The sequence below is a fragment of the Sphingobacterium sp. UBA865 genome (assembly GCF_002295765.1).
Taxonomy (GTDB): domain Bacteria; phylum Bacteroidota; class Bacteroidia; order Sphingobacteriales; family Sphingobacteriaceae; genus Sphingobacterium; species Sphingobacterium multivorum.
Genome location: NZ_DBGB01000015.1, coordinates 1 through 115,343, shown reverse-complemented (window position 1 = coordinate 115,343; position 115,343 = coordinate 1). Strand labels below are relative to the sequence as shown.

Genomic DNA, 115,343 nt, shown 5'->3' with positions numbered 1-115,343 from the left:
AATTAGGGTACACTTATTTTAGATGTGACAGAAATCACAAACTGATATTAAATACAACATTTTAAAAGTGTTATTCGTTATTCATATTTGTCTAAAGCTCGTCAAATTCAATACGTAAAACAACAAAAACTATTTGACTTAAGGTCATTCAAAATTACATTTGTTTTATTACATTTGATAGTAAAATAGGGAATCCAGTACACTTTCACGCACATTCCCTAAATGCAAAATAAAAAAGATTAGATTTTGTAGATTAAATTCCTTCTAATGAAAAAAAACATTCTACTACCGGTAGATTTTTCGGCTCATTCTAATAATGCTGTAAATTACGCTGTGGACCTTGCCCTCGAAAAGGGGTATTCACTCCATCTTTACCACAATTACACCTCGGCTTCTGCTGTATTTGAGGACGAAAATGGCCGTAATGAGACTAATTCTCCAACATTCAAAGCTGATATCCTTATTAAAAATCTGGCAGAATCCATAAAATTACAACATCCTGCACTTGAAATAACTACCCAATGTGAGCGTGGTATGATTACAGAAACACTACCGGAACTTGCCACTCCTGATCGATTTGATTTTGTTATCATGGGGACTAAAGGCATCACCAACGACGATAGTCAACTTATTGGTAGCACGACCTATGTCATTAGCAAAAAAGCTAAAATACCTGTCTTAGCCATCCCAACAGAAGCGTCCTTTACACGTATTGACAAAGTTGGCTTACTGTCTAATTTTAAAGAAGAAGAGGTACAGACCGTACAGGATTTTGTCAACATCATCGGCAAAGACTTTGAACTAAAACTTATGCATGTTCACTACGATCATTCATCAGAAAACAGAATCGAAGACAAGCTTGAAGTATGGAAATATAAGATCAAAAAATATATTGGTGTGACCAATATTGCTATTGAAGTGGATTCAATACAAGGTGACATTGAGGACTTAGATACGGTTCCGGAAGTGATTAATGAGATGATCCATGAGGAAAAGATCAACATATTATTGGTGACACGATCGAGGAAATCGTTCTTTGAACGTGTTTTTACGCGTTCCGTTGCAAAAGCATTATTTAGTCACCCCTTAGTTCCAATATTTTTTACTAAAGCATAACCTTATAGCCATGTCTAAACTATTAATACCAGTAGATTATTCCGAAAACGCACGAGTTGCCGCATTTTATGCAGCTCAAATTGCGACGACAACAAATGATGAGATTACACTCTTTCATTCGTTCACTTCGCATATCAACAAATTTGCAAATGCGAAGCATTTAGTAGACCCAACCGAGGGAGAAGCTCGTCATCAGATGGAAAAACTTGTAGCCGAACTTCTACAGGAATATCCTTCGCTTAAAATTTCTACCTTATTTGCCAACGGTATTTTGGCTGAAACACTGGATAAACAAGAGATAAAAGAGGTCTATCAAACGGTGATTATGGGTACAAAAGGAGTGACCGGACTTGAATCTGTATTGATTGGAAGCAATACATATGATGTCATTATAGAGTCAAAGATCCCTGTTCTAGCCATCCCAAAAAACGCGATTAAATTCAAAAATGACAACATCGCTCTATTGACAAATTTCAAACCCGGTGAACTTGAAGTGCTTAAACAAGCGATACCATTATATGGGAAAAATTTCCATTTACAGCTTATCCATATCAATAAAAACGAACTAGAAATCAATATATTAGGAGAAAAACTTGAAAACTGGATTGAACAGATTATTGCTGAAACTGGTATCGAGGATATTTCCTATATCATCAAGTCGCCAAGTTATTTTGCAGGTTCACGAGAGAATATTGCTAACGGTATCCATACCATTATCCGGGATGAAGATATCGATGTTATTTTGATTACAAAAAGCAGGAAAACTTTTTTTCAAAACATTTTTACTGAAAATATTGTTAAGCATCTGGCTTTTGAAATTGAGGTGCCAAACTTTTTTGGGCGAGTAGAGTAACCAAATAATTTTTGGCAAATTTATTGCAAGAGTGTTCAGTGAGTTAATTTAACAACAGTATTATAGTAGATAATTTTACAAACACGCATTATGAAAATTAGCCTTAAAAAATCAGGATTACTTGTTGCGGCAGGAATTTTATCCACCGCATCCTTTGCGCAAAGCACAAAAGAAGCATCTATTGAAGGCACAACACCATTAGGCTCGGCAACACAATATAGAACGTGGTCGATCGGTGTGGGAGCAGGTGTAACGAGCTTGCAAAATATCGCCAAGTTTAACAATGGTGGTTACGATAAACTGGATTGGAATTTGGGTTATAGTGCTTACATCAAGAAGCAGATCTCCCCATCCTTTGGATTGAAAGCTACTTATTTTGGTGGAAAAACATCAGGCTATGTTAATAGCGATAAACAGACAGGATTTGAAACTAAAACACCTTGGTCTGTAGCGTTGTCGGGCGAGTTTTTAGCAGCAAATACCAACTGGAGATTTTTCAACAGCTTTATTAAACCGTACGCATCCATTGGTGTTGGTGTAATGAACGCCGAGACCGCTGGAATCGCTAACGGGAACAGAGGAGAATATGGTGACTCGTATTCTAAGATTTATGTACCGGCAGATTTTGGTTTTAAATTCGCCGTAGCAAAAGGTATCAACTTTGAACTTGGTTACCAATTGAATTGGGCGAACCAACGTTTTGACAACAGAATGGGTACCGATAACCCAGTGGGTCAACAATACAAAAATGACTTATTCACTTATGCTCACGCAGGCCTAGAATTTGCATTGGGTAATGGTAGCAAACCTGCTTTAAACAATTCTAACCCTGTCGCAACGCTTGTCAATGACTACACGGTTAAGTACGATGACTTAAAGGCTCAAAATGATGCGTTGAATGCTAAAAATCAAGCGTTACAAGGACAGTTAGATGGTCTCAACAATGATCTAAAAGATGACGACGGCGATGGTGTGGCTAACAAATACGATAAATGCCCAGGTACACCTTCTGGTGTCCAAGTGGATGGATCGGGTTGTCCAATTGTCGTTAAAAACGAAACCAAAGTCGTAGAGAAAGTTGTGGTTACAGAAGCAGATAAGAAAGTTGTTGCTGATGCGATCAAAAACTTGGAGTTTGATTTAGGTAAAGCAACTATTCGCTCCAGCTCTTATGCGACATTGAATAGAGTTGCCGCATTATTGATCGAGAAAAATTTTAGTTTAAAACTCGCAGGTCACACCGACAATACAGGTTCACGCGAATTAAATATGCGTTTGTCTAAAGAACGTGCAGAAGCGGTAAAAGCATATTTAGTATCTCAGGGTGCTAATGCGTCGCGTATCGAAGCAACCGGATATGGTCCAGACCAACCAATTGCATCCAATAAAAATGCAGCGGGCCGTCAACAGAATCGCCGTGTTGAATTTACACTTTATTAATAACTAACAAATTACACTAATAAAAAGGTGTTTTTAAACAGAAACACCTTTTTATTTACCAAATGTCATATTTCAACTACAAACCTATAGTGAATTTAATTTTTAACTTATTACTTTTGCATCGGTTTATACAAACACAAATTATATGAAACTAAAATTACAATTCGTACTCGCGCTTGCATCTGCGGGCTTATTTGCGAATACAGCAAATGCTCAAAATGCAAAAGCATCATCCATTGAAGGAACAACACCATTTGGACCAGCTACACAATATAGAACATGGTCTATCGGTATTGGTGCCGGGGTGACAAATCAAACTAACATTGCTGGCTTTAACCGTGCAAACTATGAGGATTTAGCATGGAATTTGGGATATAGTGCTTATATTAAAAAGCAAATCTCTCCTTCTTTCGGCATTAAAGCGAGTTACTTTGGCGGTAAAACAGGTGGCGCATTTAAAGATGGATCACAATCTTTTGAGGCTAAAACACCATGGTCTGCTGCATTGTCAGGAGAATTCCAAGCGGCTAATACGAACTGGAGATTCTTCAACAGTTTCATCAAACCTTATGCGTCAATTGGTGTTGGTGTTATGAACAGCAAAACAACATTGACAACAGGTTCTACTTCTCAAGAAGCCGATGGTATTTCTAAAATATATGTACCATTGGACATGGGTTTCAAATTTGCTGTTGCCAAAGGAATCAACTTTGAGTTGGGTTATCAGTTAAATTGGGTTAACCAAAACTTTGACGGTATTCGAGGTGGTCAATATAAGAATGACTTGTTTACTTACATCCATGGTGGCTTAGAATTTGCACTGGGTAATGGTAGCAAACCTGCTTTGAACAATTCAAATCCTGTCGCGACCTTAGTAAACGACTACACATTGAAATACGATGATCTTAAAGCACAAAATGATGCTTTAAATGCTAAAAACCAAGCACTACAAAATCAACTGGACGGACTAAACAGTGACCTGAAAGATGATGATGGTGATGGTGTAGCTAACAAATATGACAAATGCCCAGGCACACCTTCAGGTGTTCAGGTAGACGGTGCAGGATGTCCAATTGTTGTTAAAAACGAAACAAGAGTGGTTGAAAAGGTTGTTGTAACAGAGGCTGACCGAAAAGTTGTTGCTGACGCAATCAAAAACTTGGAGTTCGATTTAGGAAAAGCAACCATACGTCCTACATCATACGCGACATTAAATAAAGTAGCAGAACTGTTAATCGAGAAAAACTTCAGCTTAAAACTAGCTGGTCACACCGATAATACAGGTTCCCGTGAATTGAACATGCGTTTATCAAAAGAACGCGCAGAATCGGTAAAAGCCTATTTAGTATCTCGAGGTGCTAATGCATCGCGTATTGAAGCGACAGGTTATGGTCCTGACCAACCGATCGCATCAAACAAAACCGCCGATGGTCGTCAACAAAACCGTCGCGTAGAGTTTACGCTTTATTAATCGATATTCTTTGATTTATACAAGCCAAAGGCATCACTTCACGGTGATGCCTTTTTTATTACTCCTTTTCTTATCGAAATCTTATTCTTTGATAAGGTAAACGTAAAAAGATCCCCCTATTTAAAGTAATTATATGCCAATTTGATTTCGATGGAGCCTATTCGCTATTAGAAGCAATACAAAATCTTAAATCAAAACAAATAGAGGAATTGATCGTCGATTTACGTTATAATCCAGGTGATCAGGTTGCTTTTGCAGCATTTTATACCTAGTTAACAGCAGATTTAAATAGGAATATATTTTTGCACAATATCGGAGAAATAGTCAAATATATGTTTACGCCAGTGCTCCAACAATCTATCTTTGGCTTTATCGGAATTAAAGAAATCTATAATTTTATGTTGAGCATCCCTTTCAAATAAGCTAGGCTGTAAATGGTTTCACATTCAAAATAAAACTTGTTAAAGCGCGCTAAATCTAAGTAACACGACCCAATTTATTATCACTTAGTACAAAAGAATCAGATCACCTTAAAAATCAATTGTTTAAATTATTTGTTTATTCCAATATTATTCTTATCTTTGCATCGCCTTAGGCAATAGTGCCTATTGTATAAAATATTTCATGAACCCATTTTTAGAACTGGGAATCCGTGAGGAAGTTGTTAATGCCATCTCAGAATTAGGTTTCGAAAAACCTTCTGAAATTCAGGAAAAAGCCATTCCTGTTTTATTGACTGGTAACGACGATTTTGTCGGATTAGCCCAAACTGGCACAGGAAAGACCGCGGCATTTGGTCTTCCATTATTAGAGCAATTAGACTTTTCTCAAAAACACCCACAGGCATTAATTCTTTGCCCTACTCGGGAATTATGTTTACAAATCTCAAAAGATTTAGAAAAATTTGCTAAATACGTTGACAACGTACATGTTGTTGCTGTATATGGAGGTGCAAATATCTCAGACCAGCTACGTCAAATTAGACGTGGAGTGCAAATTGTAGTAGCGACCCCAGGTCGTATGTTGGATATCATCGGCAGAAATGCGATTGATTTTTCAAATGTAAAATATGTTGTATTGGATGAAGCGGATGAGATGCTCAATATGGGCTTCAAAGAAGACATCAACAACATTTTGTCAGAAACTCCTGACGAGAAAAAAACTTGGTTATTTTCGGCGACAATGCCTGCTGAGGTACGTCGTATCGCAAAGAATTATATGACCGATCCAGTTGAGCTTACTGTAGGTACAAAAAACACCGGTAATGCCAACATTGAACACCACTATTATTTGATCAAAGCAAAAGATAAATATGCTGCATTCAAACGTATTGTGGATTCAAACCCTGATATCTTTGGTATCGTATTTTGTCGTACAAAAATCGAAACACAGGATATCGCTGAAGCGTTGATTAAAGATGGTTACAACGCTGATTCACTGCATGGCGACTTGTCCCAACAACAACGTGATAAAGTTATGAAACGTTACCGTGACCGTAGTTTACAATTATTGATCGCAACAGACGTCGCCGCTCGTGGTATTGATGTAAGTGATGTAACTCACGTTATCAATTTCTCTTTACCTGATGAAACAGAAAACTATACGCACCGTTCTGGCCGTACAGCCCGTGCAGGTAAAACTGGTATTTCGCTTTCTTTGGTAAACGTAAAAGAGCTAAGCAAAATCCGTCATCTTGAAAAAATCATCGGTAAGCCTTTTGAGAAAAAACAAGTACCTCAAGGTGCTGAAGTTTGCGAAAAACAATTGTTCTCTATCGTTAAAAAGATTGAAAATGTTGAAGTAAACGATGAACAAATCAGTCCATTCTTGCCTGCAATTATGGAAAATTTGGAATCACTTTCAAAAGAAGATATCATCAAAAGATTCGCTTCTCTTGAGTTCAACCGTTTCTTGGATTATTACAAAAATGCACCTGATTTAAATATCGAAGCGCGTGATGGTGGTCGTGAAGACCGCGGTGATAGACGTGATGGTCGTTCACGTGAAGGTTCAAAAGGCTACACGCGTTTATTTATGAACTTAGGTTCAGTAGATGAATTCTCTCGTGGAGACATGTTAGGCTTTATCTGTAACAATGCGAATATTTCAGGAAAATCAATCGGTAAAATTGATTTGAAAGGTGTGTTCACATTCTTCGAAGTTCAAGATGCAGAAGTAGAAAAAGTATTCCAAGGATTCCAAGGTGTAGATTACAATGGTCGTCAAGTACGTATCGAAGTATCTGGTGAAGCTAGAGGAGAAGGTCGTAGCGACCGTGGTGGAAGAAGCCGTGGCGGAAGACGTGAAGGTGGATACCGTGGTGGAGATCGCGGTGGAAGACGTGAAGGTGGATATGGTGGCGGCGAACGCAGCGGAAGACGTGAAGGCGGATTCAGTGGTGAGCGTCGTGATCGTGGTGAGCGTAGCAGCAATGGCGGTGGCTTCCGTGATTTCTCTGGAAAACGTAAAGAATCAAAAAGCAAATACTAGTCATTAGTATTTAAAATAAGAGTTTAAAGACTCTGGTATAAAAGCACGTAGCTTGATTTACCAGAGTCTTTTCTTTTATATCCCCTTCTAAAAGTACAGGCACTAATATCTCCTGCCAATATAATAGTCTCTATAAAAAAGCTTAAATTAGCTGTATTATACAAACTGGACTTCTAACATGCCAATAGTAGCAACAAGATTATTTGATTTAGCATACCTGCAATATAATATTGCTCCGGATTTCCCGATGTTTTCTTTCAAAAAAGGTAACGAATGGGTAAAAGTAAGCAATACTTATTTTATTGAACAGGTCAACGAGACATCTAAAGGTTTGATCGCATTAGGCGTTCAGCCGGGAGAGAAAGTAGCATTAATTAGTGAGAACCGCATCGAGTGGAATATCCTTGATTTTGCTATTCAACAAATTGGAGCTGTAGTAGTCGCCATTTACCCTAATATTTCGACCTTAGATTACACATATATCTTCAATCATGCCGAAATCAGGAAGTGTATTGTCAGTTCAAAGACACTATACACAAAGATATTAACGATACAAGATGATTGTCCGCAACTAAATGCTATTTACAGTCTAGACAAAGAGGATGGTCTAAACCATTGGCATGACTTCGTCTCCAAGGGCGAGATCATTACAGATGAAACGCTAAACCAACTACGTGATGGTATAAAAACCGATACATTAGCGTCCATCATTTACACCTCTGGCACAACAGGAAATCCCAAAGGTGTTATGTTGTCTCATAAAAATTTATTGGCAGATACGTTGAGTAGTGAATATTCCTTTCCTGTCGAACGAGGTGATCGTGCCCTCTCCTTTCTTCCAGTTTGTCATGCCTATGAACGCGTATTCCAATATGTATATATGTACAAAGGTTTGACAATCTTCTTTGCTCAATCGATGGATACGATAGGTGAAGATTTTAAATCCGTTAAACCGCATATTTTTTCCGCTGTACCTCGTGTATTGGAGAAAGTTTATGAAAAGATTATGGCTACAGGAGAGCAGCTAACAGGAGTCAAGCGTAAGCTATTCTTCTGGTCCTTGAGCATCGGCGAACAATACAAACTGGAGGGACGTACATGGTGGTATGACCTTCAACTGAACATTGCCCGTAAATTAGTTTTTTCAAAATGGCGCGAAGCATTAGGTGGTGACATCAAAGGGATTGCCTCCGGGAGTGCTGCTTTACAGGAAAGATTAATCCGTCTGTATATGGCAGCAGGAATTCCAATATATGAAGGTTATGGCCTCACTGAGGCGGGACCATGTATCGCTGTAAACTGCTATAAACGAGGCATGAAAATTGGGACTGTAGGCTTACCGTTAATTCATATCGAAATAAAGCTTGCTGACGATGGAGAAATATTGACTAAAGGCGAGAATAATATGATTGGCTATTATAAAAATCCAGAGGCAACAGCAGAAGCGATCAAGGATGGCTGGCTTTATACTGGGGACATTGGTCAATGGGTAGACGGTAAATTTCTTAAAATTATAGACCGAAAGAAAGAGATGTTCAAGACTTCTGGAGGAAAATATATCGTTCCGCAGCAGATCGAATCTAAACTGGTCGAATCTTCATTTATCGAACAGGCTATGGTACTTGGAGAAGGCCGCAAATTTCCTGCGGCGTTGATTGTTCCCAACTATAATAATCTTCTAGAATGGTCAAGAAGTGCTTTTCCCGCCCTTGCCAATCTTTCTAGGCTAGATTTTCTAAATAGTCCTGAACTGAAACAGAAAATGAGATCGGAACTCAACCGTATTAATCAAAATTTTGGCAGCTGGGAACAGATCAAGAAGTTCATCATAGTCCCAGACGAAATGACCGTTGAAACCGGTGAATTGACACCGACTTTAAAAATGAAAAGAAAAGTTATCTTGCAAAAATACGAACAAGAGATTGAAGATATTTATCAAAACTAGTCTACAAAAAAGCCTTTGTCAAAAACAAAGGCTTTTTTGTAATCAACTAAATTATATTCTTTATTTTTTAACAATCCGTTGACGAATCGCTTCATAGATCACTACTGCGGCCGACACAGATACATTTAACGAACCTATTTCACCGTACATTGGTATCTTGGCCAGGTGGTCGGCAATACGGATTAGGTCATTGGAAACACCAACGTCCTCTGCACCCATAATCACACAGGTTGGAGCTGTATAATCCACATCATAAATGCTCGAGGTTGTTTTTTCTGTACTGGCAACTAATTGCACACCTGAATCAATCAAAAATTTACCAACTTTGGACAAGCTATCATGGCGACAGACAGGGATTTTATAGAGTGCTCCAGCAGATGTTTTAATGGCATCGGGGTTAACCTCAGCTGAGCCCTTTTTAGGGACAATGATGGCATGTACTCCAGAACATTCCGCTGTACGTGCAATAGCACCCAAATTGCGCACATCTGTCACTCCATCCAACATCAGAAGTAAAGGAGTTTCACCTTTTTCATAAATCTGAGGGAGAAGTTCTTCTATATCATGATAGGTAATTGGAGAAATAACCGCAATTACACCTTGATGATTTTTACGTGTTATGCGGTTTAATTTTTCAATTGGCACCTGTTGAGAAGCGATATTATGTTCCTTTAACAAGGCTTTCAATTCTAGAATCAAACTGCCGCTCAAACCGCGTTGTATAAATAATGACTCGATCTCTTTACCACTATCGATTGCTTCGATGACAGCACGAATACCAAATACCATCTGATTCACTTCACGTCTTTCCCCGTGGTCGCGATCACGTCTCTGAAAATTTCCTTGCATAATAAAACTAAATATTTCCCTCTTCATGGAAGAGTTTGCAAATGTACAAAAATAAAAAACAACTAGCGTGCTTGAATTAGCTTAGTCCCAAGTTAAACTCCTTCCGCAAAGTATCTAAAAGCGGGTTTTTGTTGACCATCGCTTGATACTTCTCCTGGGAAGTATAGGGCTTGCGTGAAATCGTATGTTCCATCATCACCCCCTGCAGATCCAACGAAAAATTCTGGAGTTTCACACGTAGGTAGTTCAACACATCAACCTTTGCACTTTGCAATACATCCATCTGAACACCATTTTCGACATCAATTTCAATCAATACCCCATTTAACCGCGGTTGCATAGCCGTCATCATGGTATACAAGTTAATCTTGTTTTCCGCTTTCAGCTGTTCAGCATAACTATTCCAAACAGCAATAAATTGACCGAATGAAACATCACGTTGTTCGCTTCCACGTATTAATTCTGGCTCATCACCTTCTTTGGCAACCGCATTGTTATCGTATATGGTATTCAAATCCGGCAAAGACGGAATAATTGCTGCAGTAGATGCTCCCCACCCGCCTTTTTTTACTTTAGGAGGCACGTTGGAAATAGGATCTTTTTTCACCTCTTCCTTAGTCTCGGAAGCCTGATAATTTACGGGGTTAGCTTGCGAACGCGGTGTCACAGGGTTTTCAACGACAGGAGCATTCGCTGGAGAAGTCGCTTGCGGAGTAGGGACTACCGAGGTTTGTTGCGCTTGTCCAACTACTGGCTCAGGAAGTTTTTTTTTTACGCCCTCGGTTGCCGAAGGAATCTGTACGGATCCAAGCTGGCTCAATTTAATCGCACTTGCGATATGACATGTCTTGAGGAGTGAAAGTTCAACTTGCAGGCGTTGATTTTTACTTGTCTTATAGTTGATCTCACATTGATTGGAAATATTCAATGCAGATAACAAAAATCCTGGAGAAGCTTTTTGGGACTGCTGCAGATACTTTTGACGAATACTATCACTGACTTCCAATAATTTTAGCGTAGCCGGCTCTTTAGCAACCAGCAAATTTCTAAAATGTGCAGACAGACCGGCTATGAAATGACTGCCATCAAACCCGTGATTTAAAATCTCATTGAAAATCAATAAAGTTTGTGCTGCATCCTCAGTTAAAATAGCATCCGTTAGCTTAAAATAATAATCGTAATCCAAGATATTCAAATTATCGATTACAGCTTGATAGGTGACATTTTTATTGGAAAAACTGACGATCTGATCGAACATCGACAAGGCATCCCGAAGGCCACCATCGGCCTTTTGGGCAATGATATGTAATCCGTCCTGATCATAAGCAATACCTTCCCTGTCAGCGATACGGGCCAAATGACTGGCCATATCTTCCACTTTGATCCGGTTAAAATCAAAAATCTGACAGCGCGAAAGAATCGTTGGTAAAATCTTATGTTTTTCAGTAGTCGCCAGGATAAAGATAGCATAGGAAGGAGGTTCCTCCAATGTCTTCAAAAAAGCATTGAAAGCCGCTTGAGAAAGCATATGCACCTCATCTATGATATAGATTTTATATTTTCCAGCCTGTGGTGGTATGCGTACTTGATCAATCAGGTTGCGGATATCATCTACGGAATTATTGGATGCGGCATCCAGTTCATGAATACTGAAAGAATTTCCATTTTGGAAAGACTTACAGCTAGCACATGCACCACAAGGTTCAGTGCCTGCTAAGATATTTTCACAATTTATTGTTTTAGCTAAAATACGCGCACAGGTAGTTTTCCCCACACCGCGGGGACCACAAAATAAAAATGCCTGCGCCAACTGATTGTTGTGTATCGCATTCTTTAAGGTACCAGTAATGTGTTGCTGACCTACAACCGAATCAAAGGTAATCGGGCGGTATTTACGTGCAGAAACAATAAAATTATCCATTGCACGAAGATACGAATTTTAATATTATTTTTCTACGTAACATTAATTTGTAGCGGTAGTGGAGTGCGACAATTTCGCGGTATTATCTCATTTTCTGGCATAAAAAAAGACATCCCTGTACAAAGTAATTATGGACAACCCTTGCCTACCTGCACATTGTATCAAAACAAGTCGTATAGAGATGGTTAGCAATAATACTACACTAAAGTGTTTTAGACTAAGTCATTTTTAAATGTTAATTTCGCCGAACTAAAGACTATTCGAAAACAACTTTATTAATTATTGATAATAAAAAGCAATATATCCCTGCATTAGAATACCTTTGACTGTAGCAGATAGTTAATAGCTTTCGTTAATCTTACAAAAACCAAATTTATGAAGCACTTAACACACCTATTTTACTTTTTGTTATTTAGTACATTTTTATTTGTAGGCTGTAAAAAAGAAGACGACTATGGAGAACTCACTAGCCTAGCAGACGATAAAATCCAACAAGCTGTTAAACTAACTGAAAATCTTTCCTGCAATGACCTAAAGGAATGTCGTATTGACACGCTTTATTACACCTATGTCCCCGTACATCCGAGCTTTGAGCAAGCTTATAATAAATTAATTGCCGAAGCTGCAGACCTTAAAGAAACGGCACAGAAAGTATATAAAGGGCCTATTGTTTACAATACCAGTCCAGCTGAAAATTATCTTCCGCCTCATTTTGGAATACGCTGCATTGCAGGCAAAGTCAAAGTCGCCAGCGCTAGGGATCTGGAGCTGCCTGAAATTAACCAGCGGCTGGATGAACTGTTACCTAAAATGACCACATTTTTCAATGACATTCCCTGTACCGACCCAAGTAAATGGCATATCGCCCCCTTTCGTAAAGACTGTGAATTTATCTCTATATTGTATACTGACAAAGAAAACTTTGCTGAGTTTGGCAATATGGCAGAACAGTATAATCATTTGGATCATGCAAAAAGAGTGCTGGACAAAAGCTTGAACTGTCCAGACAAAAATGACAAACCAGCCAAAGGGGTGGTTTGTGAAAATGGCAAGCCTAAGATTACCTATTAATAGACCCTGTACCATCAAATCTTATATTCGATAATACAGATCATTCTTTATAGGAATAACTTGATTTAGATAAAGCTCAGTCTTCAGGTGACGGAGCTTTATCTAGCTCTCTACTACTTCATCAGGTATCCAAAAGCTTTGGGTCTAACCATAGTTTCTTGATAAACCTTACCAAAACGATCAGTTACTTTAATTAACAAGGTGCTGGTGGGAGAAGAGGCCTTCACTTTAAACATATGCGCTGTCAGGGTGCTGACAAAGTCCTCGGTGGGGGTAGCATTTCGATTAAGCCGCTGTGCTGAATAGGAAACAATATGCAATGGATCTCGCATACGGACACGGGAGACTGTCAACGGTTGACCATTTTCACTCACTTCGACTTTCCAATTTTTATCGTAGTTCCAAACATTGATCAGTACCTCATTGTTGTTATTGGGATTCGCATATTCCGCCGCATAACTCTGCCATTTCAGATCACTTGTAGGCTTAAAATTTGGGGCATATTTATCTTTGGTAAGATGCACCTGATTAAGATCATAAGCCCTAAATTGATAATCAGCATGCTCACCAATACTCTTATACCCCCACTTTAAATCTCTTCCGTCTATCGCCCATATTCCATAGCCTCCTGGGGCCCCATCCTTACAAATATGATTGCCTGCATATCCCGCGTTACCGGTCCACCACCAGGTCGCACAGATGGCAGCTGTATTATGCTCCATGATATGCGGCGTAGCAGCTGTTTCTACGTTATAATTGATATGCGTATGTCCCGTGAGCACATGCACGGTGTTAAATCCATTCAAGGTATTCACAAAATCCTGCGCATTGCTTATCCGATATCCTGTGGTTTCGGCACCGCTCGTATTGAGAATTGGATTGGTATGTAAATGTGCATGCATAGCGATCACAATCGGCGTATCCTTATCCGTAATGGTTGCTAGATCTTTTTTGAGCCATTCAATCTGATCGGCGACAATTTTTGTATTATAGTTCCTTGCATCACCGGCATTAATATATTCAATATTATCTAAAACAATGTAATGTACCTTACCGATATTGAATGAATAATAAGTCGGCCCCAATACATCACGGAACTTATCTTCAGCCCCCCAATCTTCATAAAACTTTGGATCGTTATCATGATTGCCCATGGTATTAAATACCATCGCGTTGATCTTATTCATTTCAACAATATACTGCGGCAGTGCATAATTATTGGTATACCAGTACCCATCCCAAGTCATATCTCCCAATGTCAGCGCATACACTTTATTGCCCGCATTTTTATAGTTTTGTATTGATTGATTAACATCGGGCAGGAATCCTTTCTGAAACTGATTCAGGTCATCCGTACGTTTAGCCAAGTGCATATCCCCCAACACCATGACCACATGTTTTTCATTATTTACAGCCTTAAGCTCAAAATCTTTAATCTCAACAATATTAGCCGGCTGCGAAAGGCGTTGAAAGAATTGAGGCGCATTGACGTTTGAATCAACTTCGTAGTTTCCCGGTATGGAGATAAACACATATTTTCCTTTTTTGGAAGAAGGTAAATAATATATACCAGCTGCATCCGTCATTGTCACTTCAAAGCCGTCTGATACCACAACATTGGCAACACCTACACCATTAGCGTAAACAACACCCTTTACAGTCATTCCTGTTTTGTCGGGGATATTCGCATTAAAAAATAAATTGACAATGGTTGATCCCAACAAAAATGACTGGGCTCCGCGTTTTACGGATATCCGATAACTATCCGATGGCAAGTCCCTTGGGAAAACAAAAACAATATGATCTGCAGAAGCAGATTTGCTTGCGACGGTAAATTTCCCCATTACACCGGGTTTATTCAGTGATTCAAAATATAGCTGATCTCCCGTCTTGAATCCCATTCCTTGTATTGTATATTCGCCCCCCTTGGAAGATTCTATCCGGGCGGACAATAGCACACCGGTTATCCGTAATGTATTATCTTCATTCTCCGGTTCGGGTTCACCGGGCTTATTTTCGGGAATAGCTGAAGCTTTGGTGCAGCTGTATAAGTTTAATGTTAGGCCAAGTCCGGTTACCAATGTAGTTCGAATAAAGACCCGTCGGTTATATTGTTCTTTTTTTTTCATAAAAAATAGGTGATTAAAGGCTATTAACAATTACTTAGTAGGGGGCACAAAATAGCCCATGCAATTTTTCTGAAGAGAAAGTATGCATGGGCCAGGTTTATTATTTAGCGACGGTAACAACGATATCGTCGACAAAGATACGGTTAACAGTAGCTGGCCAATTACCAGCACGCTGATCAAAAGCGCCACCCAATAACCAAATTTGAGTCTCCGCAGTAGCTCCCGTAACAACAAAAGAATAGGTCGCCTCTGGAGCTTGCCATGCAGCCCTGCACGATTCTAGATTCGAATTAGGAGTTGCAACGTTCATCACATTAAATTGGCTCACGCTGACCGTTCCCGGTCCTTTGACACCAACGTTGAGTAGATAATGATCACCAGTGGCATATCGTACAGCTTTGAAGGTAACCAATAGATTTTTTGTACGCTGTACATTGGCCAGCTTCGGCGAAATTAGATCGCCGCCGTAGTTCGTACGCCCTAATTTAATAAAGCCTGGTCGCGCATAAATCGATGCATAATTACCGCCACCTTCTGTCGTATTGATCGTACTGGTCCAGCCTTTGGCCAACTCTTCCGTGCTCCATAAAGCAATCCTGGTTTCGCCTGAAGTCGCATTAAAGATCTCGCTTCCATAGGTCAGCCAGTTAAAGTCCTCCTGAAGAACGACATCGCCCTCTACTTGCAATTTTTGGCCTTTCTGATATACCGTTAGCGGAGATGCCTGTTGCACATCGTCTAAAAATAACAATAGATTTGCTGTACGCTCAATGTCGGTATTTTTATTTACAGTGATTGTTATCGGGGTATCGCCCTCACCTTCCATAGGGGAAACCTTAACCCAGTCAGACTCGTCCTCCACCGCAACTTTCCACTTACCTGTAGAACGGAGAATATATTGTCCATTACTTCCCTCTTCCAGAACTTCCAAACGGTTGGATATGCCATCTATTTTTAAATAGGGATCTTTCACCTGTCCTTGATCTGTGGTTCCTGCCTGTTCTACCTTCAGCACGTTATTTTGTAACTTTCCATCTAAAGTAAAAAACAAAGTCAGTTCACGCGCTTCGGGATCGGTATTTTTGTGGACGGTAACGGTAAATGTTCCATTTCCATTCCCCTCCATTGGATCGATTTTAAGCCAGTTTTCTTTTCGGAGGGGCTCAACCTTCCATTTGCCTGTCGCCTGAACAGTGTAGGTTTCAGATAAACCATCAGCCGCAGCGGTCAATTTTGATGGGTTATCTTTTAGTGCAAAAGCACCATCTACCGCAAGATCGTCTTTACAGGATGTTAGTATCATTATCAAACTAAGACAAAAGACAACTATTGATTTTGGAAACGTATCCAATTTATAATAATTAATCGTATTCATGAATTCCATAATTTTATTTAACCTGCATTTCAACACGTTCCTTCATAATTGTCGTCACATTGCCTATCGTATATTGATATGACAATAAAAACACGTTTGTGCGCATACCAAATGCTTCTTCCACTTTGAATTTATTCGGATACATTGGGTCATTGTCCAATTGTACGACCTGAATATCTTTGTAGGGCTTTATCTTTACGTTATTAAAATCATCTATCTCCAACGTAAGACAGTTTTTCGTAATATTAGGTACTTTAGATATAAAGGTTTCATTTCCGGCGACCATCCGCACGCTATTGCTGGTTAATGGAAATAGCTGTTTATTCGCCGCTGTAGACAAACCATTGGCAAACCCCACCATTGAATACATGGTATTTTTGGCCTGTGATGCATATTCATTCTCTATGATGACCTGATACAATATGGTGCTTTTCTTAGGATTGATTTCAACACCGGATGAACCTGTTGCTTTCAGCCCAATAAAATAGGTAGAGTCCGGAGATAATCCATCTGGTCGCAATTTAACCATGGTACGGCCTGTTAGCTCGCCTGCTTTGATCACAATCCTTTTGTCCATGATGTCATACTTCTCTTTAGGAAGTAATTTGGCATACAGATCTTCCGAATTATCGTAAACAGCAAAATTGTATTTTACTAAAGGTTCTGAATCCTCTTCCAGTGCAATAACAAGATCTTTATCAGGCGCATGGGTACCTCCTGAAGATGCCGCTACATAGCCAATTACCTCTTCTCCCGTCAAGCGAACCACTTCTTTAAACGTATTGTGATAATCAGAACTTATTAATGCTACCTCATTTTTATACATTTCCTTTTCGAATACTTCATTGTCCTTACAGGCAACTAAAGCCATCGAAGCTGTCAGTATAGCGATAAAACTTCGTTTCATAATTTAATATTTTAATGTCTTCCACAAACCAAAACGGTTATGGAAGACGGTTATATTTTCCTTTTTTAATGCTTAATCCTAATTATAGCCCGGATTCTGATCCAATGATGGTAATCTGCGCATTTCGGCACGAGGTATAGGCACCCAAATTAATTTTTTGTCTACCTGACGTGTCAAGAATGACGATGTACCTGGTGAAATTCGCTTGTAGAAAGATTCCCGGTCCGCACCATCGGGGTTCATACCACGAATTGGTTCGCGTTCAGTCTCTTCGTATTTACCCCAGCGGCGTACGTCGTAAAAGCGTCTGTTTTCCCATAGAAACTCCACCATACGCTCACGTTCTATTTGCTTCTGTACCTCTGCCTTGTTGGCAAGCTGCGCAGCAGACAATCCTGGTAAACCCGCACGGTATCGAACAGCATTAAAAGAACCTTTTATTTCACTTTCATCCCGGCTCACGGTATAGGTTTTATCACCAAGCTGTACCGTATGGCTTCCAGTAAGGTTATTTAGTGCTTCAGCGTAGGATAACAATATTTCTGCATAACGTATAATAGGATATGCTTTGGGCATCATTCTGGCCCCCGTGCCACTGATTGCATCAAATGGATTTACCCATTTCTTAATAACATAACCAGTTAATGGATAGTTAGGCGACGATGCCGAGACACCACCTCGACCATCAGGTTCCTGATAAAAATATTTAGCCGTATGTGTATTCAACGTTGTACTCGACAAAGCCTGCCACACAGCACCGTTGAAACCTATCGATGCATAAAAACGCATTTCACGGTTTGCATACATCTTAAATATCCCCGCATTCAGTGGGTAACCTGAAAATTTACGCGGTTGAGCCGTAAATAAATCGCCAAAGGTTCCACCGGCAGGAAGATCAGCCACCGCCTCAAAATACGTATCGCCACGTGCTTCTTCTTTGGTACGTCCGTCATCCATCAGATAAGCATCTACAACTTTTTGTGTCACCGAGAAACGTCCCCATCCTCCTAAAGTTGGCGGAAATGCCCCCTGATTCAAATCCGTTCTAAAATATTCTGTATTACGCCCCCAAATGTATTCGGGATTGATTGAAGCGACAGCCTCACCGGTAAAGACGTCAGAATATGATCTAAATGCATCAATATCAGCCGCCCCATTCGGAAAGCTTCCATAGAAGTTGGGATCGGACGTTACGCCAGCTGGAAGTGTAGGCGTTCTTTCGTCCGCAGGCACTGTATATAATTTATACCGGCCCATATCCATAACACGCTTAGCAGCGGCAGCGGCTACTGCCCAACGTTTTTCATCGTATTGTTGTGATACATAATGTGTGCCATCGGTCTTGCGAATCCAGCTACCAAAATAGGATGCGGCAACAGGTCCGCCATTAAACAATGGACTGGCATGGATCAAGCGCAAACGGGCGATCAATGCAAATGCGGCACCTTTTGTCGGTTTGCCGAAATCCAATAGACTAACATCAACAGGAAGTTGTACAGCAGCCTTTTCAAATTCACCACAGATGTATTCCATAGCCTCATCATACGTCGCCCGGGGCCGGTCATAATACGCAATATCCTCATTGGTATTCACAACTTCATCTCCCAACAAGATTGGTGGGCCAAAATCTATAATGAGGTTATAGTATGCGTAAGCTCTAATAAAACGTGTATATCCTTCGATACGGTTACGATCTGCGTAGCTCATGTCCTTTGGCACATCAATGTTTTTCAATACATTGTTCGCCTTGCGGATAATTTTATAATATTTTCCCCATTGGTTAAGTCCACCATAAAAATCAGGCGTAATATTTCCGGTGACAAAATCCATCCCGTAGTAAATATTGGTTGTTCCAGTACCTGTAAGGCCATTTATAGCTTCATCTGTCGCCATTGGCCCTGGTGTATAGTTGGATCTGATCGTATTGGATTCGTCAGGGAACATTGCTGCCGCCCCCCACATATACGCTTCTAAGTAACGTGTATTTGCATATGCCGAATCAATATTAAATTCATCGTCAAAGTACTGATCAATATTTAGATAGTCCTTACAAGATGTCACCATAAACAACACTAGTATCGCTAAGCTGGATTTGGCAATTCTATTCATGATTATTGACGTTTTCATGTCTTTCGATTATTTCTATGGTATTAAAAATTAATATAAGCCTGTAACGAATAAGTCGTCGGAATTGGGTATTTACGTCCACCCCAAGCCGCCTGTTCGGGGTCAAAAATCTTAACGTTATCCCAGATATATAGGTTGTTTCCAACAAACTGAAGATCCATGGATTTGACACCTAATCGCTTTAAGAAATTCGGGCTTACATTATAGCTCAACGTAAGTTCTTGCAATCGCAAATAGCGGGCATCATCCATCCAAAAGGAGGATAACTGACTGTTGTTCCTGTTATTACCATATTGCAAACGCGGGAATTTGGCATTTGGATTTTCGGCTAAGGATAAATCAATACCATGCTGTAGCGCATAATCTCTCGGGATCCAACGATTGGCAGGATCATTAGCCATGGTAATGACGTTACCATCTGTACCGCCGAAGAAGGGCATATAGCCCATACCCGTATTTTCAGTAACATCTTTATATTTCATCGGCTGCCCAACATAGAAGAAGGAAGTCTTACCTGTTCCTTTGAAAAGGACACCTAATGATAGATTTTTGTAACGGAACTCTCCCCCGAATCCATACATGATTAATGGATAGTTACTATGGGTCAATGGTACTTTATCAAGGGTATTAATGATACCATCACCATTCACATCCTTGTATTTAATATCACCGGGTAATACCGTTCCAAAGCTTTGTGTCGGACTGTATTTAATGTCATCTTCGTCTTTAAATAAGCCTAATGCTTGATAACCACGAATGGAATTATGAGGATAACCATTATACTCTAGGTAAGAATACTCTAGGTAAGCCTGTTCCCAGTTTTGCACAACATTTTTTGAATAAGTGAAGTTACCCCGCAAAGTAAGGGTCATATCACTATTCAACTTGGTGGTGTAGCTAATATTACCATCAGCACCCGAGCTCTTCATACGCCCCACATTGGCATACGGATTAGAAATTACGCCCACATAATCCGGCACTTGCACCCGCGGTTGAAAAATACCGTTCCGTTGATCTTGGAAAAAGTCTATAACAAAATCAATTTTATTATTAAAGAGCTTTCCTTCAATACCCAAATTGGATTTAATAGCTCTTTCCCACGCTAGATTGTCTGCACCGATACGGGTTTCGGTAATCGTTTCTATCCCATCAATTCCCCAGACCTTATTCCGATCTATATCCGCCTTAGTGAGGTAGGGGAAACGTACGTCATCTACAATTCTATCGTTACCTACAGTACCATAAGACGCCCTGATTTTGAAGTAATCTAACCAAGGAGCTACATTCTTCATAAATTGGTAACTTGTAGGTACCCATCCTATCGCTACCGAAGGAAAAAAACCATACTGGCGACCAGGTTGAAAATTCTCGGAACCGGTATAACCGAAATTGGCATCCAATAGGTAAGTATCCTTATAACCATAGGTAAATCTACTGGAAACACCTTGATAACGAACAGGTATCGCCGTCAAATTATTGGTTGCATCATCCGTATTTTTGGCATCGCTCAGGTAATAATAAACTAAAGCTGAAGTACGATGATCTTCTCCAAATTTTTTATCATAATTAAGTGTAGACTCAAAATGATACTTTCGATATTGGCTTACGAATTTTGAATAGGACGCGGGCCTTTCCTGTACCTTTTGAACCATGATCAATGACCCATCCAAATTACGGCCTGTTGCTTCATACAATGCAGGCTGCATCCACCTACGTTCAGAAAAATAGCTCTGGATATCATAAGCACCTTGACCACGGATTTTCAGCCCTTCAAGCACACTGCTCAAGTCCTGATCCAATGCCAGTGTTACCTTACCTTTATAGTTTTGATTATTATAGTTACCTGTACGGTTGATCATCACATAAGGTGATGAACGCTGCCCTGATCCAACCCCGGGTAATAAGCCATTAGAGTACTGAAGCGGGATGGAAATGGGCGTAAGTGTCGATTGTGTTTTCCAGATATCATCCGTATTACCATAACCAGGTTCTTTTTTAACAGATAGAAAGCCATCTGAACCCAAAAATACCTTCGTTGTTTTGGTTAAGTTAATATCAAGATTAACACGGTAATTGTAAGTATTGTAGCCAACATTAGAACTGTAAATACTATTCTTATCGACTTTGTACGCTGCTGTTTCGCTATTACCGCCCAAACTCAGGAAGTATCGTGCTACCTCAGAACCGCCGCGCCCAGAGGCATAATAGCTCTGACGCCAAAAGCTTCGGTTTAGAATCTCATCCTGCCAACTGACATCTGGATACATATCTGGATCTAGATGTTGTTGTATAATACCTAATTCTGTATCATTAAACAAGGGCTCGCTCCCCCGCACTACGGAAGCTTCATTAGCCAATAGGGCATAATCATAAGCACGTAGGTATTTCGGTAGGCGATTAAGTCGTGATAACGTAGAGTTTGCTCGCCCTGTAATCTGGATACGGTCTACGGTACCGCGTTTAGTGGTTACCAATACAACGCCATTTGCACCCCGCACACCATATACCGCTGTTGCCGAAGCATCTTTCAGAATGGAGAAACTCTCTACATCAGCGGGATCGATCGTATTTAAATCACCTTCAAGTCCATCAATAAGCACTAAGGCTTTCGCATTGGCACCAAATGTACCAATACCACGCACCCAAAAATCTGCAATATTTGCTCCAGGCTCACCCGAGGTCTGCATCGAAATAATACCAGCGGCGCGGCCCCCTAACATATTCGCGATAGAAGGTGCGGGACTTTGTAACTGTTTTACATCTACTGTTGTAATGGCACCTACAGAACTAATTTTTCGCTGTTTGGCTCCCAGACCGACAACCACAACCTCGTCGATATTGGTGCTCTTGTCCAGCATCTTTAATTCAAGATTACTGGTGGATTCTACCACCAAATGCTCGGCAACGTCATAGCCCACACTGGTAAATACCAACCAGTCTCCATACACAGCTTTAATAGTAAACTTTCCCTTATCATCTGTAGAAGTTGCTCCTTTCGGTTTATCCTTGACATAGATTGATACTTTAGATATAGGTTGCCCCTTGCTATCAACGACAGTTCCGGCAATCGTTAACTGTTCTTCTGTTTGTTGTGCAAGCGCAGGTGATAGCCAGAGGCACAGCGGCAGCATGCACAAAAAATAAAAAATCTTCATAATATAATAAGTAGGTTAATTATTCGATAACTAATTTACGGATGCGCGCATTGCTCCAATCGGCGATATAGATATCGCCCTGATCATTCACCGCAACTCCCCAAGGTTGGTTGAACTGCGACTCTACAGGCCCACCGTCTTTATAACCAGCTTTAGTCGGTTGTCCGGCAACAGTAGAAACAATTCCATCAGCCGATAGCATACGGATACAGTGATTACCATAATCGGCAATAAACATATTTCCGGTCTTGTCAAATTTGATATCCTTTGGATAATTGAAAATTGCATCTTTAACGGGGCCGTCGCGAAATCCCGACCCACCCGGTGCATTGATACGTTTGAAGCCTTCGTTGATATGTTCAGGACGTAGGTCTAATACAGAAATTCCTTGTGCAAACGTGTTCGGGCTAGCGTTTGAGTGTAACGTAATATACAACTCCCAAGGTTTTGCTGGATTAATAGCCTGTCCATATTGTGAACCATAAGGCCCTTTGTGCACGATCGTCGCAGCATATGTCACCGGATCTATTTTAGCGATATGACCATCACGGAAGCGTGTATATAAATGGCCATCGTAGGGGCAAAAAGTCACAAAGTTGGCATATCTATCCGCCTGAACAATTTTGCCGTAATCAGCTGCTGAGAACTGTGCATTCCGCTGGCGAAGTGTCCAAGCTTCTCTTGGATCAAAGGAAAAAAACACTTCCGCAACCGACTCGTGCGAAACTGTCATAATACCTGTTTCCCGATCCACTGTCACCCCGTTGGCATAAGGGTTTGGTGAGGATGCAGCTGAATATAAAGGGGTAACGATATTTTCCTTTTCGTTGATACGCGCTATCCCAAATGATCCACCATCACGCCAGGTCATAAATAGGTTGCCTTGCGCGTCCATATCTAGGTATTTGCCATAGACATGTGCCTGATCGAGTGTACCTGCTAAAAAGTCCTTATCCCCTGTACCGGTAACTGTACTGACCTGCGCCTGGATATGATAAGTAAATGATTTATCATAAATCAATGAATCTTTACCGATGACAACCGAAATTTTGGGATCATCACCAGGAAGACGTGGCACAATAGCATAAATACGTTCTCCACTTGAGGAGACTACTGCAGCCCGTGCATTATTAAAATACACTTTGATCTTATTTGGATCGGATCCAAAGTTTTGACCATCTAATAAGATTTTATCCTTAGCTCCGCCTTCTGCAGGATAGAAAGAAGAGAGCACGACCGGTTTATTGGGATCATGCTCACCTTGCCTTGTTGCAACATCTTCTTTACAATAAGAAAAAAACAGCAACGATAACAAAGAGAATGTTAATTGATTATATTTTTTCATAATAATTTTGGTTAAACAAATCTATAACTGGTTCTGACTTGAGATCGAATACAATTCAGAAAAACAAACAAAACAAATATTTCAAAACAAACAAAACAAATGTATTTCTTAAAAATTGAAAGAATAAGAAATAAACAACACAAGTTAAAACAGGTATAAGATTTAGATTAAAACGCTGCAAAACTAACAAACAAGACCACAAAAACTACCATAACAATGATTACCATATTGTTAACATTGTTTTAATTTAAAAATAAGTAGTTAGTTTCATATTTAAGAAAAAAAAACAAAAAGAAACATCACCAAAACAAAACGAAACAACATTATTGTAACATCTCAATTCACAGTTTACGCAGATACTAAGACAAACCGTGGTGTTTTCTTTCACTTCCCATATTTTGGGGATTTTTGCGGGACATTAAAAAAAACAAAAAAATTGGCAGTTAAATGATGATATCGCAACTAGTTCATCCTTTTTCATAAATCCTTCGTACCTGCCTCGCCCCTTATTCGGAGGCCGCCCGCTTCTTCTCCACTGTTTCCCTACTCCTTCCCTACTGATTATGTAGGCAATATGTAGATAATCTGTAGGAAATATGTAGGCGCATTCCGAAGATGGCACGAACCAGACACGAAAAAATGGTGAATAAAGGGGAGAGAAAAAGAGCATAATGATTAGCCAATTTTCGGCCACCATATGGCCGCTTTTCGGCCAAAAAACCTTCCATATCCTTGAACTGGTAACAGTTAAAAATTCAGGAAAATGAAAAAAAATCTAGCGCCATACAGCCATTGTTCAGTGCGAGCATGTCCTAGTCTTGTCCTAATTTCTCCAAAAGTGTCCTTATTTCGCAAGAGGTGCGAGCATTCCCACTAAAATCCAGTATTATGTATTTTGAAAACTAGTGGGCTAGTACGGAAAATGTACAACTCTTTCTCCAGATTTGGACAACTTTTAACCTTATATACTCGATATATTTGGGATCAATTCAGCAGTGACAGGAAGTAGTGTCGATCAATTGAGAAGTAATGCAGTTGATTTAGGAATTAATTCTACAATATAAAACAATCACAAATTCTATGTTTGAATTCACTCATCCATTAGCTGGGATTTAGGCGTAGTCAATAAATAACAGTCAAACCGAGCTATAAAATAGCAAAAATATATTAAATAAACATGTGCTGGACGGTAGTATTTAGTAAATAAATTATAAATACTTTTCCATACCGTAAAAGTTGAAAAATAAACCACGATCAATTATGAAGAAGACCTTCAAATTTATATTACCAAAAGTAGCTTATTTCGAGGACGAAAAACACCCATTTCTCACCCAATTACCTGGTGCCAAGCGTAATCTATATGAGGATCCTTCTATCCAGCTTGTAGAGGAATACATAGATTACCGGCAGACCATATTATATCGGCTACAGGCCCATGTGCCCACTGATTGTATCGTGCAACTTAAAACAAACAGGCCAGACTTTCACCTGATTTATACCAAGAACGCGACGGACGATATTATCGTTCAAAAACATGGTACCAAAAACGAAATAGTACTTCCCCATAGACATAGTACTTTTACCTACATTCCGCGCAGTAAATTCGATATACTGCTAAAGCCCGGGAATTACCTGGTCTACGGGCTATTGATTGATATCGGCCTGGTGCGGGACATCATCTACCATCACGGCCACTTTCTATCCGAATTAAAAAATGCCAGAAAAAGGGATAAATCCAGTCTTTACCAGACCGCCTTATGGCCGATCAAAGAGCTGACTGATTACCAGCTCAACCGCATTGAAACAATCTTTTTCAACTATAGCAAACAAAACGAAGCAAAGGTTGTCGAGCAGATTTACCAGTTATTTGATATCGCCGAATCAAAACAATTTGCATTCTATGAGAAACTGAGCGAAAGTGAAATACTGGCCAGAAAAGCTAGAACAATGATCCATGATATCGTCAACCAAGGTTTTCAGGAAGTGAATATAAGCCTGATTGCCACTATCCTAAGCGTTTCTGATGCCCACCTGACGCGCTGCCATAAACGCCATTACAGACAGACTCTTTTACAGTATAGGGACGAAATACTCCTTCCGCTGGCAAAAGAAAGATTGCTTTCGACTTATAGTATTGGCGAAGTAGCCAATTTTTGCGGATTTAAATACCCAAGTGGTTTCTCCAAATATTTTGAAAAACGGGTAGGCCTGTATCCCTCCGATTATATTGAACTCCATCGTAATCCCGACAATGACAAAAATGAATACATCATATGATCAAAAATGGATAAATGAATTCACCGAGGCTGCCTTACCTTTGAAATACGCTTAAAGAACGAAAAGCAAAAGAGATGGCAGGCGTACAAGTGCCATGCGATCCCCGTCTTTCCCGACTGGGAGTCCAGCTATCTTCGGTACGTCTGCGAAAGGTTGGGAGGAGATAGCTGGAGCAAAATAAAATAGGGACGCGGGTACAGCGATAAAGTGCAAAACAACACAGAGGGCAGGCCGCACCCAGGATGTGCCGCTGCGCTACAGGTTATGGATAGGTAAAATGAACGAAGATGAAAAGTCTACAAACAGTAAAAACGAAAATCAGCCAGCTAGGCCTGCAGATCAGGTCGGGGCTCCAGTCCTTAGGGATCCTACTGTTTGGGCAGTTTGTCCTTCGATTCAGGTATAGAGCCATTCTTTGGTTCAGCACACTGCGCTATGCTCCTATCTGTCTATCCTTGGCCCTAAAGAGAGTCGCAAGCAAGATGTTGTATCCGCGTAAGTTTGCACTGTTCCCGAGTTAGCTGGCTTCTCGGCTTCCAGGAAGCTGGCCGACCATACAATAGGAACCCTCGATTGCATAACTGTGAGGCAAAACCGATGTGCAAAATGATTACCAACAGAATTTCAAATTAAAACATTACACCATGATAACGTTAAAATCAAAAATCATAGCTGGATTTACAGCATTAATACTATTATTCGGAGCTTTCTATATTGTGAGAGCGAACCAGAACAAAACGGAGCCTACTGTAGCACCAAAGATGCTTGCAACGCAATGGTTTGAATTTATCGGGTCTTCATCGGATTCCCCGACCGATCCAACTAAGTATCGGCTCATAGAAGAAGATGAACCGATGCCGACCTGTAACCCAGGGGATCAGGTATGTGCACTACGGGCACCTGTAGATTTAAACGGGCAGCCCGATATAGACAGCACATTGCAGAATGAAATACAGACTGCGACTTCAAACGAGCAACATTCGGCAAACGTACGGGTGAGGGAATAATCTGACTACTCCTGAAAAAGAGAGGAAAGACTGATTGTTTTTCCTCTCTTTTTACTGTCAATTCTGAGTGAGCGACCCATTATCAATCACTTCATCAGGTAGTTTATACAGATACCTGACCACATCGGACGGCTTCATTGTATATGTTTTCCCTTCGGCGGTCCTGGTCATTGTTTCCACCTGTTCACCGAGTAGGATATACCTTCTGATATCTGACCACCGCTGTCCCCTAAATATCAGTTCCCTTTGACGTTCCTTTTTTATGTATTCCAGTGCCCTCCTTTGGTCTGTAAACACTACGGGTTTAAAGTCATCTGTGGAAAAACGCCCTGCCCGAACCAAATCGATGTCTTTTGCCGCATCGTTCAGCCTGTTTTGGCGGATATTCGCCTCCGCACGGATAAGGTACATTTCGGCCGTCGTTGTCCCGCAAAATAACTGGGAGGAATTTAAACCATTATAATTCCCCTTAAAGAGGATTTCCCCGAGGTTGTTCAGGGAGAAAAATGCCACTTTCCTCAGATCCCCCTTTTCATAATTGTCATATTCATGCATGTTTACCCGTCTCCTTGAAGGCGCAAGGGCTACGCCGCCGTTCATGGCTACGTCGAAAATCACTTCCTTATTCCATTTGGAAAAAGGAAGACTCGCGGTAGCGGTTATTTCCGTTCCATAGTCCATAACTTCTGACCGGATCATCAGGGCGGAATCCGCGTACCGTCCGGCAGTTTCAAATTCGGACATGACCAGGTATATTCTGGCCAGTTCTGCATAGGATGCCGCTTTTGAAGGTCTTGTCGGGATATCGGTTCTGTCCGGCAATAACCCAATGGATGTTTTCAGGTCAGTGATGATAAAATCATAGCATTGACGAACAGTACTTCTTGAGATCTGTTCATCCAGGGATGGCTCAGTCCGTAAGACCACTCCAAGCTGGGCATTGCTCCCCGAAGGATCATAAGGAAGGGAAAATACCTGCAGCAGGTTGAAGAGCTGGTGCGCCCTATAAAAAAGGGCTGCCCCCCGAAGCGTATTCACCTCCGCTTCATCACTGGTGGCCATTTTTATAGAAGGCAGGTATTTTAGTACCGTATTGGCATACAGGATCGCCTGATAGGGGCCGGTCCATTGGCTGGCCACGGGACTATACGGTTGCCAGAGATAAAGCAGCCTATCTCTTTCGTTGGTCATTCCTGCCCACGAAGTTTCATTTAGGTAGTAACTGTCACAGGCTGTTTCCCCAAGGCCTGTTGTGGCAAAGTTCATTACCACCTCGCTGTTGTCAAGCAGGCCCCGCAGGTCCTGCAGGCTGCTGGGAATGGAGAAACTGTCATCAGGTTTTAAGTCAAGATATCGGGAGCAGCCTGAGAGGACGCATGCCACCAGGCTAATGATTGCGCCACTTTTTAAAAATTTTCGTTTTTTCATCGTTGTCTACGTGTTTTAAAATCCAATCTTAAACCCTCCCGTTAGTGTCAGCGGAGGTGCTATCGCACCGTTGGATACGGGGTCTATCCCTTCTTTGTTCGCTGTCCAGATCAGCCCCATATTTGTACCCATGAGAAATAGTTCCAATGACCTTATCCGCTGTCTTGCGATGTTTGAGAAACGGTAGGAAAGCCTGATATCCTGTAGCCGGATATGGTCTCCCCGCCTGACAAGAACTTCGCTGAGGCTATAGAAAGTTTCCCGGTCTGTATTCAGGGGATAGTACATTGCTGGTACATCGGTGTGCAGTTCATCACCTGTCTTTTTCCATCGTATGGAAATATCTGAATGCCCTGACCAGTTGCTGAAAAAGGAAGAATAGTTGATGCTGTTCTTTCTGAAAAAGTAAACAAATTGCCCTGAGACGGTGAATGCAAACTCCAGGTTCCTGTAGCCTATCCTGTTCCGGTAGGATGCCGTTAGCGGGGGTACACTTGAGCCATGATATACCAGATCATCCAGATCCGTGTTTCTGATTATATTTTGATAATTGATCGAAGGTTCTCCATTTTCGAATCCCCTTGGAGCTCCCTGATCAGCTGTTAATCCGTCCCAGCGGAAGCTGGTCAGCATATTTCGGTCCTTTCCCACAAAATACCCGGCATACATCGCCTGATTGGTCACAGCCAATATCCTACCATGATATTTTTCCAGGGTGGTCCTGTTGTACCCGGTCCGTAATACCCCGTTCCATGACCAGTTGCGGCTGCTTATAGCCGTCGAGACGGTGAGGTCTAATCCCTGGCCTTTGAGTTCCGCGGAATTCATTGTCACGGAGGAGGTACCCAGTGTTGGATCGACAAGAGCGAAACCGATCAGGTCGAGCGATTTCTTTCTGTAATAATCAAAAGTAAAATCCAGTCTTTTATTCCACATTTTCCATTCTATGCCCGCATTGAAAGTTTGAACTTTCTCCCAGCGCAGCCCCGGATTCTGCAAGGACAGGATATTGGTAAACGGCTGGTTCGAATAAAAATCCAGATAATTGGCCTGTTGGAGTACAAGTTCAGCAGGGATACTTGCATCCACATTTCCGCTATAGCCGAAGGAAGAACGTATTTTAAGATAATTCACCGCATCGGAATGATAGAATGGTTCCCCCGATATTTCCCATCCACCGCCCATGGACCAGAGCGGGGACCATTTATTTCTTGTGTCCACGCCGAATATATTGGAGGCATCGCTTCTAGCACTGGCAGACAGAAAATACCGGTCGGCAAAGCTGTAATTTATAGTTGAGTAGATGGATACATATCTATTTGCCGTTCTTCCTGTCCCCAGCCCATTTGGTATATAACCTTTACCGCCGATGGCGGGGAACAGGGGATATGTGTTGGCAAAATCGACTGGCGAAAAAGTATTCCTGTCTGCCTGGACCCCATAAGTTCGGTAGGATGAATTGCTGTTATTGATTTCCCTTACCTCGGCCCCGGCTATCCCCTGAAGGCGGTGCCCCCTGCCCAGCTGCCTGTCGATGTCCAGCTGGGTCCGGAGGGAATAGCCCCATAGTTTGGCATTGCTTCTGTCCTGTATGCCACCATCAGGTATCCCATAGGTCGTCTTGCCTCCGTTTATGGCTGTAAAGCGGTTGTAGAGGTTCCGGGTATAATAACTGTTTTCTTCCAGTAATGACGAGGATTCTGTTAGGGCGCGGTTCAGCTGCGACTGAAGGGTGAACCGTAGGCCTTTAACTAAGTCGTAACCCAGATCAAGCCCCCCGACAATCTGCTGATTTTCTGACCTGCTACCGGTTCTTTCGAGCTCATCCAGGGGGACAAAATTCCAATTCCTGGATACCAGCCCCTGATTTTGGTCGATAAACGTTCTGTCATAGTCCGTGTAGAGTATGTCATTAACCCCGTCGCTGTTTTTCAATTGTGCATATGGATAGAGTTCTTTGTTGTTGACCTTGATGTGGCCGTAGCCTACCATATTGGAAGTGTTATACATGGTGCCCGTGATCCTGCTAAAAGAAAGGTCTGTCGAAAGGGTCAGTTTTGATACCGGCCTGTAGGTCTGGCTAAATCTGGCCGTGATCCTGTCCTGGCCGTTTGTTGGCATACTATAGGTATTTTTATTGTAACCGAGCGAAAAAGAATAGCTTACCTTATCCCCGCCTCCACGCAGGCCTATGGAAGAGCTGCTTTCAATAGCATTTCTGTAAACAAAGTTCAGAAAATCATTTCTTACGTCATTTCCCCGCGGTACAGCTAATCGTTCCTCGAGCTCCTTTTCGCTGATTTCCTGTTTCTGTTGCTGAATGAGAAGCTTTACGACTGGCGTGATCACCGGCTTTTTGCTGTCATTGATCTGTGTACCATAAAAACCTTTTTCAAAAAGAAACCTCTCCATGTCAATAAAATCACTGGACGAGGCGGTCTGGCGCGAGAACAGGTCCGGTTTTCTCGAAACCATCAAGCTGGAGGAAACATCTACGGAAAGAGGCTGGTTCAGTTTGCCTTTTTTTGTTGTGATGACCAGTACACCATTTCCAGCCCGTACACCCCAGATTGAGGCGGCGGCAGCGTCCTTTAGCACGGTAACTGTTTCTATATCCTGGGGATTGATATTTTCAAGCGTGCCCTCAAAAGGGAAGTTATCCACAACGATCAGGGGAAAGGTCTGGCCTATAAGGCTGGACTGTCCCCTAATGGTGAGGTTGGGCTGTTGCGCTGCTCCATTAAAATTATAGCCGGTCCTATCTGTATAGGCACCTGAAATAAGACCATCTATCCTGTCAAGTAGGTTTCCCGATGTATTATACTGTATTTCTCGCTCGCTGATCGTTGCTACGGAGCCGGTAGAAGCCCTTCTGTCAATACGCTGATATCCGGTGTTGATCTTCACTTCCTCCAGCGTGTTTGACCTTGGGAGCAATTCAACAGAAATATATTGCGCGTTTCCCAATAAAATCGGTCGGGATACCGGTACATATTGCACATCCCTGATCAGGATCGTGTCTTGGCCACGGGCAGTCGGCACAAGGGTAAAATTACCTGTAAGGTCTGATGATGTCGACACATTGTTCCCTTTAAGCATAATGGTTGCGCCCCGGATAGGTCTTCCGTTGGATTTATCCACTATCTTTCCTGAAATTGTGATATTGGTCTGCGCAGATAATGAGCTCCACAATATCAGCAGCAAGAGTGTTGTCCATATTTTCAAAGCAGCCCCCCTTTCTTTTGAGTATTGACCTGTTTTCGGCTTTGGATATTTCCGGCCGCTTTGGAGCTTATTGTTGACCAGTCATCGGCTTGTGCCTTTATTATGTTTTCAACGTCAAGATATTTGGCAGATGTGATTGCCCTGATCTTATTGCCCTTGATCCATACAATATGCGGTACGGACTGTACTCCGAAATAATAGGTCAGAACGAAATCTTCGGCTACAGAGAAGGGCTTGTAGTCCTTGAACCAATATAAAATGGTCTTTGAATGTTCGATTTCGTCGGTAGTTTGCGCAGTAACAGGTATCACGGAAACGGATGCTGGCAGTTCTATTTCTTTTAGCTTTCGCAGTGAATTCAGGCAGCTTCCGCACCAGGTTGCCCAAAAGTCCAGTACAATGAGTTCCTGCTTTCCAAAATCATTCAATGTAATCCTTTGTTTTCCGTCTGGGTGGTTTACAGTCAGTAGGTAGAGCCCCCACAATGCGTCTGGAATGGTATCTCCGATCTGTAATGGCTTGATGCTATTTAGCCTATCCGCCCCGCTGTCTTGGCGGAGCGTCTGAGCAGATAAACCAAACATATAAAACATAAGAGCTAATAAGATAAACGCTCTTATGTTCTTCAATGCCTTAAAAGAAAAATATAAATATTGAAAAACTATAGCTGTAAGCAGAAGCAATCCCCTACCAACTCCTGACCAACTTCGCCCTTTCCGCGGGTTTTCATCGAGTCGGCTGCGGAATTTCAGTGGGTCACACCGATGAAAACCCGATGCCAATTCGAAGCGAATAGCATAAAAGGCAGAAGAAAGGCCGGTATTAACTGGGAAAAAGTCCAAAGCCAGTAGGCGTACTTTTTTCAGCACTCGCCCAGTACCCTTACAATAGGATCTGCTCGAGTATCTGGCCAGTGCTTGGCAGATGTAGGTATTTATAATTATCTTGACTAGCGTCAATAATTTTAACGTATTCATAATTTGTTTGTTATTGGTTATTTCGATAATCGACTGAAAAAATCAGCGATTTTTTTGCTCAATTCCAGTTCTTTTTCTATAAGCTCGTCTGCTTCCGATTACAGCTCAGCTTTAGTAATATCTAGTTTACGATGATTGACGATACAGTATACGATCAACAGACGATACACTGCAATTGCAAACTCCTGCATTTCTTCATCTTTCAAAAGCTGACGCCTTTCTACTCCATCACCAACATAAGCACTCAACAGCACTAGGATATTAGCAGATATCGCATTTAAGGCATACCGATCTCAGAATGGTTCGATCTCCTTTATAGAGCCATAATCGACCTTGTGGACATCGTAAATCATCCAATCAAAAGCAAATTGTAGCACCAAAATCCTTTTCATTTTTCAGTTTGTAAATCCGTAACCCAAAGTACATAAGATCCCCTTTCCGATCGAAATCAGCTTTTTTTAAGGCCTGATCATACTCAGGTCAGTTTGACAATAATTTAATTAATTCGGGGAGCCAGATCGCGATTGAATGAGGAGTCACACAGGTAAATATATTGGCGTTACGCGATCCATGACTAAAAGAGACCAAATAGTATTTGGCAGAGCCAGCCGAGCTATTCGGGAGCTGTGATGATGTTTTTTTGTAATTGCTTCCGAAAAACAAAAGCACCGATAAAATCACATTTTTGTAATGTTAATTGGTGCTTTATTTTTTTGATTTTATTTCTCATAATTCGTCAAATTAAAACGAACTCAAAGAAATAGTCAAAAATGGATGACTACTTGCTTGTCGTAGCAGCAGAGGCTCTGGCGGAACCTTTACTCATTACCCTAGGAAATAACTTTCAGTACCATTATTAAAAAATAATGGGTGATGCCAAAGATCAAGCAAGCGCCATCCTACCCTAGGAATATTTTCCAAAGATAGGATAAATTGACGCATTACTCACCCTCCATATCACAATAATCGCCAGATCCTGCTACGAGAGTTCGCTATTAAGTTTAGTTTAATTCCTACTTTTTATTTTTTACCATTAAATTCAGATAATTATATTTAACCACCACAAATATATAAAATCATTTAAATAACTCCAAATAAAACGTATCGTTTTATGGAGTGGTGTTTTACCTACAGCTTCCGTTCTTTTATAGAATGGAACATAAAAACAATAATAATATACTGGTTCTTGATGTTGAACAAAAACTAATTGGCCTGCGTTTCAAGCAAATAAGAAAAACCATGGGCTATTCTAGTCATGAGAACTTTGCTTATGATTACAATCTTGACAGAGCTCAATACGGAAAAATCGAAGCGGGATCGTCCAACATGACACTAAAGGTTTTCATTAAACATCTAAATGCCATTGGTTATTCCTTTCCAGAGTTTTTTAATGAAGATTATGACTCAATAAAATTAGATTCTTAAAAGCAAGGTGAAAATTTATAAAATCATGAATCTTCAATCGTAGTAAGTGTCGCTGGATTCTTATCCAGCACACGGCGTTGATCTGCAAGACATTGATCTTTATAAAGTCCAGAAATTTACGAATAAAGTAAATGCGGCAGTTGGAAAATTTAAAGACGCTCAAGCTGATCGATTAGGAAAATCATGTTACCACCGCGGCCCTTTTTTTATTGGGGAAAGCTATATTGGCTATAATGTCCACGTAGGCCGGCTGAAAACACCATCTTTTATCATCGATGACCGAAATGTTTAATATGCTCTTTTTAATGTTATTGAAGATGCAATGCGTTTTTGAAAAACTAAATGAAATCAACATGTTACAATCCAAGATTATTCAGACCATCTGTATCAAACGAAAAGCCATCCTCTAAAGAATGGCTCTATAATATTTTATAAGCAAAAAATCCTATTTCAGCTCCTCCACCTGTTCGACAGTCAGTCCTAAAGCTTTAGCAATATCTTCTACAGCTACAACAATTTTCTTAAATTCTAACGCTGATTTAAGCTTTTCAGCTAATTTCTCAGCTTCGGCTTTGGCACGCTCTTCCAATCGGCCTTTCTCCATACCCTCCTTTTCAGCATACGCAATTGTAGCATTATAGACACGTTTTTGTTCTAAGCTTGATATGTATGACATCTTCTCTTCCAGCGTTAAATTTGCCAGTTCTCCTATAGCAAAACTAAGCTAAATTTCAATACGAAAGAAATTTAGCGATCTCTCATCCGCTTTATACATATTATTAAGTCGGATGAAAATACGCGATAACATTCTTTTATCCAAATACTTAGGTGATCCATCCAGCTCATCCAGATGCTTCATCAGGTACATCCATTGATCTATGATTGTATCCAACCTGGACAGTGGCTTAATGAAATTGGGCAAGACAAACATCTTATAGCTCAGCTTGGGATAAAGAACTTCTTGGTCAAGTTCATCAAAGATATTGGCACTGTAATAATATTTCGCCCTGTTCAATGGATCAAGCCGAAACCCCAGTACGGCAATAAAATATACCGGTGGCAGCTCATAATTATTTCCCGCAGTTGCTTTCTTGGTCAAGCGACTAATCGTTCGGGAGGTATAGCTTACCCCACGGTCAAAAATCACTTTCCGATCATACGGCAAACCGCCATCTTCTTCAACATTGCTGTAACTGAGATCCTCGACCATATGCTCTCCCTCAAGCAGACTATTTAACAAATTGATTAAATTCTCTTTATTTTCCTCCCGTCCAAAATATAGCTTCCAGCCAAAATCAGAAAGCATACTAATGTATTTTGATGTTTTAGTAAAAAACACTCACAAATGAATCATATCCACAATATTTAGTAGAAATAACAGACTTATTGCAATCCCAAAAACATTTTTCAATAATCGGTATAAAAAGCAACTACAATTTGTTAAATTTACATTACATTAATGTTATCAATTTGTTAATAATTGAATATCAAAGGATACTATATTGCGTTTTTAACCATTTTATTTTGGTTAACCTACAGTCCAAAACTCGTTAGGGCGCAGCATCATGATTTCGATTTTTATGATGGCAAAGTATCTATTGATATTCCATCGTCCTTTAATATTCCATTCAATGACAGCCTAACAATAGCTCACATACAAAAATTCTATCAAATAGCTGATCAAACTAATTACATACAGCTTATAAATAGCCTTCTCGAATACAAAGATGAACATCATCTAAATGATTGGGTATATTATCAGCTGATTCGCCGCACCGCACAACAGATTGCTCCCAAAACGGAAAATTACACCCGCTACACATTATATAAATGGTTTTTAATGTGTAAATCTGGTTATGATGCTCGTTTGGCTGTGGGTAGTAATCAGATCATATTTTTCATTCAGAACAAAGAAGATATCTCTGATATTCCCTTTTTTGAAATTGATGGCAAGAAATACACCTGTTTAAACTTCCATGACTATGGAAAGCTCTTTCAACGCGCAGACACCTATATTCCTGTCAAAATTAAAGTGCCGGAAGCCATCGAAGATTTCAGTTACAAAATCACCAAACTACCCGATTTTGTACCAGCAAATTATAAAGAAAAGCAAATTGAGTTCAGCTATGGGCATAAAGCCTATCATTTCAATGTCAAGTTGAATGAAGATATCAGTGATCTTTTTAAAAACTATCCTGGCGTAGATTTTGAAACTTATTTCAATATTCCACTCAGCAAAGAAACTTATCAATCACTGATTCCTGCGCTCAAGGAAAATTTAAAAGGAAAAAATCAGCAGGAAGGTGTCGATTATTTAATGCGGTTTACGCGATATGCATTCTTATACGAAAATGACGAAGAGAATTTCGGATCCGAAAAGCGCCTTTCTGCAGAACAAACGCTATTGAATAAATACAGTGACTGTGATGACCGTGTTGCCCTGTTTTTTTATCTGGTAAAGGAAATCTACAATCTTCCTATGATCACCCTGCTCTATCCCACTCATGTAACGATGGCCGTCCAATTTGAACATCCTATCGGTGATGCTATTTTGTACAATGGAAAATATTATTCTGTCTGTGAACCTACACCACAAGCGCAAACGCTAGATATAGGTCAATTGTCTGAGGAGCTTAAAAATCAGTCTTATCAAATTGTTTATCACTACGAGCCGAGATAATATCACATTGTACCGGGGTTTCACATTCGCTTTATATCACAGAATCTAGGTGAAAATCGTCATTTTGGAGAAGAATAATTAATCCTCCACAGCGCTTTTGTTTGATCTAAAGTTTGTTTATAAAATCAAGTACATCTGCATATTTTCCATCTGTACGTTGCCCTGCAATTGTTACCGTATTTTTTTTATCTCCGGATTTTATTGTAATCACATAGTCTGCTCCATCTACACAGCGTGCACACTCCTCAATTTTGGCGTTCATTAAATTATACTTATCGACATATGATGATAACTTTCTAAACGTGTCTTCACTTGTTTTATAACTTTTATCTTTTACAGTTTGAGGATTACCAGTAGTTTCCGCAGCATATTTTACTTCTGTCTTATTTTGATCCACACTGATATTTACAAATTCACCCCAGCCAGAAATTCCTTTTATTTCTACATGAAGACCTTTAGTTTCTGAATCAATTTTATCATCTGATTTTTTACAGGCAACAAATAGTAAGGTAACACTTAGTACCAATAGATAGATCGTTCTTTTCATATTTTAAAGTTTAGTTTATTATTTTCAATAACGAATTATTTAACATATTTGCTACAAAAAAATCCTGCACGAGGCAGGATTTTCTATTTATTTAACTAAACTATAATTATTTTACTTGTCCAGGAGTTGTATATGCCAAGTTCTGTGGATCATAATGAGCCCAACCACTTGTCCAATCTGTCGTACCAAAAGCACCTTTATAAGCCACTTTCTCGAAGAAACTTCCCGAAACCTTAGCGTTGGTAAAAATCGCACCACTAGCAGCTGCAGATCCTGATAAAACTTTAAAATCTGGAGTAGCACCTGTATTTGAAAAATCAGAACCGAAATTATATGGTGCGACAAACAGCTCAGAAGCATATTTACTATTATCGAAAACATTTTTAGCACGTATAAGTGTTGATATAGCGGCAGCGTTATCCGTTGAACTAACTTTCAAATCTGCATCTTTAGAACCGTATACCAAGTTATTTTCAAACACAGCAGAACCAGTTAGGAAATTATTTGAAGTTGAATTAGCTACAGCAACCTTCGTATCATCGATATACAGACCTGCTAACGGGAAACCTGAAATAACAGAATTTAAGATGCTGATAGAGGAATTTCTACGAATTTGTGCACCATGTTGATAATTTGCATTAAAAGATCCACCTGCTTTTTGAATAGGACCAAGAACAGTTACATTAGAAAATACTGCTGATGTTTTGGGCGTTTGAACTGTTCCAGTAGCATTATTATCAGATTCATATCCATTCGAACCTGACTGATCTGCAACTGTAGGTACACGTTGTGCTAATGCAAATTGGACATTGCCAGAATACCCAAAATCTGTATCAAAATCATCATCCCAAGTTCCTACAGCTAGAAGATGTTTCGCATTTACTGTACCACCGAACCATTCAAATGCATCATCACCTGAACGGTAGACTTGGATATATTCTAATGTTGTACCGTTTCCTACACCTCCCAATGTTAAACCGTTAATTTCATTATCAACTGAATATGCAATTCCAGCAAACTCAATACGAACATATTTTAAAGTTCCTGAGTTGTCTGCAGCATCAGTTCCTCCATAATAAATATAATTTTTTTCATCCTTACCTGTTGGTCCAGCAAGACCACCTTCGATCTTAACATCTGTACCTTGGTTAACAGGAGCCTTACCCAAAAGGATTACTCCACCCCAGTCACCCTGGGAACGAGCTCCAGCCGCCAAATTTGATGTAAATACAATTGGTTTGTCTGCTGTTCCTGTTGCATTAATTTTAGCGCCTCTTGTAATTGTTAATGTAGCTTTTGAAGCTTTATCACCTTTAATAATGGTTCCAGGTTCGATTGTTAAAGTGGCACCATTACTTACGTATACGAATCCTTTTAAAACATAGATTTTATCTGATGTCCAAGTTGTATTACTTGTAATCTCTCCAGAGATTTCTACGACATTTTGATTTTCAGGATTTGTTGGAGTTTCAGTACCGCCACCTTCATCCGTAATTGTTGTTTCCTTACATGCTCCAGCAAATAATAACGCTGCTAGTGAGAAGAATAAAAATCTTTTTTTCATTTTTTAAGCTTTAAAATCTTGATACAAAAAAATACTTTAGATATGTCCTTATATTTAAAGTAATATTAAGTTTATATTACTATTAAAATGTATAATTAAATGATACTGAATAATTTCCACCGGTCTTATAGCGATATAGAATTTCCTTAGCTTCGTTATCAAAATATACGTTTACAGGATTATTCAAAATATCACCCAAATTAACCTTTACCTCCGCTTTATTCTTCATCAATTTGTAGCCAACTTGCGCATCTAATACATTACGAGGTGCTTCGTAAGCACTCGCAAAGGTAATTCCTCCTGCTTGTGCTATCCGCTTACCAATACGGTTAAAAAGGACATTGACATTCAATTTATTATCCAATGCGCTATGCTGCAATCCTGCATTGATCGTATAGGGAGATTGTCCAACCATAGGTCGAGTTTTCTCTTTATAATCTTGATCAGTTGGATTAGTCACCTTCGAATGCACATAAGAAAGATTTAAATATGCAGTTGTGTTAGAAAACAATTTATTTTCATTGATAAAATCCAATTTCTTTCTTGCCTCTAACTCAGCTCCATATAAAGTTGCTTTTGGTGTATTGAAATAGGAAACATCAACTGTCGAATTCACATCATAGCGAGATGCTTCAATAGCATCTGTAAACTGTTTATAGAATGCAGAGATAGAAAAGATTTCGCCAGCCTTAGGATATATTTCAAATCTCAAATCCGCGTTATTGATTGCGCTTCTTTTTAGTTTTGTATTCCCTGAAATAGTTCCAAATTGCTCGTAATCATAAAAACTAAATGGTGCTAATTCTCGTAACTCTGGACGAGCAATTGTTCTATAATAGGAAGCTCTAAGATTTGTTTTACTATTTAAACTATAAGTCATATTAATTGAAGGCAAAAAGTCTAATTTTGTATCATCAACGTCCTTTTTGTCTGTGTCAATTTGAACATTATAGTTTTCAACACGCAAGCCATACACTACGCGAAACTTATCCATAAACTTTTGGTCCATCATAGCGTAGCCAAATCCTGTCATTGATTTTGCTGTATAGAAATCACCAGGCATTTGAATTTCATCGTATTTAAAATAGTTTTTATCGATCAAATCTGCAGCAAATATTTTATCTGGAGAAAGTTCACGTATTTGATCAGCTAATTTTGAATCCATCTTAATTACATCTAAGACCAGTCCAACAAAACGTGCATCAAAATCACGATGACGATAATTCGCTCCAGCACCGACTTTCAATGTAGTTGGTGCCGATAGAAAATTCATTGGTCTAGCATAGTTTAAGTCACCAGAGAAAACATTTTCATTAAGATCTGAAAACAAACGTGTATTCTCTTTACTAGGACTTGTAATGTTGGCCAAATAAGGAACTGTAGAATCATTTTCTTTGTCAATCGCTTTTGCATAATTGATTTTCATCTGATTCGGTTGATTATTTTTAATGTTGCTATACGATGCTGTCCATTTAATTCTATCATTTAGATCCGAAAGTACATGATCTCCTTCCAAGGTTGACTTGAACAATGATTTTTGCAAAATATCAAAAGCATAGAATTTATTTACTGATGTCGTTCCAAGATGTGTTCCTGTTCGCTCAGTATATAAGTTATCATAATTTCGATTGTACAAGTTCTTCCAAGAGATTTTATTCTTTCCAAAAGAATAACCGAAATTAGCCATTGCCCCCAAATTCGTTGTAAACTTATATTGATTATCTGTATAATCATATTGATACCACTTACGTTCAATATTTGATAGAATATTTTGGGAATTCCGATAATTTACAGAAAATAGCGCACCAAACTTATTGTTATTCTCATATTGCTTTACTCGACCCAAAGAAAATTGATAAGCTTGAGAGGGAAGAGCCTTCTTATTTTCAACAGAGAAATCATTCGACAACGATTTCATCGTTAAACGTTGCCACTTTTGCGATAAACCAGCCGCGAATGCTTCTCGCGAAGGATAATTCTTGGCCAACTGACTAGATCCATCATCAAAACCAAGATAGTTTTGAAAATTCTTCTTGGTTTGCAAAAAGTCTTTAAAAGTTGAGGCTGTGTTATAACCATAGCCTAAACCAAAAGAAACGAAGTTTTGATCAGGAATATCTTTTGTTGTAATCTGTACAGCTCCCCCTGCAAAATCTGCTGGTAAATCTGGAGTAGCTGTTTTTGAGATCGTTATTTTATCAATAAGATTCGAAGGAATAATATCAAATGAAAATGCGCGACGATTGGCTTCTGTACTTGGTAGTACCGAGCCGTCCATCATAGCAACGTTATAACGATCACTCAAACCGCGAACGATGACAAACTTATTATCTTGAATTGTCGTACCACTGACACGACGTAATGCTTCGGATGTATTTTTATCTGGCGATCTTCTAATCTGCTCACTTGAAATACCATCAGAAATCAATGCACTATTTTTTTGTTGCGAATATAATGCACCAATAGATTCTTTCTTAAAAGATCCTGTAACCACAACTTGATCTAACACCTGTCCTTCCGAATTATCAAGAACGATATCCAAATTGGTCAAATCATTCGCTTTAATCTCAACCTCGGTAACTTGCTTCGTCGAGTAACCAATATAAATATATTCTACAGTATATTTACCTGCCGGTAAAGCTGGAATACTGTATTTTCCAGATACATCAGAGCTTCCACCTCTTGATGTTCCTAAAATACGAACAGTTACTCCGGTGATTGTTTCACCAGTTTTACTGTTAGTAATAGTCCCCATTAACTTCCCACTACTTTGTGCATAAACTGTTGTTGATGCAGCTACTACAAGCGTCATGGCAGCAGCGATTCCTTTAAGTTGTAATTGTGGTTTCAATTTATTTGTTTTTTGTTTCTGCAAATCTATTAGCAGAATATTAGATTAACATTAACAACAAATTACCATTACATCAATCAGTTGTTAATTTAATGTTACTTACCTCCTATTTTTCTTGATTTTCAGCAAAAAACAGCTGTTTATCCAATTTATACGAATATTTCCTCCCCTTAATGGGACAACATATTAAAGAAGTGTAATAAAATTATTAAGCACTTAATTTATTAACACAATAAGGTTATTTTTCTAAATTACACTTTAATGAATGCCATTTACGGTCTTATATAGATAAGTGGTACTGCCAGTTGAGAGAGACCGATCATCTTCCATTGCCAACTGTTAACTCACTGCAGTAAATTGCTTTTTATATGCAATNNATTGCATATAAAAAGCAATTTATCTAAGTTTGAATATATTTTCAATTTCTGATCCTCATGAGCACTCCAATCGTATCGACTACACAGTTATCATTTCAGTATCCTAATTCAACGCCAATTGAATTTCCAGATATTCACATCGAGAAAGGTCAGCATACGCTGTTATTAGGGGATTCGGGTTCTGGAAAAACAACGTTACTTAATATATTAGGAGGTTTGTCACGACCAGAGACAGGTCTAGTCAAAATAAATAACCAAGACCTATCCTTATTATCAAACAGCAAATTGGATCAGTTTCGTGCGCAATATATCGGATTTATATTCCAAGAAGCTCACCTCCTAAGAAATTTAACACTTTTGGAAAACATCAAGTTGGCACAGTCTTTAGCAGGGAAAAGAATAGACCTTAATGCAATACATTTCATATTGACGCAACTGCAATTAGATCAAAAAAGTGATGCCTACCCGAACGAATTGAGTCGCGGCCAATTACAACGTGCTGCTATTGCACGCAGCATCATCAATAAACCAGCTCTACTTATTGCTGACGAGCCAACGGCCGCTCTAGATGACAACAATACCTACAGGGTATTAGAATTATTATTATCGATAGCTGACACTGCAGGATCGACTTTATTGATAACAACACACGACAAGAGAATAAAAGATCAGTTCTCCAAAATGTACCTTTTAAAATAATTGTTTTACTTTAATTTACGCGTCACCCTTAGTTTTTAGAATTTGTTATGAACACGATACAATTGGTTTGGAAAAATTTAAGTAGGCAGTTTGGCTCGGTCTTTCTAAGCATGCTGTTAACGGCGTTTGGAATTTCCATCCTTGCCGTGCTTTCAATTACCGGCGAAACTTTTGAAAAGCAGCTTGACAATAACAGTAAAAATATTGATTTGGTTGTTGGAGCCAAAGGAAGCCCCCTTCAATTGATCTTATCAAGTATTTATCATATTGACAATCCAACCGGCAATATCCCACTGGACGAACTGGAACCATTACGCCAAAATCCCCTTGTTCAGCTTGCAGTGCCCCTATCTTTAGGTGACAATTTCAAAGGCCATCGCATTGTTGGAACAGATTCATCTTTCTTAGCTATTTATGAAACAGCAATAACTGAAGGCTGTATCTGGCAAAATAACTTTGAAGTAGTCATTGGTGATCAAGTTGCAAAAAAACAACAGCTCAAAATTGGCGATCAGATCCATAGTTCACATGGCTTGAGCAAAGATGGACATCATCATGACGAACATCCGTTTACCATTGTTGGTATTCTAAAACATAACAATAACGTTACCGATAACTTAATACTAACCAACTTAGAAAGTGTTTGGGATGTACATGGCATTGCACATAAACATGAGCATCAAGAAACAGCAGTAGAGAAAGAATTACGCGAACGCCAAGAAGACCGGGAGGAAACCCTCAAAGCACATCTGCACCATCATGGTGAAGATATAGCAGAAAATTCATCTGCTCCAGCCCAAACGAACGAAAAAGGACATCAGGAGCAGGAAGACCATCATGAGCACGCAGAGGAAGGCATGTTTGTGAAGTCAATAGGTGCCGACATGGTAAAACAGAATGGACTGGAAATAACCGCCATTCTACTAAAATATCAATCGCCTGCAGCGATCGGAATTTTGCCAAAATTGATTGATCAGCAAACAGACATGCAGGCCGCATCTCCCGCCATGGAAAGCACTCGTCTATTCTCGTTATTAGGCGTAGGGATAGATTCTTTATCGATACTCGCTTATGTAATTATGTTTATTGCAGGTTTAAGCGTCTTTATTAATTTATATAACGCATTAAAGCAACGTAAATACGATCTTGCCATCATGCGTACGCTTGGAGCCTCCAAAGGAAAACTCTTTGCCATTGTGCTTCTTGAAGGACTAATCATTACGATTCTTGGTGGGTTAATTGGGCTTATAATGGCACATCTAGCGCTTTACTATATCAGTAATCAGACAAGTCAAAGCGCCGATTTTATAGAGGCTTTTACACTTCATCCTAAAGAACTGATTTTCTTGTTTGTTGCTTGTCTAATAGGTATCTTCGCAGCACTTATTCCGGCGATCAAGGCCTACAGGACAAGTATTTCTGGAACACTATCAAATAAATAAGTTTAACTAAGATTACACAACGACAAAAGATCGCAATAAGAAGAGCAGCTTATCCTCTAGGCAGGAAAACGGAAAATACATTCGAACAGCTTCTCGATACATAACACTCGATACATAACAATAGCATAACACATGAAAAAAACACTGACAGTATTCTTATTTATATTATTCTGTACCATACAGTCCCAAGCCCAAATAGGCAATAATCCGGATGTTCCCGATCATACACCTATGATGAACAAAACTTGGGAAGCAATTGATAAAATGGCTTATAAAGTAACTTATAATGGGGCAAAGAAAGTATATACTCCTTTCTACCCAAAAGAACTTAAAGCGCTTGAAAATAAAATTGTTGAATTACCAGGTTATATGGTTCCTCTTCATAGTGGTCGTAATCATAAAAACTTTATGATGTCTGTATTACCCGTGATGCAATGCCAATTCTGTGGATCCAACGGAATACCACCAATGGTTGAAGTAACATTAAAGGGCAATGCAATAAAATTCTCTGAAGATCCGATTAAATTAAAAGGGAAAATGATCTTTACCAAAGATCCGCTTAAAGGAAATGCTGAAATCCAGATTGTAGATGCAGAACCAATAAAATAAACTAGCGTCTATTATTAAACCATTAAATGGGCTTTGCAGATCTCTCACAGCCCATTTAGTGGGCCAGGGTCCGTCTTTTATCCCCTATCCTCTATTCAGCAGGGAAACTTCCATACAAGCTGCTAAAGCAGCCGTTTCGGTTCTTAAACGCGCTTCTCCCAACGAAATCGGATGAAACCCCATCTGTAGTGCCAAATCAATTTCGTCTTCAGAGAAATCTCCTTCCGGACCAATGAGGATAATATAATGCTGGTCTGGCTCCAAAACCTGGTTTAAATACTTCTTTTCAGCGTCAACACAGTGTGCAATTGCCTTTTGAACACCTTCTTTTGGGATTTCCCTCAAAAACTGTTTAAACGATACTGCTGGATTTAGCTTGGGAAGATAGGCTTTCAACGATTGTTTCATCGCTGCAACAACCACCTTATTTAGACGATCTAATTTCACCTCTTTTCGCTCAGAATGCTCACAGATAACTGGAGTTATTTCTTGAATTCCAACCTCAGTCGCCTTTTCCAAAAACCATTCGATGCGATCAATATTCTTCGTTGGACCAACAGCAATATGCAAATGATATTTTGGCCGCTGAAACTCCTCCTCAACATTTAAGATCGTGATAACAGTACGTTTGGGGTGAGGGTCAATAATTTGAGCTTCGTACAAACCACCGCGACCGTCTATGAGATGTAAACGATCACCAGTATCCATACGAAGCACACGAATAGCATGTTTACTTTCTTCTTCACTAAGGATAAAATTTTCTAATGAAGGGTTTAAATCCGGTGTAAAAAATAACTGCATGTGCTTTCGTTATTGTTTTATTCTTCTGTATCATCATCGGCCGATTCGACCAATTCCAATTTGACAAACTCTATGTTCTGCTGGGCCTTACGGATAATAGTGAATACGTAACCATATTCTTCTTTACGCTCACCGACTTCAGGAATCTTATCAAAGATTTCGCTCACCAGACCGGACATCGTATCGTAATCCTGACTTTCGGGTAATTCTATCGGGAGAAATTCATTCACATCATGAATACTAGCGCCTGCATCGACCATATATTCCGTTTCCGAGATACGTTCGACAACTGGAGTTTCCTCATCGTATTCATCCTGAATCTCACCAACAAGTTCCTCAACAATATCTTCCAGGGTAACCATACCCGCAGTTCCACCAAATTCATCCAATACAATCGCTAACTGTAGACGCTTTTGCTGGAACTCAGCCATTAGATCATTGATCTTCTTCGTCTCAGGAATGAAATAAGGTTTGCGCATGATATTTCTCATGACAACCTCTTTTCCTTTAGCTAAGAGGGGTAAAATATCTTTCGTATGGACAATACCAACGATTTGATCAATATTATCCTCATAAATTGGCAGACGAGAGTACCCTTCTTCAGTCATGGTTTCTATCAGCTCAGAGGCATCAGCCGTGACCTCCACAGCCACAATTTTGGTACGAGGTACCATAATATTCTTAACGATACGTTCGTTAAAATCAAATACATTTTTGATCAACTCGTGCTCAGAAATATCCAGAGCACCAGACTCTTTACCTTTATCCAAAAGATATTGCAACTCTTCAGAAGAGTGCGCAGATTCCCCTTTAGTAACTTCAAATCCTAAAATCTTCAACAGAAAATTAGCGAAACCATTTAAAATCCAAATAAATGGTCTAAAGATAAAGTAGAAAAATTGCAGTGGAACCGCAATTTTCATTGTTGTTGCAACAGGTTTTTGAATCGCAATTGATTTAGGAGCGAGCTCTCCAAATACAATGTGTAACACGGTAATAATCGTAAAAGCCAATATATGACCTGCATTCGTCGCGATTGTACCTGTCAATTCAACACCGAAAAAACCTAGTACCCCCTGCACAATTTGGGTCATTACAGCCTCTCCTACCCAACCTAAGGCCAGTGAAGAAAGTGTAATACCCAATTGTGTAGCGGCCAAATAACCATCCAAATGCTCCGTTATACTTTTGGCTATTGTAGCAACTTTGCTACCTGTTTTTGCCTGAACTTCAATTTGGGAGACTCGGACCTTGACAATAGCAAATTCTGCCGCGACAAAAAAGCCGTTGGCCAATACTAAAAACAATGTCCAAAATATATCGAGCGCCATGCTTGGGGTTATTTGTTAACAAATTCTTTTTTGTACAAATCGATAGCCTCGATCAAGATTCTTTGTGCTTCTTCACGTCCTTTTACACCCTCAACAATGACATGCTTCTTTTCAAGTGCTTTATAACTCTCAAAGAACTGTACAATCTCCTTCATGGTATGCGGAGGTAACTGATCAATATCTTTAATGTAATTAAAAACGGGATCATTTTTAGCTACCGCAATAATTTTATCATCTTGTTCTCCACCATCAACCATATTCATCACACCAATGACCTGTGCTTCAACCAATGTTAATGGTAAAATATCCACTGAACAAATGACCAAAATATCCAAAGGATCTTTGTCATCACAATAAGTCTGTGGGATAAAACCATAATTGGCAGGATAAACGACAGATGAACTCATTACTCTGTCCAAAAGCAACAAACCAGTTTCTTTATCTAATTCATACTTTCCTTTGGATCCGTTTGTAATCTCAATGATAGCATTTACGGCATTTGGAACATTCTCACCTGGAGAAACCATGTGCCAAGGGTTTTGTTTACTCATTTTTTATTTTACTGTATATTTTGTTTGTTTCTTTTATCTTTTATACGCTTTTTTAACAACGTTATTGCAATTGGTAAAAATGCGATCACAATCATACCAACGACAACATATTCTACATAATGTATAATCCAAGGGAACTCAATACCAAGGAAATATCCAGACAGGGTCAATACAAGTACCCAAATGGCAGCTCCGGCAACATTATACAGAACGAACTTCTTAAAATCTAATTTTACAACACCTGCAAAGATAGGTGCAAAAGTACGAACTATTGGAACAAATCTTCCTATAATTAAAGCAGTTCCACCATATTTATGGTAAAATTCTTCGGCCATGACCACATATTTTCGCTTAAAGATGAAACTATCTTTTCGCTTAAACAGCATCGGCCCCGCTCGATAACCAAACCAATACCCTGTAAAATTCCCTAACACTCCCGCTATAAACAAGCCCAAACAAAGCGTGTATATATTAACGTCAATTTTATTTAGCGCGCAAAATAATCCTGCAAGAAATAATAAATAATCCCCAGGTAGAAAAAATCCAAAAAATAGGCCCGTCTCAGCAAATACAATTAAGATAACCAGATAAAACCCTCCTGAACTCAATAGCTCCTCCGGGTTTAATAATTGTTGAAATGACAACAAGAGTTCATGCATAACCTTTAGTAAAAATCAATGTTGCGTTCCTTTTTTAGAACAAATCCTACGCTTATTCTTGTACAAATTTTAAACAGCAAAGTACAAATATAGCATTCTTCTAAAAAACGAACGTAAATCAAGTGTAATATAATCCTTTCTAATTATTGATTTTGAGCAGTTATACTGACGATAGACTCGCGAATAGTAGTCGCAATTTCATGAAGTTCGTCCTCTGCCAAGCTCAATTTAGGTCCAGCAAAGTTTAAATCACTAATTTTATTAATAGGCACCAAATGTATATGTGCGTGAGCCACTTCTAAACCAACAACTGCAACACCAACTTTTACACAGGGAATTACCTTTTTAATACCTTGAGCAACAATCTTAGCAAAGACCCAAAGCGCCATATATTCATCATCTTCTATATCAAAAATGTAATCGGTCTCTTTCTTAGGGATCACAAGAACGTGCCCCTTAGCCAATGGACTGATATCCAAAAAAGCTAGAAAATCATTACTTTCTGCAACTTTGTAAGCTGGGATCTCCCCAGCAACGATTTTTGAAAAAATTGTCGACATATTATTCTAATCTTGGAATAAATCTTTTAAACAATAATTAGCAAAAAACAGACTTTAAAATGCAAAGCCTTCGGTATGTTAGCAATTAAAAATTTAACTGCAGATTTTATCACACCCTGTTTTTCTACTGCCAACAAATATAAACAAAAAAGGTCGCGATTACTATATCACGACCTTCTTAATATAAAGTTAATTTGTGGATGTGCGGTTATGGCATACCGCACATAACCGACATATATTATCTTGAAATCTCTACGATCTCGAATTCAATTTTACCGGCAGGCACTTCAATAACAGCTGTATCACCTTTCGATTTTCCCAACAAACCCTGGGCAATAGGAGATTTAACTGAAATCTTGCCCGACTTCAAATCTGCTTCTGACTCCGCCACCAATTGATAAGTCATTTCAGCACCATTCTTTTTGTTCTTGATCTTAACAATCGATAAGGCCAAAACTTTAGATGTATCCAATTTGGACTCATCAATTAAACGTGCAGTCGCCAATGTATTCTCCAAATTGGCAATTTTAGCTTCGTGAAGCCCCTGAGCTTCTTTAGCTGCATCATACTCTGCATTTTCTGACAAATCTCCTTTGTCTCTAGCCTCTGCAATAGCATTGGCAATTTTAGACCTTCCTTCCGTCTTCAGATAAGCCAATTCTTCTTTAAGCTTACGCAATCCTTCTTCCGTAAAATAAGTTACTTCTGCCATAATTTTATCTTTTTTCTTATTTTCTACTTTTTAAAAAAGAAACAAGACCATATTTCCCTCGTCAGGAAACATGGTCTTGCTTTGAATCTATACGAAGATAATAATTGTTTTCAACAAAACAAATTCTTACCCGTTAAATAAAATTAAATCTCTTCCTCATCAACAAATTTATACCCCAGCCCCCGAACTGTTTGTAGATAATGTGGCTTATCTGGATTTGTTTCGATCTTTTTCCTTAAACGAACCACATGCATATCCAACGTACGTGTGTTGACATTTGAGCTATAACCCCAGACAACCTCCATTAACTCCTCGCGTGTAATCTCCCGGCCTAAGTTTTGTAAAAAATGAAGCAAAATTCGGTTTTCCAAAATGGTCAACTCAACTTTCCTTCCGTCACGTATTAAGGAATGAATATTCGGATGATGTTCCGTTTGGCCAAATTTATATACTTCGGGACTGTTCTTAGGCAAGAAAAATTTCACCTTATTATCGATCATAGCAATAAGCACATCCATATTGAATGGCTTACTAATGTAATCAGTCACACCAAAGCTATAGGCTTCAATTTTGTCCACATCTTGAGACTTCGCTGTCATCATGATAATGATATTCTCAAATCCGGCTTTACGGACATCTTCACAGATTTCGTTGCCTTCTTTTCCTGGAAGCATCCAATCCAACAAAACCACATCGGGTCTCTTTTCCAAGATCAAACTTTCCGCTTCATTCCCATTTCCACTCTGAATGACCTGATAGCCTTCGGATTCCAATCGATGTTTTACCAAGAACCGTAAGTTCTCATCATCTTCAATAACAGCAACAGTGATGTCTTTATTCATATTTAAATTTATTTTTTAAACCGGAAATACCAAGGTAAAGGTGGTCCCCTGTCCCAATTGACTTTTTACTGTAATATCACCGCCTATAAATTCGGTAATCTCTTTACAGAAAGCCAAGCCCAAACCGATACTTCCTTGCTGATTATATTGACTTTTTATTCTATAAAACTTTTTGAAGATGTTGTTAAACTCTGCCTTCTCAATACCTATTCCTTCATCCTTAAAAGTGATAACAAAATTCTTCTTGTTTTGTTGTATCGCAATATCTAAGATTTTATGCCCCGCTTTCGAATATTTATAGGCATTATCGATCATATTTTGAAACACACTACTTAACAGTACCGGATCTGCAAGCATTGATGTCCTTACATCAATTTTTGTGCTAATCTTGAAATCCGCATATTTTATTCTTGACGAAGCTACTAGATTTTCGGTAAATTCCTCCAAATCAACTTCTTCTTTATTTAATTTTATGGTTTTATTTTCGATCTGACTAAAAGACAACAGCTTATTCATCAAGTTATTTAATCGGTCTGCCTCCTGATCTAATATATTTCCATACATTTTCCGCTCTTCATCAGAGAGTACCTGCGCACTCTTAATATTATTTCCAGCAATTTTAATAACACTCACAGGCGTCTTAAACTCGTGGGTAAGATTATTGATGAAATCGTACTGCAATTTAAAAAGTCTTCCGTTAATTTCTAAATTTCTATAAATTAAATATAATATTGCAATCAAAATAATATAAATCAGGGATACCCCTCCCAATACCGGCCAAAAACTGCGATTTATCTCTTTTGACAGAAAACTTTTACTCGACCTAAAAAGAAGTTTGTAGTCTGCTAAGGCTCCAGGTAACGGCATCTCCGTTGAAATCTCGTCATTTTCCGGCGTGATCGGAGCACCAACCAGTGGCACTATTTCTACTTTCTCATAAAGATTTGAATAACTATTTTTTACTTCCAGATACATTGGATCAATCTGAAAATTGAACATATCCTGTTCATATCCGACAGTATGATCCAAATTACCTTCCATAATAGACTTATAGACTATTAAGTCGTTGACCCTTGGAATATTCAGATAGGTAATCTGTCCAGGTCTTATGGTATAAAAAACCTTCAGAATATCCTTATCAGAAAGCTTGGCATTCGGTTGCAATTTATCGATATAAGTTGCCAGCTTCACACCAATATTATTAATCTCTTCGGAATGCAAGCCCATCTGCCCTCGATCCCGAATCGTATTTTTATTCAGGCCAGACCTGGAAACGGTAAAAAAAGTAATGGTTTTCGGTTGAATTCTAAGGTTATTAACAATAAAACCATAGTTCAAGTTATGATCATTATTAAATTGTAAATCAAAAAAACCAATTTCTCTAACGAATGGGTAGGAACTTAATATACTATATGCATATTTTCCCGCCTGGACTGAATCCAAAAAACCTTGATAAAAAGATACTTCAGGAATTCTATTCTGAAAAAAATCATTGAAAGGGACTAAGGTTTGATCAAATATCTCCGATTTCCGATTGGTAAATTCGTTCTTAATATGCGATTCTGTATAATTACGCGAAAGAAAAAGGGCAAATATATACAGACCACTAATCACGATGAAAAACATCAACAATAATCCGTAATTTTTTCGATAGCTATATTTCTCTGCTTTCATAATCTCCCGCCCTTAGTCTACAAGATATTTCGCCAAAAATCGCTCCAACTCATTATAGTAACCAAAGACATTCTCGTCCCGTTTAAAAGTTCTATCCTCGTCCTCTTTTAGGATGTATTGTACGGGAATATTATTATTCTTTAATTTCTGTACAAATTGATTTGCATCTGTTACCGAACTAAACCGATCCTTTCCTCCCTGTACCAATAGCACCGGTATCTTTACTTTATCCGAATGAAATACAGGTGAAATATTTTTAAATAGCTCAGCCTCCCGAATCGGATTCCCAACTACTTGATACATTTTCTGCACATACGATTTAAAATATGGCGGTATATCTCTAAAGTAAGTGAACAGATTGGTATAGCCGGAATAAGACACGGCACATTTATAAAGATCAGAATTAAAACAAGCAGCGTGTAGCGCCGAATAGCCTCCGAAACCTTTCCCTACAATAGCGACACGTTCCCGATCAGCAATTCCTTCTTTAATCAACCATTTTACTCCATCAGTAATATCATCCTGAATCTTCCCGCCCCATTCCTTAAATCCCGCAGTCCAAAACTTCTTACCAAAACCGGTCGATCCCCTATAGTTCATCTGAAAAACCAAATAACCCCTGTTCGCCAAAAACTGCGCTTCGTTATCGAATCCCCAAACCTCCCGTCCGTTAGGTCCATCATGGGGCAATACAACCATAGGCAGATTTTTGCGATTGGAATGAATGGGATAAGTTAAATAACCCGAAATCTGAATGCCATCTCTCGCCGTATAAGTGATATACTCATTTGGAGAAAGTTCTTTGTCTTTTAGATCGGAATTATTATCTGTTAGCTTCGTTAATTTTTGAGTCGAAAAATCATAGAAATAAATCCCGCCCGGGTTTACGTCCGTATAGGTTTTGATAATGACCTTGTTCCCCGAAATATCAGTATTCAATACCTGAAACTCAAAGCCATCAATCTGCTTCGACAATTGATCATATTTCTTTTTGGTAGCCTCATCAAAAAAATGTCTGTTCTGTCTTGATGTGCTATAATTGACAAATAACAGCTTATTCTGTTCAGTGAAATACCCCCCAGGGCTCACGTCAACATCTTTATGACTATATAGCTCGCCCAGCTCTTTTTGGTTTACTAAATCATAACTTACCAAGGCCAGTTTATCCCGGTCTATATTGGATAAAGCATAAATGATGGCATTTGAACTATCCTTATAACCCAGTGGAGTAAAACTACTTTCAACATCACATCGTATAATCTCTTTAAATGGTTCTTTTTCTGAACTTCTATAGAGCACAGATTGCTGTACAGAATCGTTGGCCACAGCCAATCGTACCTGCCCATCATTAGATACAACCCAGGAGCTCATATTTCCCGGATTCTGTAAAACCAATTCCCGAGGCCTCCCGTCTAAATAGATACGATAAAGGTCAAAAAAAGAAGAGTCTCTATCGTTGATTCCCGCTATAAAACTATCACCTCCGGTCGCCATAGCATGAATCCATCGAAACCGACCTCGTACCGGTTTAATCAATGGCCAAATCTTTTCTGTGTTGATGTCCACAGCATATAAACGTAAACTGTCCTGCGAAGATTGTTCCGTCAAAAAGGAAATTTTTGAATCATTGTTCCAAGCGAAGGATTTTACATTAATATCATTTTGATAAGTAAGCTGTTTGGAACTATCCTTATTGATCAAATCTATTAAATAGATATTTTTGCAATGATTATCTAAGCCAATGTAAGCGATAAATCGACCATTTGGAGAAATCTTAAAATTTGATTTTTCAGGTGTAGAAAAAAATTGATTTATTGGAATAAGATCAACACTATGTCGTTGACACCCCAACATGATCATGGCAGAAAAAAACAAACCTATCCAAAATTTCATCCTCATAATCCCAAATACATCCTTATCATTTATTCCAAATATTGCAATTAAATACGGAATTGCATGAAATGCAACCTTATTTTTACAAGATATAGTAATTAAATGTAATATTCAAACTTATCTCGGTTCTGTCCTTTAGAATCTTTTTTATCGCAGAAAAATAGCGTATTTTTGCATATGTTTTTATACAATGTCTCCGTTATAGCAGAAGAAACAATCCATCAAGAGGTCGTTTCATGGATTCAGGATAATATCGTGCAATCCCAAAAATTTCAAGTGCATTTTCTGGAAATGCTACAGTCTCCACACGAAGGTATGACCTACTGCATTCAAGTTATACTCCCTACAGAAGACCATATAGCAGATTTTCAGCAAGTGCATCTAATTCCATTACAACAACTCATTTCGGAAGTATATAAAGACAAGGTGTTCCTTTTCGACAGTACCATGAAGTATCTAAAAAAATAAAAGAGCTCTGTAGAGCTCTTTTATTTTTTTATTTCATTAATATCGTTACCATCTTCTTCAAAGTTCTTATTATTCTTTTCACCTATCTCTGCCGCCAATTCATAGCGCGGATCATAACTGATTTTTGGCGTTAAAAAATGAAGTAAAATCAAACGGGCATATCTAAAATTAAAAGGTGCGAAGACCAAAATGGTTACAGCTAGACCAATCAGATAAGACCAAGGAGACTCGCTTCCTGTCAAAATTGCGATAGCAACAGATACAGTAACAATCTCAGCGACAGACAAAGCATAACTCACATACATGGCAGCATAGAAATACCCCGGCTCAACCTCGTACTTGACACCACAATAAGGGCAAGTATCATTCATATGCTGCTTATGTAAACTGTATACCTTTCCTACAAATACATTACCAATATGACACTTCGGACATTTGGAATGTATCATTGCATGGAATTTGGATGTGGGCATTAAGAATCTATTTTATTTCGTTTAAAAATTTCTTTGTTACGGGGTTCTTCTTGCGGTATTTTTTATACCATAAATAACCAAGGCCCGCCGCGGCTAGATAAGGTATTACCAATAGAAACAAAATACCGTCATTCAGACCTCTTCCTTGCATATTTCCTTCCTTCGTAGAATTCTCAGCGTTCAATGTACACATCGCACACTGTCCGTACGAAACAGACACAGCCGAGCAGCTTAAGGTAAATATTAGGAGTAAATATTTAAACCATTTCATAGCACAAAGGTACTGAAATTTTAACGATTAGCGTGCCAAAGATTCAAATTTATCCCAAAAGCCATCTTTCGGCAAAGAAGCGATCAATTCCATCTTATCCTTTTTTATTGGATGCGTAAAGGTCAATGAACGAGAATGTAAACAAATACTGCCCAAAGAACTGCCTCTTGGATATCCATACTTATTATCACCAACAATAGGACATCCCATCGCTGCAAGTTGCGCACGAATCTGATGTGTACGACCTGTTAAAGGCTCTACGCGCAGCAAATAGAATCCATTCAACTCACCCACCAAGGTATAATCCAACTCGGCATAACTTCCGCCTTTCACCTCGCGTGGAAAGGCCTTTGTTACCCTTGTTTGTCTATTCCGAACCAACCAATTGATAAGTTTCCCCTCAGTTTTTCGCGGACGCTGTCTAACGATTGCCAAATAGGTCTTTTTCACATGTCTATCCTGAAAAAATTTATTCATTCGCTCTAGCGCCTTGCTTGTTTTGGCGAACAAAATCATACCACTAACAGGTCTATCTAATCGATGAATAACACCAACAAATGCTTCATTTGGCTTATCATATTTCTTTTTCAAATATACTTTCACCATATCTTCTAAAGATAGGTCTCCTGTTTCATCCACCTGCACAATATCCCCGGCTTTCTTATTTATAGCGATGAGATGATTGTCTTCGTAAATGACGTCTTTATCGGTTATTTCGCTGTGATTCATTTCTTTCAAATATAAAAGGGTTATCCAAATACTATACAGTGCTAAGACCTGTTGAGTTGGATCCCATAATGACGCTATTATTTATTAAAAAAGGCCCTACGCAAGCGTACAGCCTTTCCTTATGTTCTTTTTTAACACAACTTACTTTGCAGTGTCCGCTTTAAGCAACTCAGCTTTTTTCGCATCCTCCTTCATCTTCTTTTTAAAGAAACCACGCAACAAGAAATTATGCTGCAATGCCTCCATATTCTCGTCCAGTTTGGATGTGCTCGAATTTAAATTATTGATTGCCGATTTAATTTGATTTGCCGATGCCGGGTCATTCAATAACACACCCACCGCATTATCTTTATCATTCAATCGACTTGAAGCATTATTCAAATTGTTTATCAATGCATTTGCTGTCTGAGAAACTCCTTGCAACTGCGCTGCAGACTGACGCAGGTTAGAGAATATAGCGGTATCAGTCGTTAAATCATGAATCAAGCCCTTATTGCTATTTAAAGAGTTTGTCAAGGTAACCAAATTAGCAGATGCTTTATTCGCATTATTCATTGCAGCACTGATTGACAATAATGTAGCACGCAATGTATTAACCATAGAAGTATCGGTCAACATCGCTCCAACCATTCCTTTTCCGTCGGCCAATCCACGTGATATTTCTACAAAGTCAGTCGTAATCTTTGCTAAGTTCTCATTATTTACCTGCAATGTTTCCATCATTGCTTCCATGTCCGCAGTCTTCGCCGAACGCAAGAAATCACCTGTCTCCACTGTTGGCGCATTTTGTGACCCTCCAGAAATCACTACGATCTTGTTACCAATCAAACCGTCCGAGCCCAATTTTGTTACAGCATCTTTACGAATATATTCAGCAGATTTCTCCTCGATTGTCAATACCACCTCAACATCCTGCACGCTTTTAAAATGTATATTCTTAATGATCCCTACCTTAACCCCAGAAAACCACACATTACTCCCCACTTTCAATCCAGCGACATCGGGAAATGAAGTCGTAATTTCGATATTTCTAGTAAATTTCTTTTGCTGGCTACCCAAAATAAAAATACCAGCTAAAAGAATCAATACGCCTAAAAAAACAAAAATACCGACAATGATTGCTCTTTTATTTTCTGCCTTACTCATGTATATTATAGAATAAAATTATAATTATAAAACGCTCTTACACGTGCGTCATCTGTATCAAAAATCTCTTCAAAAGACCCCTGTCTTTCAAACTTGCCATCCAACAACATTACAATACGGTCTCCCACCTCTTTCGCACAAGCTAAATCATGCGTAATAATAATTGATGCTGTTTTATACCTCTCCTGAACCTCATTAATCAATCCATTAATCTCCAAACAAGTGATCGGATCTAGTCCTGCTGTTGGTTCATCGTACATCATGATTTCAGGTCTAAGAATCAGTGTGCGCGCAATACCAATTCGTTTACGTTGTCCACCCGACAACTCCGATGGCATCTGATTGATAGCTTGCGAAAGCCCTACTCCATCCAAAACCTCTTCTACAGCAAAGTTGATCTCCGAACGTGTTAAGTTCCGTTTATTTCGAACCAATGGAAATTCCAAATTTTCGCGCACAGTCATACTATCATAAAGCGCACTATTCTGAAAAGAAAACCCTATTTTTAAGCGTAATTCACGCAGTTCGCGATCATTTAATTCAAGAACTGACTCTCCCAAAACATTGATCGTCCCCTCATCCGGTCTTAATAAACCAGAAATCAATTTGATCAACACGGATTTCCCTGTTCCAGAACGTCCAAGCACAACGAGATTTTCTTCTTTATATAAATCCAGGTTGACACCACGTAGGACGTGATTATCACCGAAAGACTTGCTAACATCCCTAATTTCAATGACCGGCTTCGAATGGTCGATGGTTGATTTAATCTTTTCCATAGCTCGCTATCCAAAGAACGATAAAACTTGAACAATAATTATTTCCTCAATAAATACAAGGAACATCGAAGCTACAACGGCAGCATTGGCTGCCTTACCCACACCTTCAGTCCCCTTTGAAGAAAAATAACCGCAATAACAACTTACAGCTCCAATAGTAAAACCAAATATAACCGCACGCAAAACCATAGCACCTAAATCCTTAAATGCTATCGTCTCAAATACTTGCGTAAAAAAACTCAAAAAGCTTAAGTCGTCTTTACTCATCATACTTAGGTAACCGCCTAAAAGACCTATACCCGCTACATAAAAACATAGTACAGGAATCCCAATAGTTGTAGCTAATATTCTACTTACAATAAGATACTTATATGGATTAGTTCCCGAAACTTCCATGGCATCGATTTGCTCCGTGACATTCATCGAACTTAGTTCCGCACCGATTTGCGAGCCCACTTTACCCGAAGCTATTAAAGCTGTCACCAGCGGTGCAAGAGCACGAACAATAGCAATCGAAATAAGCGAAGGCAACATCGAAGTCGCCCCGAATTCTTCCAAAGAAGGACGCGATTGTTTTGTAAAGACAAATCCAACAATAAACCCCGTTAAACTGATCAAAGGCAAAGATTTGTAGCCTATTTCATAGCACTGGCGGACAATTTCTTTAAATTCATAGGGTGGAGTTACCAATTCGCGCCAAAACCGTAGCAAAAAACGGTGAATGTTTGCGAATTCTAGAAAAAAAGTCTGAAGTTTTTTAGCCATTTAAATGATGTCTATTTCAAATTAATGTGTCATAAAACACGTCTTATGCTGAACAAACACGTAGCAATTCGAGCGGTAAAGGTAAATAAAAAATATGTATCTAAAATTGTCGTTTATGTAAAAAGATCATCAATTTGACTTTTATATAAAAAAAATCAGATTTCCAGTGTACCGATTAAACCATTTTATACGTTATGCTGTCATAATAACAAAGACAATACAATAGAGTTTTGTCACACTTTTAAATATTACAGTCATGAAAAATTTAGGCAACATAAAATATTGGGTACTTGGTTTTATAGGTATCGCTTCTTTTTCAAGTTGCGCGACTTCGATGGCCCAACGGGGTGGATATAATGGTTATAACAATTATAACAATGCTGGAGTTTCGTTCCAGATGTTCTATGATCAACTCTCCCCTTACGGACAATGGGTTAATGATCCCAATTATGGTTATGTCTGGATTCCGGACGTTGGCCCGAACTTCCAGCCTTATGCAACCAATGGTTATTGGACAATGACCGACTATGGTAATACCTGGGTATCCAACTATGACTGGGGTTGGGCTCCATTTCACTATGGTCGCTGGAACTACAATGACCGTTATGGATGGGGATGGGTTCCTGACTATGAATGGGGGCCAGCATGGGTAAATTGGCGTCAAAGTAACGACTACTACGGTTGGGCACCAATGGGCCCGGGCATGAGTATAAATGTATCTGTTAATATTCCAATGAACTTTTGGACATTTGTGGGAGTCAATCACTTTATGAATAGGGATATGGATAGATATTATGTTAATCGAAGAAATTACAATAATATCTATAACAGAACCACCATTATCAACAATACAACGATAATTAACAACAACTATTATGTTGGTGGCCCTCGAAGATCTGACATCGAACGTTCGACAGGAAGAAGCGTAACAGTTAATAGAATCGCAAATGCCGATCGACCTGGATCTGCCCGCAGTAGCAGCAATCGTAGTAATGAAATCAGTATGTACCGTCCAAATGTAGACCGTAATACAAGATCTTCTGCACGTCCTACAAATGTCGTGGATGCATCTACCCGAACACGTAATAACAATAGTGAGATTTCAGATCGTACCAATCGTGTTATCAGCAATCGAGACAACATCGATTCAAGATCAGGAAGTCGTGAGTTATATATCGATAACAGTGGAAATGCTTCTGTAAGGTCTCGTAATGATGCCAACAGCGGTGGCTCGAGTCGTAGTTCAAATAATAATACGAGAAGCAGCGACAATGGAACTGTAAATAGAAATACGAACGGTACACAACCTAATTCGAATAACTATGATTTTAGAACACGATCAGGTCGCCAATCGGATGCTTCAAACAATAACAACCCTACATCTACCAGTAGAAATAGACAAAATGGCTCCGTTGATAATAATGGTGTTGTAAACGGCAGAAGTACAGACTACAATAGAAACACAGATTATAATTCACGTTCGCGATCAAATGCAAGCAGCTCTAATCAGACTGTGCCTCCACGAGTAGTTCAACCGACAACAACGCCACAACGAAATGGAAATTATGATGGCAGCAGAACCCGTTCGAGCCAACCGGTATCGCAACCAACTCAAAATCGGAGCTACGAAAACACAAGAAGTAGATCAAATACAGACAATTCATCGTCCGTATCGCGATCAAGGTCTTCAGAAAGCTCCGGTGAACGTAGCTCTGGACGTTCTTCACAAGGATCAGAAAGATCTAGAACAAGATAATGACAGCCGAGTAAAATAATAATTCATATCTGGCGGGTAAAATGAAAAATTTTATCCGCCTTTTATATGCATGTCTTTTTATATTTATCATGAACAATCCATACATTTTCACGTTAATTAGTAAATTTACCGCTTCAAACAAAAAAACAGATCGATAAAGATGGCTTCATTTACCTCTATATTAGATAATGACTTTTACAAATTCACCATGCAGCATGCTGTGGTTAAGTTGTTTCCAAAGGCCAAGGCACGTTATCATTTTATTAACCGGGGACATCATAAATTTCCCGATGGTTTTGACGTGCTCCTGAAGGAAGCCGTCAATGAGATGGCTAATTTGAAGTTAACAAAAGCAGAAAAGGCATTTTTTGCCAGAACATGTCCTTATATAGACCCAACCTATTTTGACTTTCTTCAAGGTTATCGCTACGATCCCGAAGAGATCAAAATATTCCAGGATGGCCCCGACCTTGAAGTCATTATCGAAGGGTACTGGTACCGTACTATTCTTTGGGAGGTTCCGTTGATGTCGCTCATATGTGAACTTTTTTATGAATCCCAAGGTCTACAACGTGCCTCGGATGCAGAAGTAATCGCCACAGCCAAAGATAAAATCGAAAAATATAAAAAACTCAATATCACAATTGCTGATTTTGGCACGCGCAGACGTCATTCTTATGAAGTCCACGATTTGGTCGTTCGCACACTGAAGCAATACGGCGAAAAAACATTTATAGGCACCAGCAATGTACATTTAGCAATGAAATATGAGACGAAACCAATCGGCACACATGCCCATGAATGGTTTATGTTCCACGCTGCCAAATACGGATATAAAATGGCGAATCTCCTTGGCCTTGAACATTGGTCTGATGTCTACCGGGGTGACCTCGGAATAGCACTATCGGACACCTATACGACGGAAGTCTTCTTTCAGCAGTTTGACAAAAAATTAACCAAATTATTTGATGGAGTCCGACACGACAGTGGAGATCCACTTGAATTTACAGATAAGGTCATCGCACATTATAAGAAGAATGGAATCGATCCCCTCTCCAAAACAATTATATTCTCGGATGGACTGGACTATGAGAAAGTCGAAAGAATCGCGAGCTACTGTGAGGGAAAAATCTTGCATTCCTTTGGCGTTGGCACCAATTTCACCAATGATGTCGGTCTTAAACCCATGAATATCGTCATTAAGATGACCGACGCTTTGCCAGAAGATGATCAATGGACCCCGGTCATCAAACTATCTGACGAACCCATGAAACATACGGGAGATGAAGACTCCATATATATAGCAAAAAAAGTACTAATGATTGATGATGACAATGCATAGAGACGTATACGGTGAAGCTTTAGATGATTATTTCGTACATCAAGAAGAAAAATTTCCTTTAGTACTCCACACGAGTTATGGCGACCGAGACGAAATGCCGGTCGAGATTTTCTTTCATGAACCTGATGATTTCCCTGAACTAGAATTTATTGGTCTATCCTTATGTGATGGACGTGTACTGGATGTTGGAGCTGGAGTTGGCAGCCATAGCCTTTATCTACAAGAAAAAGGTTTTGAAGTAGATGCACTGGAACTCTCGCAGACCGCCTGCCATATTATGCAACAACGCGGGGTACAACATATTATCTGCGAAGATTTCTATAAATTCGAAGGCCAAAAATACGATACACTTTTGCTTTTGATGAACGGAATAGGCCTTGCTGGCGACGTAGATGGCTTTCGAAAACTATTACAGCATAGCAAAGAATTATTGACTGAAAATGGCCAACTGATTTTTGACTCTTCAGATATCAGTTATCTGTACAAAGATTATAACATCAAAAAACCAGCGCATTATTTTGGGGAAATTCAATATCAATACGAATACAAAGGCAAAAAAGGAAACCTGTTCAAATGGCTCTACTTAGATCAGGATTTGTTGATTAAAATTTCGCACGAAATGGGCTGGGTTGTCCAAATTTTGTATGAAGATGAGAATGATCAATACCTCGTCCGCATGGAACTAAAAAAATAGCCTGTTATTCTAACAGGCTATTTTTTTTATTTCTGTGTTCTTATGTAAATATCTCCCATGGATGTTTTTAAGATAACATCCTGTCCACCACCATTCATTTTGCCTTTCACCGCATTTCCCATTGGCGTTGACTTCGGCTCTTCAGACTGTTTCTCAAACTGAAACTCGTCTGCTGCATAGATGTTCCCCATGGCTGATTTCACATCCACATTAGCACCAAAATTCTTTGGAAAGGCCACATCTACGGCCCCCATTGCTGCGACCAAAGAAATCGGTCCTTTAACAGGTTGAACAAATTTGGCCGTTACATCTCCCTGTGCAACCTTGACATTGATCGGCCCCGTCACGTTCAATAAATTCACATTCCCCATTGTACTAGCAACTTCGACCTCAGCCCGGATATCTTTTAATTCGATTTCCCCAGCATTAAACATCGCTCCACGACCGCCTTTGATCGTCACAGGCAGATCCATCGGTATCCTGATACGAATAGAATCTTCTAAGGGCATCCCTACCATACTTATTTCAGTCACCCCACCTTCTGTTTTGATATTCATACCAAGCCCTGAATTATCCGATAAGCCCGAGCCATTGATCACACGTAGGCCTTTGGCGCGGTCATTTTCTTCACTTTCCTCCACTTTGGCCGTAATCAGCACGTCTTTTCCCTTATACCCTTCGATATAAACATTATCCAATTTTAATAGGAGCTTATTCCCCAAGTTGGGCACTTTAATTTCTTTCCAGCTTTTCGGCCCATTGGAACGGCCGAATCCAGCAGAACTGTAGGTAAAATTATGATTATTACTGACAACAACTCCTGACACCGCTCTAGCCTTTTTAGGAGGATTAGGAGGTTTTGGCGCAGCAACTCCTTCAACATTTTCATTTACCTGGGCCTGCAATGCGCTTGCAAAGATCAGTGCGACCCCAATCATCATTATCCTTATCTTTTTCATTTCGTTTTAGTTTTACTTTATTATGTGTCAAATAATGCATTTTAAGCTTTTTCATTGATTAACATACACAATCCGACTTCCAACTTAATATATTCCGTTATTGATTTAATAATACTGCATAGGCCTGCTCCTTCACAAATTTCAGGGTAAAGGGATCTTCGACAATTTCATTTAACTTTTCCTTTGTCGTCGCCTTCATCGTCGGATCCGCCTGTTGGGCCATCATTTGCATCAGTTCCATTTGTAAAGTGGGATCATTTTGCTCCACAAAAAAGTCCTGAACCTTTTGTTGACGTTCTTCCGGACTAAGTCCATTTAATACCGTTTCAATTGCAGCCATGCGTACATTACTGCTTTGATCTGATACAGCAGTCTTTTCTAAAGCTCCCCTACTATTCCCATCTAAGCTTCCCCCATCTTTCATCGCCAAGACAGCACTTAACCGCGTACTCGCAGAACTGGAATCTTGAAGCATCTGAACATAATCCATTCTCCCTTCCTTTTCGTGATGAGCAGCTTCGGATACGCTTACTTTTGCCAATTGTTTTCCTTTGCCTTCGACACCAGCTATTGCGTTAACCCGAGCTGAATTCTTTTGGCTATCAGAAACAATATCCATCAGGCCAGCATGATGATCCACATTTGTATCTCCAGTACTTTTCTGAACAGTAACCGGATGTACTGCAACCACAGGTTTTTCTACCGCTAATTCATGATGTTGGTCAAAAGCAATAAAGGTTGCTGTCCCAACTAACAATGCTGCTGCCGCAATACTTGCCCATTTCCATAAAGGCTTAATCTTTCTTTCCTGAACAGTGGGGACTACTTGTGGCCTAATTTTATTCCATAAGTCAGCCGAAGGTTCTCTCTGATCAAATGCCTCCCGATTAGCGTTCACAAAATCTTTTAAATTATCCCGCATAATTATACCTTTCCTTCAATTGTTCGTAAATTTTCTTTTTAGCACGGTGGTATTGGCTACGTACAGCAACTGCTGTCATCCCCAATGTTTCCGCAACTTCATCATGGCTCATATTTTCAAACAGATAAAGATTGACCACCATCTTAGGTACACCGGTCAGTTGATCGATCACATTTTCCAAATCTGTCAAACGACATTCACGCCACTCTTTTTCCAGCAATTCGTCTTCGCCATCATCCTGAATTTCCAGATCATCCACCGGCGTAAAATATTGCTTATTCTTCCGTAATAATGAGATTGCCTTATTCACCCCCATTCTTCTCAACCAGGCCTCCACACTAAGCACTAAATGCCATTTATCTGATCTTGCAAAAAAATCAACAAAGGTTTCCTGTAAAATATCTTCACTTTCTTCCTGATTCGACAAAACCCGATAAATAGAATTAAAAATCTTTTTTGCATACCGATGATAGAGCTGCGCAAAGCCAGACTCGTTGCCCGTTTGGCACATCGCTAATAATTCCTTATCGCTAAGCTGATTTTGCACGTTCTAAAATTAATACTGTTAATTCTTATGTTTCTACTATGTAGTCGGGCCCCTGTTGAAAATGTTGCAATATAATTTTATTTTTTTTCTAAAATAATGCTATTATCGCATAAAAGCCTTTTAAAGGGCCTCCCAGCAAACAAAAAAAACACTCAAGAAATCTTGAGTGCCTGCATTAATAAAATAAACTTAAGAGGGATGTTAAAATTCCAGGTATAAGAATATTGATTATTTGACTTTTAAATAGGTTTCCACAATGGTATGTTTAACCCCCAATTCAGGTAAATTTTCCTCACCGGTTTGAATCAAGGTATCTCCTTTTAAAGTAAGTTTAAAATCAAACTTATTGCTTTCCCAATCCCGCATTGAACAATATTGTAGTCTTTCTTGATAGTTGACACCATCAAAAGAATAGGTACCGCCACCGGCTACAAATAGCGGTTCTTTCCCTTTACCTTTTTCCTTATCGTGGTTAAAGAAAGAAAAATGGTCATCATTGAACATTTTAAACATCTCTGTTTTACTGGTATCCGTAAAAACGGTCACCGTATCCTTCCCTTTAATTGTCTTGCTTTCAATAAGCTTATAGGTACCGGACAAAGAAGTTGATTTTACCGCATCAACTTCTTTTTTTTCAGTATTATTTTTACATGAAAAAACAAGACAGGAAGTCGCGATCGCAAACAGCAATTGATTTTTTAGGTTTATCATATTTTATAAAAGGTTTAAAGAGGCCAAACTACGAAAGTTCAGCCTCAATCAAAAACAAACCATTGTAATTATTTATCCCACCAAACTCGACCAGACAACTTGTCTCCGCCAGGTACTGCGGCCGAAGCTGCTCTGTAGTTTTCGCCATTGATAGCCGCTTCAGTAGAAGGATAAGGGAATCTTCTTGGAATAGTCCCCGACGTTGCATTGCCTGGATAATTCACAGGAGTTAACGCTGGATAGCCACTTCTACGCCAGTTGCTCCAAGTTTCATAAAAATCCATCATCGTTATCGTATGTGCCCAGTATTGGGTATTGATCTGTTTTAAGGCATCAGCAGCATTATACGGATTCGCAGCCAAATAAGTCTCAGCATCTGCATCACTTATTGCCAAGGAACCATCATACTGATTCAGATAGGTAATACTTGCCTTCACACCTTTTTTATAATGATCGCCTGCACTACCACCTATTCCCCAACGTTGGGCAGCCTCAGCCAACAGCAACTCGGATTCCCCATAGGTCAAAATAAATGTCGCACCGGTCCGCTTGATCATATTAGGATTGGGCGAAGAATATTCCGCAAAGGTCGTGTAACTTGGATCGCTACTGATGTTATACTGCGCATTTGAGCCCAAATCCTTACCGTTAGGCATCCCCTTTTGCTTGGTTGGGTCTGTGATAAAACTCCCGTTCTGTCCTTTATCCTTTTCCGATAAATACAGTTTTGTGACAGCTACCTTTTGTAACCTCGGATCATTATTGCTTTTTAGATAGTCAATAAATGTTTTAGACCATTTTACATAATAATTCTCTTGGCCACCATCGCCCAATAAAACCTGGCTATTTCTATTCTGAGTAACCCTAGATCCTGATTCATCATGTAAAATAAATGCATTGTCGGCATTGCTGTCCATTGTCTTACCCGCAGCCTTCTGTACATATTCCTTAGCTTTAGATTCGTCTACTTTAACCAAACGCATCGCTGTTCGTAAGAGCAGAGAATTGCCAAATTTACGCCATTTGGCAATATCACCTTTATAAATAACATCCCCAGTGACTTTATCACCATCATCCTTTAACGCTGCAGTAGCCGCTTCCAGTTCCTTCAGCAAATCAGTATAGATATCCTGCTGCTTGTCATACTTCGGTTTATAAACTTTGGTATAAAAACCCAGTCCCGCCTCCGAATAGGGAACATCGCCATACAAATCAGTTAAGCGTGCGAAAATTAAAGCTTTCCAAATACGGGCGACATTGTGGAGATTTGCATATTTTGGTTTGTCTTTTGTAAACTCAACCACATCCACAATATTACGAACCTGCTCAATATAGGCCCCAACTGTACCCGTCCCCCAATAAGCCGCGGTATAGCTTTCATTCAACATATATTTATCCCCTGCCCAATAACTCACTACGGTCGATAAACCTTGCATCATTGTGGAAGAATAAATCAGATTTCCACGCCATGTATCGTATGCAAAATCAAAACTTCCGGTGTAAAACAACTGTGCTGAGCTCAAAGTATAATTTGGATCCCAATTTTCCTTTCCGTAAGCAACTGGATCTGTATTTATCTTATCAAAATCTTTGGTACAGCTACTTTCCATAAATAATGTAGCCGCCATTAAACTAACAAATACCGGTTTAATATATCTTTTCATGATTGTTTGCAATTAGAATTTAACACTTAAATTAACACCGTAAGTACGCACTGCTGGAACACCGCCGAGTTCTAAACCCGGGAAAGTTGCATTATAGCTCGATTCTGGATCAATGTTATTTGTTTTCTTCATGATCGTCCAGAGATTGCGCGCTACAGCACTTACCGTAATTGACTTAACTTTGTTATTGAATAAGTTGGAAGGGAAAGTATACCCCATAACGACCTGTCTCAACTTTACAAAATCAGCGCTGTTTACAAAAATCTTGGATACATTATTTGCTGTATTGGTATAATAAGTAGAGGCCGTTCTACCCAAGCTTTCACGATCTGCCACAGTTTCCTGATGCAATCCAAAAATGTAACCGTAGTAGTCTGTTCCTGAGAAAAGCTTTCCACCCCATTTTCCATCAATCAAGAAAGAGAAATTAAACCTTTTGTAGTTAAATTCATTGTTCCAACCTGCAAACCATTTATTCATAGCTGAACCATAAGACTTTAACTCACCCCGGTCAGGAGAACCGTCAGCCAATTTTACGATCTCGCCATTGCTATCATACTTATAATCGAAAGCCATGATCTGAAAAGCAGGCATACCAACTTTATTCATTAAGTAACCTACACCCGAACGGGACGTTGCTACCGTCTGTTCGTCCATTCCTTCAGCCAATGAAATCACTTTATTGTCGTTGTAAGAACCATTCAATGAAGACACCCATTTAAAATCTTCGGTTTTAACAACAGTAGCAGAAATCAACGCTTCAAATCCCTTATTTTGCATCTTTCCGGCATTGAGTACGGCACCGGCGTACCCGCTTGCTGAAGGGGTTGTGATAAAAGAAATCTCATCTTTCGACTTCTTGTTATACCAGGTTAGATCCAAGTTTACACGATCATTAAAAAGACGCAACTCCGTTCCAATTTCCAACTCTGTTGCTGTAGAAGCTTTCAAGGAAGAGTTCGGGATATTCACATTGTTAATAACCCCTAACGGTTGACCGTTGAGTACCTCGCTTCTAAAATTATAGGTTAGCAAGGTTTGATAAGGATCTGTTGCCTGCCCTACCTGAGCAAAACCTGCCCTCAACTTTCCAAAACTCAACCACGATGGCTTTAGATATTCTGAAAAGATAAATGATCCCGAAACTGCTGGATAAACCGAGTTCAATTTATTATCCACTCCCGGAGTTGCTAGCGTAGAAAACCAGTCAGAGCGCAAACTACCTGTCAGATAGGCGACATCTTTATAAGCAAATTCTAAGGTACCGTAAGTAGACTGTGTCTCCGATTCGCTTTCGAGATACGCTACCGATTTATTTTTTGCATTCAAAATATTGTAAACACCGAATATCGCGAAGTCGGTACCCAAATTTGTCGTTTGTCTGATTTTAGTATTTCTGTAACTCGCTCCGAGATTAGGCGTCAGGGTGTAATCACCGAAAGTGAATGACTTACCAACCAAAACATCCGTATTAATATCCGCAAATTTGGTTTCTTGTTCAGCGATTTTACCATTTTCATAATAACCCGTACCAGAAGGCAATACATTTTTATAATGATCAGTATAGCCATCCCGTCCCGCTCTTCCTTGAACAAACAAACCGTTGCCCATCGTATATTTAGCCGTAACAGAGGCTATGGAGCGGTCACGATTGGTGTTATTGATAAACTCATTTGCAGCAAACCAAGGGTTGGTCGCATACACATTGCCTGAATTATAGAGTATCTCTTTTCCATTGCCATCCTTCCATGGCTTCAAATCATTGACATTAATGCTCGTTGGCAAAAACATAACGTTGTAATTGGCGTTTCCTGCACCGTCAGAAACCATTGGACGATTTTTGACCTGCTCCAAAATCATGTTGTAACGCGCATCAATCGTCAAACCTTTGAGTGGTTCAAAAAGTCCGACCAAATTAAACGACTGTCTTTTCAGTCCCGAATTTGGAACAACAGACCTGTTATTGACATCTGTTCCCGACAGACGGATAGATCCGCCATCAAATGATTTATTTAATGCCAGCGTATTTGTCCATGTTGAACCCGTACGATAAAACCTATCTAAATTCCCTTTTTGTAATGAATATGGTCTTGATACACCGTCAAATTGGACTACGGGAGAACCGTCCAATTTAGCTCCCCAGCTCGATCCGCCCACTTGGGCCGCTCCTGCTTGGGTTGTTGGCTTCTCACCGTTCGCCCCCTGACCATACACTGTTTGCCAATTGGTGTTGTCAATGATCTGCTCGGCAACAAGGTTACTATTGAAATCGATCGAATTACCTTTACCTGATTTTGTCGTAATGAGGATAACACCAGCTTTCGCTCTTGAGCCATATAATGCTGATGCTGCCGCACCTTTTAGAACCGAAATACTTTCAATATCGTCTGGGTTGATATTGCCGATCGCATCACCAAGATCGGGTGCATTATCCCATTGGCTTCCTGAGTTTCCCTTGGAATTAGCATTTCCAATTCCTACTGGCTTACTTTCCATGGGAATACCATTGATTACGTATAATGGCTGATTTGTCTGGTTCAAACTCGATACCCCACGGATGGTCACATTGGACGCCGCTCCAGCCCCACCAGATGTAGAACTGATATCCAATCCGGCCACCTTTCCTACGAGTGAATTCATCACATTATTTTCACGGGCTGTGGTTAGTGATTCACCGGCAACCTGCGTAACAGAATACCCCAACGAGCGTTTCTCTTTCTTCATACCCAATGCCGTCACAACAACCTCATTGAGCATCCGATTATCTTCCAATAAAACAATTTTCAGATCCCCCTCTTTGGTGACGGCGACTTCTTGCGAAGTATAACCTGCGAAAGAAATAATCAAGGTGTTTCCAGTTGCCGCATCGATCGTAAAACGTCCATTGATATCTGTTGCCCGCCCCACCGCGGTTCCCTTAACACGTACCGTGGCACCAGCTAAGGGATTGCCTTTATCGTCCGTGACGACACCTGCGACAGCTACCTGCTGTTGTTGACTGACAACCACAAGACCTTCCTTAGAAACGGAGTAAACCAATCCACTTTTATTGAAAAGCTTAGCCAATACATCCAATACCTTGGTATTATTCGCATTGACTGACACTTCTTTATTTAAATTTTCGTTCGTCGAATTATAGACAAAGTAATAATCACTTTGCTCTTCGATCATTTTAAGTACCTTGCTCAGTTTTGTTTTTTGGACATCCAAGGAGACTTTTTGTTGGGAAAATACATTTGCCGAAACATTCATAACAGCACACGTAGTCATAATTAAGGCTAGTTTCATCCGGATAATGAATCTAAAATGCACAATATATCCATTGCGCATTTGCAATAAGCAATTTTTAATCATATTTTAGTGTTGGTTAAAATTAATATTAAGCAGCACGCCCCAATGTTGCTGCTTTTGGTTAATCATTTTTTCAATGAAGGATGGTGTTGGTCCACCATCCTTTTTACTTTTCTGATATAGTTATTTTTTTCCCATAAACATTAAATTTAAAAGGTTCAACTTCCTGTAAAGCACTTAATACCTGAACAATACCTTCCTTGCTGAAGGTTGCCGTAAAGCGATATTGTTTTAATTGATCATTTTGGATTTGTATATCCACATCATACCAACGTTCCAGTGTTCTACGAAGTGATTCAAAATCTTGGTCCACGATTTCTAATCTATTTTCACGCCACGCAATGTCTGGTATTTCAGCTGTATTGGATTCTATTGTAGGGATATTCTCTATGGCAATTTCCTTAATCGGTAATTTGCTCGCGTTTGGTTTATTGGTTTTATGAGCGATTGCCACTTCAGTTTGATTCTTAAAGATCGTGATTTTTTGATTCGGTTTTATGACAACAGAATTTTCACGCTGCCCTTTGCTCGTCATCTCAATAGAACCCTCCACTAGCAATGCTTCTGCTGTAGGTTCATCAGAATAACTCTTTACATTGAATGTTGTCCCCAGTACCTTGATATCAAAATCAGCTGCCTGTACCACAAAAGGTTTCTCCTTATTCTTTGCTACCTGAAAAAAGCCTTCACCAGCAAGCCGCACCACACGCAATTCCTGATTGAAATCTGCGGACAACTCTAATTTACTCGCAGAATTTAGCGTTACTGTACTTCCATCACTTAATTCGAAGGTCTTTTTCTCCCCATTTTTTGTTTGATACACTTGGCCGATTGCGCTTATTGGCAATGAGGAATCAACTTTACCGGGTTGAGCATAATACCAAACTCCGCCCGATACCAATGCAACAAGTACAGCGGCAATGGCTGCCCATTTGGGCCAGTTAAACCGAAAGGATGCCTGATGCTCCACTGGAACATTCTGCAGATCTGTCTTCAATTTTTCCAATTGCTCATTCACAGGTCGACGATTGCCAACCAAGAGTTGATAGAGGCGTTTGGCTTTCAGAATCGTCTCCGCTTGTTCTGGATGGTTCAGGCTATATTGTTGCCAGTACAGAATACAGTTTTTATCTTCTCCCGAACAATACTTTTGAAAAGTATCGTCAATCAAAAAATCTTCTAACTGTTTATAATCTTTTTGGCTCATTCTTTTGGGTATTTACTCTATAGTGCCCAAAAGACGTTCTTTTGCCTAAAGAAAATTTAAAATATTTTATAAAACACTGAAATTCAAATTTTTTTTTTAAATAAAGAATACAAGAATAGCATTCTGTAATAGTTTTCAGCGCATGCTAAACGATTATTGGATCTGCAAAGGAACCACAACAGGTTAAACTTAGATATCTTTTAATTCCTCCCTCAGAATCTTTAAAGCATCATAAAGTGTATTGTAGGCAGTTTTCACGGACATCTGCGTAGTTTCAGCTATTTTTTCATAGGAATAGCCCTCAAAAAACTTCAGATTCACCAGCTGTTTCTGACGAAAAGACAACTTATCCAACGCCTCCTTCAAACGGATCTGTATAATTTCATTCGTCTGTACTTTGATGACAAACTCCTCATAAGGCATCTCCACCCAATCATCTTCAGCTTTTACATTTTGAAGGGCTGTATTTATTTTATGTTGTTTCTCCAGTAGACGCAGAATACGTCTTTTTAAAAAAGTAATGAGATAGGACTGTACATTTTCTACCCGATCTAGATGTTCTCTTTTTTCCCAAATTTTAACAAATACCTGATCGGTTGCTTCACTTGCCAAGTCACTGTCGCCACAAGTGCGTATTCCAAAATTGACAAGCTCTTGATAGAGCGCCGCGTATAGATCAAAGAAAGCCGTCTCGTCTCCTGTACGAATACGTTCCCACAATAAGCGGTACCCCATTTTATTTCTCATAATAAAGCATATAATCCGAAAAAAGCTAATATAAGTCCTCAGTTCCAAAAGTATAAACTTAATCGGTAAAAGGAGAAAGAAACGAAAAATTACATTGAAGCGAAGAACAAAGTAAATCGTTTGAATTGAATATTGTAATTTAGTTCCTTCATTAAGGATATAAAAAGTAAAAACACAACAGCAGTATACAGCCGTTGACTAGATTTAAACTCACATGAAAACTATTTTTGCCATTGTAGGTAGCGCCAGTGCACATTCATCCAATCATCATATTGTAAGTCACCTCCAACAGGAGATTAGTGCCAATATCCATTTCACGCTATTTGACCGTCTTAAAGAACTGCCTCATTTTGATCCTGAAGAAAGCCAGACCCATCCACCAATCGAAATTATTGCACTTCGTCAGGTAATCAACGATGCCGATTTGGTATTGATCAGTAGCCCTGAATATATTTTCAGTGTACCCAGTGGATTAAAAAATCTACTTGAATGGTGCGCCGCAACCACGGTTTTCACCGATAAACCCGTTAGTATCATTACCGCTGCTGCGCAAGGCGAAACAGCGCATATCGAACTACAACGTATCCTGCAGGGACTGGGCGCTCAAATTGATGAAAAACGAAATCTGCTGATACAAGGAGTCAAAGGGAAACTGGATGCCACTGGGGCAATTTGGGACGAACAGCTCAATTTAGAACTAGAAAAGCTGGCAACACAACTTAAAGAAGATTAATACACACTAGGTTCAGCTCCATTTTCATCCAAACCATAAAAATTAGCGCAATCCATAATTTGAAGATTATTATCTTTACGACATGCAAGAACAAATTAATAATCCATTACACGGAAAAAGACTCGACACCATTATTGAATATTTAGTGGAGTATTATGGCTGGGAAGAGTTGGGACAACGCATATCCATCCGTTGCTTCAATGAAAATCCGAGTGTCAAATCATCCCTAACTTTCTTAAGGAAAACACCTTGGGCAAGAGAGAAGGTCGAGCAACTCTATGTAAAAACCTTGTTGAAGAAATAAGAAAATTTCTTATTTCATAGCGAATAATCTGATTATTAAGCATATCTTTGCCGCCATGAAAAAAATTGCCGACTACCGGAAGTTACTTAATGTAGATAAATCTGTGGATCTTAAAACCCTAAAATCTACTTACCGGACAATCATGAAAGAATGTCATCCCGATAAATTTGTCAATGATGAAGAAGGTCGTTTGGCTGCAGAGCAAAAAAGTGTTGAAATGATCGAAGCATACCATTTTCTGGTAAGCATTTGTCCGGAAACATTAGAGCAACAGTTACCAATCTACACGGAGACAATTACCAATTCTGGTATTCAGGATATTGACTGGAAAGGACAAATATTGACAGTCACTTTTCACGATGGTAGTCAATATGAATATTTTGGTGTTCAGCGGAATGACTATATTAAATTTGTCAACGCAGATTCTTTAGGTCGATTTGCCCGCAGACACATCTTCCATTCTTATCCTTACCGTAATGTATTAAAGACTGCGACAGTCGCTTAAACACTGTTCTCCAATCAGCTATACAAAGATAAACGCCCGCTATCAAATTGATATTGGGCGTTTACGTAAAATGTTAAATGTTTAAAAGCTATCTATAGAACAACACTATTAACAAATAGTTTTCAGTTTTATAATTTTAACATCAGCCCTGCCATTCCACCGCCATAAAATGTATTTCGTGTTCGGTCTCTTCGCCAAGCTTTCCATACCGTACTACCGCCAGAAATTGTATTTTCATCTCGCTCCGCATAGTTCAAACTGGGAGCAACAAATATAGATATACGGTCACTTAATTTAAAGGCTGGAATTATCCGCAGCGAGGACTGATGGTTATCCAGCATTTTAAATTTCTCGGTCAAAAGATTACGCGCTGTTATTTCAGTGCGGAGACTGAATTTAGACCCATTGAGCACTACAGCTCCTAACCCAGCTTCAAAGGCATATTTATCAGGTCGATTACCTTCAAGTGCCACATTGATCGATAATAGGCTATAAAGTACACGACCACCTGAACGAAATTGCAGTCCGAGGTAGCTATCTTCATTAATTGCTATTGAAAGACTTTTCTCGCCATTTTTAATAAAATTGAGCAGACCAATGGGATAATCGCTGCTATCCGCGATATTGACGATACCGGCCAATTGAATTCCTTTTACTTTTTTTGCTTTATTGGCGAGGCCTGCAATTTGATTTCCAACAGTCGATTCGCTATGATTAAGTATACTGGCAAGCTGTACCGTTCCAGAAGCATCTTTCGTCAAATTTACAACTCCGGCAATCTGAACTCCTCTCACCGTATCTGCTTTGTTGAAAACACCCGCTATTTGTAGACCTTTTACTTGCCCGACAACATGGTTTCCCACACCAGCGATCTGTACCCCACTTACATTTCCACCTACGCCATTAAAAACACCTGCCATTTGCAAACCTTTCATTTCTCCGAAAACACGGTTTCCTACACCGGCGAGCTGCACCCCACGCACATTTCCGCCCACCGCATTGAACACCCCAGCCATCTGCATACCCTGCATATCATATTGATTCATATTAAATACGCCACCGAGCTCCATACCTTTTACGCCCGCCGTAGATCCACCAATGATATTGATGGAAAATTTATTCACAATTTGCGAGCGTATAAAACCATGCGTACTTAATCCCGGTGTCATCGAAATTTGGTAAGGACTATACAAAAACATTCCACCTAAATTCATACTTTGGATCTTCTGGGCAGGCGAGAGAAACACCCGTCCCCAAAACGATCGATAAAGACCATGATCTTCTTCATAACCCTCAAAATAGCCATAATCACGCGTTTTCTTATCTCCAATTTTCGCTTCTATCGGAAAAATCACCATAACACTGGTATCCCGAAAAGCCTCCTTACTCACATTCACAGCAATGAGATTACTCCTTTTCTTTACATCTAGTTCAAAGTAGCCGTTTTGATCCGTCAATGTAGACAGTAAAGCATTTCGATCAAAGATACTCGCATTGGAAATCGGGCGGTTGGTTCGAATATTCTTGATATAACCTGTTATAACCACTTTATTCTTAGTGGGTGTTTGTACTTCAAAATCTACCGACATCCGTTGTGGTGTATATTGAATGATAATATGTCTGCCCAGTTCTTTAAAAGAATATTCCTTTCCCAAAATCCCATCTAGATAATCGTACAAATTTCCTTTAAAAGGCTTGGTATGAATAACACTGTCTGTAGGATATTTCCATTGAAGGAGAACAATACATCTTCCTTCTCTTTCAAAAGCTGAAAGATTTCACCTACTGTGGTCTCCGCAAAAACAGGCATCTGAATCTCTACAGCAAGCTTTTGCTGTGCTCGTCCCGAATGGAACGAACACAGCATTAAAATGAAGAGGTAAAGCTCTATCCTTTTTATAAAAAATAGTATCATGTTGTTTTTATATACAATTTTGTTCCGAAAATATATCTATTTGTTGGCTCATCTCGTCAGATGAATCTCCCTATCTTTCACATGGACTTTTAATCCAAATGTGCTAGAAATGACTTTCAAAATTTCAGTTAAACTATTTTGTTCGAATTTTGCTGTCAATAACAATTTCTGATCAGGAGAATGATCTATAATAATCGTATAGTCATAAGCTTGATTGAGCACCTCGACAACACGTTTCAATGGGGTATTCTGAAAATCAAACACACGATCAACATAGTATTTATAAAACTGATCTTTGACAGGTTCCTTTCCTACTTTTATCGTATCCCTGTCCCGGATCGTAATCATTTGTTGTGGCCGCAAAAAGACTTCCTTATTTGCATACCCCACTTTGACCAATCCTGTAGCAACAATAACTTCCGTCGCATCGGGTATCCGTCGCACATTAAAACTTGTGCCCAATACCGTGATTTTGGTTTTACCCGTTTCAATGACAAAGGGGTGCTTTTTATCCTTGTGAACCTGGAAAAACACTTCCCCTCTTTCCAGGGTCACGTTTCTATTTTTATTGGTCCAACGACTTGAATAAGCCAGCGATGTATTTTTATTTAGTGTAACAACCGAGCCATCAGGAAGGGAATCTTGGCGCACTTGATCCCTGCTCGAAAGAAACATTTCTTCACGATGCGACTGATCAAATACATAGAATCCTACTGCACAGAGTATCAAGATACTCGCGGCGAGCCACCAGCTCCATTGCTTCACAGGAGTCATTTTTTGGGGTAACGACGCAGCTTCTGACGCTCTTTTATCTCGTACCACTTTGAAGTCAGCCCAAGCCTTATCCACATCCACATCAGGAACATCTAGGGGTTTCGGCAAACTATCCCAGATTTTTTTCATTTTTATGTATTCCTCCTTATTGTTGGCATCTTCTTCCAACCAATTTTTTATCATGGTATTCTCTACCTCGTTGGTCTCACCAACGATATATTTTTCTAACAGTTCCTTATTCATAGCCTATAGATAAGAAAGCAAATAATCAATGTTAAATAATCCACAAGTTCAATACGCAAATGTCGCAGCGCCTTACTCATATGTCCCTCAACAGTCTTTATCGACAGATCCAAGGTTACTGCGATATCCTTATACTTCATTTCCTGAAAACGGCTTAACTCAAAAACCGTCCGACTTTTTTCGGGTAATTCCGCCAAGGCAATCTGGAGCCTTTCGTCCAAATCCCGTGTACTTTCATCAACTGCAGGCGCAAAATCCTGTTTATGCTGCTCATGTGATTGATATTTTAGCTTTCGTTGCTCCTTTTTTAGCACATTCATACTTTCATTATAAATAGCCCGATATAAATAAGCTTTTAATGAAGTATGTATCTGCTCCTCCCAATCGCGTTCCCAAAGCCGCAAAAACACCTGTTGCACAACCTCTTCCGCCACATCACTATCACCTAGATATCGATAGGCATAACGATGTAACTCCTTGTAATGTGTGCGAAAAAGCTGCTCAAAATTCTTTTCTTTATTTTCCGACATTGATCAATTCTATTGTTTAAATAATCCGCTCTATTAGTAAGACATCCTAATAGACTGTTACCCTTACAAATTTTTCATTTTTTTATCAGCTTCAATGACCTGAATCAGGTGATCGCAAATCCCTAAGTCGAACCTATTCTGAAATCTTTTCATATCAATACGACAACAAGCACAGTCCATTTCCCATCTGAAAAATGGGATTCACCCGAGAAGAAGTATAGAAAAGCTATTGTTATCACTAAAGGTAAGTCATCTATTTTATAAAATATTTTTTTTCTAAGGGTATACAGTTTTTCCGTTGTCATAAAGGAAAGAACAATATACAATTGATAACAAAAATAATTTGACAATGAAAACAACATTCAAAGTAGCCCTGCTGAGATTGACATTATTGGGATTAACAGGTACTACACAGGCACAGGACATCACGTATGGGCTGCAAGTCGGAAGCAATTATCATATGAGTTCCTTTGGCAATAAGTCTGTCAAAGATAATAACGGCAAAGTTGGCGTATCAGTTGCAGGATTTGCACGTATTGGAGATCGTGTATTCTTTCAGCCTGGAATCGGTGCCAGTCTTTTACGCAAAGCATATAACTTCGAAAACGGACAGAAAACGCCTAAATTTTATCAGATCAATCTTCCCCTTCAAGTAGGGTATAAATTTTTGGAAAATGGCGACTTCAACCTCCGGGGACTATTGGGCCCTCAGTTAAACTATGATGTTAAAACAGTCAAGTCGAGTGCAAATACCGATTATAAGAAATTTTCATTTGATGGTCGTGTGGGTATTGGTGTAGACATCAGTCACCTCACCTTAGATGCTTATTATAGCCACGGTTTTACGAGTGTAGACAAAACCTTAGATGCAAAAAATAAAACAATCGGCATTATGGTCGGTTATAAGTTCTAAGCAGCATCTCGTAGTACACAAAGCGCCATTCTAAAAATCGAATGGCGCTTTTTCGTAATTATATTTTATTTTTTGTCAATAATTATTATTTTAGCGCTACCAAAAATTATTCTTAATCATGGTCCTATTCATAGCGGCCGTTCGATCAGAATAAACGGGATGTAGCGTAGCCCGGTATCGCGCCAGCATGGGGTGCTGGAGGTCGTAGGTTCAAATCCTGCCATCCCGACTTGATTATCAAGGACTTATGATCTAAAATCTTAAGTCCTTTTTTGTTAGGTCTAACATGGGTCTAACACTTTCTTTGTCTTTCCGTGAGTTGAACTAGATTTGAGTTTTTCGTTTTGTGTAATTTATTAGTTTTTATTCTGCATATATTTCAATCTGTTTTACACGTGCTTTGCCGCTTGCTCGCAAAACGTCGAAAAATCAGTTTGGCCTTTCTGGTGAATCGCAATAATATAACGTAATTTCTCCGGAGAAGCATCCGGGTTGATGGGCTTAGGCTCATAAACGGCTGGCGCAGCTATCTGGTATCCGCTTTCACCATAGTACGTAACTGTACCGTCAGTGACGCTATAGTTATAATTTTCAATCCAAGCGCTTTGATTTCGTGAATGTAGCGTGGAAGTCGGCGCCGCTTTTTACTTTGGCATGAGCTGCCTTTATTTGTTCGAGTGTGAATCCTTTTGCTGCTGAGTTTTTTTCCACTGTTTTTTGAACTTTAAAGGGGGGATACCGTAACGCTTAGTATCACCCCGGTTAACAATTGTTCTTATAACCGTGCACCCCACGTCTTGGAATATAGGCAGACGATTGTCCCTGCCGGAGCTTCGGTTTGGGCCATTGAACTGAAATCCAACCACCAAGCGGTATTGGGTAACACATGATAAACCTGGGCAACTTCAGCGCGTGAGATAGCCAAATGACGCTGCAAGGGACTTTTCCTAAACTTTATCACATATCCGCCAAGTTGCGGCTAAGAAGAGGCAATTTAGTAAACTTATCGAAGATCAGCCTGCTGGCTAAAACTTTCTGAGTTTAGTTTTCTACCGCCACTTTGTGATCTTGACGGTGGTCCCTTTCCCTAATTCGCTGTTTATCTCGGACCGATCTGAAAATCTCTTTGCGCCGGGAAACCCGATGCAAAGCGTTTTGCCGGTTGAGTACCCCTGCTCCATCGCAAGTTCCACATCCGGAATTCCACGGCCTGAATCAACAAAGATGACGTTAACTCCCTGCCTAGAGTTATGCGAAATCAATTGGATTTGGACAGTGCCTCTGCCTCCATATATAAGCATATTATTATGCGGGAGCGGTTCTATAACCGGCACTTCCACAAAGGATTTGCTTCTACCAATTAACTGTATATATTTTGCAGAAATTCTTTTAGGCTGACCGGGCTCCTCCCTAGTAGTCGCTTCACATCGCTTTTATTCGTATCAAATTCACCTCTAGCAATCGCTCCACAGAACCTTGCAATGTACGCTGCATCATCTTCAGAAAGACCGGCCTGTATAAGCTGTGCAACATATGCACTTACGTCCGGCTGGTGATAAGCTAATGTTTTTCCGGAAATGTCTGATAGCAGGTCAGCAATCTCTGCGAAGGAAAAGGCGGTTTCTGAGGCGATGATATATTCTTTGTTTTCATGACCCGGAGTAGTCAATACAACAGCATTTGCTTCAGCCATTTCGCTTATTGGTAAAAAGGGAGTTTTGCCATCTCCTGCAGGGATAGAGATTCCATTATTCAATATATCCTTTCCTACAAGGAAGGGAATCATGTCAGCATACATTGTGTTGTTCATTAAAGTGTAGGGGATACCTGTTTGTCTTAAATAATCAGCTGTATATGCATGATATCGAACCTCTCCACCCATGATACTTTGCTGTAAATTCTTCATGTCAAAGCTCGTATAAATAATATGGCCAACACCAGATTCATTCGCCGCATTGATCGCATTTTTGTGCTGCTCAAACCTTTTGCCTATATCTGATGAAGAAGACACCAGCAGCAGCTTGTCGACGCCCCGAAACGCACTTTTTAAAGACTCCAAATCCTGATAGTCGCCAAGTTTGATTTGAAGTCCTTTTGATTTTAATTCTGCCGCCTTGCTTTCATCTCTGACTAACGCAGTAATGTTGTTTGGGGCTATACCCCTGTTTAATAATGAATCGATGGTGGCTTTACCTAAATTTCCTGTTGCACCGGTTACTAAGATCATATTTTTTTGTTTTTAGATTAATTATTTTTGTCAGGTAAAGAAACAAATTTGATTTTGAAAAATTACCCTTGCTGCGGGTAACAAGACAAAAAGCGGTAACCTAAAAGTGACTAATGGAAAAGGAATTAGAACATGATGACTGTCCTGTTACAGCGACGATAGCCTTATTCGGAGGGCGATGGAAGCTGCCGATTTTATATATACTTTCAAAAAATACCAGACGTTTTGGCGAAATCCAGGTTAGGGTACCCTCTATTTCAAAAAAGGTGTTAACTAATCAATTGAGAGAGCTCGAAGCCGATGGCCTGATCAGCAGGAAACAGTACAGGGAGCTGCCTCCCCGGGTAGAATATACGCTCACTGATTTTGGAAAAACCCTTTGCCCTTTGTTGATTGATATAGCAGCCTGGCAAAGAAAAAGCATGGACACGCTTACCAAGGTGAAATAAAGCTTTCCCGTGAAGTCGTAACCAAAACGCCTAATCAACGTGATTATGAAGTACTGTTTTGGATAGATAAGGATAAAACGCCTAGGTAATCACTAAACCATTGCACCATCCCTAAAAGCTATTAAGCGAAGACGAAACTATCCTATTTGCCGTCTAAAAAATCGGGTGAATACAATGTTTGCCCATGTGAGCGGGCAATATCCTGAATGCGTTTAATCGCTTCCGCATTCGTTGGAGGCGGAAATTCTCGTGCGGCTACTGGCTGCCCAATCTCTAAAAAAATCTTCTAAACCTGCTGGCACTACAGTACGGAGCAACTTAGCTACAGCATCGCTCACATTTTTGGAGTAATGCACAGCGCCGCCCTTGGGAATGAGTACGAAAGCGCCTTTCGCGGCGGTATATACGTAGGCCTAAGAGTGTACTTCAATCTCACCTTCCACGATATAAAGAGATTCAAAAAAGTCGGCATGTGAACTTGGGCTAGGACCATTTTGCGGAGGAACCAGCATTTCTATACCTATTCCGTTACCTGTTTTCAGTTTTTACCTTCGAGGCATTGAAAGTGAAGTTATGATTTGTGATACAGGGAAATGGGCACTGACAGAGCCTTATATAGGGTTATTTTTACCCTTTTTTTACCATAAAGCCGAAGGTTTCAATCTAACTCAGTAGTCAATTTGGCCCTGAACAGGGTGGTCAACCACCATACGCTCCTTTCTTCAATTCCGGTGTTGTAACCGCTTGTTTTTGGCGCAAGACAAAGCCGGTGCCCTGCGTCAGGAATCAGAAAAAACGAAAAACATGAGATGCGTTAACGGCTTATTGCTGCCGAATTTTCATTTGAACTGTCAATTTTTCGAGGGGAAAGAAGTGGTACATGGTTTGCCTGCGGCTTTCTTTTCCAACTCTACCCGGCATTCCGCCTGGTTTGATCACTGCCGGCGTCCTAACGATATTGTTTGCGGCGCAGGTATTCTTCAACCCTGTATTGGGTGCCGTGACCATTGACCTGGACGGCAACGGCCTTTATATTCACCGGTATTTTTAATGGTCTTCTGGCCTTCAGGTTGAAGGATGCCAACGATTTTTTTAAACGTCATTCATTATCAAACTGATTGTTGCTTCAGGGCGTTACAACTTAGCCTCCTTAAATTTGAGCCGAATAGAAGTAGTTCGCCGGAATAGCCGGTGTGATCAGAGGTCGCATCAAGTCGGCCTTTGATCACACCAGCCGCTCCGGCAAAGCCCGATATCTATGTCCACTCCATTCTCATTTTTAAAATGTGTACGAGAAAGCTTTCTATACGACTGGGTTATTAATAAATGAGTTTCCTTTTCATCTGTAAATTCAATTACCGGTCTTGCTTGTGCGAGTCAATGATGCGTTTCCTGTGTTGCAATCCCCATTCCGCAATACTGTCAGTCAGGCTCTTCAGCGTCATTCCATAAGGCGTTACATCGTAGGTTACAGACAGCGGTTGTGTTTGAGATACCTCCCTTTTAACCAGACCGTTTGTTTCAAGATCTTTTAATTCCCGGCTAAGTACCTTCCCTGCAATGCCATTGATATCTCTTAGAAGTTCCGAATACCGCATCGGCTTATAGCCAAGGCGTGAGAGTATCGATATTTTCCATTTGCCGCTTAAGATATCCATCGTGTCATCTATTGCCCGTATCTTTTTAGCACACTCACTGTCTATAAACCGTGATTTAGTTTCAATTTCCTTTTCCATAAATTTATATGGATACTTTTTTGTCACATAGGTTACCTCAATGTCACAGTTACTTTTTGTCACAAAGTTACAATATAACAGCGATCGCGCTACCTTTACTCAAAAATAAAATATGAGTTTACTTAATGATTTACAATGGCGCTATGCCACCAAAAAGATGAACGGAACCAGGGTTCCGGAGGAAAAAATTAATTATATCCTTGAAGCCGCCCGGATGGCGCCATCCTCTTCAGGTCTTCAGCAATACAAAATAATCGTCATTTCTGACAAAGCATTACTGGAGAAGATCAAAGGTGTCGCTTATAACCAAAGCCAAATCACCGATTGCTCCCACTTACTGGTGTTTGCCGCATGGGATCATTATGACGATGAACGTATTTCGAAAGTATTCAACTATATCATGGACGAACGCGGGCTGCCGCACAGTACGATGAATGCCTATAAAGAGACAATTATGGACCTTTATGAAAAATCAGGAACGGAATGGCAGGCGCATCATGCGGCAAAACAGAGTTACATCTCATTTGCAATCGCGATTGCGGCAGCAGCAGAACAAAAGGTTGATGCCACGCCTATGGAAGGCTTTATACCAGAAAGACTGGACGAGCTTTTAAAGTTAAAGGGTACCGGTTACAAAAGTACGGTGATCCTACCATTGGGTTACCGGGATGGAGAAAACGACTGGTTAGTCAATATGAAAAAGGTACGCACCCCTAAAGAGGAATTCATTACGGAGATGACCATTACAGACGCAGTGGACACAGTTGAGCCAATGGCAGAAAATCTTGAGGCATTCGTGCAGAAGTAATTGCCAACTGTTTTTGATATTAGAGAGGCTGCCGAACAAGCAGCCTCTTAACACCTCACAGGACATCATCGTAGTGAGTCAAAATCATCAGTACCCTATCTCAGTCTATCTATAAAGCTATTTTCAGTTTTCATTCTCTTACTGTAAACTTCCATAAATTATGGTGGATTAAGCCGGCTTTGCTTCTTAACGCTAATTAGATGTTTTGCTTGATCATTGATAAACCTCAGATTTATCCTGCCAGTTAAAAGTTCCTGTTCGCTCAGCAATAAGCCAGCGGTTACCATCACGTACATAATCATCCTGGTAAACCGCCCCAATGGTGGTTTTAATTCTTTTGCTGTTCTCTGTGCCAATCAAAGTAATGGTACAGTAACATGTTCCTGAGGCCTTATCGCCATCTATGCTTATAATGTGCTGTCCGTTAAAATGGTAAACAGTTTCGTAATCCTTAAGGAAATTACCAAACGCTGCTGCCATTTCCCTCCGGCACCGCAGTTTTAAGATAGAAGTTCCGCCGGCAAAAGTTTCTGACAACGCATCTTCCGAAAATAGCTGGACCTGCGCGTTAAAATCCTTTCTGTCGCCCAAAATTGAAACCCTGTCTACGAGCTCCTTTATCAATAGCCTGTCTTTTAATTGTTCAAGATCCTTCATGGTCGTTATAAAATAAATAAGTTTTTTAGGGTCTTATACCGATTAGAATTAGAAAAGGCTATCTGTAATGGATAGCCTTTTAATGGGACTCGCTGTAGTGCTTTGACCCCAACCTAGCGAGCCTTTATCTTTCTAGGCCACGGTGAGCACAATCTTACCCTGGATACTTCCCTGAGCAGCTCTTTCGTGGGCTTTTCGGGCATCGGCAAGCGGGAAAACACTATCAATGACGACGCGTATCGTACCGTTGTCAAGTAATTTGGCTACTTCTGCCAATTGCGCACCATTCGAACGGACCTGGGTGGTGGACATCGTCACACCAAGCTGCTCAGCCTCTGCTCCACCGGACGCGCCGAGCCCGAAAATGGGAAAGAGTGCGCCGCCCCGCCTGAGCGTACGTAAAAAACGACTAGTCGTTGGGCCGCCAACCGAGTCGATGACCAGATCAACGCCACGCACCTCATCCTCGGGTACGGTCTTGATATAATCAATGAATTCGTCAGCGCCAAGATCACGCAAAAGTACTTCATGCTTACCAGATGCCACCACGATCACGTAGGCCCCTTTCCATTTGGCGAGTTGCAGGGCAAAGTGGCCGACACCGCCGGCCGCACCATTGATGAGTACTTTTTTGCCCTCAAGCGGCACCGGTTCATGTTGCTTCGGCTGAAGCGGATTGGGTACATTATGCCCCTGTTCAATCATGAATTGCCAGGCGGTGAGCAGAGACATAGGAGCAGCGGCCGCATGGATATGATCGATAGCGGCCGGCTTAAGCGCTACCTGCGATGCGGGCGCGGTGATGTATTCGGCATAGGCACCACTTTCTACAGAGAGACCCTCCGGAAAACGAACCATCGAGTAAACTTCGTCCCCGACGGCGAAGTCCCTAACATCATCAGCCACCGCCTCTACCACACCCGATACATCTGTTCCCAGAATAAGCGGGAAGTTCCCCTTTGGCCTCCACTCAGGAGGAAGCGATTTAAACCCGTCACGCAGGTACCAGTCGGGCGGATTGAGACCAACCGCGTGAACCCGAATGAGCACTTCGCCCTGCTTAAGCATAGGTATCGGAGCGTCCTCATAAAGGAGAACTTCAGGACCACCAAACTCGTGCTGACGGATCGCCTTCATTAAGCCTGATTTGTTTTGTGATTTTAATTCCATTTTTCTGCTGTTTGATGTGGACAATATTAAATTTTTCCAATACTTTTGTCAAGTATGTACTTATCTGTATCTTACCTACCAAAAAGTATGTATTATTGATTATCAAAATGTTGTAAATAAATTAACATGAAAAAAAATGCAGAAATTCCTGAGTGTATACAAAAATGTGGAGTTGAATATGCTTTTAAACGCATCGGCGGGAAATATAAAGGTCGCATTCTCTGGCATCTGGGCATGCGACCGGTATTGCGGTATGGAGAGTTGAGCAGAACCCTCCCTGATATCACTACCAAGATGCTTACGCAAACTTTGAGAGAGCTGGAAGAGGACAAGCTCATCATCCGGAAAATGTATCACGAAGTGCCGCCTAAAGTGGAATATTCATTGAGCGAAACCGGCCTGGAGTTGATGCCCTTTATAGAGCATCTTCATAACTGGGGAAAGAAACAACTTGAAAAAGAAGGATAGGATAAGAGGCCGCAGGGTACAATTTTCCTAACAGCATGCTGCCGTAGTTTCTAAAAACCCGAGGCGCTGCTTGAGCCATAACCGTAAAAGCCTGTCTCGTATTTTGTTTTTGTTGATGATCGTTAGTTGCGTTATTTAACTATGTAAAGTTGTCAGACAGGATGAAAAAAATTCAGTTTCAAATGGCCTAAAGCTGTTATTTTGCTATTGAAAAAGCCATGCGAAACAGTTAAAATATAGCATAATTGCTGTTTTTTAAACATTTTTTGTACAACCATTTCGGATTGGCATGCTGCTTGACTAATCGTTCACAGAACTTCGGTTCTTAAGTTTAATTGATTCATTAATTGTTTAAGAAAGGAAATAAGTTATGTCATTGGTTAAATTTAATTCAGATCGAAAACAAAATGCGTTAATGCCAGGCTTTAACGACATCTTTGAATCTTTTTTTAATGATTCTTTCTTATCGGACCGTATGGTGACCCGTGTACCTGCGGCTAACATCAGCGAAACCCCTGATGAATACCATATCGAACTTGCCGCTCCTGGCCTGAAGAAGGATGATTTCAAAATCAATATCGATCATCAGGTGCTGAACATTTCTGTAGAACAACGCAGCGAGAACACCGAGAACAGTAAGAAATACAATAAGCGCGAATACAGCTATAGTTCTTTCGTGCGTTCTTTCACCTTGCCTGACAGTGCGGACGACAGCCGCATCGAAGCAAGCTATACCGACGGCGTTCTGAAGATCAATGTGCCTAAGAAAGAAGAGGCCAAATCGGTGACCCGTCAGATCGAGATCAAATAAGGTTGAATTCTCCGGAGTTTACGGGCTGTCCGAAAGGGCAGCTCGTTTTATATCCCGCTTTATCAAAGGAGTTTGATCGGCATGGCAGGCAGCTATCATATCAGTCTCGAACTGAACACGCTTTTCGGAATGGAAACGATAGGTTCTCTGGAACTTGGCACAGAAAAGGATTTCGCTGCTCAGGTATTTGAGGAGCTGCATGGAGATGACCAGGTCACCGGGCAGGGATCATTTACCTTGATATTAACAGCATGTGAAGACGGCGTAAAACTGCCATTAACCATGAAGCGCTGCAACTCGGATGAACTCGCCTGGAACGTGAAACTCATCGCCCGCGAGCTCTTTAAGAAATATAACCTGGAAGCAGATGATCCGGACAACTAATATTGTATTGAAATCGATGTAAAAAAGTGACGATAAATATTTTTCAGGAGGTACAACAATGTTATTGAACAAACGTCCCCCTTTTAAGTATCTGTTCAACAAGGTCAGGTCTGAACTGATCTACATTACTATAACCACGATCCTCGTGTACGGGCTTACCAGGGCATACGAACATTTGATCCCGGAGATCCCGCTTACCATCATTAACAGGAGTCTTCGCATACCGCAATTTATAGAAATTAGTAGCCAGATTTAAAGTATATCAGAAATGATACCTAAGTAATTAGTTCATCTTAAAGTGCTAACGAATTTCCTTCCGATAGAATATAAACACTCCTGACCATTGCAACGCTTAAACAACCAGAGTTGGAAGCAGGGAATTGTCAAGGGCAACGGTGATAGCCGTTGTTTATACACCCTTGACGGTTTTCCTGCGTAGCTACGTTTGTAATGGCGGTGCAGTGCCCTTCTTTCTATAATACGTAGGGAAGGCAGGCGTATATGAGGTACAAATATTTGCCTGCGTGCGGCGGCGAGGCGGGCTGCGCAATGAAACCCGGCGCAAAGTGTGTGGTGCAATGCAGCAACCTGCCTCAGCTGCTGGCCTTGCCTCCTAAAGCTCAGTTTTCTTTCTCCTGAACATGCCGCTGCCAGTACTGCTCCAATATGCGTTTGTCCCTGCCATTCGCATGTTCAACTGCCGCATTATAATCCACGATGAATTCTGTTCCCAGCGCAGTTGGTCATCAACGTACCGCTTTCGACGATGAAAGGTTTTGAAGGATCTTTCGCTACTTTAAAACTGACCCTTCCACTGAATAATTTAACCCGTCTAAAATCAAGATCCGGTTTTATGCCCAGCTGAATCAGTGCCCCGGGTTCCAAGGTTAAAATCGAATGGTCCGCTGCAACAATTTCTTTAGGCTGAGCAGAAGGGTTGTAGTAAATTTCATGAATGAAACTCGCTGTTTGTAAAGGTTCATCAGTTGATGTGCTCAAAAGATTGGTTAAGATGAACAGGAAACCAAACAGTATGAATACAGTAATGATTCTCAACAGGCTATCACCACCACGTTTTGACTTATTTTCCTGATTGATATAGGAAACCCAGTCATCTTCTGAAATGAAATCATCCAATAAGGTCGGATCATCATTCAGCCATTTGAAGACAAGTTTCGCTTCCTCAGCAGAACATTCATTCGCCAGGAATTTATTTAATAAGGATTTGCGATTCATAACAGTTTCTATCCTTTTAGCGGGATAGGTATATAACTGTTATACGAATAGTGATGGGCTTGTCCCCTAAGACAACTTAAAAAATTTTTTAATAAATTTCAGACCAATGCTAACGTGGTTTTCTACCGTCTTCGGGGAGATAGACAATTTGACGGCAATTTCTTTATAACTCAATTCCTCAATTTTATGGAGATAAAAGACCTGTTGCCGCATAAAAGGCATTTGTGTAATCAGCTCTTTTACGTATTCTAACTCTCCTTTATAGGCAATTTGTCGTTCAAGATCTTCATATTGGGTCAGTACAAAAGGTTTCTCAAACTCTACATATTTTCTATTCAAAGCACGCCGCCGCAACTCATCAATTAATTTTGTTCATGCAATCTGAAAGAGCTGGGTACTGAATTGGATTTGCTGATTCGCATGATTCTTGCGTTCCCAAACAATTAGAAAAGTCTGCTGGACGACATCTTCGGCCAGATTCGAACATTGGGTCTTCTGATACAGAAAATAGTACAATTTCCTGTACCAATAACGATAAGCTAAAAAAAACTCCTTTTCGTTAGTCGGTGCCCGCTGTAGGATTTTATCCATCATAATCTACATTTAGATAGTCTTGTTTCAATGCTGTTATCCTCTTTCCAAAGAATATCGAAATTGGTATCTGACAGAATTTCAATTTGATCCATCAAAATGACCCATGCTTTTTGGCTAGTTATCCACCTCTAAAGTGATTATTTTTTATCAAAAAAACAAGATAATATTTTCGATAAGGCCATCGCCTCAATCTCCATTTTAAGCGCTTTCTTTCATAAAAGCTACTTTGCCGATAGGCAACTTATGGGTCCTGTTTTCTTCTCTTGTATTTTTTAGGCGCAGCAAGTTCGTTTCAACTCGTGACCAAATTAGTCCTTTTAACAGTGCTTGTTCAGTGATTGCTCAGTGATTGCTCAGTGTAAACTGAATAAACAATGACTGATTACTGTCTAAAAATTGATTAAAAATTGTGAAGAGGTATAAGTTGGTATTAAGATAGATTAGTTTTAATCACTATATAGAAAAAAGAAGGTATTTAGATGATAAGAAAAATCACTTGTCATCTAAATACCTTTGCACTAAAACAAACACCGTGAAACTGCTTGTTTTATGGATATCAATAAAATCTAGTATCCTGGATTTTGTTTTAAATTTGGATTGACAGCAAGCTGTTGACTCGGAATTGGATAAACCAATGTTTTCGGGCTGGAATCCGCAGCTTTTTCCTGCCAGGCTAATAAAAACTTACCAAAGCGGATCAAATCCTGTCTTCTCCAACCTTCCCAATACAACTCACGCGCACGCTCGTCTAATATATTATCAAGCGTCAACGCTGTCAAGTTATTCACACCACGGTTTGTCCGAATAGTGTTAACTAATCCAAGTGCCTCTGTTGCAGTTCCGGTTCCGCCTCTTAATATAGCCTCTGCTTGCATCAACAATACATCGGCATAACGGAAGACTACCCAGTCGTTATTTCGTTGACCAGTGACAGCATAATCAAAGGCATACTTCATTGGACGGATACCCGCTGTTTCCAATGTAGCTCCAGAGGTCCGGATGGTCACTTCACGCGTGAAGACCAAAGGTGCATTCGCTGGATTTCGCGCCATCAATGGTTTGTTTGTACTCCAATTGTATTGCTGTCCTGCAAAAAAACCTACATTTTGACGTTTGAATTCTTTTGTTCTGTTAGAAGTCGTATCAGCCGGATAATTATAGTAAATTCCTCTTCTTTCATCGGCATCCGAAAATTTATCGTAATAATCTGATAATGTACACCAACCGTTCCAGCCCCCAGGTCTCATATTATAATGCGCAATAGTATTCCAGGTACGATCCACATTTCCACCTCTATCGCCATTTTTATTATATAAAGTGAAAATATTTTCGGTAGACTTTTCGTCATTATCGGGCGCGAAATTATCAAAGTACTTGCCCTTTGCAGAAACAGTATAGGATCCCGAAGCCGTAATTTCCTTGGCTAAGGCCACCACTTTATCCATATCTTCGGCAGCAAAAGAAGGAGCTTGTCTGTTTAAAAATGTTCCCTTATTCAAATAAATCTTCATCAGCAATGCTTTTGCCGCATTTTTATTGGCTACATAGGCTGCTTTCGGACCGTTTGCAGGCAAACTCGCTATAATTTCGTTGAGATCCTTCACGATATAATCAATAGCCGCCTGTGGCTGTAACACCTCTGGTGCGATTCTAAAATCTTCAAAAGAGGCTCCTTCCCGGACGGGTACTACGCCATAGAGATCCAACATATCGAACATGACCAACGCACGAATAAACTTCGCTTCAGCACCTTGCTGTGCACTCGGATTATACCGCAACACATTACCCGCATTATAGATGGCTGTACCAAGACTTACAAATGTATTGTTCATATAACCATTATCAGCATTCCAGGTATGTAAATGGATCGCACGATGCATCCCATTATCATCCCAGTCACCTCCCCGTGTAGGAGCCATAGCAGCATCTGTGGATATTTCCTGCATCACCCAGCGCTGTTCCTGCTGATAAGGGGTATTCAATGAATTATAAGCTGTGATCAACAAGCTTCCAGGATCCACATTGGATGTCCCCTCTTCCAATTCTCCTTTAAATTCCTCCTTTAGTTTAGTACAAGAAAATGTACTTGTTACAATGGAGCCAATTATTCCGATATATAATAAAGTTCTTAATTCCATCTTTTTCATCCGTCTAAATTTGATTATTTATTCATCCATTTTGACTGTAAGGCATTCATACTGCCTTTAGTGTTTCATTCGTAATGAGGCGATCAGATTTATTCATTCACTAATATGAATATGTTTAAATCAATCTTAATACTCTCCTCTTTTTATTATCTAATGATCTACAGTATACGCTTAAAGTGAGAAGTTAACCCCCAATAGGATATTTCTTGCCGGTGGATATGGTAAATATTCGATACCCAACGAAGGAATACCATTTGTTGCACCATCTGTATTCACCTCAGGATCAAACCCTGTATACTTCGTGATGATGAAAAGATTCTGTCCAGTAAGGGATACATTTAAATTCTTCAGTGTTCTGCCTACATTTCCAACACGATAGCTTAAAGTAAGATTAGCCATTTTTAGATAATCACCTTTTTCAAGGAATCGCGTCGAAGGCGCAGCCGAATTGGAAGTAGACTCTTTTACAGCTGTATTAAAGAATGCTGAACCGATATTCCGTGATGACAAATTGCTCAATCCCAAAGTTGTCGCTGCCGTATTATTGAATAGATAATGTCCAAAAGCGCCATTCATATTGGCAGCCAAAGAAAACTGTTTATAATTTACATTGGTGGAGATACCCAATAATGTGGTTGGATTTGGACTGTTCATATAAAACTTATTAATTGCAGGATCGTTGGCCGTACTGATACTACCATCCTGTCCACGGTACATGCTCATTCCGGTTTGCGGGTCGATACCTTGGTAATCGGCCAAATACCATACATTCAATGGCTGGCCATTGACCATTCGTTGTCCCAATACACCAGAAAAACCTTGTCCGCGGAGTGCTCCTGTCTCATAATAACCAACAAGGCCACTTACACTATTCTTAAGAAATGTTGCATTACCTGTCAAATCCCAAGTCCAATTGTCATTTTTAATAATTGTACCTGTCAACGCGACCTCTACCCCTTTATTGACAATCTCACCGTCCAAATTTACCCAAATACGTCCCGCAGGAGCTGGCTGTGCAAGCGTTTGCTCAAATAGCGCATCTGTGGTCTTTTTATTAAAATAATCAATGGATCCATATAGACGGTTGCCCCAGATTCCGAAATCTATACCCGCATTGATCGTCGTCGAAGTTTCCCATTTCAAGTCAGGATTTCCATAGTTAGCCTGGCTTACACTCTGATTACCGAAGACCAATCTATTCAATGAGGCACCAGAAGGGAATTCTTGGTTACCTGTTTTTCCCCAACCCAATCGCACTTTCAATTGGTCAAAGATACCGGAAGACTTTAAAAACTCTTCCTGATTAACATTCCAGGCTACGGCCAACGAAGGGAACATGGCGTATTTGTTGTTTGAACCAAATTTCGTTGAACCATCCCTTCGCACTGTTGCAGTGAATAAATAACGGTCTAAGTAATTGAAGCCGCCCCGTAAAAAAAGCGATTGCAATTGGTTTGTTGGACTTCTATACGACGATATTTCACGCGTGGAAACAGGCGTATATTGTAGATAGTCAAAATAATCTAACCCCAGGTAGCGAAATCCACCGCCAAAGGAAATGTTATTATTATAATTATAATCCAAATACTCGTAGCCTGCTACTGCATTGACACTCCAATCTGAATTGATTTGTTTATTGTAGGAGAGCATATGCGTCATTTGCAAGTTGGTTTCCCCGTTATTGGAGATAAAAGCCTGCTCATTGTTCACAGCAGAAGGATCAATAAGCCCGGCGCGGTACATACCCTCGCGGTTTCCTGTTTGTCGCATCGCACTATAAATAAAGCGATACTCTAAATCATCTGTAATTTTATAATATGGCGCCAAATTGACCACCATTGTATTGGTTGTCGCCAAGTCCTTAAAGGCTTCAATGCTTGTCAATGGATTTCGTGTGGTTGAACTCACAAAGGTCAAATTACCTTGCTCATCGCGTAATGGTCGCGTTGGATTCCATTGCAGTGCTTGGGAAATCACATTTCCTTCAGAACCTACCATCGCATTGATCGGTGCGTATTTATTATCCATTTGCGTCAAAAAGACTGCAAAATCCAATCCCAATCGTTTGTTTTCCAAAAAACGGAAATTCCCGTTAAAATTGGCTGTATATTTCTTCAGTTGTGAGCCACGAATAATACCATTTTGGTTTAAATACCCACCCGAAAGACGGTATTTACCATGTTCGGTTCCGCCCGCCACGTCAGCATAGTAATTTTGCGTGATGGCTTTTCTTGTGATTGCTTTAAAAGCATCCTCATTACCACCAAAATCAGCATTTGCCACTTCAGATGGTGTATAATATTTCAACGCCTCTCTGAATCGCGCTGCATCCAATACATCAGGATATTCCCGCATGGTAGAAACACCTGCAGAGGCTCCCACAGAAACCTCGGGCTGTCCTACTTTACCTCTTTTCGTGGAAATAATGACTACACCATTTGCCCCACGTGATCCATAAATTGCCGTAGCCGAAGCATCTTTAAGGATGTCCATACTAGCAATGTCACCCGGATTTAAGTAAGTTAAAGGATTTCCTCTGTCGGAAGAAAAACCTCCTCTTCCTTCGGGCAGAGGGGAGTTGCCCGACATCGGCACACCATCGAGCACAAATAACGGGTTGTTACTGGCGCGGATCGATGAATTCCCACGAATACGTACTGTGGTTGATCCCCCAGGTTGCCCCGTATTGTTAATCACCATCACCCCTGGTGTCTTTCCTTGTATGAGTTGGTCGGGACTGGTCATGATCCCCTTATTGAAGTTTTTTGCTCCAATAGTGACCATAGACCCCGTTAGATCTTTTTTACGGGCCGTACCATAACCGATCACAACGACTTCATCTAAGCCCTGACCGGCACTAGGTTCAAGCGCTACCGTGATATCGCTCCCCACAATAGGTACTTCTTTTAAAGTATATCCGATAAAGGATACTTCCAGCGTTTTAGCTTCACTGGGAATAGTCAATGTAAAGGAACCTTCCGTGTCTGTTGTGGTAGCCGCGGTACCCCCTTTTACTTTGATCGTAGCTCCTGCCAATGGACTTTGAGTCTCATCTACAACCTTCCCCTTCAAGACTTTCGTCTGGGCAACTACAATAAAAGATACAAGCAGAAATGTGAGCGTCATTACGCATTGTGCAAGTAGTTTATTTTTCATACGCTTTTTGATTGGTGGTTTAATTGATTTTTTATCGTGTGCAATAGATACACAGCTGATAATAAGTGATTTTTAATGGTTTATTTTTAGTCCTAAAACTCATTTGAAATGAGTATGGTCTTTCCCGATTATTGCAAATACGTAACGATCAGTATCAAAATCGTTAACGCCCAAATGGAATACCAAATCATCGTGAAGATATTGCCGCACCTGTAAAAACAAAAACCTAACAAACTGAAAAACAAGGATACAGGATATACCTGTCATAATTCTAGGGCGAAACATACGTTTATATTTGGTTATTATTGTTTTATAAAAATGCGCAAATCCTTGTATCTCGTCCAATCAGAGCGTCTCAATTTTATATCAAAGCGTATCAGTAAAACTCTTTTTTATCTTTTAATTGCCTATTTTTAGTTCAACGTAATCAGTTTTGAAAAGAATAACCACCATACTCCTTTTGTATATCTTGCTGGCAGTTATCAACCTGCAGGCACAATCGATCTATTTTAAAAACTATCAGACCCACGATGGCCTTTCCAATAGTACGGTCAAATGTATTACACAAGATATTCAGGGTTTTCTGTGGCTAGGAACGAGGAATGGCCTTAATCGTTTTGACGGTAATCAATTTAAAATATTTCGACACAATGCTTCAGATTCGACAAGTATCGGAAGTTCTTCTATTTTAAGCCTCCTCACAGATAGCAAAGGTGTCCTATGGGTGGGTACCACACGGGGTGCCTATCGTTACGATCCCATAAAAGAAGATTTCAAACCATTCAAGCTCATATCCATCGGTGAAGTAAATGCCATACACGAATACGCAGGCTTTATATGGTTGCTTTCCAATGGAAAACTGTACCGTTACAATTCTTATACAGGAGAAATATCCCCATTTGATCTCAACAAAAATACCCTAGTAGCGATCACCAGCAGTAAGAAAGGTGGGTTGTGGGTAACAGACAATAACAGTACAATACTACGGTATCAGGTTAATACGGGTAAATTTTTCCCTGTTGATCTTAAAAAGATCGATCGACAAACACTAGCGAATACCAAAACCGTATATGCGATCAACGATTCATTGCTAATGGTCGGAACAATCAATTCGGCTTATTTGTTTGATTTCAAAAATGGCACATTAAAAAATCTATTTGCAAGTCATTACCCCAACAAAGTCATTCAGGCAAACTGTATTATTCAACAAACAGAGTCGACATACTGGATTGGAACTGAAACCGGAATATACACCTATGATATTCACACAGGCCAGAGCCAACACATCAAAAAAGACCTGCTCAATCCATTTGCCATTTCTGACAATGCTGTCCTGAATTTCTATCGGGACCGTGAAGACAATATCTGGTTTGGAACATTTTTCGGTGGCTTTAACCAATACAGCAACCAATTCGACAATTTCAAGAAGTATTTGTCCGGATTTGGAAAATCAGCCCTATCAGGTAATATTGTACACGATATCAAAAAAGATCGCTATGGAAATTTCTGGATCGGAACAGAAGATGGCGGATTGAACAAAATAGATGCCCAAACACAACAAATCCAGCATTTCATTGCCAACGGAAAAAAAGGCAGTATTGCGCATAACAATGTCCATGGCTTGGCAACAATCGGCGACGATCTTTGGGTAGGATCCACCACACATGGACTTGACATTCTCGACGTAAAGACTGGAAAATTAAAAAAGCACTATGACCGCATCGGCCAAGGTCCCTTACAAAGTAGCTTCGCCGTATGCATTTATAAGTCCAAAGACAATACGATGTTTGTTGGCACAGACCGCGCTTTATACGCCTACAACAAAAATAAGGACAGTTTTGATCTCCTTCCTATTCAAGCATGGATACAAGGCATTTATGAAGATGAATATGGTATACTCTGGATCAATACCTATGGCAGTGGGATCTTCCAGTATAACCGCAGCTCGGGAGAAATACAGCATTTGCTGTCCGAACAAGGTAAACAAAATACACTCGTCAATAATTACGTCAACGGCCTATTTGAAGACAGCAAAAAGAATTTATGGTTTTGCACCGAAAGCGGCCTTTCGAAATACCGCCGTGATGGACGTTTCACCAACTACCTGACCGAATCCGGTTTACCTTCTAATCAAGTATTCAAGGTCTTGGAAGACGACAACAACAGCATCTGGATATCGACCGGCGGTGGACTGGTCCGGCTGGACGAGGGTGTCCCTCGAAGGGTCATCTATACCTCCAGAGATGGGCTTCCCGCAGATCAGTTTAATTATAATTCGGCTTTTAAAGATAGCGACGGAACTTTATATTTCGGGACTATCAAAGGAATGGTAAGCTTCAACCCCACAAAATCCATTAAGAACAGTTTTATTCCACCCATATTCATCAGCGGCATTCAGATCAACAATGTCAGTGTGCCGGTTCGTGAAAATGGCATACTCAAAGAATCCATCTCCCTATCAAAAGAGATACACTTAACCTACGACAATTCCAATATCAGCTTCCATATAGCAGCCTTGAGCTTTGTTTCCCCAAAGAGCAATCCCTATCGTTATATCATGGAAGGTTATGATAAAGGCTGGACCGATATTACGGGAAATCAAAAAATCTATTACAATAAACTTCCACCAGGTAAGTATACGTTTAAGTTCAGGGGTGCAAATAACAACAGCGTCTGGAATCCGACAGAAAAAAAACTGCTCATCATTGTTTCGCCCCCCTGGTGGCAATCAAGCTGGGCGTACTTACTTTATTTTGTGAGCTTTGGTACGATTATACTGCTCGTATTACGGTATTATTTTCTACTTATAAAGGCCAATAATGCTCAAAAGATGGATAGCTATGAACGAAAAAAAGAACAGGAAATTTATAATCTCAAACTGGAGTTTTTTACCAATCTGGCCCACGAAATTCGTACGCCACTCACCCTGATCAAAATGCCCCTTGAGAAGATAATAAACCAACAGAAATTTACCGATAGCGACACAGCCAAGGATCTCGCACTAATTGAAAAGAATACAGCGCGTTTAATTCGCCTGACCAACCAACTACTGGATTTTAGAAAAGCAGAAACCAACAATATGAGCCTTATTTTTACTAAAACGGACATCAACACACTCCTATCCGAAGTATTCCACGACCTAAATTATCTTGCAAAAGATAAACAGTTGCATTATGAGCTTAGCCTGCCACGTATCAGTCTCGCTGCTTATGTGGATGAGGAAGCCCTCCGAAAAATCTTTACTAATCTTATTCACAACGCCATCAAATATGCAGATGAAGAAGTCTATGTCAGGCTCCTCCCTTTTAATAGCGATGATATTATGTTCAATATCGAATTTAAGAATGATGGTGAGCTTATTCCTTATGAAAAAAGAGAAAAAATATTTGAACCATTTTATCGATTGAACGAATCCGATAAAGATACGGGGACAGGTATTGGCCTTCCCCTATCCCGCTCCTTGGTCGAATTGCACCAAGGAACCTTGTCACTTGTCTATCTGGAAGAAAACCGCAATATATTCCTGCTGTCCGTACCGATTTTTCAAGAACAATCACTGGACATCAAATCTTTTCAGGAAGATAATCACGATCATGTATTAAATGATAAACCAGACGAGCAGGAGGAAGAAAAACCGGTGATTCTACTCGTCGAAGACAATAAAGAAATCCTTGCCTACCTCAATAAAGAATTAAAAACCAGCTATATAATCCTACGAGCCGGCAATGGTGCCGAAGCGCTCGAAATATTAGACCAAGAAAATGTACAACTGGTACTGACAGACATCATGATGCCTATTATGGATGGCTTGGCTTTATGCAGACGTATCAAAACAGATATTCTCTATAGTCATATTCCGGTGATCTTTCTGACCGCAAAAAATGCATTGGATTCCAAAATTCAGGGATTAAAAAATGGTGCCGATGCTTATATCGAAAAACCTTTTTCGCTTGAATTCCTCATGGTACAAATACGCAATATTCTCAAGAACCGAAAAATTATCAAGAATTACTTCACTAACGCACCCAGCTCCAACTTAATAGATATCAACGTTTCGGGTCCTGACAAAGATTTCATCAGTCAGCTCAATACGGTTATTTATGAGAATATTTCAGCGATAGACCTTAATGTGGATGAACTGGCCAAACTGATGCATATGAGTCGTCCGACCCTTTACCGTAAAATCAAAGGACTCTCCGACCTAACACCCAATGAATTGATCAATATTTCACGATTAAAAAAAGCGGCAGAACTGCTTACCCAGAAAGAATACAACATTACCCAAGTATCAACGATGGTAGGTTACACCGTGCAATCCAATTTTTCCAGGGACTTCCATAAACATTATGGTATGTCGCCGAGCAACTATATTCTTGAAAACAGTAAATAATGTATACGTGTTCAGCAAATGATGGTGCATTTTTCAGCAATTGATACGCACAAGTTTTAGTAAATCGAACGAAATTATCCCGCTGTGTAAAAGCGAGCCGTGCTAACTAAAGCAAATTAGTATACTTAAGGAGATGATGAAAATCCAATTGCAGGAGCTGGGCCAAGTGAGCAGAAAATCGTAGACGTAAGCTCTATTTACTACGTCTACGATAATGATCTTAGCGTTTACTCTTGGGAACAAAGAATGCAGCCAGCAGCATAAATACACCGGCCAACAACAAGCCATAAATGGATTGGCTATGAAAAAAATATTTGATGATCATTCCTCCAAAAAATCCACATACAATCTGTGGTAAGGTAATGAAGAAATTGAAAAGCCCCATATAAACCCCCATTTTCCCTGCAGGCAGGTGATCGCTCAAAATGGCATAAGGCATCGCTAAAATACTTCCCCAAGCGATACCAATACCGATCATGGGAAGAATCAGCAGATTAGCATCTTTAATCAGAAACAATGAAATCAACGAAAGTCCTCCAATGGAAAGCCCAAGCGCATGCGTTTTTCCACGCCCGAGCTGTTTGGCTATCCGCGGAATAAACAAAGCATATAGAGCCGATACCCCATTGTAAATACCAAAAAGCACGCCCACCCAATTGGCCGCCTCCATATAAAGATCCTGCCGATTTCCTTCCCGCAGGTAAAAAACCGAATCTGCAATCGCAGGAGTTGTATATACCCACATCATAAAAAGGGCAAACCAGGAAAAGAATTGAACCCAACCGAGTTTGCGCATGATCAATGGCATCTTACCAATATCGCTGGCAATAGCGCGCAAACCAAATTTTGGCGCTGTCTCCTGTTCAACCACCAGGGTATCGGAAAATGACCGTAATTCCTGTGGCGTATATTCCTTCGTTTTAAACACCGACCACAACACCGTTAGAAGCAGTACAAAACCACCAAAGTAAAAAGAATATATCACATTGTTTGGCACCTGACCAGCTTCGGAAGTTCCCTGCACATGAAAATATTTTGTCAGTATAAAGGGAAGTAACGATCCCAATACGGCTCCAATACCGATCAGAAAGGTTTGTACGGAGAATCCAAGACTACGTTGGTTACTCGGTAGATTATCGCCAATTAAGGCTCTAAAGGGCTCCATTGTCACATTGATGGAAGCATCCATAAACATTAATAGTCCTGCTCCTATCCAAAGTGGTGCTAGCAATGTGGTAAATACTGCTGCATTCGGCATCAAAAACAGGGTTATGGTGGTCAGCAGTGCACCCACCAAAATATAAGGCCGACGACGCCCCAATTTATTCCAGGTTCGATCGCTATAATGCCCGATAATTGGCTGCACAATCATCCCCGTAATCGGAGCCGCAAGCCAAAACAGCGACAGGTGTTCTACATCAGCACCAAATGTCTGTAGAATACGGGAAGCATTGCCGTTTTGTAAGGCAAACCCCATTTGTATGCCCAAAAACCCAAAACTCATATTGATGACCTGGCTAATGCTTAATTCAGGTTTATTTCCCATAATAGGCTATCAAAATTTAAGACAAAATACAATTTAATTATCACTTAATCCCTATTTTCAGCAGGATAAGATTGGTTCTTACGCTGCTGAAAGCAGGGGCTTACCGAACCTGAAACACCTGCTTTTTGCTTTGTGCAGCCAGAATGAAAGCTTCTGCCTCCGTCTGGATATGGGCCGCAGTGTCACTGTCATTTTCGATCGTAAATCCATCCGACCGTACCGTAATCAACAAGGTCGCACCGCGAAATAAGACACGGAATTTATACCCTTCCCACTCTTTAGGCAACATTGGATTTAAATACAGTTTTCCGTCCTTAATCCGCATTCCTGCAAAGCCCTCTACGATTGTCATCCAGGTACCCGCCATGGAAGTGATATGTAAACCGTCTTCGGTATCGTTATTATAATCATCCAGATCCAAACGAGAGGTCCGCAGATAGAATTCATAGGCTTTTTCTGGTTTATTCAACTTAGCAGCCAATATCGCATGGACGCAAGGAGAAAGCGAGCTTTCATGTACCGTAAACGGCTCATAGAATTCATAATGTCGCCTTAAGGCTTCAAGATCAAACTGGTCTTCGAGAAAGTAAAAGCCCTGCAGCACATCGGCCTGTTTGATGTAACAGGAACGTAGAATCCTATCCCAGCTCCAACGCTGGTTGATCGGTCGTTGAGCCGGATCAAGTTCGGCCACAGGAATTAACTCTTTGTCGAGGAAACCATCCTGTTGCAGAAACACCCCGCGCTGCGCATCAAAAGGATAATACATGTTATCGATAATATGCTGCCATTTTTCCTGTTCCTCCACTCCTATGGCTAACTTCGTTTTTAATGCGTCAGCAATGTCGGAGTTCAGCTGCGCCAGCTTGTTTAAACAGTCCAGTGTATATTCTAGGCACCAGGAAGCAATCCGATTGGTATACCAGTTGTTGTTCACGTTGTTTTCATACTCGTTTGGTCCCGTCACCCCCAACATGACATATTGCTGGCGCTCAGCGCTCCAATTAACGCGCTGTGCCCAGAATCGGCTTATCGCAATCAAGACTTCCAAGCCGTGTGACCAGATGTAGTCCTGATCACCGGTGTAACGGACATAGTTATAAATCGCGAATGCAATAGCTCCATTGCGATGAATTTCCTCAAACGTAATTTCCCATTCATTATGGCATTCCTCACCATTAATCGTCACCATGGGATAAAGTGCAGCTCCATTGGTAAAGCCAAGTTTAGCGGCGTTTTCGATGGCTTTACCCAATTGCTGATGACGATAAATCAACAAGTTACGCGCAATATTTGGAGATTGTGTTGCGAGGTAAAAAGGAATACAATAAGCTTCAGTATCCCAATAGGTGACACCGCCATATTTTTCTCCGGTAAAACCTTTCGGACCAATATTGAGTCGCTCATCTTCGCCGGTATAGGTCTGGTTGAGCTGAAATATATTATAGCGTATAGCCTGCTGCGCAGCAACATCACCACTGATTTCAATGTCACTTTCTGCCCAGATCGCTTGCCAAGCTGCTGCTTGTTTCTCCTTTAGTTGCTCATAGCTCAGTGCATCTAGCTTATGTAAATTGACCGAAGCAGCCACTTCTAGCTCTGCCGACACATGGTTCTGTGATGTAACAATGGAAACTCGCTTTTCAACGCGACAAATTTGAGATTCGCTTAGCTCGGTCTTATAAATTTCTGCTATACAGCCTCGACTTGTCACCGTATCTTGCACTTCGACAACGGCTGTAGGTCCTGTCACGGTAGTTGTAAGCAGGGCGTACACCTCAAAGCCAGTTTTCTTGGTACGCGCCGCCACAAAGGTATTTTCACCATCTCTTCCCTGCGCTGTGCTTTCCCAAAATTGCTCGTCGTAGTTACTGTCTCGATTGACAACTTCAGCATTTAAATGCGAGCGGACCTCCAAAGCAATCGGACCGGAAAGTGCCTGTATGTTGTACTGTAATGAAGCTGTTTCCGAAGCAAACAGATGATACATCCGGCTTGCTTCAACCTTCAACTGTGCCCCATCGGGCATTTCCACAATAAAACTGCGGTATAAAACCCCATTTTGCATATCCAGGCGACGTTCAAAAGATTTGACCGCAACTTTGTTTAGGTCGAGAACCTGCCCATTCACTAGAATATGTAGGCCTATCCAATCGATGGAATTGATGACCTTGGCAAAATATTCGGGATACCCATTTTTCCACCAGCCCACGCGTGTTTTGTCAGGATAATAAATACCCGCTAGGTACGATCCCTGTAACGACTTCCCGCTGAATTCTTCTTCAAAATTAGCCCTCTGCCCCATCCGACCATTACCAATAGCGAAGATACTTTCCGAAAATTCATTATGTTCGGGACGAAAGGTGTCTTCGATAATTTGCCAAGGGTTATGTTTGATATATGTTTTCATCTTTATATTTTTTTCAATGCGCGACGGATACTCTGCCTCAATCATTCTGGTCTTCTTTGCCAATATGATCTACGCCTTGCTTCCATCACTTGAATTGCTCTTAAAATTTATCGACTAAGGCTCCTAAATCGGCTACCACTAAATCTGCTCCGTTAAGATGTTCAGCCTGCCCAATTCCTATGACCTGCATGCCGGCTGCCCTTGCCGCATCGATCCCCGCCTGGGCATCTTCCAGCACGAGACAGCATGCCGGCTCAATTCCCAAAGCCTCAGCTCCCTTCAGGAAAACTGCTGGATTAGGTTTAGACAGTTGCACCACATTTCCATCAATCAATACGTCGAAATAGCTGATAATCCCCGTTTTTTCAAGGATGCCCATCGCGTTCTTGCTGGCTGACCCCAATGCAATCTTAATTCTCTTTTTCCGGAGTTTTTCTAATAGATCCAAACTACCTGAAAGCAAGTGGTCAGGGCTGAGTTGTTCAATCAGCTCCAAGTACCATTTGTTTTTAAGTGACAGCAAATCCGCTTTTTCAGCATCGGATATTTTCGCCCCCGCCCATTTTAAAATAAGCTCGAGGGATTCAATGCGACTGACCCCTTTCAACTGTTCATTGTCAACAAGAGAAAACGAATAACCCAAGCCTTCTGCCAATCTGTGCCAGGCTTGAAAATGGTAGACCGCCGTATCCACCAACACACCGTCCAAATCAAATATTACGGCTTTTACAGTATTATAATTAATCATCGAAAAATGAATTCTATAGAATTTTAAATTGTGTTAAAACTTAAGCTCAAACACTTTAGTCTCGTAAGCGTCCAACTTCAAGCTATGGTCAACTGGATTGGTCTCTTGCTTTTGAATAATATCGAAATAGGACTTCACCTGGTTATTTCGTTCCCTAAAGCGATCGAGTTTAAGTTCCTTCGCGACATCATTGCAATTCATCACGACCATAACAGTTTGCTTTTCGTTGTAACGGAAATAAACATATACGCCATCTTCGGGCACATATTGCATCGTTTTACCGGTTTGCAGAACGGTATGTTGTTTTCGGTAATTGGCTAAGGTCTGCACATAACTCCACATATCCTGCTCGGCTTTCGTTCTTCCGTCAGCTGTAAATTTATTCGATTTGTCACCTATAAAACCACCCTGAAAGTCTTCCCTTAGCAAGCCGTCGGGATTAGAGAAATTCTTCATCAGAATTTCAGCTCCATAGTACAACTGTGGGATACCCCTTGTTGTCATAAGCCAAGCCATTGCTGATTTATATTTCTGCACGTTTTCGCCTACAACGGAGAAAAAACGATCCTTATCGTGGTTATCCAAAAAAAGCACATTTTGCTCTGGATGTGGATATAGAAAATCTGAGGCCAGGGTCGAATATAATTTATTGGCTCCGGCAGTCCATTCTGTCTTTTGGTTGAGCGCATCACCTATGGCATAATTAAGCTGAAAATCGGTTACGCCCATCAACTTGGAATCCACGTCCTGACCAACTCGTTTTCCGCCCAGAAAATAAGCCTGATTGGCAACCCCGTGTACCCATGTCTCCCCAAAAAAGGTAAACTTTGGATACTCCTGCAGAATGCGATCGGTCCATTTAGCCATAAAATCCAGATCATTGTACGGATAGGTATCTATTCGGAATCCGTCTATTGCTGCGGTCTCTATCCACCAGATATGGCTTTGGGTCAGGTAATTTTGAACGTATGGATTCTGTTCGTTCATATCGGGCATGGTGGGAACAAACCAACCTTTGACCATTTTCTTTTTGTCATCTGCCGAGGCATAAGGATCAAAAACAGCCTGATCTTTGTAGGATGTCTGCGTATAGGAAGGCCATTCATTGAGCCAGTCTGCCATCGGTTTGTCTTTCACCGTCCAATGATAACTTCCAATATGATTGGGCACCACATCAAAAATCAATTTCATCTGACGCCGGTGGAGCTGTTCGCCTAATTGCACATAAGTGTCATTGCTGCCAAAGCGAGGGTCTATATGATATGTTTCGGTATTGGCATAACCATGGTACGAGGCCTGTGGCATGTCATTGGTCAACACGGGAGTCAGCCACAAGGATGTAACACCAAGATCTTGCAGGTAATCCAGTTTCCCGATAATACCTTCCAAATCGCCACCATGACGCAAGTACATTGAATCCCGGTTCAAGCTCATATCCAACATACCTTTCACTTGATCATTTGCCTTATTTCCATTGGCAAAACGATCAGGCATAATCAGATAGATCAAATCGGCACTGTTTACTCCTTGCGCTTTTACTTTTTGATCTCTTTGCTTCAACTCATAACGATAAGTCAGTTTTTTCTTTCCTTGACGAAAGGTAAAAGTTGACCATCCCGGTTGGGCCGAAGCAGCCACCTTGACATCCAAAAACAGGTAATTGGGATTTTCTACACGATTGATTTTGACTAGTTCGATGTTCTTATCTTCGATCTGAACTTCACTTTTTCCTATCTCAGGTCCATAAACCACAAGTTGTAGCGTCGGATTTTCCATTCCGACCCACCAGTTTAAGGGTTCGACACGTTGAATGGATTGCCCCATCAAGGGGCTCCATCCAAGCACAGTTAGCGCTACCAATAGGGTGGTGATCTTCATATTTCTTTTTAACATAATCTGCTATTTCTTCGTCAACGTATAAGTATTTGCATTGAAATCCACGACAATATCATAGGTACCGGCATTGGCAACGGCGATATTTGCACCGCCAGCAGCCAAGGTGCCATTAGTCCCGCCAAAATTGGTTCCCCAATCGTGGTTTTTACGGAATTTGATCTCGCCTGCAGTCAAGCTCACTGTGAGCTTCCATACCTGATTGGCATTGTCGAATTTCATATCCGTATCGGCATCCCAGCCCTTAGGCGTGGCGCTACCAATAATGCCCCAGCTATGGTCTTTATAAGAAATCGTGTTAGCTGTTGTGTTTACTTCCAATTCGAGATTACCGGCACGTGGAGCCTTGATGTCTTGACCACCATTGTAAACGATCTTACCTGGCTCTGTTTCTCCATATGAATTGCTCCAATTTCGCTCAGGAGTCAGTTTAAAGGTCAATTTTTCTTCTGGAAAATTGATGATACCGGTATAGATCCCATTACTCGTCGGCGAAATCAACGATTCAGCATTGGCTTCAACCCAGTCCTCATAAGCCCCTATGGCATATAAATAACTTGTTGAAGCGAAGGGGATCGCCTTCAGACCAGCTAAAGCAGAATACACCACCGTAATTTTAGCGTTGATACTTGACTTTATGCGCACGTCAAATTCAGAAGTGGTCCCTGTTGACACACCCAAAGCAAGTAAATAGCTATTCAGCTCATAACCCGTAAAACCTACGGTGCTCCGACCACTAGGAATAACCACTTCCTTTACAGTTTTAAAATTGTCACCTTTAAGCCCAAACTGAAGGACATTGGTCACTGCAGCCTGAAAACCAAAGTCAGGCTGAATCATATTAAGGTGCAGTACCGTATCCTCTGCGTTATCTTTTGACAAGGTTACATTCGTTTTATCGAGGCTTAAAGTCGCCGGCTTTATGTCCTCCCCGCTAGCCAATATAGCGCGCGTCTCGTCTTTTTTACAACTTTGGAACGCCACGATAAATAGCAGCATGATCCCGATATAGTGTCTAATTTTCATCTGTTTAATTTTTGTTTTCAATAGCTGATGAAAGCCCAGGTAACTGACCATTCGCCAATGCGTCGAACAATAGATATTGCCCGGTTTCATCTGTCAACAATTGTCTTATTACAGGTAAGGCTACATTGACCGGAAGAGACTCGCCGTCTTCCTGTCCGATGCTGATTAATTATAGCCTGGATTCTGTACAAGATTGGAGTTCGCAATAATATCCGAAGCAGGAAGTGGGAACAGCGTCCTATACCCGGCAACTGCCTGACCTGCAAGCACACCACCTTTAAAAGGCCAGAGGTAATTATCACCCGTAAATTTGCCATAGCGGATTAAATCCGAACGTCTAAATCCTTCCCAGTATAATTCTTTCACACGCTCATTGAGAATATCATCCAAAGAAAGATTCATTAAGTTCCCACTGTTGTTTCCATAGGCACGTACACGCAGTTTATTGACATAGTCCAGCGCCTTGGCCAAGCTGCCGCCAGAGCCGCCACGCAATGTCGCCTCAGCATAGATCAAGTTCATCTCTGCCAGACGGATCAACGGGAAATCCACCGAAGCAACGAAACCTTCAGCTGCCGGAGGAGCAGTTTTTCCGTCCTTGTTCACATTGCGGAATTTGGTAACCGCCAGTCCTTGCTTATAGACGGCGATATCTTCAATTTTAACGCTTGTATTTAAGTGAAACATTGCCCTCTTGTCCGTTGCTCCGCTGTAGTCTCCGAAAATCGTTGCGATATTGTCGCGTGTCCGATTTCCGGCCCAACCGCCGCCGGGTACACCGAAAGAAGTGGGATCCATCGTTGCGTCAATAGCTGCATTGATCAGATAAGTTGTACCACCCTTGCTCTGTGTTTTGGTTCCATCATAAGGCAGATAGAAAATAAATTCGGGGTTGTTCACATCATTATCCGCGTAAAAGAGCTCCCGATAATTTGTCCCCAAACTATAGGTCGAGTTCAGTACTTTTTCTGCGTATGTAATCGCTTCGGTATATTTCTTATTACCGGCACCCAGGTAAACTTCAGCGTTGAGGTATAAACGAGCTAACAGCCCCCATGCCGCAACTTGATCGACACGACCATATACATTCTGTTTGGCACCTTTTAGCTGGCCTGCAACTTCCAACAGCTCTTTCTCTACATACGCAAAAAGTTCAGGTCGTTTGATCTGAGGCGGCGATACTTTTCCGACAGGAGTTTCTTCGGTTACAAATGGTGGATTTCCAAACAAATCAAGCAGCACCCAATAATTATAAGCACGTAAGAATCTTGCTTCGGCACGATAATAAGCGATTTCTTTTTTATCGGCATCTGAAATACCGCGTTCGGCCAATTTAGCATCTGTACTTTCTCTTAAAAATTCATTGACAAGTGTGGCACTATAGACACAGCGGGTATAAAGACCACGGAGCATGGGATTGCTATCGTCAAAATCGAGGTAATCCAGTCCGCTAATCCCCGAATCATTGAGCCAGGCACAGGCGGCCTCATCGGTTGTAAGTTCCTGTGCGTTCCAAAAGAGGCGTAAAAAATCCGATGTACCGGCATCCAATCCTCCCAGATCAGAGTTATTCGGCCCCGATGTACTGGTTAAGGTCAATGATCCATATAATCTTGCGAAAGACGAGGTATAGCCTTTAAAATCACTGTAGGCTACATCTGCAGTTACGTCGTTGGTCGGTTTTAGATCCAAATCCTTATGGCAGCTGCTCAGTGCTATAGCCAGCAAGCATACACCTATATATTTATTTAATTTTTTCATTGTTATATCGTTTAAAAACTCACATTTACACCCAATACATAAGTCCTTGGCCTCGGATAAAAGCGATCGTCTATACCGTTCGATATCTCTGGGTCAACACCTTTATAATTGGTGATCGTAAATACATTTTGTACAGTTGCAGAAATCGACATTGAAGCGTTACTATTCCGGATAAATTTTCCAAGGTTATAACTCAGGTTGACATTATCCATTTTCAAAAACGAAGCGTTCTTAATGTAGTAATCACTTCGGAGCTGTTTGAGCAGAAAATTGGTATTAAAGAAATCCACAGGTGCATTATTGATCACCAAAACGGCCTGATCGTTGATATTTGCCCCGCTTCCCAAATTAGAGGAAACATTGTCGTAGACATAATTATCCAAATTTGCGCGCAATACCGTTGTTGCCGACCATTTTTTATAGCTGTATGCCGCCGTAAAACCCAAAAGATATTTCGGTAACGGTGATTTATACAGATAGCGATCGTTATCGCTGATAACGCCATCTCCATTACGGTCAACATAGACACCTTCGACAGGATGCCCCTGTTCATCATATACCTGTTGGAAAACATTGAAACTGTTTGGCATGAAATTAACCTTATGCGCCTGGATATTTCCGCCTGTACCACCACGGATACCACCGGTCTCTACAATAAAGTTTGGATCATCACTCTGTGTCAGATTGGTTACTTTACTCTTATTATAAGTTAGGTTAAAACCGATGTCCAAGGTCGAATTATCCGTTTTTAGCGGGACGAAGTGTACATTAAACTCCAGCCCCTGGTTTTCCATGTTACCCACGTTGGTCAACAGGAAATTGCTAAAGTTAGAGCCTACAGGAACGGGAATCGTGCTGAGCAGGTCTTTGGTCTTTTTCGAGTAATAATCCACGCTACCATAGACCCGATTGTTGCTAAAGCCAAAATCGACTCCAGCATTATAGGTTGTTGTATTTTCCCAACGAATGTCTTTATCGTAGGCCACAGGTGAATTTAAATAGTAGTATTCATCACCAAAGCGATACATCGACTCGTTGCCGCTGATGGTATAATTAGGCAAATAAGAATAGTTGGCGATGCCATCTTGCTGCCCGGTTTTTCCATAACTTAAACGGAGCTTCAGTTCGGACACTGCAGCTATATCTTTTAAAAAGCCTTCATTTTTGGCGCGCCAGGTGAATCCTACAGAAGGAAAATATCCCCAACGGTTATCAGGACTAAAACGGGAAGAACCATCCGACCGCAAGGTTCCCGACAGAACATACCGGTTGTCATAGGTATAAATCAGACGCCCATAATAAGAGATCAACAGATTTTCGGGTTTATCAAAAGGCCGAGTAGGTTCATTTAGGATCTTATCACCTTCCGCATTTGTACGGTTAAAATTGTAAACCTTACTACTATTTTTATAGTAGCCATAGCCCAATGTCGCGTCTATCGTACTTTTGATTGTAGGTAATTCCTTATCATACTTTAAATAAAACTCCAGCGTTTTATTGTTGATATCGGTTTTATATTGGGTTCTTTCACCCCCTTCATTAAAATTACGTGCAGCTATCGCTGGTGTAAATGTGTTCCCTTTCGAACGCGCCAGATCGTATCCAACGTTTAAGTTGGCATGCAGCTCCGGCAGGAAATGAAAACTATAATCCACCTTTGCATTTCCAATACTTCTAAACACATCGCCATTATCTTTGCGTAAATCCAACAAGGCTAAAGGATTTCGTGGTGCATTGGGATTAGGTTTCCCCCCTTGAATCCACTCATAATACCCGCCAAAACTATTTTTATCATCCACATAAACCGGTTGAGTCGGATCAAACTGAATAGCAGAACCAATTGCATCCTGTGTCGCAAATTTCGATTTTGACCAGGTACCACGGACATTTACATCCAATGAAAGATGATTGTCCAGAAATTTTGGTGTTAATGCCAATGCAGCAGTAGTTCGTTTTAAGTTATCATTTTTCAATACCCCATCCTGGTTCATATAGCCCGCAGATATACGGTAAGGCATATTGCCCGCTTTGGAAGCAATATTAACGTTATTATCCGTTGTAAATGCATTGCCATAAATCACATCCTGCCAGTCGGTATTTGCTGTTCCCAACAACTTTTTCATGGCATCACTACCATTTGTATTGACGTAATCGCGGATTTGATCGGCGTTGAGCAACTTTACTTTATTGGCTACGGTAGCCAATGAATTCTGTGTAGAGAAGTTGATTTGTGTTCCTGAGCGACTGCCTTTTTTTGTCGTAATCAAAATAACCCCATTCGACGCTCGCGAACCATAGATGGCTGTTGCATTGGCATCTTTCAAAATTGTAAATGTCTCGATATCATTTGGGTTAATCAAACTTAATGGGTTAGCTACCCCAGATACAGAACCACCTGCCAATGGAATTCCATCTACGACAATTAACGGATCGTTACTGGCGTTCAATGAAGCTCCGGTGCGGATACGGATGGTGCTTCCTGCGCCCGGCTGCCCCCCACTTGTTGTAATCTGTACGCCTGGAACTTTGCCCATAATGAGTTGCTCCGGCGAGGAGATCTGTCCTTTTTGAAAATCTTTTGCAGATACTGTACTGATTGAACCCGTCAGGTCACTTTTCTTTTGTGTACCATAACCAATCACCACAACCTCTTCCAGTGCACTGGTATTGGATTTAAGGTAAAGGTTTAACGGATGCTGTCCATCGCCGACCTGGATCAAGGTATCCAGGGTCGCGTATCCGACCATACTTACTTTCAGACGTAATTTCCCTGTTTGTAGTCTATCCAAGCTAAAATCCCCATTCGCATTGGTAGACAGTGATTTTTGAATCTCCTCGAAGCGCAGTGTAGCACCGACCAAGGAACTCCCCTTCTGGTCCATTACTCGCCCTTTTAGCGTTGCCTGTTGCGCGAATGCCGAAGCACTTACACCGAGTAGCATGCTCAGAGCCCAAAATGGACGTGATAGCTGTTTGTTCATAAAATAACTGTTTATTTATTTAGTTTTGTTTTGCTTATCAATTGATACTGCCCAGGTAGGAGACTCAATTTTGACTGGCCAGACCAATTGAGCTCTTTTCCCGTAAAATTATCGACCCACTGCCCCTGCAACGCTGCCGGCAAGTCAAAGTCCACACTTTCTACCCCAAAATTGCCAAGTACCCCTACTTGTTGTCCTTCCTTTTCGAGAACAAAATATTTAACGGCATCTTTCATAGCCGAGGTTATAATTGTCCCGTTTTGGAAAATGCTATTTTTGGTTTTGAAACGCGTGAGTTTGGCGTAAGTCTCAAAGAGTTTTTTGCGATCATCTTGTTGTAGATAACTCCACAACAATGGTTTTTCGCCCGTGCGCCCATTTTCATCGATAGACACATCATAGCCGTATTCGCCAAACTGCCAGATCATCTTAGGTCCGGGCGAAGCCAATAAAAACACGGCGGCCTGTTCCATACGTTTTAATGCCGTGCTGAGGTTCTTAATGTTATAGCTACCTGACGAATTGCCGTAATTCAGGCATTTGAACAGCAGCCGCTGTTCGTCATGGCTTTCCATATAAGACACAAACGAGGGTTGTGTCATGCCGTGGCTCGAAGGGAATAATCTGCCTAAATCCGAGCCGTTGTTGGCATTCCAGCCCATCGCCGCCTCATTGAAGACCCCATTCATGTTGTTCCATAGCAACATCCCCGATTGCGCAAGTTCGGCCTCTTCCTGATCTCCGCCAAGATGTTCGAGAATAATATAACACGAGGGATCGATGCTGCGAATATGCTGCTGGTATTGCTTCAAGATAGCCACACGTGACGCATCGTAAGCATTCCATGCACTTAAATCACTTTCTGAGGTACCCGAATTTTTCTGTGTAAACCCTTTAGATAAGTCAAATCGAAACCCATCAATCTTGTACTCCTGCATCCAATAGGTCAAAACATCCTTGACAAAAGTCTGCGTGTAACTACTTTCGTGGTTAAAGTCAAAGCCAACATTGAACGGATGCTTGGCAACCGTATTGAACCAAGGGCTATTGCCAGCGACGTTGCCCTGCTCAAAATAAAGCTGTACTAGCGGGGACTGACCAAAAGCATGATTAAAAACAACATCCAAAATCACGGCAATACCATTTTCATGACAAGCATCTACGTATGCTTTCAAGTCGTTTTTTAAGCCATAATATTTATCCAAAGCGCGGTGGAAAGAAGGGTTATAACCCCAGGTCGAATTCCCCTCTGATTCCTGTACAGGCATTAGCTCGACCGCATTTATACCCAGCCTTTTTAAATAAGGCAAAGAATCTTTCAATGTGGTATATTGATGTTGTTTGACAAAATCACGGACCAAGAGTTCGTAAATAACTAAATCACCTTGAGCTGGCTTATTAAATAGCGTGGTTTTCCATGAATAAGACTTGGCTGGGAGATCCAATACCCCAACTACTCCCTGCGCAGCAGCGGGATAAGCAGGTACAGCCGCCGCGGTCAGTCCGAGTACGGCATCGTTTTGCGGATCAAGAATCAGCTCAGCATAGGGGTCGGCGATATTCAGTTGACCGTCCACCAAAAACTGATAAGTCTGTTTTTTAGAGAAATCCAGATTCGATACGGTAACCCACCAGGTTTTTCCATCCGGTGTCTGGCTCATCGCATAGGCTGGTAATGCTTTATAGTTATTAAAATCGCCCAAGACATACACACTCGTTTTTAATGGTGCTGTGAGCGCAAAACTGACCTCTCCTTTTTCCCTGTTTATGGTTGTTCCGTTTGCATTGACGCCTATCGGGAGTGCAGCGATGGTAGGTTTTGATTGCACAAATAACTGTGCTTTACTGAAATATATTTTGCCCCCGGCCTCAAGACGTGCTTCAAGCTCGTGCAGGCCATTGCTCTGTAGGCTGAGCGATTTTTCTAATGACAGCCCAGCAGAAGATTCAGCAAGCAATAAACCATTATCCCAGATACTGATTTTTCCGGACTGCGTTGCCTGTACTTTTAACTTCAGATTATCCCCAACGGTGTACATCTGCTCCAGGGTAATTGGATCTGTGGGTTGCAGCGTAGGCGAAACAAAACGAATGGCCTGTGTATTGCTCGTTACAAGAGGAAGAAATAGATCTGAATTATTTTTGTTTCGTTGGACCAGCGACCCATCACCATTGCGGACTAAAAGTGCCATCTGACCAAATTCTCCGCCATTAGTCAGGTTAAAAAATTTGGAGGGGGTAAATGTGAATGAATATAAACCAGCAGAAATAAATTTAAGTTTATAAGCATTGTCATTCTTTGACCAATCTGTTGCTACATGTTGCCAGCTGCCCCCATTGACAGGAATCAATCCGGCGTGTAAGTAAAGGTCGGTAGTACTACCTTTTAGAGCCGCATTTCCTTTCGAAAGATCAAATTGAAACGTAATTTCCTGATCCCAATAGATAAATGGGGCGGAAAGATTGAGCAAACCAGATCCCTGCTGTTCAATAACAGGAGGTTGCTCGACATCCACGATATCTTTCTTATTTGCACATGATGATAATAGGACAATCACCCAGAGATACCCTATTAAACGAGAGATATGCTTCCCCATCGATAATTAGCTTTACTTGGAATCTGAAATTGGGAACGTTCCCGAAATCAAGGTAAAAAGAAATCGCTTGTGGCGATTTGCTGGATTTCCCTATCCAATATTTTATACAAATTGATTATTTAAATACTTTCGGGAATGTTCCCGAAAGTATTCAAAGCTAAATAATGTGATTACAAAAAACAAATATTTTTTTTCTTATTTCAGGCTAGATTTTTGAAAAATAAGCTGGGAATCAAGGTAAACCGAATTAGCAAACTTACTATTTTCAGGGTCTTCCATCTTATCCAATAGGTATTTTGTTACTAATTGGCCCATTTCATAGGCTGGTTGTTTCACTACGCTCAGTGCCGGGTCAATCAGATCGGCGATATCCAAACAAGAAAAACAAATGATTTTAAGATCTTCCGGAATACGAATTGCGAGCTGCTTGGCGACCCGTATACTTGAAATAGCAAGACGTTCTACCGAGGCAAATATGGCATCGGGTTTCTCCTGTTCGATCAGGTAGGCGATATCTTTCATATTCTGATCAGCATCATTGACCGTATCCAAAATAAGCGCTGGTCTGATCGGAATCCCCACTTCCTGCAGCGCCTTTTCGTAACCATCTTTACGTACCTTACCGATGGAGACATTCGGATTGATTGCAAGATAAGCGATCCGCTTACAGGCATTATCGATCAGGTGTTTGGTTGCCAGGTAGGCTGAATCAAAGTCATTACCTGTAATATACCCCCCCTTCCAATCGTCATAAGCACGGTCAAAAAACATGACCGGTATTCCCCGTTCCGCCAAAAGTTGCAAATGCGAATGGTCTTTCCCCTCACCCGAAGCCGAAATGATAACGCCATCCACCCGCCCATTGGCCAGTGAACGTACGATTGAGGCTTCATTTTGCACCTGATGATCCGTCACATAAATTAAGGTATGATAGCCCTTGGAACGCGCCACAGCCTCAATTCCTTTGATGGCTTGCGAGAAAAACTTATTGCCAAATTCGGGAATAATAATCGCAATGGTCAGACTTTTATTTGCCTTTAGACTACTCGCATAAACATTTGGTGAAAAACCGATTTCTTCGGCCATAGCCAGAATCCGAGCTTTTGTCGTTGGATTAATGTCCACATTATCCCGAAACGCACGGGAAACGGTCGATTTTGACAAGCCGAGCTTTTTGGCCAGATCTATTATTGTTAATTGCGACATATCAAGATTCCCTTTGCTGTTCGAATGTAATAATTGTTGGATACAAATAAAGCAATTATCTGTCCAGAATAGCAAATTTTCTTTTTGTCCTCTTTATTTTAAATACAAGTCTACATTGTTGTAGAAATATTGATCTATAAACAAAACGAAGCTGTCTCAAATTTATTGA

Annotated in this window: 94 protein-coding genes and 1 tRNA gene; 32 read left to right on the top strand and 63 right to left on the bottom strand. The window is 40.4% G+C overall.

Going from position 1 to position 115,343, the window contains the following annotated elements:
- The first annotated feature begins 267 nt into the window (after positions 1 to 267).
- The 7 genes from B2O97_RS08610 to B2O97_RS08585 all read left to right on the top strand — a co-directional run bounded on the left by B2O97_RS08610 (position 268) and on the right by B2O97_RS08585 (position 9,315).
- Entirely contained in the window at positions 268 to 1,116 is an 849-nt protein-coding gene (locus tag B2O97_RS08610; protein ID WP_286767262.1) for a universal stress protein, read from the top strand.
- Positions 1,117 to 1,126: 10 nt separating this feature from the next.
- Positions 1,127 to 1,969: a universal stress protein gene (locus B2O97_RS08605; RefSeq protein WP_115047651.1), complete on the top strand. Its 843-nt coding sequence runs from the start codon at positions 1,127 to 1,129 to the stop codon at positions 1,967 to 1,969.
- Positions 1,970 to 2,059: 90 nt separating this feature from the next.
- Positions 2,060 to 3,409: an OmpA family protein gene (locus B2O97_RS08600; RefSeq protein ID WP_070567249.1), complete on the top strand. Its 1,350-nt coding sequence runs from the start codon at positions 2,060 to 2,062 to the stop codon at positions 3,407 to 3,409.
- Positions 3,410 to 3,554: 145 nt separating this feature from the next.
- The gene (locus tag B2O97_RS08595) at positions 3,555 to 4,880 is read left to right on the top strand and encodes an OmpA family protein (protein WP_070567251.1); all 1,326 of its coding nucleotides are present in this window, start codon (positions 3,555 to 3,557) and stop codon (positions 4,878 to 4,880) included.
- A gap of 110 nt (positions 4,881 to 4,990) precedes the next feature.
- Entirely contained in the window at positions 4,991 to 5,152 is a 162-nt protein-coding gene (locus tag B2O97_RS25245; RefSeq protein ID WP_112374317.1) for a S41 family peptidase, read from the top strand.
- 352 nt (positions 5,153 to 5,504) lie between these two features.
- Positions 5,505 to 7,370 (top strand): DEAD/DEAH box helicase, encoded by a 1,866-nt coding sequence (locus tag B2O97_RS08590; protein WP_070567253.1) that lies wholly within the window; start codon positions 5,505 to 5,507, stop codon positions 7,368 to 7,370.
- A 178-nt stretch (positions 7,371 to 7,548) separates the two neighbouring features.
- Positions 7,549 to 9,315 carry an AMP-dependent synthetase/ligase gene (locus B2O97_RS08585; protein ID WP_112374231.1) on the top strand — a complete coding sequence of 589 codons (1,767 nt, stop codon included), beginning with the start codon at positions 7,549 to 7,551 and terminating at the stop codon, positions 9,313 to 9,315.
- Between the two features lie 60 nt (positions 9,316 to 9,375).
- On the opposite strand, the gene rlmB is transcribed toward B2O97_RS08585, so the two are convergent.
- Together rlmB and B2O97_RS08575 are read right to left on the bottom strand one after the other, a co-directional pair.
- Entirely contained in the window at positions 9,376 to 10,164 is a 789-nt protein-coding gene (gene rlmB, locus B2O97_RS08580; protein ID WP_046672182.1) for a 23S rRNA (guanosine(2251)-2'-O)-methyltransferase RlmB, read from the bottom strand.
- 76 nt (positions 10,165 to 10,240) lie between these two features.
- Positions 10,241 to 12,085 carry a DNA polymerase III subunit gamma/tau gene (locus B2O97_RS08575; RefSeq protein ID WP_070567258.1) on the bottom strand — a complete coding sequence of 615 codons (1,845 nt, stop codon included), beginning with the start codon at positions 12,083 to 12,085 and terminating at the stop codon, positions 10,241 to 10,243.
- Positions 12,086 to 12,460: 375 nt separating this feature from the next.
- On the opposite strand from B2O97_RS08575, the gene B2O97_RS08570 reads away from it, so the two are divergent.
- Positions 12,461 to 13,156 (top strand): hypothetical protein, encoded by a 696-nt coding sequence (locus B2O97_RS08570; RefSeq protein ID WP_201639516.1) that lies wholly within the window; start codon positions 12,461 to 12,463, stop codon positions 13,154 to 13,156.
- Positions 13,157 to 13,269: 113 nt separating this feature from the next.
- Here B2O97_RS08570 and B2O97_RS08565 read toward each other — a convergent pair whose 3' ends face one another.
- The 6 genes from B2O97_RS08565 to B2O97_RS08540 form a co-directional block, all read right to left on the bottom strand.
- Positions 13,270 to 15,285 (bottom strand): calcineurin-like phosphoesterase family protein, encoded by a 2,016-nt coding sequence (locus tag B2O97_RS08565; RefSeq protein WP_286767261.1) that lies wholly within the window; start codon positions 15,283 to 15,285, stop codon positions 13,270 to 13,272.
- 100 nt (positions 15,286 to 15,385) lie between these two features.
- A complete protein-coding gene (locus B2O97_RS08560; RefSeq protein WP_236560146.1) occupies positions 15,386 to 16,660 on the bottom strand; it encodes a BACON domain-containing protein in 1,275 nt (424 codons plus the stop codon).
- A 13-nt stretch (positions 16,661 to 16,673) separates the two neighbouring features.
- Positions 16,674 to 17,567: a DUF1735 domain-containing protein gene (locus tag B2O97_RS08555; protein ID WP_070567266.1), complete on the bottom strand. Its 894-nt coding sequence runs from the start codon at positions 17,565 to 17,567 to the stop codon at positions 16,674 to 16,676.
- 78 nt (positions 17,568 to 17,645) lie between these two features.
- Positions 17,646 to 19,694, bottom strand: coding sequence for a RagB/SusD family nutrient uptake outer membrane protein (locus B2O97_RS08550; RefSeq protein WP_070567268.1), 2,049 nt, complete (start codon positions 19,692 to 19,694; stop codon positions 17,646 to 17,648).
- Between the two features lie 23 nt (positions 19,695 to 19,717).
- On the bottom strand, positions 19,718 to 22,849 hold the full coding sequence (locus B2O97_RS08545) for a SusC/RagA family TonB-linked outer membrane protein (protein ID WP_070567270.1): 3,132 nt from the start codon (positions 22,847 to 22,849) through the stop codon (positions 19,718 to 19,720).
- A 19-nt stretch (positions 22,850 to 22,868) separates the two neighbouring features.
- On the bottom strand, positions 22,869 to 24,194 hold the full coding sequence (locus B2O97_RS08540; protein ID WP_070567272.1) for an IPT/TIG domain-containing protein: 1,326 nt from the start codon (positions 24,192 to 24,194) through the stop codon (positions 22,869 to 22,871).
- Positions 24,195 to 25,454: 1,260 nt separating this feature from the next.
- On the opposite strand from B2O97_RS08540, the gene B2O97_RS08535 reads away from it, so the two are divergent.
- From B2O97_RS08535 to B2O97_RS08525, 3 genes are all read left to right on the top strand, one after another.
- Complete coding sequence (locus B2O97_RS08535) at positions 25,455 to 26,471, top strand: helix-turn-helix domain-containing protein (RefSeq protein ID WP_070567275.1); 1,017 nt, start codon at positions 25,455 to 25,457, stop codon at positions 26,469 to 26,471.
- Between the two features lie 287 nt (positions 26,472 to 26,758).
- The gene (locus tag B2O97_RS08530; protein ID WP_139145028.1) at positions 26,759 to 26,992 is read left to right on the top strand and encodes a hypothetical protein; all 234 of its coding nucleotides are present in this window, start codon (positions 26,759 to 26,761) and stop codon (positions 26,990 to 26,992) included.
- Positions 26,993 to 27,115: 123 nt separating this feature from the next.
- Entirely contained in the window at positions 27,116 to 27,478 is a 363-nt protein-coding gene (locus B2O97_RS08525) for a hypothetical protein (RefSeq protein ID WP_070567277.1), read from the top strand.
- Positions 27,479 to 27,535: 57 nt separating this feature from the next.
- Here B2O97_RS08525 and B2O97_RS08520 read toward each other — a convergent pair whose 3' ends face one another.
- The 3 genes from B2O97_RS08520 to B2O97_RS08510 are packed head-to-tail and all read right to left on the bottom strand — an operon-like array spanning position 27,536 to position 33,108.
- Positions 27,536 to 28,906 (bottom strand): RagB/SusD family nutrient uptake outer membrane protein, encoded by a 1,371-nt coding sequence (locus B2O97_RS08520; protein ID WP_286767260.1) that lies wholly within the window; start codon positions 28,904 to 28,906, stop codon positions 27,536 to 27,538.
- Positions 28,907 to 28,921: 15 nt separating this feature from the next.
- On the bottom strand, positions 28,922 to 32,131 hold the full coding sequence (locus B2O97_RS08515) for a SusC/RagA family TonB-linked outer membrane protein (RefSeq protein WP_286767259.1): 3,210 nt from the start codon (positions 32,129 to 32,131) through the stop codon (positions 28,922 to 28,924).
- A complete protein-coding gene (locus B2O97_RS08510; RefSeq protein ID WP_286767258.1) occupies positions 32,128 to 33,108 on the bottom strand; it encodes a TlpA family protein disulfide reductase in 981 nt (326 codons plus the stop codon). The genes B2O97_RS08515 and B2O97_RS08510 overlap by 4 nt, the downstream gene beginning before the upstream one ends.
- 1,152 nt (positions 33,109 to 34,260) lie before the next feature.
- On the opposite strand from B2O97_RS08510, the gene B2O97_RS08505 reads away from it, so the two are divergent.
- Together B2O97_RS08505 and B2O97_RS08500 are read left to right on the top strand one after the other, a co-directional pair.
- Positions 34,261 to 34,533: a helix-turn-helix transcriptional regulator gene (locus tag B2O97_RS08505; RefSeq protein ID WP_070567287.1), complete on the top strand. Its 273-nt coding sequence runs from the start codon at positions 34,261 to 34,263 to the stop codon at positions 34,531 to 34,533.
- Between the two features lie 46 nt (positions 34,534 to 34,579).
- On the top strand, positions 34,580 to 34,825 hold the full coding sequence (locus tag B2O97_RS08500; protein ID WP_286767257.1) for a hypothetical protein: 246 nt from the start codon (positions 34,580 to 34,582) through the stop codon (positions 34,823 to 34,825).
- Between the two features lie 153 nt (positions 34,826 to 34,978).
- Here the strand turns inward: B2O97_RS08500 and B2O97_RS08495 are convergent, their stop codons facing one another.
- Positions 34,979 to 35,209 (bottom strand): hypothetical protein, encoded by a 231-nt coding sequence (locus tag B2O97_RS08495; protein WP_286736398.1) that lies wholly within the window; start codon positions 35,207 to 35,209, stop codon positions 34,979 to 34,981.
- Between the two features lie 48 nt (positions 35,210 to 35,257).
- Positions 35,258 to 35,839 (bottom strand): PD-(D/E)XK nuclease family transposase, encoded by a 582-nt coding sequence (locus B2O97_RS08490; RefSeq protein ID WP_286767256.1) that lies wholly within the window; start codon positions 35,837 to 35,839, stop codon positions 35,258 to 35,260.
- A 174-nt stretch (positions 35,840 to 36,013) separates the two neighbouring features.
- On the opposite strand from B2O97_RS08490, the gene B2O97_RS08485 reads away from it, so the two are divergent.
- Positions 36,014 to 37,213 (top strand): hypothetical protein, encoded by a 1,200-nt coding sequence (locus tag B2O97_RS08485; RefSeq protein WP_286767255.1) that lies wholly within the window; start codon positions 36,014 to 36,016, stop codon positions 37,211 to 37,213.
- Positions 37,214 to 37,319: 106 nt separating this feature from the next.
- Here B2O97_RS08485 and B2O97_RS08480 read toward each other — a convergent pair whose 3' ends face one another.
- From B2O97_RS08480 to B2O97_RS08470, 3 genes are all read right to left on the bottom strand, one after another.
- Positions 37,320 to 37,760 carry a hypothetical protein gene (locus B2O97_RS08480; protein ID WP_286767254.1) on the bottom strand — a complete coding sequence of 147 codons (441 nt, stop codon included), beginning with the start codon at positions 37,758 to 37,760 and terminating at the stop codon, positions 37,320 to 37,322.
- A 106-nt stretch (positions 37,761 to 37,866) separates the two neighbouring features.
- Positions 37,867 to 39,324 carry a hypothetical protein gene (locus B2O97_RS08475; RefSeq protein WP_145327591.1) on the bottom strand — a complete coding sequence of 486 codons (1,458 nt, stop codon included), beginning with the start codon at positions 39,322 to 39,324 and terminating at the stop codon, positions 37,867 to 37,869.
- An 82-nt stretch (positions 39,325 to 39,406) separates the two neighbouring features.
- Entirely contained in the window at positions 39,407 to 42,175 is a 2,769-nt protein-coding gene (locus B2O97_RS08470) for a TonB-dependent receptor (RefSeq protein ID WP_286767253.1), read from the bottom strand.
- A 434-nt stretch (positions 42,176 to 42,609) separates the two neighbouring features.
- On the opposite strand from B2O97_RS08470, the gene B2O97_RS08465 reads away from it, so the two are divergent.
- The 3 genes from B2O97_RS08465 (at position 42,610) to B2O97_RS08455 (ending at position 45,302) form a co-directional block, all read left to right on the top strand.
- On the top strand, positions 42,610 to 43,251 hold the full coding sequence (locus tag B2O97_RS08465) for an ABC transporter ATP-binding protein (protein ID WP_070567298.1): 642 nt from the start codon (positions 42,610 to 42,612) through the stop codon (positions 43,249 to 43,251).
- 47 nt (positions 43,252 to 43,298) lie between these two features.
- Positions 43,299 to 44,693 (top strand): ABC transporter permease, encoded by a 1,395-nt coding sequence (locus tag B2O97_RS08460; protein ID WP_286767252.1) that lies wholly within the window; start codon positions 43,299 to 43,301, stop codon positions 44,691 to 44,693.
- Positions 44,694 to 44,825: 132 nt separating this feature from the next.
- A complete protein-coding gene (locus B2O97_RS08455; RefSeq protein ID WP_070567302.1) occupies positions 44,826 to 45,302 on the top strand; it encodes a hypothetical protein in 477 nt (158 codons plus the stop codon).
- A gap of 84 nt (positions 45,303 to 45,386) precedes the next feature.
- On the opposite strand, the gene B2O97_RS08450 is transcribed toward B2O97_RS08455, so the two are convergent.
- The 9 genes from B2O97_RS08450 to B2O97_RS08410 all read right to left on the bottom strand — a co-directional run bounded on the left by B2O97_RS08450 (position 45,387) and on the right by B2O97_RS08410 (position 54,325).
- The gene (locus tag B2O97_RS08450) at positions 45,387 to 46,103 is read right to left on the bottom strand and encodes a 16S rRNA (uracil(1498)-N(3))-methyltransferase (RefSeq protein WP_286767251.1); all 717 of its coding nucleotides are present in this window, start codon (positions 46,101 to 46,103) and stop codon (positions 45,387 to 45,389) included.
- Between the two features lie 17 nt (positions 46,104 to 46,120).
- A complete protein-coding gene (locus B2O97_RS08445) occupies positions 46,121 to 47,434 on the bottom strand; it encodes a hemolysin family protein (protein ID WP_088160665.1) in 1,314 nt (437 codons plus the stop codon).
- Between the two features lie 8 nt (positions 47,435 to 47,442).
- Positions 47,443 to 47,985, bottom strand: coding sequence for an inorganic diphosphatase (locus B2O97_RS08440; protein ID WP_075991667.1), 543 nt, complete (start codon positions 47,983 to 47,985; stop codon positions 47,443 to 47,445).
- Between the two features lie 8 nt (positions 47,986 to 47,993).
- A complete protein-coding gene (locus B2O97_RS08435) occupies positions 47,994 to 48,644 on the bottom strand; it encodes a DedA family protein (protein ID WP_075991666.1) in 651 nt (216 codons plus the stop codon).
- A gap of 143 nt (positions 48,645 to 48,787) precedes the next feature.
- The gene (locus B2O97_RS08430) at positions 48,788 to 49,204 is read right to left on the bottom strand and encodes an HIT family protein (protein ID WP_075991665.1); all 417 of its coding nucleotides are present in this window, start codon (positions 49,202 to 49,204) and stop codon (positions 48,788 to 48,790) included.
- Positions 49,205 to 49,442: 238 nt separating this feature from the next.
- Positions 49,443 to 49,916: a transcription elongation factor GreA gene (gene greA, locus B2O97_RS08425; RefSeq protein WP_046674213.1), complete on the bottom strand. Its 474-nt coding sequence runs from the start codon at positions 49,914 to 49,916 to the stop codon at positions 49,443 to 49,445.
- A gap of 143 nt (positions 49,917 to 50,059) precedes the next feature.
- Complete coding sequence (locus B2O97_RS08420; protein ID WP_046674214.1) at positions 50,060 to 50,758, bottom strand: response regulator transcription factor; 699 nt, start codon at positions 50,756 to 50,758, stop codon at positions 50,060 to 50,062.
- 15 nt (positions 50,759 to 50,773) lie between these two features.
- Positions 50,774 to 52,432, bottom strand: a complete 1,659-nt coding sequence (locus B2O97_RS08415; protein WP_088160664.1) for a sensor histidine kinase — start codon at positions 52,430 to 52,432, stop codon at positions 50,774 to 50,776.
- Between the two features lie 12 nt (positions 52,433 to 52,444).
- A complete protein-coding gene (locus B2O97_RS08410) occupies positions 52,445 to 54,325 on the bottom strand; it encodes an alpha/beta hydrolase family protein (protein ID WP_112374257.1) in 1,881 nt (626 codons plus the stop codon).
- Between the two features lie 177 nt (positions 54,326 to 54,502).
- On the opposite strand from B2O97_RS08410, the gene B2O97_RS08405 reads away from it, so the two are divergent.
- Positions 54,503 to 54,793: a DUF4286 family protein gene (locus B2O97_RS08405; RefSeq protein ID WP_070567317.1), complete on the top strand. Its 291-nt coding sequence runs from the start codon at positions 54,503 to 54,505 to the stop codon at positions 54,791 to 54,793.
- A gap of 20 nt (positions 54,794 to 54,813) precedes the next feature.
- On the opposite strand, the gene B2O97_RS08400 is transcribed toward B2O97_RS08405, so the two are convergent.
- The 6 genes from B2O97_RS08400 to B2O97_RS08375 form a co-directional block, all read right to left on the bottom strand.
- Positions 54,814 to 55,164, bottom strand: a complete 351-nt coding sequence (locus B2O97_RS08400; protein WP_232475712.1) for a DUF983 domain-containing protein — start codon at positions 55,162 to 55,164, stop codon at positions 54,814 to 54,816.
- A gap of 109 nt (positions 55,165 to 55,273) precedes the next feature.
- Positions 55,274 to 55,537 carry a hypothetical protein gene (locus tag B2O97_RS08395; RefSeq protein WP_070567322.1) on the bottom strand — a complete coding sequence of 88 codons (264 nt, stop codon included), beginning with the start codon at positions 55,535 to 55,537 and terminating at the stop codon, positions 55,274 to 55,276.
- Positions 55,538 to 55,564: 27 nt separating this feature from the next.
- Entirely contained in the window at positions 55,565 to 56,266 is a 702-nt protein-coding gene (locus B2O97_RS08390) for an RluA family pseudouridine synthase (protein ID WP_070567324.1), read from the bottom strand.
- A 141-nt stretch (positions 56,267 to 56,407) separates the two neighbouring features.
- Entirely contained in the window at positions 56,408 to 57,412 is a 1,005-nt protein-coding gene (locus B2O97_RS08385) for an MlaD family protein (protein ID WP_070567326.1), read from the bottom strand.
- A 5-nt stretch (positions 57,413 to 57,417) separates the two neighbouring features.
- Positions 57,418 to 58,191, bottom strand: coding sequence for an ABC transporter ATP-binding protein (locus tag B2O97_RS08380; protein WP_286767250.1), 774 nt, complete (start codon positions 58,189 to 58,191; stop codon positions 57,418 to 57,420).
- Between the two features lie 6 nt (positions 58,192 to 58,197).
- Positions 58,198 to 58,956, bottom strand: coding sequence for an MlaE family ABC transporter permease (locus B2O97_RS08375; RefSeq protein WP_075991659.1), 759 nt, complete (start codon positions 58,954 to 58,956; stop codon positions 58,198 to 58,200).
- 256 nt (positions 58,957 to 59,212) lie between these two features.
- Here B2O97_RS08375 and B2O97_RS08370 point away from each other — a divergent pair, with 256 nt between their 5' ends.
- The 3 genes from B2O97_RS08370 to B2O97_RS08360 all read left to right on the top strand — a co-directional run bounded on the left by B2O97_RS08370 (position 59,213) and on the right by B2O97_RS08360 (position 62,748).
- Positions 59,213 to 60,712 carry a DUF6600 domain-containing protein gene (locus B2O97_RS08370; RefSeq protein ID WP_286767249.1) on the top strand — a complete coding sequence of 500 codons (1,500 nt, stop codon included), beginning with the start codon at positions 59,213 to 59,215 and terminating at the stop codon, positions 60,710 to 60,712.
- Positions 60,713 to 60,872: 160 nt separating this feature from the next.
- Entirely contained in the window at positions 60,873 to 62,054 is a 1,182-nt protein-coding gene (pncB, locus tag B2O97_RS08365) for a nicotinate phosphoribosyltransferase (RefSeq protein WP_286767248.1), read from the top strand.
- Positions 62,047 to 62,748, top strand: coding sequence for a class I SAM-dependent methyltransferase (locus B2O97_RS08360; protein ID WP_286767247.1), 702 nt, complete (start codon positions 62,047 to 62,049; stop codon positions 62,746 to 62,748). Before pncB ends, B2O97_RS08360 begins: the two co-directional genes overlap by 8 nt.
- A 26-nt stretch (positions 62,749 to 62,774) precedes the next feature.
- On the opposite strand, the gene B2O97_RS08355 is transcribed toward B2O97_RS08360, so the two are convergent.
- From B2O97_RS08355 to B2O97_RS08320, 8 genes are all read right to left on the bottom strand, one after another.
- Positions 62,775 to 63,707, bottom strand: a complete 933-nt coding sequence (locus B2O97_RS08355) for a DUF4097 family beta strand repeat-containing protein (RefSeq protein ID WP_070567332.1) — start codon at positions 63,705 to 63,707, stop codon at positions 62,775 to 62,777.
- A gap of 97 nt (positions 63,708 to 63,804) precedes the next feature.
- Positions 63,805 to 64,629 carry a hypothetical protein gene (locus tag B2O97_RS08350; RefSeq protein ID WP_070567335.1) on the bottom strand — a complete coding sequence of 275 codons (825 nt, stop codon included), beginning with the start codon at positions 64,627 to 64,629 and terminating at the stop codon, positions 63,805 to 63,807.
- Complete coding sequence (locus B2O97_RS08345; protein WP_046674226.1) at positions 64,619 to 65,176, bottom strand: RNA polymerase sigma factor; 558 nt, start codon at positions 65,174 to 65,176, stop codon at positions 64,619 to 64,621. Before B2O97_RS08345 ends, B2O97_RS08350 begins: the two co-directional genes overlap by 11 nt.
- A gap of 228 nt (positions 65,177 to 65,404) precedes the next feature.
- The gene (locus B2O97_RS08340) at positions 65,405 to 65,887 is read right to left on the bottom strand and encodes a hypothetical protein (RefSeq protein ID WP_070567337.1); all 483 of its coding nucleotides are present in this window, start codon (positions 65,885 to 65,887) and stop codon (positions 65,405 to 65,407) included.
- Positions 65,888 to 65,955: 68 nt separating this feature from the next.
- Positions 65,956 to 67,551, bottom strand: a complete 1,596-nt coding sequence (locus B2O97_RS08335) for a SusD/RagB family nutrient-binding outer membrane lipoprotein (protein ID WP_286767246.1) — start codon at positions 67,549 to 67,551, stop codon at positions 65,956 to 65,958.
- Between the two features lie 12 nt (positions 67,552 to 67,563).
- The gene (locus B2O97_RS08330) at positions 67,564 to 70,821 is read right to left on the bottom strand and encodes a SusC/RagA family TonB-linked outer membrane protein (protein ID WP_286767245.1); all 3,258 of its coding nucleotides are present in this window, start codon (positions 70,819 to 70,821) and stop codon (positions 67,564 to 67,566) included.
- A 187-nt stretch (positions 70,822 to 71,008) separates the two neighbouring features.
- The gene (locus B2O97_RS08325; protein WP_286767244.1) at positions 71,009 to 72,109 is read right to left on the bottom strand and encodes a FecR family protein; all 1,101 of its coding nucleotides are present in this window, start codon (positions 72,107 to 72,109) and stop codon (positions 71,009 to 71,011) included.
- A gap of 189 nt (positions 72,110 to 72,298) precedes the next feature.
- Positions 72,299 to 72,856 (bottom strand): RNA polymerase sigma factor, encoded by a 558-nt coding sequence (locus tag B2O97_RS08320; protein ID WP_286767243.1) that lies wholly within the window; start codon positions 72,854 to 72,856, stop codon positions 72,299 to 72,301.
- A gap of 214 nt (positions 72,857 to 73,070) precedes the next feature.
- Between B2O97_RS08320 and B2O97_RS08315 the strand changes: the two genes are divergently transcribed.
- The 3 genes from B2O97_RS08315 to B2O97_RS08305 all read left to right on the top strand — a co-directional run bounded on the left by B2O97_RS08315 (position 73,071) and on the right by B2O97_RS08305 (position 74,398).
- On the top strand, positions 73,071 to 73,589 hold the full coding sequence (locus B2O97_RS08315; protein ID WP_075991649.1) for an NADPH-dependent FMN reductase: 519 nt from the start codon (positions 73,071 to 73,073) through the stop codon (positions 73,587 to 73,589).
- Between the two features lie 82 nt (positions 73,590 to 73,671).
- Complete coding sequence (locus tag B2O97_RS08310) at positions 73,672 to 73,893, top strand: VF530 family DNA-binding protein (protein ID WP_046674232.1); 222 nt, start codon at positions 73,672 to 73,674, stop codon at positions 73,891 to 73,893.
- Between the two features lie 55 nt (positions 73,894 to 73,948).
- A complete protein-coding gene (locus B2O97_RS08305; RefSeq protein ID WP_070567345.1) occupies positions 73,949 to 74,398 on the top strand; it encodes a KTSC domain-containing protein in 450 nt (149 codons plus the stop codon).
- A gap of 128 nt (positions 74,399 to 74,526) precedes the next feature.
- On the opposite strand, the gene B2O97_RS08300 is transcribed toward B2O97_RS08305, so the two are convergent.
- The 4 genes from B2O97_RS08300 to B2O97_RS08285 are packed head-to-tail and all read right to left on the bottom strand — an operon-like array spanning position 74,527 to position 77,860.
- Complete coding sequence (locus B2O97_RS08300) at positions 74,527 to 76,077, bottom strand: hypothetical protein (protein WP_070567346.1); 1,551 nt, start codon at positions 76,075 to 76,077, stop codon at positions 74,527 to 74,529.
- Positions 76,062 to 76,313, bottom strand: a complete 252-nt coding sequence (locus B2O97_RS08295) for a hypothetical protein (protein ID WP_070567348.1) — start codon at positions 76,311 to 76,313, stop codon at positions 76,062 to 76,064. The genes B2O97_RS08300 and B2O97_RS08295 overlap by 16 nt, the downstream gene beginning before the upstream one ends.
- 48 nt (positions 76,314 to 76,361) lie before the next feature.
- Positions 76,362 to 77,330, bottom strand: coding sequence for a FecR family protein (locus B2O97_RS08290; RefSeq protein WP_070567350.1), 969 nt, complete (start codon positions 77,328 to 77,330; stop codon positions 76,362 to 76,364).
- Positions 77,327 to 77,860 carry an RNA polymerase sigma-70 factor gene (locus B2O97_RS08285; RefSeq protein ID WP_070567352.1) on the bottom strand — a complete coding sequence of 178 codons (534 nt, stop codon included), beginning with the start codon at positions 77,858 to 77,860 and terminating at the stop codon, positions 77,327 to 77,329. Before B2O97_RS08285 ends, B2O97_RS08290 begins: the two co-directional genes overlap by 4 nt.
- A gap of 349 nt (positions 77,861 to 78,209) precedes the next feature.
- Between B2O97_RS08285 and B2O97_RS08280 the strand changes: the two genes are divergently transcribed.
- Both B2O97_RS08280 and B2O97_RS08275 read left to right on the top strand, forming a co-directional pair.
- Positions 78,210 to 78,773 (top strand): porin family protein, encoded by a 564-nt coding sequence (locus B2O97_RS08280; protein ID WP_070567354.1) that lies wholly within the window; start codon positions 78,210 to 78,212, stop codon positions 78,771 to 78,773.
- Between the two features lie 155 nt (positions 78,774 to 78,928).
- Positions 78,929 to 79,002 (top strand) — tRNA-Pro (locus B2O97_RS08275).
- A gap of 160 nt (positions 79,003 to 79,162) precedes the next feature.
- Here the strand turns inward: B2O97_RS08275 and B2O97_RS08270 are convergent.
- The 3 genes from B2O97_RS08270 to B2O97_RS08260 form a co-directional block, all read right to left on the bottom strand.
- Entirely contained in the window at positions 79,163 to 79,369 is a 207-nt protein-coding gene (locus tag B2O97_RS08270; protein WP_083296025.1) for a DUF1398 family protein, read from the bottom strand.
- A gap of 179 nt (positions 79,370 to 79,548) precedes the next feature.
- Entirely contained in the window at positions 79,549 to 79,734 is a 186-nt protein-coding gene (locus tag B2O97_RS08265; RefSeq protein WP_139145029.1) for a hypothetical protein, read from the bottom strand.
- A gap of 399 nt (positions 79,735 to 80,133) precedes the next feature.
- Positions 80,134 to 81,000, bottom strand: a complete 867-nt coding sequence (locus B2O97_RS08260; protein WP_070567358.1) for an SDR family oxidoreductase — start codon at positions 80,998 to 81,000, stop codon at positions 80,134 to 80,136.
- A 113-nt stretch (positions 81,001 to 81,113) separates the two neighbouring features.
- Between B2O97_RS08260 and B2O97_RS08255 the strand changes: the two genes are divergently transcribed.
- Positions 81,114 to 81,449 carry a winged helix-turn-helix transcriptional regulator gene (locus tag B2O97_RS08255; protein WP_070567360.1) on the top strand — a complete coding sequence of 112 codons (336 nt, stop codon included), beginning with the start codon at positions 81,114 to 81,116 and terminating at the stop codon, positions 81,447 to 81,449.
- 1,355 nt (positions 81,450 to 82,804) lie between these two features.
- Here B2O97_RS08255 and B2O97_RS08250 read toward each other — a convergent pair.
- Entirely contained in the window at positions 82,805 to 83,248 is a 444-nt protein-coding gene (locus B2O97_RS08250) for a winged helix-turn-helix transcriptional regulator (protein WP_239468724.1), read from the bottom strand.
- A 49-nt stretch (positions 83,249 to 83,297) separates the two neighbouring features.
- Here B2O97_RS08250 and B2O97_RS08245 point away from each other — a divergent pair, with 49 nt between their 5' ends.
- Positions 83,298 to 83,993, top strand: coding sequence for a nitroreductase family protein (locus B2O97_RS08245; RefSeq protein ID WP_070567362.1), 696 nt, complete (start codon positions 83,298 to 83,300; stop codon positions 83,991 to 83,993).
- Between the two features lie 213 nt (positions 83,994 to 84,206).
- Here the strand turns inward: B2O97_RS08245 and B2O97_RS08240 are convergent, their stop codons facing one another.
- Positions 84,207 to 84,650: a nuclear transport factor 2 family protein gene (locus tag B2O97_RS08240; RefSeq protein WP_286767242.1), complete on the bottom strand. Its 444-nt coding sequence runs from the start codon at positions 84,648 to 84,650 to the stop codon at positions 84,207 to 84,209.
- Positions 84,651 to 84,782: 132 nt separating this feature from the next.
- Positions 84,783 to 85,820: an NADP-dependent oxidoreductase gene (locus B2O97_RS08235; protein ID WP_201303494.1), complete on the bottom strand. Its 1,038-nt coding sequence runs from the start codon at positions 85,818 to 85,820 to the stop codon at positions 84,783 to 84,785.
- 126 nt (positions 85,821 to 85,946) lie between these two features.
- Between B2O97_RS08235 and B2O97_RS08230 the strand changes: the two genes are divergently transcribed.
- From B2O97_RS08230 to B2O97_RS08220, 3 genes are all read left to right on the top strand, one after another.
- Positions 85,947 to 86,288 carry a winged helix-turn-helix transcriptional regulator gene (locus tag B2O97_RS08230; protein WP_070567366.1) on the top strand — a complete coding sequence of 114 codons (342 nt, stop codon included), beginning with the start codon at positions 85,947 to 85,949 and terminating at the stop codon, positions 86,286 to 86,288.
- Between the two features lie 370 nt (positions 86,289 to 86,658).
- On the top strand, positions 86,659 to 87,099 hold the full coding sequence (locus tag B2O97_RS08225; protein WP_070567368.1) for an Hsp20/alpha crystallin family protein: 441 nt from the start codon (positions 86,659 to 86,661) through the stop codon (positions 87,097 to 87,099).
- 81 nt (positions 87,100 to 87,180) lie between these two features.
- Positions 87,181 to 87,483 (top strand): hypothetical protein, encoded by a 303-nt coding sequence (locus B2O97_RS08220; protein ID WP_112374265.1) that lies wholly within the window; start codon positions 87,181 to 87,183, stop codon positions 87,481 to 87,483.
- Positions 87,484 to 88,188: 705 nt separating this feature from the next.
- Here B2O97_RS08220 and B2O97_RS08215 read toward each other — a convergent pair.
- The 5 genes from B2O97_RS08215 to B2O97_RS08195 form a co-directional block, all read right to left on the bottom strand.
- Positions 88,189 to 88,719, bottom strand: a complete 531-nt coding sequence (locus B2O97_RS08215; protein ID WP_070567372.1) for a FecR domain-containing protein — start codon at positions 88,717 to 88,719, stop codon at positions 88,189 to 88,191.
- Between the two features lie 66 nt (positions 88,720 to 88,785).
- A complete protein-coding gene (locus B2O97_RS08210) occupies positions 88,786 to 89,058 on the bottom strand; it encodes a sigma factor-like helix-turn-helix DNA-binding protein (RefSeq protein ID WP_139145030.1) in 273 nt (90 codons plus the stop codon).
- 33 nt (positions 89,059 to 89,091) lie between these two features.
- Positions 89,092 to 89,313 carry an RNA polymerase sigma factor gene (locus B2O97_RS08205; protein ID WP_070567376.1) on the bottom strand — a complete coding sequence of 74 codons (222 nt, stop codon included), beginning with the start codon at positions 89,311 to 89,313 and terminating at the stop codon, positions 89,092 to 89,094.
- A gap of 566 nt (positions 89,314 to 89,879) precedes the next feature.
- The gene (locus B2O97_RS08200; protein ID WP_286767241.1) at positions 89,880 to 91,451 is read right to left on the bottom strand and encodes a RagB/SusD family nutrient uptake outer membrane protein; all 1,572 of its coding nucleotides are present in this window, start codon (positions 91,449 to 91,451) and stop codon (positions 89,880 to 89,882) included.
- Positions 91,452 to 91,631: 180 nt separating this feature from the next.
- On the bottom strand, positions 91,632 to 94,616 hold the full coding sequence (locus B2O97_RS08195) for a SusC/RagA family TonB-linked outer membrane protein (protein ID WP_046674242.1): 2,985 nt from the start codon (positions 94,614 to 94,616) through the stop codon (positions 91,632 to 91,634).
- 433 nt (positions 94,617 to 95,049) lie between these two features.
- On the opposite strand from B2O97_RS08195, the gene B2O97_RS08190 reads away from it, so the two are divergent.
- Positions 95,050 to 99,006, top strand: a complete 3,957-nt coding sequence (locus B2O97_RS08190) for a hybrid sensor histidine kinase/response regulator transcription factor (protein ID WP_286767240.1) — start codon at positions 95,050 to 95,052, stop codon at positions 99,004 to 99,006.
- A 220-nt stretch (positions 99,007 to 99,226) separates the two neighbouring features.
- Here B2O97_RS08190 and B2O97_RS08185 read toward each other — a convergent pair whose 3' ends face one another.
- The 9 genes from B2O97_RS08185 to B2O97_RS08145 all read right to left on the bottom strand — a co-directional run bounded on the left by B2O97_RS08185 (position 99,227) and on the right by B2O97_RS08145 (position 115,174).
- Positions 99,227 to 100,552: an MFS transporter gene (locus B2O97_RS08185; protein ID WP_112374269.1), complete on the bottom strand. Its 1,326-nt coding sequence runs from the start codon at positions 100,550 to 100,552 to the stop codon at positions 99,227 to 99,229.
- A 100-nt stretch (positions 100,553 to 100,652) separates the two neighbouring features.
- Positions 100,653 to 102,962 (bottom strand): family 65 glycosyl hydrolase domain-containing protein, encoded by a 2,310-nt coding sequence (locus tag B2O97_RS08180; RefSeq protein WP_286767239.1) that lies wholly within the window; start codon positions 102,960 to 102,962, stop codon positions 100,653 to 100,655.
- Positions 102,963 to 103,062: 100 nt separating this feature from the next.
- Positions 103,063 to 103,710, bottom strand: coding sequence for a beta-phosphoglucomutase (gene pgmB / locus B2O97_RS08175; RefSeq protein WP_070567383.1), 648 nt, complete (start codon positions 103,708 to 103,710; stop codon positions 103,063 to 103,065).
- A 33-nt stretch (positions 103,711 to 103,743) separates the two neighbouring features.
- Positions 103,744 to 105,603, bottom strand: coding sequence for a glycoside hydrolase family 13 protein (locus tag B2O97_RS08170; RefSeq protein ID WP_115047572.1), 1,860 nt, complete (start codon positions 105,601 to 105,603; stop codon positions 103,744 to 103,746).
- A gap of 6 nt (positions 105,604 to 105,609) precedes the next feature.
- Entirely contained in the window at positions 105,610 to 106,629 is a 1,020-nt protein-coding gene (locus B2O97_RS08165) for a SusE domain-containing protein (protein WP_070567640.1), read from the bottom strand.
- Positions 106,630 to 106,794: 165 nt separating this feature from the next.
- A complete protein-coding gene (locus B2O97_RS08160; protein WP_070567387.1) occupies positions 106,795 to 108,390 on the bottom strand; it encodes a RagB/SusD family nutrient uptake outer membrane protein in 1,596 nt (531 codons plus the stop codon).
- Between the two features lie 11 nt (positions 108,391 to 108,401).
- Positions 108,402 to 111,371 (bottom strand): SusC/RagA family TonB-linked outer membrane protein, encoded by a 2,970-nt coding sequence (locus tag B2O97_RS08155; protein ID WP_070567389.1) that lies wholly within the window; start codon positions 111,369 to 111,371, stop codon positions 108,402 to 108,404.
- Positions 111,372 to 111,382: 11 nt separating this feature from the next.
- Positions 111,383 to 113,968: an alpha-amylase family glycosyl hydrolase gene (locus B2O97_RS08150; RefSeq protein WP_070567391.1), complete on the bottom strand. Its 2,586-nt coding sequence runs from the start codon at positions 113,966 to 113,968 to the stop codon at positions 111,383 to 111,385.
- Between the two features lie 195 nt (positions 113,969 to 114,163).
- Positions 114,164 to 115,174 (bottom strand): LacI family DNA-binding transcriptional regulator, encoded by a 1,011-nt coding sequence (locus B2O97_RS08145; protein WP_070567394.1) that lies wholly within the window; start codon positions 115,172 to 115,174, stop codon positions 114,164 to 114,166.
- Between the last annotated feature and the right edge of the window lie 169 nt (positions 115,175 to 115,343).

Bases quoted from the DNA above. Each gene is read 5' to 3' on its own strand.
- B2O97_RS08325 (WP_286767244.1), bottom strand. From the start codon at position 72,109: ATGAGCCAAAAAGATTATAAACAGTTAGAAGATTTTTTGATTGACGAT.
- B2O97_RS08330 (WP_286767245.1), bottom strand. From the start codon at position 70,821: ATGACTACGTGTGCTGTTATGAATGTTTCGGCAAATGTATTTTCCCAA.
- B2O97_RS08185 (WP_112374269.1), bottom strand. From the start codon at position 100,552: ATGGGAAATAAACCTGAATTAAGCATTAGCCAGGTCATCAATATGAGT.
- greA (WP_046674213.1), bottom strand. From the start codon at position 49,916: ATGGCAGAAGTAACTTATTTTACGGAAGAAGGATTGCGTAAGCTTAAA.
- B2O97_RS08575 (WP_070567258.1), bottom strand. From the start codon at position 12,085: ATGGATAATTTTATTGTTTCTGCACGTAAATACCGCCCGATTACCTTT.
- B2O97_RS08480 (WP_286767254.1), bottom strand. From the start codon at position 37,760: ATGAAAAGAACGATCTATCTATTGGTACTAAGTGTTACCTTACTATTT.
- B2O97_RS08610 (WP_286767262.1), top strand. From the start codon at position 268: ATGAAAAAAAACATTCTACTACCGGTAGATTTTTCGGCTCATTCTAAT.
- B2O97_RS08160 (WP_070567387.1), bottom strand. From the start codon at position 108,390: ATGAAAAAATTAAATAAATATATAGGTGTATGCTTGCTGGCTATAGCA.
- B2O97_RS08605 (WP_115047651.1), top strand. From the start codon at position 1,127: ATGTCTAAACTATTAATACCAGTAGATTATTCCGAAAACGCACGAGTT.
- B2O97_RS08165 (WP_070567640.1), bottom strand. From the start codon at position 106,629: ATGAAAATTAGACACTATATCGGGATCATGCTGCTATTTATCGTGGCG.
- B2O97_RS08520 (WP_286767260.1), bottom strand. From the start codon at position 28,906: ATGAAAAAACGAAAATTTTTAAAAAGTGGCGCAATCATTAGCCTGGTG.
- B2O97_RS08375 (WP_075991659.1), bottom strand. From the start codon at position 58,956: ATGGCTAAAAAACTTCAGACTTTTTTTCTAGAATTCGCAAACATTCAC.
- B2O97_RS08255 (WP_070567360.1), top strand. From the start codon at position 81,114: ATGGAAAAGGAATTAGAACATGATGACTGTCCTGTTACAGCGACGATA.
- B2O97_RS08415 (WP_088160664.1), bottom strand. From the start codon at position 52,432: ATGAAAGCAGAGAAATATAGCTATCGAAAAAATTACGGATTATTGTTG.
- B2O97_RS08435 (WP_075991666.1), bottom strand. From the start codon at position 48,644: ATGCATGAACTCTTGTTGTCATTTCAACAATTATTAAACCCGGAGGAG.
- B2O97_RS08215 (WP_070567372.1), bottom strand. From the start codon at position 88,719: ATGAATCGCAAATCCTTATTAAATAAATTCCTGGCGAATGAATGTTCT.
- B2O97_RS08360 (WP_286767247.1), top strand. From the start codon at position 62,047: ATGCATAGAGACGTATACGGTGAAGCTTTAGATGATTATTTCGTACAT.
- B2O97_RS08550 (WP_070567268.1), bottom strand. From the start codon at position 19,694: ATGAAAACGTCAATAATCATGAATAGAATTGCCAAATCCAGCTTAGCG.
- B2O97_RS08170 (WP_115047572.1), bottom strand. From the start codon at position 105,603: ATGTTAAAAAGAAATATGAAGATCACCACCCTATTGGTAGCGCTAACT.
- B2O97_RS08350 (WP_070567335.1), bottom strand. From the start codon at position 64,629: ATGCGGGATAATTTAAAAGATTTTGTGAACGCTAATCGGGAGGCATTT.
- B2O97_RS08525 (WP_070567277.1), top strand. From the start codon at position 27,116: ATGATAACGTTAAAATCAAAAATCATAGCTGGATTTACAGCATTAATA.
- B2O97_RS08240 (WP_286767242.1), bottom strand. From the start codon at position 84,650: ATGAAGGATCTTGAACAATTAAAAGACAGGCTATTGATAAAGGAGCTC.
- B2O97_RS08180 (WP_286767239.1), bottom strand. From the start codon at position 102,962: ATGAAAACATATATCAAACATAACCCTTGGCAAATTATCGAAGACACC.
- B2O97_RS08380 (WP_286767250.1), bottom strand. From the start codon at position 58,191: ATGGAAAAGATTAAATCAACCATCGACCATTCGAAGCCGGTCATTGAA.
- B2O97_RS08600 (WP_070567249.1), top strand. From the start codon at position 2,060: ATGAAAATTAGCCTTAAAAAATCAGGATTACTTGTTGCGGCAGGAATT.
- B2O97_RS08355 (WP_070567332.1), bottom strand. From the start codon at position 63,707: ATGAAAAAGATAAGGATAATGATGATTGGGGTCGCACTGATCTTTGCA.
- pgmB (WP_070567383.1), bottom strand. From the start codon at position 103,710: ATGATTAATTATAATACTGTAAAAGCCGTAATATTTGATTTGGACGGT.
- B2O97_RS08440 (WP_075991667.1), bottom strand. From the start codon at position 47,985: ATGAGTAAACAAAACCCTTGGCACATGGTTTCTCCAGGTGAGAATGTT.
- B2O97_RS08460 (WP_286767252.1), top strand. From the start codon at position 43,299: ATGAACACGATACAATTGGTTTGGAAAAATTTAAGTAGGCAGTTTGGC.
- B2O97_RS08510 (WP_286767258.1), bottom strand. From the start codon at position 33,108: ATGAATACGTTAAAATTATTGACGCTAGTCAAGATAATTATAAATACC.
- B2O97_RS08145 (WP_070567394.1), bottom strand. From the start codon at position 115,174: ATGTCGCAATTAACAATAATAGATCTGGCCAAAAAGCTCGGCTTGTCA.
- B2O97_RS08230 (WP_070567366.1), top strand. From the start codon at position 85,947: ATGAAAAAAAATGCAGAAATTCCTGAGTGTATACAAAAATGTGGAGTT.
- B2O97_RS08455 (WP_070567302.1), top strand. From the start codon at position 44,826: ATGAAAAAAACACTGACAGTATTCTTATTTATATTATTCTGTACCATA.
- B2O97_RS08430 (WP_075991665.1), bottom strand. From the start codon at position 49,204: ATGTCGACAATTTTTTCAAAAATCGTTGCTGGGGAGATCCCAGCTTAC.
- rlmB (WP_046672182.1), bottom strand. From the start codon at position 10,164: ATGCAAGGAAATTTTCAGAGACGTGATCGCGACCACGGGGAAAGACGT.
- B2O97_RS08340 (WP_070567337.1), bottom strand. From the start codon at position 65,887: ATGATAAACCTAAAAAATCAATTGCTGTTTGCGATCGCGACTTCCTGT.
- B2O97_RS08280 (WP_070567354.1), top strand. From the start codon at position 78,210: ATGAAAACAACATTCAAAGTAGCCCTGCTGAGATTGACATTATTGGGA.
- B2O97_RS08260 (WP_070567358.1), bottom strand. From the start codon at position 81,000: ATGATCTTAGTAACCGGTGCAACAGGAAATTTAGGTAAAGCCACCATC.
- B2O97_RS08490 (WP_286767256.1), bottom strand. From the start codon at position 35,839: ATGCTTTCTGATTTTGGCTGGAAGCTATATTTTGGACGGGAGGAAAAT.
- B2O97_RS08560 (WP_236560146.1), bottom strand. From the start codon at position 16,660: ATGAATACGATTAATTATTATAAATTGGATACGTTTCCAAAATCAATA.
- B2O97_RS08155 (WP_070567389.1), bottom strand. From the start codon at position 111,371: ATGAACAAACAGCTATCACGTCCATTTTGGGCTCTGAGCATGCTACTC.
- B2O97_RS08530 (WP_139145028.1), top strand. From the start codon at position 26,759: ATGAAAAGTCTACAAACAGTAAAAACGAAAATCAGCCAGCTAGGCCTG.
- B2O97_RS08445 (WP_088160665.1), bottom strand. From the start codon at position 47,434: ATGGCGCTCGATATATTTTGGACATTGTTTTTAGTATTGGCCAACGGC.
- B2O97_RS08310 (WP_046674232.1), top strand. From the start codon at position 73,672: ATGCAAGAACAAATTAATAATCCATTACACGGAAAAAGACTCGACACC.
- B2O97_RS08205 (WP_070567376.1), bottom strand. From the start codon at position 89,313: ATGATGGATAAAATCCTACAGCGGGCACCGACTAACGAAAAGGAGTTT.
- B2O97_RS08565 (WP_286767261.1), bottom strand. From the start codon at position 15,285: ATGAAAAAAAAAGAACAATATAACCGACGGGTCTTTATTCGAACTACA.
- B2O97_RS08235 (WP_201303494.1), bottom strand. From the start codon at position 85,820: ATGGAATTAAAATCACAAAACAAATCAGGCTTAATGAAGGCGATCCGT.
- B2O97_RS08390 (WP_070567324.1), bottom strand. From the start codon at position 56,266: ATGAATCACAGCGAAATAACCGATAAAGACGTCATTTACGAAGACAAT.
- B2O97_RS08405 (WP_070567317.1), top strand. From the start codon at position 54,503: ATGTTTTTATACAATGTCTCCGTTATAGCAGAAGAAACAATCCATCAA.
- B2O97_RS08305 (WP_070567345.1), top strand. From the start codon at position 73,949: ATGAAAAAAATTGCCGACTACCGGAAGTTACTTAATGTAGATAAATCT.
- B2O97_RS08285 (WP_070567352.1), bottom strand. From the start codon at position 77,860: ATGTCGGAAAATAAAGAAAAGAATTTTGAGCAGCTTTTTCGCACACAT.
- B2O97_RS08200 (WP_286767241.1), bottom strand. From the start codon at position 91,451: ATGGAATTAAGAACTTTATTATATATCGGAATAATTGGCTCCATTGTA.
- B2O97_RS08555 (WP_070567266.1), bottom strand. From the start codon at position 17,567: ATGAAACGAAGTTTTATCGCTATACTGACAGCTTCGATGGCTTTAGTT.
- B2O97_RS08225 (WP_070567368.1), top strand. From the start codon at position 86,659: ATGTCATTGGTTAAATTTAATTCAGATCGAAAACAAAATGCGTTAATG.
- B2O97_RS08465 (WP_070567298.1), top strand. From the start codon at position 42,610: ATGAGCACTCCAATCGTATCGACTACACAGTTATCATTTCAGTATCCT.
- B2O97_RS08450 (WP_286767251.1), bottom strand. From the start codon at position 46,103: ATGCAGTTATTTTTTACACCGGATTTAAACCCTTCATTAGAAAATTTT.
- B2O97_RS08315 (WP_075991649.1), top strand. From the start codon at position 73,071: ATGAAAACTATTTTTGCCATTGTAGGTAGCGCCAGTGCACATTCATCC.
- B2O97_RS08595 (WP_070567251.1), top strand. From the start codon at position 3,555: ATGAAACTAAAATTACAATTCGTACTCGCGCTTGCATCTGCGGGCTTA.
- B2O97_RS08220 (WP_112374265.1), top strand. From the start codon at position 87,181: ATGGCAGGCAGCTATCATATCAGTCTCGAACTGAACACGCTTTTCGGA.
- B2O97_RS08295 (WP_070567348.1), bottom strand. From the start codon at position 76,313: ATGATACTATTTTTTATAAAAAGGATAGAGCTTTACCTCTTCATTTTA.
- B2O97_RS08505 (WP_070567287.1), top strand. From the start codon at position 34,261: ATGGAACATAAAAACAATAATAATATACTGGTTCTTGATGTTGAACAA.
- B2O97_RS08245 (WP_070567362.1), top strand. From the start codon at position 83,298: ATGAGTTTACTTAATGATTTACAATGGCGCTATGCCACCAAAAAGATG.
- B2O97_RS08320 (WP_286767243.1), bottom strand. From the start codon at position 72,856: ATGAGAAATAAAATGGGGTACCGCTTATTGTGGGAACGTATTCGTACA.
- B2O97_RS08370 (WP_286767249.1), top strand. From the start codon at position 59,213: ATGAAAAATTTAGGCAACATAAAATATTGGGTACTTGGTTTTATAGGT.
- B2O97_RS08420 (WP_046674214.1), bottom strand. From the start codon at position 50,758: ATGAATAAAGACATCACTGTTGCTGTTATTGAAGATGATGAGAACTTA.
- B2O97_RS08570 (WP_201639516.1), top strand. From the start codon at position 12,461: ATGAAGCACTTAACACACCTATTTTACTTTTTGTTATTTAGTACATTT.
- B2O97_RS08400 (WP_232475712.1), bottom strand. From the start codon at position 55,164: ATGAATGATACTTGCCCTTATTGTGGTGTCAAGTACGAGGTTGAGCCG.
- B2O97_RS08545 (WP_070567270.1), bottom strand. From the start codon at position 22,849: ATGAAGATTTTTTATTTTTTGTGCATGCTGCCGCTGTGCCTCTGGCTA.
- B2O97_RS08195 (WP_046674242.1), bottom strand. From the start codon at position 94,616: ATGAAAAATAAACTACTTGCACAATGCGTAATGACGCTCACATTTCTG.
- B2O97_RS08475 (WP_145327591.1), bottom strand. From the start codon at position 39,324: ATGAAAAAAAGATTTTTATTCTTCTCACTAGCAGCGTTATTATTTGCT.
- B2O97_RS08590 (WP_070567253.1), top strand. From the start codon at position 5,505: ATGAACCCATTTTTAGAACTGGGAATCCGTGAGGAAGTTGTTAATGCC.
- B2O97_RS08150 (WP_070567391.1), bottom strand. From the start codon at position 113,968: ATGGGGAAGCATATCTCTCGTTTAATAGGGTATCTCTGGGTGATTGTC.
- B2O97_RS08535 (WP_070567275.1), top strand. From the start codon at position 25,455: ATGAAGAAGACCTTCAAATTTATATTACCAAAAGTAGCTTATTTCGAG.
- B2O97_RS08290 (WP_070567350.1), bottom strand. From the start codon at position 77,330: ATGAATAAGGAACTGTTAGAAAAATATATCGTTGGTGAGACCAACGAG.
- B2O97_RS08540 (WP_070567272.1), bottom strand. From the start codon at position 24,194: ATGAAAAAATATAATCAATTAACATTCTCTTTGTTATCGTTGCTGTTT.
- B2O97_RS08410 (WP_112374257.1), bottom strand. From the start codon at position 54,325: ATGAAATTTTGGATAGGTTTGTTTTTTTCTGCCATGATCATGTTGGGG.
- B2O97_RS08495 (WP_286736398.1), bottom strand. From the start codon at position 35,209: ATGTCATACATATCAAGCTTAGAACAAAAACGTGTCTATAATGCTACA.
- B2O97_RS08585 (WP_112374231.1), top strand. From the start codon at position 7,549: ATGCCAATAGTAGCAACAAGATTATTTGATTTAGCATACCTGCAATAT.
- pncB (WP_286767248.1), top strand. From the start codon at position 60,873: ATGGCTTCATTTACCTCTATATTAGATAATGACTTTTACAAATTCACC.
- B2O97_RS08335 (WP_286767246.1), bottom strand. From the start codon at position 67,551: ATGAAAAGATATATTAAACCGGTATTTGTTAGTTTAATGGCGGCTACA.
- B2O97_RS08385 (WP_070567326.1), bottom strand. From the start codon at position 57,412: ATGAGTAAGGCAGAAAATAAAAGAGCAATCATTGTCGGTATTTTTGTT.
- B2O97_RS08395 (WP_070567322.1), bottom strand. From the start codon at position 55,537: ATGAAATGGTTTAAATATTTACTCCTAATATTTACCTTAAGCTGCTCG.